The following is a 92,666-nucleotide window of genomic DNA, read 5'->3' on the forward strand; positions in this document are numbered from 1 at the left end:
TGCTGTATGGGCTGGGGTCGGGCGGGGCATAGCTACTCATGATTCTTTCGTTTCTGCTTTTTCAGGCTGCCCTATGCTGGGCTGGTCGTTGGGCATCACCATACCGAGGGAAATCACGTATTTTAGGGCTTCGTCCACGTTCATGTTGAGTTCGCGGATGTCGCTGCGGCGCACCATGATGTAGTAGCCGCCTGTTGGGTTGGGCGTGGTGGGCACATACACGGAAACGTAGTCGGTTTGTTCGGGCAGGGCTTGGGCGACGGCTTGTGGTACTTCGCCTGATACGAATGCGATGGTCCAAATATTGGGCTGGGGAAAGGGGATGAGCACGGGGGTTTGGAATGAGCGGGCGTTGTCGGACAGCAGGCTTTCGGATACTTTTTTAACGCTGGAATAAATGGATTTGACCACGGGAATGCGCCCGAGCAAGGTATCCCATGCTTCTAGGATTTTGCGCCCGAGCATATTGGCGGCGAACACGCCTGTTATCAGCAACACAAAAATGGCGATGATGAAGCCTTGCCCTGGGATGTTAAAGCCGATGTAGTTTTCAGGCTGCCATTTTTGTGGGACAAGGTTGGCGAGCCAGTCGGTGGCGTTGATGATGTAGCCGATGAGCCAAATGGTTACGGCGATGGGCAGCCATACGAGTAACCCTGTGATAAGGTATTTTTTTAGGTACTTGCCGATGCTCATGGTGCGCGTGGTGGTGGAATGCAAAGGGCGGAATTATACGCGCTTTGGGTGGGCTTTGCTGGGCTTGTTATCGGCAGCCTGAAAATGATTTAGCGCTTTTCAGGCTGCCTTTGCCGATTACTGCGCATCTGATTACAGCGCGTCCCAGCCGTTGAACATAACGCCTAAGCCGATGCCTTTTTGTTTGTGGTTGTAGTCAATCAGGCTTTCGCCGTAGCCGTAGAAGCCTTGCACATAGCCTTTTAGGTTGCCTTTGATGGGGAAGGTGTAGTTGAGCTGCACCGCGCCTTTGCTGTGTTTGGGGTTGTAGCGCAGGGTGCTGGATAGGGCGTGTTTGTTGTTGAATTGGTAGGCGATGCGTAGGTCGCCGTAGCCCATGTAGTGCATGATGTCGGGGTTGTCGTCTTTATCGGCGCCAGGGTCTAGGCGCGCCCAAACGCGGGGGATAACGGAGAGTTTGCCCCATTCCATGCCTGCCATAGCGTAAACGCGGTTCCATGAGCGCGACAGTGGGCGGCTTTGCCCGTTGGATTGGTGGATGTAGCCCACGCCGAGCATGCGTAGTTTGCCGCCGAAAGGAAGGTTGGCTTTAACGGGCTGGGTGAGAAATAGCTCGGGGGCGTAGTCGCTGTTGCGGAAGGGGGCGGATTTTTTGCCTCGGTTATACACTTGCCAGTTGGATTGCTGGGTGTAGCCTGCCCAAAGGTCGGCATGGGTGCCGAACAGGTCTTCGGCGATTTTGGTTTTCAGGGAGATTTGCATCTTGGTTTCAATGCGTTTTTGCTGGGTGTGAACCGCATCGATGGCTACGCCGCGCGTGGGGGTGCTGGGGGTGTAGTTGGGCGAGCTGCGGTACCATGCGGGCATGATGTACATGGGTTCGTGTTCGCGGATGCTGAATACGCCGTTTTCGTTGTTTTTGTCGAGGTCGTATTGTTGCGACAGGGGGGAATAGATTTCGCCGGCGCTGGGTTCGGCAAAGACGATTTGCGGGCTTTGCGCGGCTTTGCTGGCGGCGTGGCTTTGGGCGATGTCTATGCTTTTGGGTTCGGCTTGGTTGGGGGCGGTGTAGGCGCGGTCGTAGCAGGCGAGACGGGTGGCGGGGTCGCTGATGGCAACGCAGGATTGGGCATCGCTGACGGGGATGGCGGGGCTGTTGGCGGGGGCGTTGGTGGGCAGCAGGGGGATTTCGTTTTGCGTTTCGGCTTGGGCAAGCGGGGCGAGGCTGATTATGGTGAGCAGGAGTGCTTTTTTCATTTGTTTACTGGGCATTAGGTTGTTTGAAACGGGGCGCATTTTAACTGATTTTGGATGGTCGGGCAGCCTGAAAATGGCGGATGGGGTGTTTTAGCTTCGCTCGTTTTCAGGCTGCCTTTATGCATGACAACAAGGGCAGCATGAAAATCATTTGTGGCGGATTTCCCAGCATTGGTGGATTTTCTTGTTGCGAAAATCCTCGGGGATAGATTGGTAGGTGATGTTTTGAATGTGGTATGCGTTTTCAAGCTGGGGATTGAGTTCAAAGCTGCGCAGGTTGTTGGAAAAATAGAGCGTGCCGCTCTTGGCGAGCAGTGCCATTGCGCCGTTAATCAGCGTGGTTTGGTCGCGCTGGATGTCTAGGGTGTCGTGCATTTTTTTGCTGTTGGAGAAGCTGGGCGGGTCTAGCACGATGAGGTCAAATTGTTTGCGCTGTTGGGCGGCTTGTTGCAGGTAGGGGAATACGTCGGCGCGGATGATTTGGTGGTCGGCGGAGTTGATGTGGTTGAGTTGGAAGTTGCGCGCTGCCCAGTCCAGATAGGTGTTGGATAAATCGACGGTTTCGCTGCTGATTGCACCGCCTGTGGCGGCATACACGGTGAAGCTGCCGGTGTAGGAAAACAGGTTGAGAAAGCGTTTGCCCTCGGCGATGCTGCCGATTTTTTGGCGGGTGTTACGGTGGTCTAGGAATAGCCCTGTGTCTAGGTATTTGTCTAGGTTTACCCAGAATTGGCGGCCGTTTTCTTGGATGATGAAGTCTTCGCCTGTTTTGCCTGTTTTTTGGTATTGGGCTGCGCCTTTTTGGCGGGCGCGTTGTTTGAGATGGATGTGGTGTTGCGGGAAGCCTGTGATGTGTTCTAGGGCGGCTAGGATTTCTAGCAGCCATGCTTTGCGCTCGGCGGGGCTTTGCTGCCAGCCTGTGTCGTATTCTTGCAGGTGGATGTGGTCGCGGTACACGTCGATGGCGAAGGGGTATTGGGGGATGTCGCGGTCGTAGATGCGCCATGCTTCTAGGTTGTGGCGACGCGCCCATTTGAGTTGGTGTTTGAGGGTTTTGCCGATGCGGTTGATAAGGTCGTTGATTTGGGTCATGGTGGGGATGGGGTAAATGGATTTTCAGGCTGCCTTGGGCGGCGGCAAGGGTTGGGCTGGGGCGTGGTACGCGGCAAGACGCGTGTTCTGGCGGATGATTGGCTGCGTATGTTTTTGGGCTGAACCTTTTACAAATCCCAAGATGTCGTCATTCCTACGCGGGAATGACGGCATTTCTTGTTTTTCAGGCTGCCTCATGGGTTTTACAAAGGTTTCAGGTTGTCTATTCTTCGCTGATGTATTGCGGGGGAACGTGGTCGGTGAGCCAGACTTGGTTGTCGCTTAAATAGAACGAATGCCCTGCGGCGTGCATGGCGGCGGCGTTGATGCGCAGCACGATGGGTTTGCCGTGGCGTTGTCCGACTTTTTGCGCGGTGGGGATGTCGGCGGAGAGGTGCACATGGTGGCGGCTGCCTGCGATTAGCCCTTGGCTGCAGATGCTGTCTAGAAAGCGGGTGGCGGTGCCGTGGTACAGCGTGTCGGGCGGTTGGATGGGGTTGTGGGCGATGGCGACTTGGGCGGTGCTGTGTCCTTGCGCGGCGCGGATTTGCGTTTGGTCGTCGGACAGGGTGAAGCGTTTTTTGGGATTGGTGGCGACGACTTTCAAAAGCTGCTCGCGGCTGATGGTGCGGTTGTGTTGTTGCGCTTGAGCAAGCAGGGTGTCTATGTTTGCCCAGCCTTGACTGTCTAGCTGGATGCCGATGCTTTCGGGGTGATGGCGCAGCACATAGCTGAGAAATTTGCTGATGGCGGTGTTGGGGTCGGTCATAATTATTGGAACTTCGTTAAATTGTGGTTTCAACCTTGTGCGTTGCGCTGCGGTATGCCCCTTTGTTGCCCAAATCAAAGATTTGGACAAAGGGGCAAGGCTGCCTTTGGGGGATGAAATATAAAACATTAGACAGCCTGAAAACGGCTTCGCGCTTTGGCGAAGCTAAATAATCAGTTTTCAGGCTGCCCTATTCTGCCGCGCTATTCGCTTTTGGGCGCGGGGCGCGTTGCCATCAGCGTATGCAAACGGCGGTTGTCGGCGCGGGCGACGTTAAACAGCAAATCGCCCAGCTGGACTTTCTCGCCGCGCACGGGCAGATGCCCCAGCTCGTGGATAACCAAGCCGCCGATGGTGTCGGCTTCTTCGTCGCTGAATGCGGTGCCGAAGTATTCGTTGATGGCGGCGATTTCGGTGGTGGCTTTGATGCGCCAACGCTCGGCGGATACGGGGAAGATGTTGTCCGCGCTGTCGTCTTCGTCGAATTCGTCTTCAATTTTGCCCACAATCTGCTCAATCACGTCTTCAAACGTTACCAAGCCCGAGATGCCGCCGTATTCGTCCACCACAATCGCCATGTGGTTGCGCTGGGTTTGGAAGTCTTTGAGCAGGCTGTTGAGTGATTTGCTCTCGGGCACGAACACGGCGGGGCGCAAGATGTGTTCCAGCTTGAATTGCTCGGGGTTGAGCGTGCATTTGAGCAGGTCTTTGGCGTGCAGGATGCCGATGATGTGGTCTTTGTCTTCTTCTATCACGGGAAAGCGCGAATGGGCGGTGTCCACGGCGTAGGCGATGATGCGGTCAATGCTGTCGGTGGTTTTGATAACGTCCATTTGGGCGCGGGTCATCATGGCATCGCGCACGGATAGCTGGCTGAATTTGAACAGGTTTTCTAGGCGCAACAGCGTGTCGCCATCTAGGCTGTTTTGCGCTTGGGCTTTGGTTTGGCGCAGCAAATCTAGCCATTGGGCGGGCGTTTCGGGGATGGTGATGCTGCCTGAAACGCGGGTGAATAGGCGGTTGAACAGGGTGGGTTTGGGTTGGTGCGGGGTGTCGTCCATGGTGTTTAATTGGGGTGGTTAATGGGTTTTAGCTACGCTGAACTTCGTTTCAGGCTGCGTTTGGTTTTTCAGGCTGCCTGCAATTGGTCGCGCACTTTCATCAGCGCGAAGCCGAGCAGGTTCAAGCCTTGCTATTGCAACGGGTTTTCGGCGCGGGGGTCGTCTTGCGCCAAGCCGATGTCCCAGATGCTGTCCACAGGGCTGGCTTCCACGAGAATGCGCTCACCCGTTTGTAGCAAAAAGGATTTCAAATCAGCGCGTTGTGAAAATTTGGCGCGGTTGGCTTGGCACACGATGTCAAAGCGGTGGGCGTTCCAAACGTCGTCTTTAAAGCCGGTGATTTGCCGCCCGAGGGCTTTGGCTTGCGCGGGGCTGCCTGCTTGCAGGATTTTGCGGCGGATGTCGTCTGCGCCAAACAAGCGGGCTTTGGCTGCCATCATGTAGTGTTCGGCGGTGGCGTAGCGCTCGCCGTACAGTTCAAACGGGGCGGGATACCATTGGCTGAACACGGCTTTGTCGGCGATGCCTTTTTACTTGGGCGTGTGTCCCCAGAAGTAAACGTATTTGAGCTTGGCTTTGCGCTTGAAGGCGTCTTGCAGGGCGGCGAGGTCGTAGAGAGCAGGCATGGGTTACTCCGTTGGGGGTGTTGGGGCGTTTGCTGAACGTTGCGGCAGCCTGAAAATAACGTGCATGCAAGGGGCGGTGCAAACTGCGCTGCTTGGGGCTTGGTTAAACGGCGCATGGCAAGCCGCGCCATCGCCGCTTACTTCAAAGGCAGCCTGAAAAGCATCCATGCGGTTGCCTGCGCGAATGCAATTCGGGTTGGCGGCTTTCTGGTTTGCCTACGTTATTTCAGGCTGAAATCTTTGCAAAACCCGCCACCGATGGCGCGGCGGCTCACCGACATCTTGGCAAACCCGCCATGCTCTGTTTTATCAGCCATTTGGCGGCGAGCCGCCGCCGCTCCATTTTAGGTTTCAGGCTGCCCTATTTTCAGGCTGCCTATTGATTCCCCCCACAAGCGCAACCGCAGCCACAGCCGCCCTGTTCGTTTTCAGGCTGCCTTGTGGCATCGTGGGCTTCATCGGCTTCTTCGCTGCCCAGCGGATACAAATCCAACTTGGCGAGTAAGGCGCGGTCGCCGCTTTCTTCGGGGTTGGGCGAGGTGAGCAAGGTGTCGCCGTAGAAAATAGAGTTGGCACCCGCCATAAAACACATGGCTTGCATGGCTTCGGGCATATCGGCGCGACCTGCGGATAGGCGCACATAGCTTTGCGGCATGGTAATCCGCGCCACAGCAATGGTGCGCACAAATTCGGTCCAATCCAAATCGGGCACTTCGGCAAGCGGCGTGCCGTCTATTTTGATGAGCTGGTTAATCGGCACGCTTTCAGGCTGCGGGTCTAAATTGGCAAGGCTGGCGATTAAGCCTGCGCGTTCGGCGCGGGTTTCGTTCATGCCTACAATGCCGCCGCAACAAATTTTGAGCCCCGCTTCGCGTACCTTGCCCAGCGTGTCCATGCGGTCTTCGTGGCGGCGGGTGTGAATGATGTCGTTGTAGCGGCTGGGGTCGGTGTCTAGGTTGTGGTTGTAGTAATCCAGCCCCGCGTCGTGCAGGCTTTGCGCCATGCCTTCGTCGAGCAGGCCGAATGTGCCGCAGGTTTCCAGCCCTATGGCTTTCACGGCGCGCACCATATCGGCAAGCTGCGGAATGTCTTCAGGCTGCGGGCTGCGCCATGCCGCGCCCATGCAAAAACGGCTCGCTCCGCGTTTTTTGGCGATTTTGGCAAGGGCGACTACCTCGTCCACATCCATCAAACCTGTTTTTTCCACGCCAGTGTGGTAATGCGCGGATTGCGGGCAGTATTCGCAATCTTCGGTGCAGCCGCCTGTTTTCACCGATAACAAGGTGGATAGCTGCACGGCGCGGGGGTCAAAATGCTCGCGGTGCACTTGGGCAGCCTGAAAAACGAGTTCCAAGAAAGGCTGGTTAAACAGCCCTTCCACTTGGCATTTACTCCAATATTGGGCGGTGGGGTGCGGCTTGGGCGCAACGGTGCGGCGCAGGGCAACGGGGCGTAGGTAAGTCATGGGGTTTCCTTATTTCCTTTGTAGATTTTCAGGCTGCCTTTGGGGCAGCGGGGTGTTTGCGCTGGGTAAAACGGCGTTTCAGGCTGCCTTTTTCACCCATTTCAGGCTGCTTATTCAGCCAATTTATTCGTATGGATTTGCCATGCCCAACTGCGCCAGCAATGCCGTTTCCAACGCTTCCATTTCTTCGGCTTCATCATCGCTAATGTGGTCGTAGCCCATCAGGTGCAGCGTGCCATGTAGCACAAGATGCGCGTAGTGGTGCGCGATGAGCTTGCCTTGCTCGCTGGCTTCGCGGGCAACCACTTGCGGGCAAATGATTAAATCGCCGCGCAGGGTATCATCGCCCGCGGGCAGCATCATTTCGCCCTCGTTCAGCGCAAAGCTCAACACATTGGTGGCATAGTCTTTTTGGCGATAGTCGCGGTTGTAGGCGCGGGCATCGGCTTCGTCTAGCAGCAGCAACGAAATTTCGGCGCGGCGGTATGCGTTTTTCAGCGCGTGCCAAATCCATTGGTAAAACTGGCGTTCGCTGGGCAGGTTGCGCTCGCTGCTTTGGTTGTCAAAGGCGAAAGCGAAGCGTTGTTTTTGGATGGCAAGAAAGGGGAATTGTTTGGCTTGTTTCATGGTTTGGGTGGATGGATGTTGATTAGATTGAATACAGGTTCTAAAAAGGGCTGGCGGTTAATAGCATAACGATGGGCAACAGCGCAAGGTGGTTTTCAGGCTGCCTTGATTGTTTTTTTTGCAGGGGCTGTTGACATTCAACTTTTGCAGCGGATTTTGCGTCATAAAATGGCAGATGCAAGGCAAAAATGCGAGCCTATGCCATCCATAGGCGAGTATTTTTAACGCGGCAGATGCCGTTTTAGGGCGCAAAATCCGCCAAAATGTTGATTGTCAACAGCCCCTAATGCACGGCTTGCCAGCAAGCCGTAAGGGCGCGGGGATGGGTTTCAGGCTGTCTTATAGTGCGCCCGCATTGAAGCAGCCTGAAAATGCGTAATGTCATTAAATCAGAGCATGGCTATTATAATAAGCCAATCTGTAATAATTTATGTTTTCATCCATAAATAATATTATTTTATATTGATTATGGTGAGAATTAGGTTCATTCAGCCAGCATATTGATATATTTAACTTACTTAACACAGAATTGTTCTCATACATTCTTTTTAGCTATTCAAATTTTTCTACAAAAATACGAGTATTAAACCATTGCCCAACAGGCAACGAAAAAAGGAATTTCAATATCTCGTTAGATGTTTGATACTCTACAAATTCGCTAAAAAAGCCATCAAAAGCTAATTCTTCATTGAGGTTACTGTCCATTGTATTGCCAATTGCTTTACACGTTTAATAAGATTGCTTGTGCGTTTAGGCAGCCTGAAAACAATCTACACTCAAACGCGGGCGCAAATGATTGGGCAGCCTGAAACGCCTGCCCCGCATCCCTACGGCTTGCTGGCAAGCCGTGCACTAGTAAAATATTTTCAGGCTGCCTCCGCCTATGAAAATAGCGGGATAACAAAAACCATTTGCTTGGATAACCGCCAATCAATACGCAATGATAGGCAGCCTGAAAACCCCATCCGCGTTTTCAGGCTGCCTACCGCGCGATCATTCCTGCCCCAAAAGCTGCTCGCGCGTGAGCAAAAACACAAACCCATCGCCGCCGCTGGTTTCCAGCCACATAAACGGCAGCTCGGGATACGCCGCTTCCAGCGCATCGCGGTTGTGCCCAATTTCCACCAACAGCACGCCTTGCGGGTTCAGGAACTTTGCCGCTTGCAACAAAATCTCGCGCGTGGCATCCAAGCCGTCTTCGCCGCTGCCCAACGCCAATTCAGGCTCGTGCAGATATTCGTCGGGCAACGCCGCCACGCTCTCGGCATCCACATACGGCGGGTTGGACACAATCAAATCGTATGTGCCTTCCAAGCCTTCAAACAAATCGGTGTGGATTAGGTTCACGCGCTCTTGCAGCCCGTAATCTTCCACGTTAACCGCCGCCACTTCCAGCGCGTCCAAGCTGATGTCCACCGCGTCCACTTGTGCGGCGGGGTAATGGTCGGCAATCTGAATCGCCAAACAACCGCTGCCCGTGCACAAATCCAGCGCGCGGTGCACCAGCTCAGGATACTCAATCCACGGCGCAAGCGGCTCGCCCAGCAGCTCATACACAAACGAGCGCGGCACAATCACCCGCTCGTCCACATAAAAATCATAATCGCCCTGCCAAGCCTGATTGGTCAGATACGCCACAGGCACGCGCTCTTCCACACGCCGCTGCACCAAAGCCAGCACCGCTTCGCGCTCGCTCGGCAGCAGCACCGCGTCCAAATAAGGTTCCAGCGTATCCAGCGGCAAATGCAGCGTGTGCAAAATCAAATATGCCGCCTCATCGTGCGCGTTGTCGCTGCCATGCCCAAAAAACAAGCCCGCCTCGTTAAAACGGCTTACCGCAAAGCGCAACACATCGCGCACCGTTTTCAGGCTGCCTTGGGCTTCGTTAAACAAATTGGGCTGGGGCGCGTTTTGCCCGTTTTCAGGCTGCCCTTGCAGGCTGGATATTGTGTTATTCATTGTTAATAAAAATGTTAAGCAAACGAAAAGACCATTATAAACGAATGTGCCAACAAATAAAAAACCGCTATAATCGCGCCCTTTCAATCCAAGCAAAAAAGGCAACACAAATGAAAAAACACGCTCTTGTTTTAAGCATCATCGCCGCTTCGCTCGCTTTGACCGCCTGCAACCAAAACGCAGGGCAACCCAAAGCCGCATCAGGCGCAGCCGCCCCCGCCGCAGCGTCATCTGCATCAGGCGCAGCATCTGCGCCCGCTTCTGCCGCGCCCGTTGCCGGCTTAGAAACCGAAAGCAAACAGCTGGGCTACCTGCTGGGCTACCAATTTGCCATGAGCGCCCAGCTCGACACGCTGAAAAAAAGCGGCGTTGACGTGGATACCGAAGCCCTTATCAAAGGCATCAACGACCAAATGGCAGGCACGCCCTCGCAATTAAACGAACAGCAAATCCAAACCGCTATCGCAGGCGTGCAAAAGAAAATGGACGAATTCGCTAAAAAACAAGCCAGCGAAACCGCAGCCGCCGGCGAAAAATACCTGGCAGACAACAAAGCCAAAGAAGGCGTGAAAACCACCGAATCCGGCCTGCAATACAAAGTAACCAAAGAAGGCACCGGCGCGCAAGTTGCCAAAGGCGATTTGGTAACCGTGGAATACGAAGGCCGCCTCACCGACGGCACCGTGTTTGACAGCACCAAAAACCACAACAACCAACCCATGGACGCGCCCGTTGTGGACGGCGCGTTTATCCAAGGCTGGGTGGAAGGCTTGCAGCTGATGAAAGAAGGCGGCGAATACACGCTTTACGTTCCCGCCAAACTGGCTTACGGCGAACGCGCCCAAGGCAGCATCCCCGCCAACTCTGTTTTGGTGTTTGACATCAAAGTGAACAAAGTGCAAAAAGGCGAAGGCGAAAAATTGGTAAAACGCGCCCAAGAAGCACAAGCCAAACAAATGCAGCAAATGCAACAACAAATGCAACAAGCGCAACAACCTGCCAAAAAATAAGCGTTTTAACGGCAGCCAAACCGCTTTTCATGCCACGAAAAGCGGTTTTTCTTTTAGCCGCGCCGCAACTTTTCAGGCTGCCTTGTTTTCAGGCTGCCTTATGGCCGCGCAAAACCTTTGCAAAATAGCACACCGCAGCAAAAGTTAAGCCACGCGGCAAGATGCTAACAAAACTTAAAAAACGCTTACATTACTTCCCAAACATCAGGTAAAATCCGCCAGTTGTTTTCCCGCCATCAACTCTCACAGGAATGCTTAACCAATGACCACAAAAACATGGCTGTCTGCCGCTTTCTCATGCCTCACCCTATCGCTTGCCGCTTGCGGCGGACAAAGCAACGCCCCCGCCAACCACAGCGCATCCCATCCCGCATCCGCCGCCGCATCCGGCGCGTCAGGCGCAGCCGATGGCAACGGCAGAGTGCTGCGCGTGGCGGGCAATGCCACATTCGCCCCGTTTGAATCGCTGGACGAAAACAAAAAAGTAACAGGCTTTGATATTGACCTGATTAACGCCATGGGCGAAGCGGGCAATTTCAAAGTGGAATACAAAGACCAACCGTGGGAAAGCCTGTTCCCCGCATTAAGCAACGGCGACGCCGATGTGTTGGTGTCAGGCATCACCATCACCGACGAACGCAAAGCCACCATGGCGTTTAGCGAACCTTATTACCAAATCACTCAAGTGGTTTTGGTGCCGCCCAGCAAAAATGTGGCTAAGGTGGAAGATTTGAAAAAACTGCACAAAATCGGCGTGGTAACGGGCTACACAGGCGATTACGCCGCGCAAAAAATCTTCGGGCCGACCAGCGAGCAAGTGGTCCGCTTTGACAACGTGGGCCTGCTCACCAAAGAAGTGGAAAACGGCGGCGTGGACGCAGGCATTTTGGACAACGCCGTTGTCGCCCACTACATTAAAAACAACAGCAGCAAAGGCTTCAAAATGGTCGCCCTGCCCGACTTCCCCGCCGAACACTACGGCATGGCGGTTCGCAAAGACGATGCCCAAACCCTCGCCCTGCTGAACGACTCGCTCGCCAAAGTGCGCGCCAGTGGCAAATACGCCGAAATCGAAGCCAAATACTTCGCCACAGGCAAATAAGCCCGTTTCCGATTAAAAATCGGCGCGACCGCAAGGCTGGTTTGTTCCCGGCCCGCGCAAAAAACAACGCAGCAGCCCTATCAACGAGATAACAATCCATGATAATTGCCGATACGCGTTTTTAAACCCAAACCTTTTGACGGCTTGCCCCCGTCAAAAGGTTTCTGCGTTTCCCCAAGCAAGGGATTTTCAGGCTGCCTAAACAGCCTGTGGGATGAAACAAGCATAAACCCGCGCAGCCGCATCCAAGGCAGCCTGAAAACCGCATCCGCCGCCATCCGCTCCTTAGTCTCGCGCGCAAGAAAAATGATAGTGCGCGCAAACACCGCTTCATACCTAACAACCGCAGCCTGAAACGCCAAAAACCTTTTCAGGCTGCCCTTGCAATTCCCAACCCCAACCACCATATCCCCGAAAACTTTTCGCCTGAAAGCCAAATGCGCTATCGCAGGCAAAACCCGCTATCCGCCCCCATTGCTGCACCAAAGAAGCAGAGCATCCCCTATCCAACACGCGGATAAATCACCCTTATCGAGTGCCCCCTATGTCTGAAAAACACCTCCCCGAGCAAGAAAACGAAGAAACCCTCAGCAACGACAACCGCCCGCTCACCCCCGAAGAGCAGCGCGAACGCCTGCGCCGCCTCATCATCCAAGGCAAAGAGCGCGGCTACATCACCTACGCCGAAATCAACGACGCCCTGCCCGACGACATGTCCGATGCCGAGCAGATTGACAACATCGTCAACATGATTCAAGGCTTGGGCATCCAAGTAACCGAAGAAGCCCCCGATGCCGACAGCCTGCTGATGAACGACAACAGCACCGCCATCACCGACGAAGATGCCGTTGCCGAAGCCGAAGCCGCGCTCTCGCAAGCCGATTCCGAATTCGGGCGCACCACCGACCCCGTGCGCATGTATATGCGCGAAATGGGGCAAGTGGATTTGCTCACCCGCGAAGACGAAATCAAAATCGCCAAAGAAATTGAAAACGCCTTGAAAAACATGATTCAAGCCATTTCAGCCTGCCCCGGTTCAATCGGCGAGATTTTAGATTTAATCAACCAAATCAAAAAAGACGAAATCAAAGTGGACGAAGTGGTGGAAGCCATCATCGACCCCAACGAAGTCTTGCTCAACGAACTGGGCTTAGGGCATCTGGAAAGCAGCCTGAACAGCCATCAAGCCGCATCCGGCGATGAAAGCGACGAAAGCGACGGCGACGAAAGCGGCGATGACGACGACAGCGAAGGCGACAGCGCAGCGATGGAAAGCCAAAACTTGGAAGAACTCAAAGCCCAAGTTTTAGACCACTTCAAACAAATTGAAAAAAGCTACAACCTGATGATTCGCGCGTTAGACAAAAGCGGCAGCAGCAGCGCGAAATACTTGGAACACCGCGGCAACATCGCCAACAAATTGCTTGAAGTGCGCTTTTCCACCCGCCAAATTGAAAAATTGAGCGACAGCCTACGTTCGCGCGTAGACAAAATCCGCAAATTGGAACGCGAAATCCGCGACATCTGCCTAGACCGCGTGAACATGGACAGAGACCATTTCATCGCCCACTTCCTGCCCAACGCCACCAATTTGGAATGGATTGAAGACGAAATCGCCAAAAAACGCGCATGGAGCGAAACGCTTGACCGCTTCCGCCATGCCATTTTGGAAAAACAAACCGAAATGGCCGAGCTGGAACAGCACGCGCGCGTATCCATCGCCGAGCTAAAAGACATCAGCAAAAACATGGTGAAAAGCGAAAAAGAAACCGCCGCCGCCAAGCAGAAAATGATTCAGGCGAACTTGCGTTTGGTAATTTCCATTGCCAAAAAATACACCAACCGCGGCTTGCAGTTCCTTGATTTGATTCAGGAAGGCAACATCGGCTTGATGAAAGCGGTGGACAAATTCGAATACCGCCGCGGTTATAAGTTTTCCACTTATGCCACCTGGTGGATTCGCCAAGCGATTACGCGCTCCATCGCCGACCAAGCGCGCACCATCCGCATCCCGGTTCACATGATTGAAACGATTAACAAAATGAACCGCATTTCGCGCCAATATCTGCAAGAAACAGGCGAAGACCCCGATTCTGCCAAACTGGCGGAATTGATGGAAATGCCCGAAGACAAAATCCGCAAAATCATGAAAATCGCCAAAGAGCCGATTTCCATGGAATCACCGATTGGCGACGATGACGACAGCCACTTGGGCGACTTTATCGAAGACGTGAACAATGTTGCGCCTGCCGAAGCGGCGATGTATTCGAGCCTGCGCGAAGTAACCGCCGGCGTATTGGAAAGCCTGACCCCGCGCGAAGCAAAAGTGTTGCGGATGCGCTTTGGCATTGATATGAACACCGACCACACGCTGGAAGAAGTGGGCAAACAGTTTGACGTTACGCGCGAGCGCATCCGCCAAATCGAAGCCAAAGCATTGCGCAAATTGCGCCACCCTACGCGCTCCGATAAGCTGAAAAGCTTCTTGGACAGCGAAGAAGGGAAATAAGCGCGCAGGGTTGCGGATTCTCAGAACCTGTATTCATAATAGTGTGAATACAGGTTTTTTGTTTTTCATTCTTACCGAAGGAGCAAACCATGAGCGCATTCACTCAAACGCTGACCCTTGCCAACGGCACCGCCATTCCGCAACTGGGCTTTGGCACATGGATGATTGGCAACGCCGATGCCGGCCCTGCCGTTCAGGCTGCCTTAGCCGCAGGCTACTGCCATCTAGACACCGCCCAAGATTACGGCAACGAGCAAGGCGTGGGCGCAGGCATCCGCGCCAGCGGCATCGCGCGGGAAGAGATTTTTCTCACCAGCAAATTGCTCGCACAGCATAAAAATTATGCCGATGCCCAAGCCGCGCTGGCGCAATCGTTTGTGGATTTGGATGTGGATTACATAGATTTGATGCTGATTCACGCGCCGCAGCCGTGGACGGATTTTCGCGAAAGCAACCATTACTTTGCGGGCAACTTAGCGGCGTGGCGGGCGATGGAAGAGCTGTATCACGCAGGCAAAATCCGTGCCATCGGCGTGTCTAATTTTGAAGAAGCCGATTTGCAAAACCTGCTAGACCACGCCGAAGTGCCGCCTATGGTGGATCAGATTTTGGCGCACATCAGCAATATGCCGTTTGCGTTGATTGATTTTTGCCGCGCCCACCGCATTGCCGTGGAAGCCTATTCGCCGCTGGGACACGGTGTGATGCTGCGCAACCCCGCGCTTGCCGATATCGCCGCGCATTACGGCGTATCCGTTGCCCAGCTGTGCATCCGCTATTGCTTGCAGCACGGCTTAATCGCCCTGCCCAAAACCGCCCATCCCGCCAAGATGCGCGAAAACGCAGCCGTGGATTTTGAGATTAGTGCGGCGGATATGACGGCGTTGGATGCGCTGCCCGCCATTGAACATTACGGCGAAGTCGCCACCTTTCCAATTTACGGCGGCAAAAAGCATTTGGACGGGACTTATACGGCGCGGTATTTTAATCGGCGCGATTTGTTGAAATAGCGAAAAGGCAGCCTGAAAAAGGAAAAGACAGCCTGAAAACACCCAATTCCGTTTTCAGGCTGCCTTTTGCTCTTGCGGCAATCAATCCCCCATCGCCGCCAACAACTCCGCCTGATGCTCGGCAATCAGCGCGGCGGTGATTTCTTCCATATCGCCGTCCATCACAAAATCGAGCTTGTGCAGGGTAAGGTTGATGCGGTGGTCGGTAACACGGCCTTGCGGGTAGTTGTAGGTGCGGATGCGCTCGCTCCTGTCGCCGCTGCCGATCAGCGATTTGCGCTCGGCGGCTTCTTTGGCTTGGGCTTCGCGTTTTTGTTTGTCGTTGAGCCGCGCAGCGAGTACCTTCATCGCTTGCGCTTTGTTGGCGTGTTGGCTGCGCCCATCTTGGCATTCCACCACCATGCCCGTTGGCAAGTGGGTGATGCGGATGGCGGAATCGGTTTTGTTGATGTGCTGGCCGCCCGCGCCCGATGCGCGGAAGGTGTCGATGCGCAAATCGGCGGGATTGAGCTGGATTTCTTCCAACTCGTCCGCTTCGGGCATCACGGCGACGGTGCAGGCGGATGTGTGGATGCGCCCTTGGCTTTCGGTCGCGGGCACGCGCTGCACGCGGTGGCCGCCCGATTCAAATTTCAGTTTGCTGTATGCGCCCAGCCCAATCAGCCGCACGATCACTTCCTTGTAGCCGCCCAAGTCGCTTTCGTTGGCGGAGACGATTTCGGTTTGCCAGCGGTTGCGCTCAGCGTAGCGGCTGTACATACGCAGCAAATCGCCTGCGAACAGCGCGGCTTCGTCGCCGCCCGTTCCTGCACGAATTTCTATAAAGATGTTTTTGTCGTCATCGGCATCTTTGGGCAGCAGGAGTTTTTGCAATTCAAAATCCAGCCGTTCAATGGCTTCTTTGGCAGCCTGAATTTCTTCGGCGGCAAAATCTTTCATTTCGGGGTCGGATAACATTTCTTGCGCGTCTGCCAAATCGTTTTGCGCTTGGGTGTACGCATGGTAGGTTTCCACGATGGGCGTAAGCTCGGCGTGCTCTTGGTTGAGACGGCGATAGCTGTCCATGTTTGCGGTGGCTTCGGGCGAGCCGAGCAAGGCGGTTACTTCTTCTAGGCGGTGAGATAGGTTTTGCAGTTTGGATTGGATGGATGGTTTCATGATGGCGGGGATAGGGTGGGAAAGGGTTTTCAGGCTGCCTGAAAGGGGTTAAAAAAAGGGCGAATTATACGGGAAACAGGGGGATTGCTGTTGCGGCAGCCTGAAAAATCGTTGGGGTGGTTTGGGCTTTACTGTTCGCTTTGCTCGGCAGCTGGCTCTTGCTGGCTGATACGGAGCAGTAAATGTTTTACAGATAAGGCGGGCAAAGACTTTGAGGCAGCCTGAAAACGCATAGTCAAAGCATTTCCCGTTTTCAGGCTGCCTATCAGTGAACAAAATCGGCATAGCCTACACCCGCCATTGCCAAAAGGCAGCCTGAAAACATCCCTTACCACTACCATCCTTTTTCAGGCTGCCTCCGCCCCAGCTATCAAGGCAGCCTGAAAATCACTATAATCCCCCGTTTTCAAATGCTTAACACACGCCACCCCATGAGAACCCCCGCCGCCCTGCTGCTCACCCTCTCCCTGCTCGCCCCGCACACCGCCCCCGCCGCCAACGAAACACCCGCCAATGCCAACGCCCAGCTAGACACCGTGCGCGATGCCATCGCCGCCACGCAAAAAGACCTCGCCGCCACGCAAGCCGCGCAACGCCGCGCCACGCAAATCCTGCGCGAAACCCAAATCGCCATCGCCAAAGCCCGCCGCGAGCTCAACGAGCTCACCCAGCGCGAGCAAGCCGAATGGCAAAAACTCACCGCCCTGCAAGCCACCCTATCCCAGCTGCAAACCAACATCAGCAACACCAAAGCCCAAGTTGCCCAACTGCTTGCCAACAACTACAAAAACCCCCAGCCCGCCGCCGTAGCCCTGCTGCTCAAAAGCAGCGACGCCAACCAAAAAAGCCGCTTTCTTGCCTACACCCGCCACATCAATCAAGCCAACAAAAAGCTGATTGACAAACTGGTGCAACAACAAAGCGAGCTCAACAGCCAACAGCAAGCCATTAACACCGAGCTTAAACGCATTGAACAACTCGCCGCCCAGCAACGGCAAAAGCTGAAAAAACTCGGGCAAACCCACAGCCAAGCCCAAGCCGACAGCAGCCAACTAAGCCAAGACATCAGCGCGCGCCGCCAAAAACTCGCCCAACTGCAAGCCAACGAACGCCAGCTCAACCAAGTCATCGCCAACATCGTTGCCAAGCAAAACGCCCAACGCAAAGCCGAAGCCGAACAGCGCGCGCAAGAAGCCCGCAAACGCGCCCAAGCCGCTAGCCAACACAACGGTAAAGCCCCCAAATCCACGCTCACCCGCGAAGACCTAAACCTGCGCCCCGAGCAGCCCCAACGCGCCGAACCGCAACGCACCGAAGCCGCGCCGCAAAAACCCCTGCGCGGCATCATGCCCGCATCGGGCAACATCATCGGACGCTTCGGCACCGCCCGCCCCAGCGGCGGCACATGGCGCGGCATCTTCATCGCCACCGCGCCCGCCCCCGTGCGCAGCATCGCCGCCGGCACGGTGGTGTACACCGCCAACCAAGCGGGCTACGGCAATATGATGATTATTGACCACGGCAACGGCTATATGTCGGTGTATGCAGGGCTGTCCGCCATCCACGCCGGCAACGGCAGCCGCGTGAACGCAGGGCAAAACATCGCCACCAGCGGCACGCTGCCCGCAGGCGAGCAAGGCTTGTATTTGGAGCTGCGCTACCGCAACAAAATTATGAATCCGTTGGTGTGGCTAAGATAAACAGACAACAATAGGCAGCCTGAAACGCGTTGCATGCTTTTCAGGCTGCCTATTGTTGTGTCTATCGTAGGGCGGGGTAACCCGCTTGCCCGCCGTGCGTTGATAACATGATGGCGGGTAACAAACATCCGCCCTGCCTTCGTCATGGCTTTCAGACCGAACCCTTTGCCAAACCTGCAACCGATGGAGCGTCGGCGGCTTGCCGACATTTTGCCAACCCGCAAAACCCTACAAAACACGCCATCTGGCGACGAGCCGTCGCCGCTCCATTTTAGATTTCAGGCTGCCTATTGATACTCGCATAGGCAGCCTGAAAATGTTTACCCATCCCATCAACAATCCGCAACACTGGCGGCTTGCCAACATTTTGGCAACACATGCAATCCTGTTTCCGTCCAACGCGCTATTTTTTAAATTTCAGGCTGCCTATTGGTACTCGCATAGTCAGCCTAAGGATTTTGCGAAACCTAAGTAGGTCGGCATGGATGCCCGACGTTTTTAGTTGTCGCGGATTATGATAAATAGGTCTGCGTTTGTCGGGTATGAATGATTTGTCGGGCATAAATGCCCGACCTACTGATTGTTTCTACAATCATCCAAATATCAAACAAAATTCGCATCTGCATGTGAATAATGGCATTTCTTATTTTTAGCTTCGCTACACAGGCTGCCTCAAGGTTTTTGAAAAGGTTTCAGGCTGCCTATTGATTTACCAATAGGCAGCCTGAAACACTATTTCGCCGCGTTCGCCAACATCTCCGCCGCGTGTTGCCGCGTGGTGTCGGTGATTTTCTCGCCGCCGAGCATACGGGCGATTTCGTTTACCCGTGTGCTGTCATCTAACACGCTGATTTCGCTAACAGTTTGTTCGCCGTCGCTGTGTTTGGCAACTTGCCAATGGTGTTCACCGCAGGCGGCGACTTGCGGCAGGTGGGTGATAGCGAGCACTTGGTGCTGTTTGCCCAGCGTGCGCAGGGCGCGTCCTACGGTTTCGGCAACGCCGCCGCCGATGCCTGTGTCCACTTCGTCAAAAATCAGCGTGGGCACTTGGGTGTATTGGCTGGTTACCACTTGGATGGATAGGCTGATGCGGGCGAGTTCGCCGCCTGATGCGACTTTGTTGAGCGGACGCAGCGGTGTGCCTTTGTTGGCGGCGACTTGGTATTGGATGTGTTCCAAGCCGTGCGCGGTGGGGCTGCTCGGTTGCAGTTCTATGTGGAATTTCGCGCCTTTCATGGCGAGTGTTTGCATGTGTTCGGTGGTTTCGTGGGCGAGCTTGCTGGCGGCTTTGTGCCGTGCGCTGGATAGCTGCTGGGCGATTTGCATATAGGCATCTTGCGCTTGGGCAACGTTTTTTTGCAGCGCTTCAATATCGGTGGCGGCTTCTAGCTGTTGCAAGGCAGCCTGAATTTCTGCCAGCTTGTTGGGCAACTCTTCGGGCTCTATGCGGTATTTGCGGGCGATGCTCATCAGCTCACTGATGCGCTCTTCTTTGGCGTGCAATTCGTTGGGGTTGATTTCTATGTCGCTGAGCACGCTGCCCATATTGCGGCTGATTTCGCTTAATTCGGCTTCTATGCTATCTAGCATTTCTAGGCTTTCGGCAAAGCGCGGTTCTATGTGTTCCAGCTTGTTTAGGGTGCGCTGGCTGCGGCTGATTTGGCGGGCGATGCCGTTGTCGCTGTCTATGTATTCCAAAACTTCGTTTGCCGCTTGCAGCAGCTCGGCGGCGTTGGCAAGGCTGTCGTGGCTTTGGTTTAGGCTTTCCCATTCGCCTGTTTCGGGGGCGATTTGGTCTAGCTCGTTGTATTGCCATTCTAGGCGTTCGCGCTCTATGGCGATGTTTTCGGCTTGGGTTTGCGCATCGCTCAGCGCTTGTTGCGCGCTTTGCCATGCTTGGTAGGCGGCTTGGGTTTGCTCTACCAGTTTCAGGCTGCCTGAAAAGGCATCTAGCAATTGGCGTTGCGCGGATTCTTGGTTTAGGGAGTGGTGCGCGTTTTGTCCGTGGATGTCTATGAGCTGCGAGCCGATGTGTTTGAGCTGGGCAAGCGTAGCGGCTTGGTTGTTGATGTAGCTGCGGCTTTTGCCTTTGATGTCTATGGTGCGGCGGATGGCTAGCTCGCTGCTGTCGTCATCCAGCAAGCCTTGTTCGCGCAACTCGACTTGCAGGGCGGGGTGTTCGCTGATGTCAAACAAGGCAGAGAGCTGCGCTTCGTTTGCGCCTGTGCGGATTTGGCTGTAATCGGCTTTGTCGCCCAACAGCAGGGCGATGGCATCCAGCGTGATGGATTTGCCCGCGCCTGTTTCACCTGTGAGCACGGTGAAGCCGTTTTGGAAGTTTAAATTGAGTTTTTCTACGATGACGAAGTTTTGCAGGGAAAGGGCGAGGAGCATGGGGATTGCCTTTGCTGTGAAATGGTTGGGTGGATTGGGGCGCGATATTACTGCATTTGAGGCAGCCTGAAAACGAGCGCAGCGCGTTTCTGCGGAGCTAAAACGAGCGCAGCGCGTTTCGTTGGCACAATCCAAAAATCGTATAATCCGCCCTTTCCCCTTTTCAGGCTGCCTTTATGCCCCACTACATCGGACGCTTCGCCCCCAGCCCCACCGGCTTGTTACACATCGGTTCGTTGCTCACCGCCGTCGCCTCGTATGCCGACGCACGCGCCCACGGCGGGCAATGGCTGCTGCGCATGGAAGACCTAGACCCCCCGCGCGAAATGGCAGGCGCAGCGGATAACATCTTGTTCACATTAGAACAATTCGGCTTTGAATGGGACGGCGCAGTTGCCTACCAAAGCCAACGCCACGCCCTCTATCGCGCCACACTCGGCAGCCTGAAAGCCGCAGGCTTGGCGTATCCCTGCTATTGCAGCCGCAAAGATTGGCACGCCGCCGCCCAAATGGGCGCGGACGGCTTTGTGTACAACGGCGCGTGTCGCCCCAACAGCGTTTTCAGGCTGCCTCATGATGCCCACAAAGCCCCCGCATGGCGCATCATTGTGCCCGATGAAACCATCGCCTTTGCCGATAAAATTGTCGGGCATTACGCGCAAAACCTCGCCCACGACATCGGCGATTTTGTGCTGCTGCGCGCCGATGGGCATTGGGCGTATCAACTCGCCGTGGTGGTGGACGATGCCGCACAAGGCATCACGCATATTGTGCGCGGGCAGGATTTGCTGGTGTCCACCCCGCGCCAAATCTACCTGCAACGTTGCCTGAACGCGCCCACGCCGCATTACGCCCATCTGCCGCTGCTGGTGAACGTGCAAGGGCAAAAGTGGAGCAAACAGACGCTCGCCCCCGCGCTGGATTTGTCGGCGCAAGAAACCCTACTGCGCCAAGTGTGCGCCTATCTCAACATCCCCCCCGCGCCCGAAGTGAACCGCCCGCGCGATGTGTTGGATTGGGCGGTGGCAAACTGGGATATGGCGCGCGTGCCGAAGCAGGCGATTTGCACGGAGTAGGGTTTCAGGCTGCGTTTTTTAGGGATGTGGTTTTCAGGCTGCATCAATGATTGTTAAACGGCTATGCCCTGCCCTACTCCAAAGGCAGCCTGAAAACCAACCCAATGGAGCGTCGGCGGCTCGCCGACATTTCGCATCTTGGCAAATCAGCCATGCTCTGTTTGAAGCTGTTGGCGACGAGCCGTCGCCGCTCCATACTCGTTTCAGGCTGCCTTCTGAGTAACTTTCAATAATAAAGACAGCCCAATCTCTCCCATCACAAAAACCATCCAAAAAGCAGCCTGAAAACCATTCCCCAGTTTTCAGGCTGCCTTTTTTGGTCAATCCATCACAAACGTTTAATGCTACCGTCCGCTCCCCTACGTCCAGCCGAACGCAGCATTCTTTTTTCGGAAAAAAGCGTGCGCCTGCCCGACGGCGCACGAAGTGCGACTAGTTCACACACGCCGAAAAAAGGATGCGGAGTGAGGGAAGTTTGGCGCAGCCAAACCTGCACGTCGGAGTCGCCTTTCTTTTGCTTACTTTTCTTTGGCGAAGCAAAGAAAAGTAAGTCGCCGCGCCGCGATTAGGCGCAAAGGTAAACACTACGCCCCAAGCCAACCACAAAGCACCAAACCCCTTTTTCAGGCTGCCTTATCCTGTAAACAAAGGTAGCCTGAAAACCAACCCAATGGAGAGTCGGCGGCTCGCCGACATCTTGGCAAACCAGCCACGCTCTGTTTGAAGCTGTTGGCGACGAGCCGTCGCCGCTCCATACCCATTTCAGGCTGCCTTACCAGTTAGCAAAAATCCCCCTACCCCATCCCCAAAAGGCAGCCTGAAAACCAAAATTGCCAAACAAACCACGCCCCAAAAAAATCCCACACACAAAAAAAAGCAGCCCAAAAACGCACCAAACACATTTTCAGGCTGCCCATCTATCCACTTCAATCAAATCCTACTTCGTAAACTTCTCCAACGCCGCCACGGCTGGCAATTCCTTGCCTTCCAAAAATTCCAAAAACGCGCCGCCGCCTGTTGAGATATAGCTAATTTTATCAGTTACGCCAAACTTAGCGATGGCCGCCAGCGTATCCCCGCCGCCCGCAATGGAAAACGCATTGCTCGCGGCAATCGCTTCGGCAACGGCTCTTGTGCCGCCTGCAAAGTTGTCAAATTCAAACACGCCAACGGGCCCGTTCCACACAATCGTGCCTGCGTTTTGCAAAATTTCCGCCAAGCGCGCACGCGATTGCTCGCCGATATCCAAAATTTGCTCGTCCTTGCCGATTTGGTTTACATCGCGCAGCAGCGGCGCGGCGGTTTCGGAAAACTCAGTTGCCACAATGCAGTCCACAGGCAGCGGAATCGGATTGCCGCGCTGCGCCATTTTTTCCATAATCGCGCGCGCTTCGTTCACCAAATCGGCTTCCACCAACGATTTGCCCAATTCTTTGCCCTGCGCCAGCAAGCAAGTGTTGGCGATGCCGCCGCCCACAATTAGCTCGTCCACCTTGTCCGCCAAGCTGTTGAGAATGGTGAGCTTGGTGGACACTTTGCTGCCCGCCACAATCGCCACCAGCGGACGGGCGGGGTTTTTCAAGGCTTTGCCCAGCGCGTCCAATTCCGCTGCCATCAAAATGCCCGCGCAGGCAATGGGCGCAGCGGCGGCAACGGCTTCGGTGGACGCTTGGGCGCGGTGCGCAGTGCCAAACGCATCGTTCACAAAAATATCGCACAAGGCGGCGTAGGCTTTGCCCAGCTCGGGGTCGTTTTTCTTTTCGCCTTTGTTAACGCGCACGTTTTGCAGCAGCGCAACTTCGCCCGCTTTCAGGCTGGGCGGATTGTCGCGCCAGTCGTTCAACACTTTAACTTCCTTGCCCAGCAGTTTGCCCAAATGCGCGGCAACGGGGGCAACGTCGTCTTCAGGGTGGAATTCACCTTCGGTGGGGCGGCCCAGATGCGTCATCACGATGATGGCTGCGCCGTTGTCCAAGCAATATTGGATGGACGGCAGCGATGCGCGGATGCGGGTGTCATCGCTGATTTTGCCGTCTTTAAAGGGGACGTTTAAATCGGCGCGGATGAGCACGGTTTTGCCGTTTACATTTTGGTCGGTGAGTTTGAGAAATGGCATGGAGAAGTCCTTTGTAAGGGGTTGAGAAAGGGGTTTCAGGCTGCCTCAATTGACGAAGCGGGCTGGTAATAGCTGCCATATTCCTGCTCTATTTGCTGCAATAAAGTTTTAGCAGGCAGCGGCAACCAATCTGAGGAAAGATTAAATTCTGGCTGGCTGAGAAATGCTTTGTGTTCATGTGGCGGGATGTTGGCAAGATACGGCTTGGGGTGTTTGAGTTTAATGGTTAAGCCGTGTGAGCAAGGAAATTCAGAAGACAATCGTATATCGTCAATATCTTGCCATGCGATTGTGCCAAGCTGCGCAGCGGTTAAACCGTATTCATCAAGGCGAAATAGATAATAGCTGCCGTATTCCCGAGCAATTTGTTTCACTAATTTTTTAGCAGGTATGGGCAACAAGTATCGGGAAATTTGCAAGACAGAAAACTTCTGGAATGATTTGCGCTTGTGCGGTTTGATTTTGGCAGCATAAGGCTCAGGTTTTTTAATTTTGATCTCAATACCATAAACATAAATGAAACCCTTGTTGGATTCCAAATAGGGCTGTATATATTCAATATCTTGCCATGCGATGGTGCCGACGGGGGCGTAGTTTATGCCCTGCTCATCAATCACAAGCAGCGATTCTTGGCGATAAGTCTCTAATACATCAAATACATAACGAAAAGACGTGCCAACCATAAACATAAAACATAAAACGCAAAAAATCATTACCCCAAGGGACGAAGCGTTGAATGCTTGGTACAAAATAAATAGCGGAATAGATAACCAAACCAGCAATGACAGGGTAATAAGCAAGCGGTTAAACGGTATAACAATGGGCTGGTGCATGTTTTTTTCCTTTTCAGGCTGCCTCAATGGGCAATGGCAAGCCACGCAATGATACCCGAGAACAACGCCAAAAGGCAGCCTGAAAACGGGCGGATACTCGTTTTCAGGCTGCCTTTTTAAGCGCGCCAAGCTATGCCGTGATGGCTGTTTAGGCGGCGGCAAACAAATCGTTCAACCCTTCGGCAATGGTGGGATGGGTGAAGATTTGGTTTTTGATGTAGCTGGCGGGGATTTTATGGTCTATCGCCATTTTAAACAGGTTGATGATTTCGTGCGATTCGGCGCAAAACAGGGTTACGCCGAGAATTTCGCCGCTTTCGCTGTCCACAATCGCTTTGAGCAGACCATCGGTTTGTCCCAAAATTTTGGCTTTGGGGATGGCTTCGGCTTTCAGTTTCAGCACTTTATAGCTGCGCCCTGATTGCGCGGCGGCGGTTTCGGTCATGCCGATGTGCGACAGCGGCGGCTCGGTGAAGGTGGTGGTGGGGAAGGTGGCGCGGTCGTTGCGGCTGCGCGTGCCGTTGCCAAGCAGCTGGTCGCGCACAATGCGGTAATCATCCAGCGAAATGTAGGTAAACATGGGGCTGCCCGCCACGTCGCCCATTGCCCAAATATGCGCTTTGCCCAGCACGCGGCATTGTTCATCGGTGGCGATAAAGCCGCGCTCGGTGGTGGCGATGCCTGCGTTTTCCAGCGCGAGCGCGGCGGTGTTGGGATGCCGTCCAATCGCCACCAACACGGCATCGGCGGCAAATTCACCCTGATTGGTTTGCACCACCACGCCATCGCCCTGCTCGGCAAAGGCGTTGATGGCAATGCTTTGCACCACATTGATTTGGCGGCTATTTAACACGCGCAGCATTTCTTCGGCGATGTCGCGGTCTTCGCGCGGCAGGAACACGGGGCTGTTGTCTAAAATGGTTACTTGGCTGCCAAATTGTTGATACATAAAGGCAAATTCCAGCGAGATATAGCCGCCGCCAATAATCACCAGCCGCTTGGGGCGCTCGGCAAGCGACAGCATTTCGGTGCTGTAATGCACGCGCGGATGGTCTGCGCCTGCAACGTTAAGCGGGTTAGATGTTGCGCCCGTGTTGATGAAAATGCGCTCGGCGCGGATAGTTTGCTCGCCTTGTGCGCCGCGCAGGATAACGGTGTGCTCGTCTTGAAACTGGGCTTGGGCATGGATCACTTGCACGTTTGCCATGTTGTCTAGCTTGGCGAAATTGGCGGCGCGCAGCTTGGGGATTAGGTTGTTTTTGGCTTGCATGGCAGCCTGAAAATCGTGCTGCTTTGCGCCCTCTACTAGCAGTTTTTTGCTGGGAATGCAGCCGATGTTGATGCACGTGCCGCCGTACATTTGCTCGTCTTGTTCTACTAAAACAACGCTTTGCCCGTGGTTGGCTAAATCGGCGGCAAGAGTTTTGCCTGCTTTGCCAAAACCGATGATGAGATTTTGTGTGTGCATGGTGGTCTCCAAAATAAAAAAACAAGATGCGGATGATAGGGGCATCTTGTTGGCGAGTATGGTGTAAACGGCGCGTTTTATGGTGAAAAGGGCTGATTTGGGCGCTCGGTGGTTTTCAGGCTGCCTTAATCTACATCGTAGTCGCGCATTTTGCGTTCTAGGCTGTCTAAGCGGCGGTTGGTGTGTTCTATTTGGCGTTGCAGGTTGCTAAGCTGCTGTTGGCAGTCGTTCAGCTGGTGGGCGAGTTGGTTGTATTGTTCTTGATTGATTGGGCTGCTGGGGCTGTTTGCGGCAGCCTGAAAACCGAAAGTTTCAACGGAGTTAGAACGGAAAAATTGCCCGATGTTTTGCAGGGTTTGCCCGATTTGCTGGGCTTTTTGCGCGAGCGCGTGGGCTTGGTCTTCGCCGAAGATGCGTTGCAAGTCTTGCTGCGGCGTGTAGCGCAGTTGGCTGCAACAGGATAGCAGGTTGATGCCGATGGTGGTGTCGCCTTCTATGGCGAGATCGCTGAATTGGGGCATTGCGCCGCGCAGGATGTTGGGCAGGGCATCGTTGTGCAGAATCAGCGTGCTGTCGGGGTGTTGTGTGCTGGCTTCTAGCAAGCCGTGGGCGTTGATGCGCCCGACAATATTCAGGCTGCCTGTTTGCAGCGCGATAACGATGCCGTTGTAGCCTGCCAGTTGGGCGCAGACTTCGGGGTTGTGGGACAAGATGTGGTTGATGAGTGGGATGGAGAGCATTTGGCTATGGGTTTTCAGGCTGCCTAATGGTGCAACAGGGCAGCCTGAAATAGGATTGGTGTGTTTTGAAAAGGAAGGAACTTGGGTTGATGGCGTTTTCAGGCTGCCTTTGGCGGACGCATTAGGCAGCCTGAAAATGCGTTGCATGGTTGATGCTGCTAACAATGCTGCTAATGATGCAAAAACCGTTTTCAGGCTGCCTTTGCCGTTCCCAAGGCAGCCTGAAACTTCATACTTCGGATGATTACGCCTTAGCCTGCCAAGTATCTTTCAACCCCACCGTGCGGTTAAACACAGGCTGTTGCCCTGTTTTATGGTCATAACGGTCGGTAACAAAATAGCCGATGCGCTCAAACTGCCAATGGCTTTCGGGCGGCAAATCGTTTACCGCGCTTTCGGCATAAGCGGTGATTTCGCGCACCGAATCGGGGTTGAGAAAATCGGTAAACGGCAGATATTCGCCATCGTCGCCGCGCACCGCATCGGGGCGTTCCACCGTAAACAAGCGGTCATACAGCCGCACGGTAATCGGCGTGGCGTGCTCAGCAGACACCCAATGAATCACGCCTTTCACCTTGCGCCCTTCGGGGTTTTTGCCCAGCGTATCGTGGTCGATGCTGCATTTCAGTTCAACAATCTCGCCGTTCGCATCTTTCACCACTTCATCGCAGCGCATCACATAGCTGTGGCGCAGGCGCACTTCGCCGCCCAGCGTTAAGCGTTTCCAGCCCTTGGGCGGCTCTTCGGCAAAATCGTCTTGCTCAATATAAATCGTTGCGCCAATCGGCACATCGCGCTCGCCAAACTCGGGATGGTTGGGATGGAACGCGGCGGTGCGGCTTTGGGTAACGCCCGCTTGGTAATTGGTGAGCGTAACTTTCAGCGGGTTTAACACCGCCATCAAGCGCGGCGCGGCGTGTTCCAATTCCTCGCGGATGGCGCCTTCCAGCACGCTCATGTCCACCACGTTTTCCGATTTGGAAATGCCGGCGCGTTTGGCAAACAGGCGCAGCCCCTCGGGCGTGTAGCCGCGGCGGCGCATACCGGAGATGGTAGGCATGCGCGGGTCGTCCCAGCCGCTGACGTGTTTTTCGGTTACCAGTTGGTTGAGCTTGCGTTTGGACGTGATGGAATACAGCAATTCCAAGCGCGAGAACTCGTATTGATGTGGGCGCGTGGCGTGCGGCGCGGGAATGTTGTCCAACACCCAGTCATACAGCGGGCGGTGGGCTTCAAATTCGAGCGTGCACAGCGAGTGGGTGATGCCTTCGATGGCGTCGGAAATGCAGTGGGTGTAGTCGTACATCGGGTAGATGCACCATTTGTCGCCGGTGTTGTGGTGGTGGGCGCGGCGAATGCGGTAGATGACGGGGTCGCGCATGTTTACATTGCCCGAGGCCATGTCAATTTTCAGACGCAGGGTTTTGCTGCCGTCTGGGAACGCGCCGTCACGCATTTTATAAAATAAATCAAGGTTTTCTTCCACGCTGCGCTCGCGGTAGGGGCTGTTTTTGCCCGCTTCGGTGAGCGTGCCGCGGTATTCGCGCATTTCTTCGGGCGTAAGATCGTCCACATAGGCTTTGCCGTCTTTAATTAAACCAACGGCGTAATCAAACAGTTGGTCAAAATAGTTGGAGGCATATCGCGCTTCGCCCGCCCAATGAAAGCCCAGCCATTCAACGTCTTCTTTGATGGAATTGACGTATTCGTCGTTTTCTTTTTCGGGGTTGGTGTCGTCGAAACGCAGGTTGCATTGCCCATCAAAAATGTAAGCTAAGCCGAAGTTAAGGCAGATGGATTTGGCGTGCCCGATGTGCAAATAGCCGTTGGGCTCGGGGGGAAAGCGGGTGTGGATGGCGGCGTGCGCGCCCGTTTTGAGGTCGTCTTCGATGATGGTGCGGATGAAGTGGTTGTCGGCAAATTGGTCTTTGGTCAGCATGGTGGTCTCACAAATGATTTTCAGGCTGCCTTTGAACTGTGATGCAGCCTGAAAACGGTCAATGAAATGGGAGCGAATTGTACCCGAAAGCAGCCGTTTTGTGGGCTTGGCAAACCGCTCTAAAATAATCTGCGCCGGATGCGAAAAACCGCTTGCGTTGCCCCCTGTTTTTGCGTTTAATCGCGCCTGTTTTCCAAGCCTTTTATTGACCCTAGGCGTGCTTAAAACCACGCCCTTTTTATTTAGGAACCAACATGAACAAAACCCTGCTTGCCAGCATGCTCGCCGCCTTATTCTTGGGTGCGTGCAGCGGTTCGGACAACCAAGACCAGTCGGCTGCTGTCGCGTCCGAATCCGCGCAAAAGAACAACGCTGCCACCAGCCAACTGAATCTTTACGTTTGGTCTGATTATGTAGACCCCGACACCATCACCGAATTTGAAAAAAACAATTCAGTTGAAGTAACCCAAGCGTTTTATGACAGCAACGAAGTATTGGAAGCCAAGGTTTTAACCGGCAAATCAGGCTTTGACCTCGTCGCCCCATCCATCGCCAACGTCGGACGGCAAATCAAAGCGGGCGCGTATCAGGAAATCGACAAAAGCCAAATCCCCAACTACAACAACATCGACCCCGAGCTGCTCAAACTGATGGCGCAAGTGGACGCGGGCAACAAATACGCCGTCCCCTATTTCTGGGGCATTAACACTCTGGCCATCAACAAAAAACTCGTCGCCAAAGCCCTCGGCACAGACCAACTGCCCGCCAACGAATGGGATTTGGTTTTCAACCCCGAATACACCGGCAAGCTCAAACACTGCGGCATCAGCTTTTTTGACAGCCCCACCGAACAATTCCCCCTTGTGCTCAAATACATCGGCAAAGACCCCAACAGCAACGACAAAGCCGACCTGGAAGCCGCCGCCGAAACCATGCGTAAAGTACGCCATGACGTGCGCCTGTTCAGCTCGTCTGGCTACATCAACAATCTCGCGCAAGGCAATTTATGCGTTGCCATCGGCTACGGCGGCGATTTGAACATCGCCAAACGCCGCGCCGCCGAAATCGGCAACAACGACATCCAAGTGCTCACCCCCAAAACAGGCGTAGGCATCTGGATAGATTCGTTCATGATTCCCAAAGACGCCAAAAACATTGCCAACGCGCATAAATACATCAACTACACGCTCGACGCCAAAGTCGCCGCCAAAAACGGTAATTTTGTAACCTACGCCCCGGCCAGCCAAGGCGCGCGCGCCCTGATGGACAAAACGCTTGCCGACGACCCGTCCATTTTCCCCAGCCCCGAAACCAAAGCCAACAGCTTTGTGGTGCTGCCCAAAACGCCCGAAACCGTCAAACTGCAAACCCAGCTTTGGCTCAACCTCAAAACCAAACGCTAAACCGGCCCAGCAGGCATCTTGCGACACAGATGCCTGTTTTGCCTGTGTTTAGGCAGCCTGAAAACGGGTTTTGTTCATCTCAACCTCGTCGAACTTCGTTTCAGGCTGCCTCATCCTCCCCAACACCGCCATGAATCCCCTCATCACCCACCTGCGCCCCGCCAAACACGAAGACTGCCACACCATCTACGAACTGCACCGCCTATCCGTGCGCCACACCTGCATCAAAAGCTACAACCAAGAAATCCTAGACGCATGGCTCAGCCAACTCAACCCCAACGGCTACGCCGCCGCGCTGGACAACCCGCACAAAACCATGTGGGTAATCGAATACAAAAACCGCATCGGCGGCTTTTTCCTGCTGGACACCCAAGAAGCCCTGCTGGACGCGCTCTATGTCCATCCCTTCTTACAAAACAACGGATTAGGCACAGCCATGCTGCAACGCGCCGAAAAACTCAGCACCGCCGCCAATTTAAGCGTGCTCAAAGTGTACGCATCCATGAATTCCGTTAATTTCTACGCCCTTAACGGCTACGAAGCGCTTGGCGAAGCCATTATGCCGTTTAACCAAAACATCGCCACACGCTGCATGCTGATGAGAAAATTTCTACAATAAAAACAAACCAATCTTTGCGAACCACAAGCGCCAAGATTGACAAAACCTAACCGCACCTATATCATCGCGTACTTTCCTTCTTGGAGTAATGGCTGAGAGGCTGAAGGCACACCCCTGCTAAGGGTGCATGTGGGCTTAAACCTGCATCGAGGGTTCGAATCCCTCTTACTCCGCCAAATATAAAACGACGCTGGTTTATTCAGCGTCGTTTTTGTTTTGCCTAATCCAAAATTTCGCCCGCGATGCTTTTCAGGCTGCCTCATTGTCATATAGATATAGGCAGCCTGAACCCTTATTTATTATCTTTATTTATTGCATCTGCACCGAGCCGCGCACCGTTTGCCGCACCGTCCGCACGCCCGCATCCAAGTCCATCGGCATCGCCGCATCCATTGCCTTCGCGCTGCGCGCAAAACTTTCCGCCATCATGGGCGCTGCTGCCACGCCCTCCTCCCCGTTTTCAAACGACTGATGCAATTCCACGCGCACAATCTTGTAGTTTGCAAACCCCAGCGTGCGGCTCACCTTCTGCGCCCGCGTGCGAAACGACCGCAACGCCTGCTCGCTTGCCTCATCCACCGCCGCCGCATATTTTTTCGGCGACACGCTAAACGACACATCGCCCAACATCGCATCCTGCTGGCTATCTGCCACCAGCTTGCTCAGCGCCGCAAAATCCGTACTTTTCACATAAATATCCGCCGAATCCGTCCAGCCCTTAATCCCCACGCGTTTTTCATCATATTCTGGATAAACACTGCGGCTGCCCGATTCCACCTCAAACGCCTGATTGCCTTTCGCCCGCGCCAGCACCGCGTTCACGCGCTTGGTAACCTTATTGCTCACCGCCTCGCGCGAAGCTCCCGATTCCACCACGCGCAGCGTAACCGACATCGTGTCGTTGGGCACGCGCACGCTCGCGCTTTCGGAAAACTCCGCCACGTTGTAATGCAACTCTTCCGACATCGCGGGCGCAGCCAAACCCAAAGTCGCAAGCAAAACCCATTTCTGAAACATCATCAAACACTCCTAATAAAGATACAAAAAAGCCGTTTAGGCAGCCTGAAAAGCACAAAGTTACAACGAAACGCATTATACAAAGCGAAACCGCCAAAAACCATACAGTGCATTCTGAAAACATGATATTATCCGCCGCTTCAAAATTAAGCGCTCCGCTAAAACAAAAGGATAACAACCATGGCAAAGCTCACCGAAAAAGACATTCTCGCATGGGACGGCCCGGAAGAAGACTACATGAACGCGCAACATCTAGAATTTTTCCGTAACCTGCTCAGCCAGCAGCAAGACGAAATCATCAACAAAGCCGATGCCACCACCGACCGCATGCAACACGACACCGCATCCGCTGCCGACCCCGCCGACCGCGCCAGCCAAGAAGAAGAATACGCCCTAGAACTGCGCGCCCGCGACCGCGAACGCAAACTGCTCGCCAAAATCCAAGCCGCGCTGCGCGAAATCGACGAAGGCGAATACGGCTTCTGCCACGACACCGGCGAACCCATCGGCTTAAAACGCCTGCTCGCCCGCCCCACGGCAACCCTATCCGTTGAAGCGCAAGAACGCCGCGAACGCTTAAAAAAACAATTTGCCGATTAAGCCCACACCCGATAACGCGATTATCGGGTGTTGTGTTTTCGCCTCGCCAAACTGCGTTTCAGGCTGCCGAACCCTGTTTTGATTAAGCCTGAGGCAGCCTGAAAACGAAGTTACAAAGCCAAACCCATCCGCACAACAAAAATCCCAACAACAACCATGACCGCACCCAACCACTACGAAAACTTCCCCGTCGGCTCCATCCTGCTCCCGCGCCACCTGCGCCGCCCCATCCACGCCGTTTACGCCTTTGCCCGCACCGCCGACGACATCGCCGACGAAGGCAACGCCACCCCCGCCGAACGCCAAGCCCAACTCGCCGCGCTCACCGCCGAGCTAGACCGCATCGCCGCCAGTCAAGCCCCGCACACCCCGCTGATGCAACGGCTGCACCGCGAAGCCATCGCCCCCTTCGCCCTGCCGCTCAAACCCTTCTACGACCTACTCTCCGCCTTCCAGCAAGACACCGAAAAAACGCGCTACCAAAACTTCGCCGAGCTGATTGACTACGCGCGCCGCTCTGCCAACCCCATCGGGCGCATCATCCTCCAGCTTAACGGCACCACCGACCCCTATCACCTTGCCCAAAGCGACGGCATCTGCACCGCCCTGCAACTCATCAATTTTTGGCAAGACATCGCGCTAGACTGGCAGAAAAACCGCGTTTATCTGCCGCAAGACGACTTAATGAAATTCCAAGTGCGCGAGCATGACATCGCGCAAGGCAAAATCACCCCGCAACTGCGCCAACTCATCGCCCACCAATGCAGCAAAACGCACAAAATCCTGCACGCAGGCGCGCCGCTGGGCAAAGCACTCACGGGGCGCATCGGCTTTGAAATCCGCATGATTATTTTAGGCGGCAACCGCATTTTGGAAAAAATCGCCGCCAATCAATACGATGTGTTTCAACACCGCCCCACGCTGGATTGGAAAGACTGGCTGCACATTGTGAAACGCGCGTGGCAGAAAAAATAAACCGCCTGCAAAATGGGCTGGATGGCATGACCCAAACGGGCGAAGCTGAAACAGCGTTAAACGGCTGTTCCGGCTTCGCCCGTTTTCAGGCTGCCGCCATGTCGGATAAATATACCCCAAAAGCAAACATTCATGTATGTTGATATATGCCTACACCCCCGCAATCCACGCAATAAAAGCATAAAATGTTGTATTTAAATAAAATCAGCAGCAAATTTAGCATAATCCGCCCCGTTATCAGCTTGACAGGTATGAAATAAAAATACATAATACGCCCCATCCAGTCGCACACGCGGTTGGATATTTCTCCTCTATTTTCTCCTTTGTAGATTCGCGCTCGTTGCAAAACGAGCGCATTTTTTTTGCCTGCATGACAACGACAAGGCAGCCTGAAAACGGGTTCGCACGCTTCGGCGAAGCAAACCCGTTTTCAGGCTACCTTGGGCTTTTTGGGCGCAATCCCGCGCCAAACCCGTTTCATTCAATACCTTGCCATATCGGGCTCAATTTCCTGCGCCCACGCCGCTATGCCGCCCGCCAAGTTATACAGTTCTTCAAAACCTGCGTGTTCCAAAAAGCGGGCAACGTTTAGGCTGCGCAAGCCGTGGTGACAATAGACGACAATCGCCACGCCGTCGGGCAGTTCGTTTTGCCGCAAGGGGACGAGGTTCATGGGGATGTGCGTGCTGTTGGAGATTTGGCAGATTTGCGTTTCGCCCTCTTCGCGCACGTCAAGCAGGAGCGTGTCGGGGCGTTGTTGCAACAGGGTTTGGGCTTGTTGCGGGGTCAGTTGGGTAATCATAAGGCAGCCTGAAAAGCGTAAAAGGGGGCAAGTTTAGCGCAAAAGAGGCGCGAAATCTGCGTTTTTTGGCGTGCGCGATGGTGCGCGGTAACAATGGGTTTGGACTACGAACCGCCGCTCCGGTTTCGGTTTCAGGCTGCCTTTATACCGCGCGGATTGAGGCAGCCTGAAATGCGTATTTGCTTGCCGCTCTGAAAACAAGGCGGCGTGATGCCACTTTTTTAGCGCAACATTTGCCTGTCTACCATGGTTTAACGGTTTTCAGCGGCAGGATTTGTTGATAACATGCCCGACTACATCGCACTACATTCCAGGCAGCCTGAAACGCCGTACAGCGCAGCCAAACCGAAAACCATCACGCGCAAGGAGCACTTCATGTCTTCATCTACCCTTATCCCCAAACTGCAAGAAATCGTCGGCAGCCAATATGTGCTAACCGACCCCGCGCAAACCCTGCCTTTCCGCGAAGGCTACCGCTTCGGCTCGGGCAACGCGCTAGCCGTAGTGCGCCCCGCCACGCTGTTGGAGCAATGGCGCGTGCTGCAAGCCTGCGTGGAAGCAGGCGTGATTGTGATTAGCCAAGCCGCCAACACAGGGCTAACAGGCGGCTCCACCCCCAGCGGCAACGATTACGACCGCGACATCGTTATCATCAACACCATGCGCAACGACGGCATTCAGCTTATCAACAACAACGAACAAGCCGTTTGCCTACCGGGTTCCACGCTCAACAAACTGGAATTGCTGCTCAAACCGCTCGGGCGCGAACCGCACAGCGTGATTGGCTCATCGTGCATCGGCGCATCTATTGTGGGCGGCGTGTGCAACAACTCGGGCGGCGCGCTGGTGCAACGCGGCCCCGCCTACACCGAAATGGCGTTGTACGCCCAAATCAACGCAGCAGGCGAACTAGAATTGGTGAACCATTTGGGCATAGATTTGGGCGACACACCCGAAGAAATTTTAACCAACTTGCAAGGACATCATTACCAACGCAAAGACATCAGCGCAGGCGGCAAAGGGCACGACCACGCCTATTGCAACCATGTGCGCGAAATTGATGCCGACACCCCCGCCCGCTTCAACGCCGACCCCGCGCGGCATTACGAAGCGTCGGGCAGCGCGGGCAAGCTCGCCGTGTTCGCCGTGCGCCTGGATACCTTCCCCGCCGAAACGCAAACCGCCGTGTTCTACATCGGCACCAACGACACCACCGTGCTCACGCAAATCCGCCGCGATATGCTCGGCAGCTTCAAAACGCTGCCCGTGTCGGGCGAATACATCCACCGCGAAGCGTTTAACATCGCCGAAGTGTATGGCAAAGATATGTTTTACGTGATTAAACACGCCGGCACGCACAACCTGCCCAAACTCTTCACCGCCAAAGACAAAGCCGACCGCATCGCCAAAAAAATCCCCTTTCTGCCGCAGCATTTTGCCGACCGCTTCTTGCAATTCGCATCCAAACTTTTGCCGCAGCATCTGCCGCAAATCATGCTGGATTACCGCGACCGCTACGAGCATCATTTAATCGTAAAAGCAGGCGGCGACGGCGTAGCCGAAACGCGCGACTATTTGCGCCAATTTTTCAGCGACCCGAGCAAAGGCGGCTATTTTGAATGCGATGCCGCGCAAGCGCAGGCGGCGATGCTGCACCGTTTTGCCGTAGCCAGCGCAGCCGTGCGCTATCGCGCCGTGCATCACGATGAAGTGGAAGACATTGTTGCGCTGGACATCGCGCTGCGCCGCAACGACCGCGACTGGCTGGAAGTGCTGCCTGAAAGCATCAATGGCAAACTGAGCCACAAGCTGTATTACGGGCATTTCTTCTGCCACGTTTTCCACCAAGATTACATCGTGAAAAAAGACAACGACTGCATGGCGTTGGAACACGAAATGTGGCATCTGCTGGACGAGCGCGGCGCGCAATATCCTGCTGAGCATAACGTGGGACATTTGTATGTGGCGAAACCCGAGCTGAAATCGTTCTATCGCCGGCTTGACCCGACCAACAGCTTTAACGTGGGCATTGGGCAAACCAGTAAGAAAAAGGGCTGGGACGAATAGCGCGATGCGGTTAAGGCAGCCTGAAAACGGGTATTTTGTGTTTTCAGGCTGCCTTAGCTCGTTTGAATGATGATGAAAGGCAGCCTGAAACGGCTGCGCCCCGCCAACAAAAACAATCCAAACAAAAACAGCCAAAGCGCATTGCCTTGGCTGTTTTTTTAACGAAGATTAATGGGCCGCAGGTGCTTGCGGTGCAGTTTTTGCTGCGGGCGCGGCTTGTTGTGGCGCGGGAGCGACGGCGGCGGGCGCAGTTTCCATGGTTTGTGGCGCGTCTTGGGCAACGGATTTGCCTTTGGCGGCTTTGCCTTTCAGGGCTTTGCCGTGTGTTTTTGCAACTGCTGGGTTCGCGCCTTTATGCGATGCTTTGCCTGCGTGCCCAGCAACAGGTGCGGCAACGGCGGCAAAAGAAGTGGTTAGAGCCAAGAGTGCGAGAACTTTTTTCATAAGTACATCCTTAATATGAGTTTTCAAAAACACTTGACCTTGATGAGAATAAATCCCAATCAAGGCCAAGTGCAGGCAGTCTAACAAGGCAAATCCGCGCTGTCAGCCCACTTTAAAAAATCAAACGTTTCTTTTCAGGATTTAATCACTGTAAAGACGGGCGAAGCGCAGCGGCTTGTTTACAAGATAACGCATTGAAATACAAGCAACAAAAGGCAGCCTGAAATGTTAGGCCGGGCGCAAAATGCAGTGAGCTTATATAAGATGTGCAAACCGCTGCGTTTTGCCCGCAAAAAAGGGCGGAACAATCCACCCTTTTGCGTTTTCAGGCTGCCTATTTTGCTGTCGGCTGCCCTTTCACAATGCTCAACCCTGCGGAAATCAAGCCGCCCAAATCCGCCACGTTGGCGGGCATGATGACGGTGTTGCTTTCTTTGGCGAGCTTGGCAAACGCTTCCACATATTGCTCCGCCACTTTCAGCTTCACGGCTTCATCGCCGCCCGGTTCTTGGATGGCGGCGGCAACGGTGCGGATGGCATCGGCGCTGGCTTGTGCAACAAGGCGCAGGGCTTGCGCTTCGCCCTCGGCGCGGTTGATTTGCGCCACTTTTTCGCCCTCGGAAGCGTTCATCGCGGCTTGCGCTTCGCCTTCGGATTTTTTGATTTCGGCTTCGCGCTCGCCCGTTGCCAAGTTGATTTGCTCGATTTTCAAGCCTTCGGATTGGGCGATGCGGGCACGTTTTTCGCGCTCGGCGGTGATTTGCGCCTGCATGGAGCGCAGGATTTCTTGCGGCGGCACCAAATCTTTGATTTCGTAGCGCAATACTTTCACGCCCCACGACACGGCGGCTTCGTCCAGCGCGGCGACTACGGTGCGGTTGATGTCGTCGCGCTCTTCAAAGGTTTTGTCCAATTCCATGCGCCCAATCACCGAGCGCAGGGTGGTTTGGGCAAGCTGGGTGATGGCGAGAATGTAGTTGCTTGAACCGTAAGACGCGCGTTCGGGGTCAGTTACTTGGAAATACAAAATGCCGTCCACCGTAAGCTGGGTGTTGTCGCGCGTGATGCAGACTTGGCTGGGCACATCCAGCGGGATTTCTTTGAGCGAATGGCGGTAGGCAACGCGGTCAAGAAAGGGCACGAGGATGTTTAGCCCCGGGGCGAGCGTGGCATGGTATTTGCCCAGCCGCTCAACAATCTGCGCTTCTTGCTGCGGCACAACTTTGAACGCTTTGAAGCCGATGATAATCAGGGCAACAAGGATAATAATGGGAAGCGAGAGTGTGGTGAGCATCAGATTTCCTTTCTTGGGTTGGGTTGGGGGATTGGGGGCGGTTTACATGATTTTCAGGCTGCCTTTAAACCATGCCCAGAGGCAGCCTGAAAATGTAATTACTGGGTTACGCCAAAGGTTCAATCAACAACGTAATCCCATCTTTGCCACAGATGCGGGCGTTGTCGCCCATTTGAAAATGCGCGTGCGGACGGGCGGCGCGGGCTTCCCATGTGGTGCCGCGATAAAACACGCGCCATGCGCCGCCTGATAGGGGCTGCTCAATTTGCACCACGCTGCCAATGTCCAAATCGTTGTGTTGCTGCAAGGCTTTGTTTTTGGGCGATTTGCCGCGCAAACGGTAAACGTATAGTGTGCCCACCGCCGATAAAAACGCCGCCACCAGCATACTTGCCACCGCGCTGGCGTTGAACAGCCACGCGGTTAGCCCCGCGCCTGCCAATGCGGCGGATAACACCAGCAAATACACCGTGCCGCTAAATAGCTCCAACATAAAAACGGCAACGGCGGCAATCAGCCAATAAGTCCAAAGAGCCATGATTTTTTCCTTTTTTGATGGGGTTACGATGCGGCATCCTGCGTTTCAGGCTGCCTTAAAGCGTTGGCATTAGGCTTCTACCACTTCCACGCTGTGCGTAATCGGCGCGATTTTGCTCATCATCACACACGCCGAGCAATCGTGCGCCAGCGAATCGGCGATGATTTTGTTCACTTGCGCCGCATCCAAACCGCGCCCAATCACTTGATAATACACATGAATTTTGGTGAACACCTTAGGCGCAGTTGCCGCGCGTTCCGCTTCCACGCTCACAATGCAATCCACAAAGCCCGCTTGCGCTTGCAACGCGCCCGCCACATCCACGCTGGTGCAGCCCGACATCCCCATCAGCATCACTTCCAATGGGCTAGCGCCGCGCTTCCAGCCTTCTGCCGCGCTCGTGCCGTCCATCACAATGCTGTTGCCGTGTTCATTGGCGGAAACAAATGTTTTGTTGCTTAACCATTGCGTTGTAATTTTCATGATTTTTCCTTTTGATTACGATGTAATAAATGATTGAAACAATATGAGCGCGGCGATTACCCGCTCGTGGATAGAAAATAGATGCAGACGGCGTTTTCAGGCTGCCTTTGCGCCCGAACCAATCAAAACAAGTCTTAACACAAGGGGCAGCGCAGACCCCACCAAAAACACCAGCAGCCAAAGCATCAAATTATCCGCCAGATTGCGCAGTAGCCCAAAATAGCCCCACGCATAAAGCCCCACAATCGCGCTGCCAATAATCAACGCCAACAATGGCGCACCGCCACTTAACAAAAAAATCACCAAACCATACGCCAGCGCCCATTGCCATGTGCGCGAAGTTTCCTGAAATGTGTCTTGCAATTTGCCGAAAATCAACAGAATCAATGCATAAAATATCATGTTGCTCGCCTTAATTATTATTGCTTGACTGGTATCGCAGCCAAGTGTAATTTAACACAAATTCACATAGTTAGGCAGCCTGAAAATCTAACTTTACAGTATTTTTCAGGCTGCCTTATATCGCAACGATCCATTATTTCAATAGGAGAAAATTATGTCTCAATCATTTGACGTTGCCGTTATCGGCGCAGGGCCGGGCGGCTACATCGCAGCGATTCGCGCCGCGCAGCTGGGCTTCAAAACCGTGTGCATCGACGCGGGCAAAAACAAAACGGGCGATGCGCCTGCGCTGGGCGGCACTTGCCTGAACGTGGGCTGCATTCCGTCCAAAGCCTTGCTGCAATCGTCCGAGCATTTTCACACCGCGCAGCACGATTTCGCCGAACACGGCATCTCGTTTACAGGCAGCCTGAAAATGGATGCCGCCAAAATGATTGAGCGCAAAGACGCGATTGTGAACAAACTCACAGGCGGGATTAAATTTTTGTTTCAAAAAAACAAAATTGAAAGCATTTTTGGGCGCGCTTCATTTGCGGGCAAGCAAGGCGAGGAATGGCTGCTCAATGTGGACAACGGCGCGCAAATCGCCGCCAAGCACGTTATCATCGCCACAGGCTCTGCGCCGCGCGGTTTGCCCAACCTTGCCCCAATCAGCAATGTGAACGTGTTGGACAACGAGGGCGCGCTGAACCTGACCGAAATCCCGAAAAAACTGGGCATCATCGGCGCGGGCGTGATTGGCTTGGAAATGGGCTCGGTGTGGAAACGCTTGGGCGCGCAAGTGCATATTTTGGAAGCCGCGCCCACCTTTTTGCCCGCCGCCGACCGGCAAATCGCCAAAGAGGCGTTTAAATATTTCACCCAAGAGCAAGGGCTGGCGATTGATTTGGGCGTGAAGATTAACCAAATTACCGAATACAAAGACGGCGTGTCGGTGGAATACGAGGTTTCAGGCAGCCTGAAAACAGGCGAAGCTAAAACAGGCGAAGCAAGTGCAAAAGAAACCAAAACCGCACAGTTTGACAAGCTGATTGTCGCCATCGGGCGCGTGCCCGTTACGCAAGGCTTGGGCGCAGAAAACGTGGGCTTGGCAATCGACGAGCGCGGCTGTATTGCGGTGGACGAGGAATGCCGCACCAATTTGCCGAATGTGTGGGCGATTGGCGATGTGGTGCGCGGCCCGATGTTGGCGCACAAAGCCAGCGAAGAAGGCGTGGCGGTTGCCGAGCGCATCGCAGGGCAAAAACCGCAGGTGGACTTGGGCAATGTGCCGTTTGTGATTTACACCGACCCCGAAATTGCATGGGTGGGCAAAACCGAGGAGCAGCTGCAAGCGGCGGGCATCGCCTACAAAAAAGGCACGGCAGGCTTGGGCGCAAACGGGCGCGCTTTGGGCTTGGGCAAAGCAAAAGGGATGGTGAAAGTGTTGGCAGACGCGCAAACCGACCGCATTTTGGGCGTGCACATGATTGGCGCGATGACCAGCGAACTCATCGCCGAAGCCGTTGCCGCGCTGGAATTTAAAGCCAGCAGCGAAGACATCGCGCGGATTATCCACGCGCATCCTACGCTGTCGGAAGTGTTGCACGAAGCGGCGTTGGCGGTGGATAAGCGGGCGTTGCATGGTTAGCGTGGGGTGAATGGAAGGCAGCCTGAAACGGGGAAAACCGATTTTCAGGCTGCCTCATTTGGATTTTGAACAGGGAACAAATATGACAAAAGAGCCCTTGAAAACAAGAATTAAGAATTGGTTTTCATCCCGAGAAGGCGCGGGGATTGCCCTTATATCAGTCGTTTCCACATCGTACTATTTTATTGCCTCATCCAATTTCCCATTGACGTTTCCTTTTTTTCAGCCCCGTTTTATCCATGCGCAAGAAATCAAAATAAACCAATGGAGACAAACCAAATCTAGCGACGAGATTGCTTTCGTGCACAACAATCTGCCTTACGCCGTACCCTGCTATCGCGCCGAGAAAAAAGAATTGACCGCTTTGTGCGACGCGGTAAGGTTTAACGGAGTGGCAGTCGTGAAAAACATGGTTTTCTTGCAACCTTATTTGGGTGCAACAAAAGTTTTGATTACGCAAGGCACATTGTCGCAACCGCAAAGCGAAACGCCGATTGCCATCCGCCAAGATAGGCAAAACCGCTTTGTGCGCTTTGAACAAATTACGTTTCAATTTTTCCTTGCGCTTGCGCTATGCAGTGTTGCGTATCTAGCCGCGCATATTTACATTGTGGTGCAAGACATACGGCGCGAACGCTTGTGAACGCGCTTGCCCTGCAAAAGGTAGCCTGAAAGCCGTCCCAACAAATTTTCCCCAACCCTAGGAGTTCATCATGAGCAAAACTGTTATCCACACCGACCAAGCTCCCGCCGCCATCGGCGCATACAGCCAAGCCATCCGCACAGGCAACACCGTTTATTTAAGCGGACAAATCCCGCTTGTGCCCGAAACCATGCAGCTGGTGAGCGAAAACTTTGAAGAACAAGTGCACCAAGTGTTCAAAAACTTGCGCGCCGTGTGCGAAGCCGCAGGAGGCAGCCTGAACGACATCGTTAAACTCAACGCCTATCTCACCGATTTAAGCCACTTCGCCACATTCAACGCCGTGATGGAACAATACTTCGCCACGCCCTACCCCGCCCGCGCCGCCGTTGGCGTGGCATCGTTGCCACGCGGCGCATTGGTGGAAGCCGAAGCCGTTTTGGTTTTGCCTTGATGTGATGCCAAAGCCGTAAACAAGTAAACAGGCGGATTTTATTTCCGCCTTTTTTGCACCAACACGCAACGGCATGATGGTTTATTTTGTTTTCAGGCTGCCTCAACGCTTTGCCAAATCCAAAGAGGCAGCCTGAAAATCAAAAGCGGAACGACAACGGCTCGCTGCCAAATGGCGTATTTATTTCGCATTAAATAGGGCATGACCGGTTAACGGAATATTGGCAAGCCACCGACACACCATCGATTGCCCATTAAACAAACGTTTCAGGCTGCCCACGATTTTTTCCAAGACCCAACCCCAAAGGCAGCCTGAAAACCAATCTACTCAACAAAAACCGTTTAGCCCAATACCAACCGACTTGGCTTTTTCAGGCTGCCTCTATCCCCCAGCCACAAAAAAACACCGCTATGCCTGTACACATAACGGTGTTTCTTAACATCACCAACAGCGACTAGCCTCCCAATTCATCCAGCAGCTGTTGCGCTTGCGTTTGAATTTCGCCATGGGATTCGGTAACCAATTCGCGCAAGGTTTCGCGCGCTGCCACGGCATCATCAATTTCCAGATACATTTTAGCCAATTCCAATTTCGCTTCCAAAGGCTCGGTCAAGCCCACCGCCTCGGAAACAAAACCCGCATCGTTATGCGCCGTTTCAGGCAATTCTTCAATATCCCAAGAAGCCAAATCGTCCACAGCGTGTTCAACCGCAGGCGCAGCAGGCTCGTCAAATGACAAGTCGTCAAACGAAGGCGCGGACACGGCAGGCTGCTCAAACGACAAATCATCAAATGCAGGCGCAGCAACCGCAGGCTCTTCCAAAGACAAATCGGCAAATGACTGCCCGGCAGGTTCAAACGCGGGCGTTTCAGCAGCAAAATCGACCTCAGCGGGCTCTGCCACAGCAAAATCCAAGCCGTCGTCCAATGCCGCATGAGCCGCAGGCTCGGCAGGCGTTTCAACCGCAAAATCGTCTAATGCGAAATCCATCGCATGGTCAACCGCCGGCGCTTCAACGGCAGGCGCTTCAACGGCAGGCGCTTCAACGCTGAAATCATCCAACGCCACTTCGGGCGCGGTAAAGTCCATTGCAGGCTCGGCAATCGCAGGCGCATCCAAATCGGCGGCAAATTCAGGCACTTCGGGCGCATCCAACACAGGCGCAACTTCTTCAACCGCAGGCGTATCCAGCGAGAAATCATCAAACGAAACTTCAGGCGCGGCAACATGGGAAGCGGCTGCGGCAACGGCTGCGGTTGCTGCGGCAGGCGCAACGATATCGCTTGCATCAAAATCCAAGAAGTCATCGCTTGCAGCGGTTTCTGCCGGCGTATCGACAATATCGGGCAACGCGTTGTTAAATGCGTCCAAATCAAACGTTGTTTCTTCGGCAGGCGCAGGAATAATATCGTCCGCTTGAATCGAATCATCAAACGATAAGAAATCATTGGCTGCGCTCACAGCGGTTTCAGGCTGCCCAATCGGCGTGTCATCGATAATGAAATCATCGGCGGCAACCGCGTTATGGCTGCCAAGCGAACGCGCAGGCTCTGCAACGTCCGATTCCACTGAAACGATGTCATCCACTTGCCAATCATCCGCGTCAAACGATGTGGCATTTTCTGCCACCAACAACGGATTGGCATGGGCATGCGGTTCTTCTTCAACCGATAGCGCCCATTCATCAGAGCTGTCATCAAACTGCTCGGGTTCAAAGTCATCCAAATCAAATGTTTGGCTGGAAGCGGCAGGTGCAACATCGGTATCGACAGGCGGCAAATCAAAGAAATCATCGCTGCTGTCGTCTGCTTTTGCGACGCCGGTATCCCGCATCCAATCGTCCGTCTCGGGGCTGGCCGTGCCATCAAATTGAATGTCGCTGCCATCAAATTCTTCGTCGCCGGCTGCGTTGTCGTCATCAAATGAATCGGCACGCGATTTTTTGCGGCGACCCAACAAATAAGCCGCGCCTCCGCCCAATACCGCCACACCGGCCAAGCTTCCGCCAATCAATGTCCAATCTAAGCCTTCGTCTGCGGCCGGTTCTTCCGCAGGCGGTGTGGGTTGCGGCTCGGCAACGGGTTCGGTTTTTTCTTCTGCAACAGATGCGGCTGCAACGGATGCCGTTTCAGCAGGAGCCGTTTTGCTTTCGGAAGCCGCAACGGTGTTTTCAGGCTGCATCTGTTCAGCTTGCGATGCTTCCGGTTGAACGGGTTTGGTTTCTTCAACCGCAGGTTTGGATGCCTCGGGTTGCGCGGGCGCTACGGGTTTCGCTTTTTCTCCCACCGCTTTTTCTGCAACAGACGGTTCTTCAGCCGCTTGGTCTTTTGCCTTGGGTTTAATAGGCTCAACAGGTTTAACCGGCTCAACTTTTACAGGAGGCGGCGTAACGACTTTACTGGGTGTTTCCTTAGGCGTTTCTGCCACATCGGGTGTGGTATTTTCTGTTACTGCGGGCGCAACAATCGCTGCACCGCGCGAAATGCGGGGCGATTGATGTTTGCGTTGTGCCGATTTGGCGTAAGCATGGAACTGCGATGCGGTGGGGATGTACAACGTTACATTGCGATACATTCTACCATTGCGGAATGCGCGGGGATTGGCTGCCATCAAAGCACGCATGGCGCGTTGCACGCTCATGCCATGTGGGCGATAACGTGCGGCGATAGAAGCCAAACTTTCGCCCGCTTGCACACGGTGGTAGCGCGGGCTGGTTGCGTATGTTTTTTCTGTGCGCGGGGTTGCTTCACGCGTTTCTTGTTGGATTTCAACATCATCGTTTGCAACGGCATGATGTTGCTGCTGCGGTTTCAGCTCAACCGCTTTACGCGTGTCGCGATTAGAACGCGCCTGCGACGGATTAGGGCGATAGTGCGAAGGATTTATCATGGCGGTATATTGGCGAGTTTGATTGCCCGCGCGGACAGTGAAAGTCAAAATGGGGTCGTTTACAACGGAATTGGAGCGAAGACGAATAATAGCATTGCCATCGCCATGAGGGGCAACGGTGCCGCTGATGCCGTTGCCCGATACGCTTGCGCCGTTTTGCAATACCGCTTGGGCTTCCTGCCCTGTTACCACGATGCTGCCTGAAAAAGGTTCGCCCAGATTAGATTGCACGTTCACGCCGCCAATGCCTGCCACTGCGCTAAACGATGTGATTAGCGACAGCGATGCTGCAATCATTTTTGTATTCGTTTTCAAAATTCATCTCCCTATCCGTGCGAACGCCCGCAAGCGGATTGATACAAAGCTTAACAATTCTTAAAGCATTATGATAGCCGTTTATTCTCGTTTCTGCCAAGCAGAACCGCATTAAACCGCCCGGAATATAGCCTACTTACCACAACTTAACGCAACGGCGCGTTCCCGCCCCCTTTTAGGCAGCCTGAAAACATATTATGATGCGCTTTTCTTACTCTTTTTAACGAAAGCGAAAACATGAAAGTTTTACTATTGGGCGCACCGGGCGCGGGCAAAGGCACGCAAGCGCAATTTATCACGCGCGAATTTGGCATTCCGCAAATTTCCACGGGCGACATGCTGCGCGCGGCGATTAAAGCGGGCACGCCTTTGGGCTTGGAAGCGAAAAAAATCATGGACGCGGGCGGCTTGGTGCGCGACGACATCATCATCGGCATGGTGAAAGAGCGCATTGCGCAGCCCGATTGCGCCAACGGCTTTTTGTTTGACGGCTTTCCACGCACATTGGCGCAAGCCGAAGCAATGGTGGCGGCAGGCGTGGATTTGGACGCAGTGGTGGAAATCGACGTGCCCGATGCAGCGATTGTGGAGCGCATGAGCGGACGGCGCGTGCATTTGCCGTCAGGGCGCACTTATCATGTGAAATACAATCCGCCCAAAGTGTCCGGCAAGGATGACGAAACAGGCGAAGACTTGGTACAACGTGATGACGACAAAGAAGAAACGGTGAAAAAACGCCTTGCGGTGTATCACGAGCAAACCGAGGTTTTGGTGGATTTTTACAGCAAATTAACGGGCGAACACGCGCCGCGTTATATCAAGGTGGACGGCACGCAACCTGTTGAAACCGTAAAAGAAAATGTGATTACGGCGTTGCAGCGCTAATTCAGCCATCATGAGGCAGCCTGAAAACACGTTTACCCGTTTCAGGCTGCCTTAAACCATAGAAAGGATAGAAAGGACGCAAACGATGAAAAAACTTCTGTTTGCCGCGCTGTTGTGCGGCGGTTTTCAGGCTGCCTTGGCGGATGGCTCGGACTATTTGGACCAACGCCAACAAATTTTTATGCAAAACCTGCCCGAATACAACAAAGAATTCAACGAGATGGATGTGCCGCTGCCTGCCGTGCCCAATCCGAACGAGGGCGATTGGTTTGAGCTGTATATTGACAATCTATATAAAGGCAGCCCGCGCATTTTGTTGAGCAGCATCACGCAAGCGCCCGACGGCAGCGTGCGCTATGTGTTCAATAACCGCTCCGAAGCTGGTTACGACAACATTACCGCCGAGGGGATGCTGTGCGTTACGGGAACGAAGCTGCTGGATTCGGAAGGCTCCAAGCTGAAAACCTACGGCTATGCCGATTTGGTGAACCATCGCTGGATTGAGCCGCGCAACGCGCAGTGGACCACGCTGGGCGGCAAACGCAATGCGACCGACCGCGTGCGCCGCGTGTTGTACGATGCGTTTTGCTTGGATACCAGAGCGCGCAGCAGCGACGAAACACTGCGTGCGCGGATTCGCACCCAAGGGAAAACGGAAAAACGCGAATACGGAAAATGATTTTCAGGCTGCCTATTGCATTGGGCAGCCTGAAATTGCATGATGGTTGCCGAACAGCGTTTCAGGCTGCCCCAAGCCGAGTAAACAAAGCAAACCGCTTCATTTCACAGAGGATTTTATTATGATGGTACACATCGCTCCGCCCAACATCGCGCCCTATCGCGCCCACGCGCAGCAATATTTCCCCAGCCTGCTCAACCCGCGCCCCAACAACAGCCACAAAGGCACGTTTGGCACGGTGGGCGTGGTTGGCGGCGGCGATGGCATGGCGGGCGCAGCATTGTTGGCGGGGATTGCGGCGTTGCAAACGGGCTGCGGCAAAGTGTTCATCGGCTTCAACCAAGCCACGCCGCCCAGCGCAGCTTATGCCTATCATCCCGAATTGATGCTGGATTCTGCCGCGCGAACCGTGCAGCGCGACAACATCAGCACATGGGTGGTCGGTTGCGGGCTGGGGCAAAACGAATCCGCCGCGCGCGCTTTGCACGCCGTGTGGAACAGCAACCACCCGCAATTGGTGTTAGACGCGGACGCGCTGCATTTGCTGGTGAACCATCCCAAATTGTTCCCGCCCGCCAAACACCCCGATTTGGTGCTCACGCCGCACCCCGGGGAAGCCGCGCATCTGCTGGACGTGAGCACAAGCCGCGTGCAAAGCAACCGCGCATGGGCGGCGCGCGAAATCGCCAACCGTTATCGCGCGTGGTGCATCCTGAAAGGGTACGAAACCGTGATTTCATCGGCGCGCGGCTTTTTGCATGTAAACAAAACGGGCAACGCAGGCTTAGCGACCGCAGGCAGCGGTGACGTGTTATCGGGCATTGTGGGCAGCCTGTTGGCGCAAGGGATGGCGGCGGAAGAAGCGGTGCCTGCGGCGGTTTGGTTGCACGGCGCGGCATCGGAAATTCTGGCGTATATGCAAGTGGGGCCGATTGGCTTGCTGGCGGGGGAAATCGCGGAAACGGTGCGCTGGCTCAGAAACCGCCTGACGGCGAATATTTGAACGACGTGCCATAGAGGCAGCCTGAAACCAAGTAGCGCGGTTTTCAGGCTGCCTTTTTTTATGGTTGATGCTTAACAGCTGAGGCAGCCTGAAAACGGTCAGACAGAGATGCCCTTTCTGCGGTAAAGCCATTTTCAGGCTGCCTTACTGCCAAAACAAAAAAACCGTATCTCAAAAAGATACGGTTCTCTTCATCAGCAAAACTTAATAAACGTATATCAAGCAGCGAAGGCTTGGTCCACGCGTTCGCGCAATTCCTTGCCGGGTTTGAAATGGGGTACGCGCTTTGCGGGCACTTCCACTCGTTCGCCTGTTTTCGGATTGCGCCCAACGCGCGGCGGGCGGTAGTTCAAATCAAAACTGCCAAATCCACGGATTTCAATACGCTGACCTTTTGCAAGCGAGCGGGTCATGGTGTCCACCAAAACCTTTACGCCGTATTCAATGTCTTTGGCTTGCAGCTCCGTGCCTTCGTTGTTTTCAATAAACAATTCAGCCAAGCGAGCCATTAACTCTGATTTGGTCATTGTGCTTTACCTATTAGCTTTTGTTCAAAGATGCTTTAAGCAAATCGCCCAAGCTGGTTGTGCCTGCGTTTGCTGCGCTGGCGGCGTTGATGGATTTCAACGCATCTTGGTCTTCTTTGCGGTCTTTGGCTTTGATAGACAATTTAATGCTGCGGTTTTTGCGGTCAACCGACAAGATGATGGCTTCTACTTCGTCGCCTTCGTTCAGTTTGGTGGTCAAATCTTCCACGCGGTCAGCAGCAAATTCAGATGCAGGCAAGTAGGCTTCCACTTCGTCTGCCAAGGCAACCACTGCGCCTTTGGCTTCAACGGATTTCACTGTGCCTTTCACCAACGCACCTTTGTCGTTTACAGACAAGAAGTTGTTGAATGGGTCTCCTTCAAGCTGTTTGATGCCCAAAGAAATGCGTTCTTTTTCAACATCAATCGCCAACACAACGGTTTCCACTTCTTCGCCTTTTTTGTATTTGCGAACGGCTTCTTCGCCTGATTCGGTCCAAGACAGGTCAGACAAGTGAACCAAACCGTCGATGTTGCCGGGCAAGCCAACAAACACGCCAAAATCGGTGATGGATTTAACCGCGCCTTTGAGTTTGTCGCCTTTGCTGTAGTTGGCTTCAAATTCTAACCAAGGGTTGGCTTGGCATTGTTTCATGCCCAAGCTGATGCGGCGTTTGTCTTCATCGATGTCCAAAATCATCACTTCCACTTCGTCGCCCAGTTGAACGACTTTGCTTGGGTGTACATTTTTGTTGGTCCAATCCATTTCGGAAACGTGAACCAAACCTTCGATGCCTTGTTCAATTTCTACGAATGCGCCGTAGTCGGTCAAGTTAGATACTTTGCCGAACAAGCGTGAGCCTTGTGGGTAGCGGCGTGCCAAACCTTCCCATGGGTCTTCACCCAGTTGTTTCAAGCCCAAAGACACGCGTTGTTTGTCTTGGTCAAAGCGCAATACTTTGGCTTCCACTTCTTTGCCCACTTCCAACACTTCGCTTGGGTGTTTTACGCGACGCCATGCAAGGTCGGTGATGTGCAGCAAGCCGTCGATGCCGCCCAAATCTACGAATGCGCCGTAGTCGGTGATGTTTTTCACGATGCCTTTTACGATGGTGCCTTCTTGCAGGGTTTCCATCAGGGCTTTGCGCTCTTCGCCCAAAGTGGCTTCCAGCACGGCGCGGCGTGATACGACTACGTTGTTGCGTTTGCGGTCCAATTTGATGACTTTGAACTCAACTTCTTTGCCTTCAAATTGTGAAGTGTCTTTGATGGGGCGCACGTCCAACAAAGAACCGGGCAGGAAGGCGCGGATGCTGTTCACCATAACGGTTAAGCCGCCTTTTACCTTGCCGTTAATCACGCCTGACAGGATTTCGCCGTCTTCCATGGCTTCTTCCAGAGTAATCCAGTCGGCGGCGCGTTTGGCTTTTTCGCGTGAAAGTTTGGTTTCGCCGAAGCCGTTTTCTACGGATTCGATGGTTACGGTTACGAAATCGCCTACTTTAACTTCCAGTTCGCCCAAGGGGTTTTTGAACTCGGCGATGTCAATCAGCGATTCTGATTTCAAGCCTGCGTTTACGATGACGAATTTGTCGGTGATGTCTACCACTTCGGCGGTAATCACTTCGCCATAGTTCATTTCTTGGGTGTTAGAGTATTCTTCCAATAACTGGGCAAAATTTTCCATGTTTGGTTTTGCTTTCTATGCACCGCCAAGGTGTGCGGGGTTGGGTTGGTTGATTTGTTTATGCCCTTGGCTCATAAACAAGGTGATTTCAGGCTGCCTATGCAAGGCTGCGCTGGAAAAGGAAAACGGCGCATTATACGCGATTTTTGGCGTTTGGGTAGGGTAGAGGGCTGTTTTTTGTGTGTTTTTTTGCTGTGCGGTTTGCGGGAACTAGGGGCAGCCTGAAAAGGGATAATGCGAAATGGGGGCAAGGATTTTTGTGAACAGAGGTAAAACACGTTGGCGGTGGATTGAGGCTTGGGCGTTGTCAAACTGCGTTTCAGGCTGCCTTTGGCGTTGGGCGGTTGCGTGTGCGTGAGGCAGCCTGAAAAGGGGGGATGAGCCGCGTGAGTGCTGGCTTCTCTTGCATGGGATTTTTATTTTCAGGCTGCCTTTGGGCTGGCGTGATACCAATCCAATACTTGCTGCACGGTTTCTTCTATGCTGCGATGGGAGGTGTCTAGCAGCTTGGCATCGGGCAGTTGCTGCAAGGGGGCGACGGGGCGGCTGCGGTCGGCTGCGTCTCGGGCTTGGATGTCGGCGAGGATTTGGGCAAATGCTGCGCCATCCAGCGGCACGCCGATTTGTTTGGCGCGGCGTTCGGCGCGGATTTGTGCGCTGGTGGTAAGAAAAATTTTGAGCTGGGCTTCGGGAAACACGGTTGAGCCCATGTCGCGCCCGTCTGCCACCAAGCCTTGCGCGGTTAAAAAATTGCGTTGGCGTTGCAACAGGGCTTGGCGCACAGCGGGCAGTTTGGCGACGGCGGATGCGCCCATGCCGATGCGTTCGCTGCGGATGGCTTGGGTTACGTCTTGCCCGTCTAGCCACACGGTTTGACCGCGAAATTCGGCGGGCAATTCGGCGGCAAGCGCGGCGACAGCGGCTTCGTTTGCCCAATCTATGTTGTGATTTTGCGCGTGCAGCGCGGTAAGGCGGTAGAGCGCGCCTGAGTCTAAATATGCCCAGCCGAGCGCGGCGGCAACGCGGGCGGCGATGGTGCCTTTGCCTGAGGCGGAGGGGCCGTCTAGGGCGATGACTTTTTGCATGGTGGTTTCCTTGTGGTAGGCGATGTTTTTTGAATGTTAGGCAGCCTGAAAACGAGTTCACGAGCTTCTGCGAAGCTAAAACCGTTTACTTCGTTTCAGGCTGCCTTTTAATCCAAAAAATCATCGTGTTCTAAATAGTGCATGATGCTTTCGGCAATTTCTGCCAGCGTGTTTTCGCCGCGATGCGCTTGTAAGTTGGTAACAATATCGTCAAAGGTGGCGGGTTCTAAAAAAACACCAGAATTCGTCGCCCTCTTCCCACGCATCTTCTTCGGCTTGGTTGGTGGTGCAGCGAAATTCGCAAGTGAGCAATGCCTCGGCGGTATCGGCATCCGTGGCGTAGATAAAGCCGTAGTGGAAGTCGTCTAAAATTTCTGGGTAACCATCCACCAATGCTTGCAAACCGTGAAATACTTTCATTGCGTATCCTTTTTGTAAACAGATTTTCAGGCTGCCTCTATGGTTGGGCAGCCTGAAAAGGGTTGTTTAACCTGCGCACTTACAAGCGTGGGTATGGCGGCGCAACGCCATGAAAACGGCTTAATCCATAACGCAAGCCGTTTTCAGGCTGCCTCTGTGTGCTGATGCAGCCTGAAAACGGATAAACCTGCCAAAACGGTTTCAGGCTGCCAATGGGGCGAGCAGTTTGGCAAAGGCTTCTTCAAACTGCTTCAAGCCGTCGTTTTGCAGGCGCGTTGCCAGCGTTTCCACGTCTATGCCCAGCTTTTCGACTTCGGCAAGCTGCGCCAGCGCGGCGGGGATGTTTTCGGGCAGGGTGCGCGCGGCGGTGCCTGTGGCGATAAAGGCTTTGAGCGTGGCATCGGGCACGGTGTTCACCGTGTGTTCGCCAATCAGCGCGTCCACATACAGCGTGGCGGGGTAGTCGGGATTTTTCACGCCGGTGGATGCCCACAGCAGCGATACGCGGTGTGCGCCTTGCGCGGCAAGCAGGGCAAACTCGGGGCGGGCAAAATAATCTTGCCAGTCTTGGTAGGCGGCTTTGGCAAGGGCGATGGCGATTTTGCCACGCAGATGCTCGGGCAGCGTGCCATCTAATGCGTTATCAATGCGCGAGATAAAGAAGCTGGCAACCACTTGAATGTGCGCGAGATTGCCGCCGTTGGCAGCAAGTTGGGTTAAGCCTGCGGTGTAGGCGGCGTAGGCTTTAAGTGTTTGTTTACGCGAAAATAATAGGGTGAGGTTCACGTTGATGCCGTTGGCGACGAGGGTGGTGAGTGCTTCCAAGCCTGCGTCGGTGGCGGGGATTTTTATCATGGCGTTGGGGCGGTTGATGGCTGCCCACAGGCGTTGCGCTTCGGCGATGGTGCGCTCGGCATCGTGCGACAGCTCGGGGGAAACTTCTAGGCTCACAAAGCCTGTTTTGCCGCCCGTGCTGTCGTATTCGGCGCGGCACACGTCGCAAGCGGCTTGCACGTCGGCGATGGCGAGGGTTTCGTAGATTTCTTTGGCGGTTTTGTTTTGTTGTTTCAGGGCTTCAATTTCGGGAATATAGAGCGCGTCGCCGGAAAAGGCTTTTTGGAAGATGGCGGGGTTGGAGGTTACGCCGCATACGCCGTCGGCAAGAAACCGGGCGAGTTCGCCGCTTTGCACCAGGCTGCGCGAGAGGTTATCCAGCCAGATTTGTTGCCCGAGTTGTTTGACTTGTTTGATGGTGGTCATGCTGTTTTCCTTTGCTGTGGCGTGAAAAGGGGCAATCGTAAAGGTTTTTTTACAATTTGGGTAGGGGCGGTTGGCTGGGGGATGATTTTGGCTACGCTGAACTGCGTTTCAGGCTGCCTTATGGCGGGTGCATAGGCAGCCTGAAAACGGTAAAGCACAAACAAAAAAGCGTTTCACCATCATGGCAAAACGCTTTTATGCTGTAAGGTTTAACGAACGCCTGCGGCTTTCACATCGGCGATGTAGCCGTGGTCGTTGAGGCGGATGTGGCGGAACAGCCAGCCATCGCACATATCCAGCACTTCTTGCAAGGCGGTGATGTCGCCGTTTTCAAAACGCCCTTGCAGCTCGCCCATTTTTTTAATGAAATTGGCGTGCACTTTTTTGTGCGGCTCGGTCATGCGGTAATGCGCTGCTTCCAGCATTTTTTCTTCTTCGCCAAAGTGGAAAATGGTGTAGTCAATCAAATCTTGCAACTCTTTTTTGGTGGCTTCATAGTCGGCTGATTTGAACGCGTCATCCAGCTTGTTGAAGTGGTCAACCAAGATTTGATGTTGTTCATCTACGTCGGCAAAGCCTGTGTTCAGGTCTTGTGTCCAATATACCAGTGCCATGATTTTGTCCTTTAATATTGTATGGTGAGTTAAACGATTTCCTATCTCCAAAATTATAGGAAAATCACTGTTTTGCGGTGATTTCGTTATTATCATCCAGCCGTTGTATTCATACAATATTATTTTTTAGGCATAGGCTCTAATCTACGCTATATGGTTGTTTTGCTTTTGATTTTTTGCGGGCGAATTTTTGCCAAACTGTTGTGATAAAATCTTGTTTTTAGTCAAATAATTCTCATTTGGAACAGCAGATTGGTGTATAGCAAATGATATTAAGTTTCGCTAACGCTATTTGGTGGTTTTAAATGAATGGATATAAATAGAGGTGGCAATGGTTCATCAGTATCTTTTATGGGCGCGCGATGCGTTGGCGAGCGAGGCGGCGGCGATTGGGGAAGTGTCGGCGGGCTTGGGCGCGGATTTTGTGCGCGCGGCGGAGGCGGTGTTGGCTTGCCGCGGGCGGGTGATTGTAACGGGCATGGGCAAATCGGGGCATATCGGGCGCAAGATGGCGGCAACCTTGGCTTCCACGGGCACGCCTGCGTTTTTCGTGCATCCTGCCGAGGCGGCGCATGGCGATTTAGGCATGATTGTGGATGGCGATGTGGTGCTGGCGTTGTCTAATTCGGGCGAGAGCGATGAGATTTTGGCGATTTTGCCTGCGTTAAAGCGCAAGGACACGGTGTTGATTGGCGTGTCGTCGAACGCGCAATCCAGTTTGGCGCAGTTTGCGGACATTCATATTCGGGCGGCGGTGTCGCATGAGGCTTGCCCGCTCAACCTTGCGCCCACTTCCAGCACCACGGCGGTGTTGGCGCTGGGTGATGCGCTGGCGATTGTGTTGCTCAAAGCACGACGGTTTACTTCGGAGGATTTTGCGTTGAGCCACCCTGCGGGGAGCTTGGGGCGGCGTTTGCTGCTGACGGTGGGGGATTTGATGCACGCGGGCGCCGAGTTGCCTGCGGTGGCGGAGCAAACGTTGCTGAAATCGGCGATTGTTACCATGAGCGAGAAGGGCTTGGGGATGCTGGCGGTGGTGGACGTTTCAGGCTGCCTCAAAGGCGTGCTAACGGATGGGGATTTGCGCCGTTTGTTTGAAGTGCGTGATTCGTTTGCAGGGCTCACGGTGGATGATGTGATGAAGCGCGAGCCGAAGTTTATTGCGCCCGATAAGCTGGCGAGCGAAGCTTTGCGCATGATGCAAGAGAAGCGGATTGGCGGGCTGTTGGTGTGCGATGAAGGGACGCATTTGGTGGGCGCGCTGAATATGCACGATTTGCTTAAAGCGCGCGTGGTTTAAGGGTTTTCAGGCTGCCTATTATGCGCATCAAGGCAGCCTGAAAAACGGAATATGGTTTTTGTGAACAAGATAGGATGAACGATGCAGGCACTGATACTCGGCGCGACGGGCGCAACAGGACAAACACTCACGCAGCAGCTTTTGGCGGATGCGCGTTTTCAATCGGTAACGGTTTTTGCGCGCCGCGAGCTGGCGTTGGCACACGACAAACTCACCACGCATATTGTGGATTTTCGGCAGCCTGAAACGTGGCAAGACAAGGTGCGCGGCGATGTGTTGTTTTCTTGCTTGGGTACAACCATCAAAGCTGCGGGCAGCCAAGAAGCGATGTGGGCGATTGACCACGATTTGCAGCTTGCCTTTGCCCAAGCCGCGCAACGCAACGGCGTGCCGCGTTATGTGTTGGTGTCGGCGCAGATGGCGGATGCCAACGCCCGCGCGTTTTATTCGCGCATGAAAGGCGTGTTGGAACAGGCGGTAACGGCGTTGGGCTTTGCGCACACGGCGATTTTGCGCCCGCCTGTGCTGTTGCGCCCCGATAGCGATCGCGCGGGGGAAATTTGGGCGGCAAAAGCGTTGGCGGTGTTTAATGCGCTGGGCTTGCTGCGCGCGTATCAACCGCTGCGGGTGGAAGATTTGGCAGCGGCGATGATTGCGGCAAGCCTGCGCGATGAACGGCTGCAGATTTGGGAAGCGCGGGAGATTCGGGACGTGTTGTTAGCACAGGCAGCCTGAAACCTTTGCCACCAACGGCAGCCTGAAATCTAAAATGGCACGGCAGCTCGCCGCCAAATGGCTGATTAAACGGAGCATGACTCAAACAGAGCATAACGGGTTTGCCAAGATGTCGGCGAACCGCCGACGCGCCATCGCTTGCAGGTTTTGCACAGGCAGCCTGAAAAACCGTCTCGCCCCGCTCAAACAGCAAACGCAAAAAAACACGGTCATCATCCGATAACCGTGTTTTTGTTTTGCGCCGCACCCGACAAACGCGCCAAACGGCGTTTCAGGCTGCCTAAACGCGCGGCTTCACCACCCGCCGCGGTAACGGCGGTAACGGCGGCGGTAACCGTCGTCATAATCGTCGCGATAACGGCGGTAGCCGTTGCCATAGCGCATATCGATGCGGGTGCGGTCGTTGCCCCAGCCGTAGCGGATATTGAAGCCGTTGTCGGAATCGTAGCGGTAACCGTAATCGCGGTAGCGGCGGCTGTCGCGGCGGTAATCATCATAATCGCGGTAACGGCGGTCGTAGCGATAGTCGTCATCGTATCGCCCGCGCCGTTCGTATGCGCGGTCGCTGCGGTCAATGTCTATTCTGCTGCGGTCAAGCTCAATCCTGGGGCTGTCGTCGCCGTAATACATTAATTCTGCGCTGGCGGCGGTGGCAAGCGTGCCCAGTAGCAAGGCGAATAGGATTCTTTTCATCGTGCGTCCTCTCGGAAAAATGGGGGTGCTTTGAATAACCACGGCGGGCATTGCGGCGAACTGCGTCTTTATCGCAAAACCTGCGTTTGCAATCATCGTGTGCTTGTAAACGCAGGTTTTAACAGCAAAAGGGGGCAAACAACACCCGCCAAAGTTATCCAAAAGCGGCTTTATTTTAGCGCAAGCCGTTTTCAGGCTGCCTGAAAATTACATTTCATTACGCGAGATAACGTTCAGCCTTGCGCCATAAACCGCTTGATTGCGCCCATTTGCCGCTACATTTCGCCCTGTTGCAGCCGCGTGAGCAGCACATCGCAGCAGGCGGTAAGAATATCGCGCGTTTCGTTGAAATTGCCTGTGTACCACGGGTCGGGAACGTGGTCGTAGCCGCTGCCTTTGGGCAACAGGTCGGTGATTTTGAAGATTTTTTCAGGCTGCCTGCCGAAGAATTTTTCGGCATCGCGCAAATTGCTGTCGTCCATCACGATTAAGTAATCGTAGTCGTTCAAATCGCTTTTTTTGATTTTGCGGCTGACAAAATCTTGCGAGGCGATGCCCAGTCCGTCCAACACGTCGGCTGTGCCGCAGTGCATCCCTTCGCCGTCGTGCCAGCCTGATGTGCCTGCGCTGGCGGTGTGCACGGGGATGCCGCGCTCGGCCGCCATGCTGCGGAAAAGGTATTCTGCCATCGGCGAGCGGCAGATGTTGCCCAAACAGATAAAGAGGATTTTTTTCATCACGCGGTTTCCTAAATGCAAAATAGTTGGCATAAATTGTAAATGTATTTAAGGCAGCCTGAAAAACCTTTTTGCGCTACAATCGTGGCTTTCTTGCTCAACTTCATAAGGATAAAGCCATGTCTTTGCAACAGATTATTGAAACCGCTTTTGAAAACCGCGCCGAAATCACGCCTGCCAATGTGCAGCCCGAGGTGAAAGAGGCGGTGCTGGAAACCATGCGCCAGCTAGACAACGGCTCGCTGCGCGTGGCAGAACGCCGCGGCGTGGGCGATTGGTTGGTGAACGAATGGGCGAAAAAGGCGGTGTTGCTGTCGTTTCGCATTCAAGACAACGAATTGGCGGATGATGGCGTGAACCGTTATTTTGACAAAGTGCCGACCAAGTTTGCCAACTGGTCGCAGGCGGATTTTCAGGCTGCCGGTTTTCGCGCCGTGCCTGGGGCGATTGCGCGCCGCGGCAGCTTTGTGGCGAAAAATGCGGTGTTGATGCCGTCTTATGTGAATATTGGCGCGTATGTGGACGAAGGCACGATGGTGGACACTTGGGTTACGGTGGGCTCGTGCGCGCAAATCGGCAAAAACGTGCATTTGAGCGGCGGCGTGGGCATTGGCGGCGTGTTGGAGCCGTTGCAAGCTGCGCCCACGATTATTGAGGACAACTGCTTTATCGGCGCGCGCAGCGAGATTGTGGAAGGCGTGGTGGTGGAAGAAGGCAGCGTGATTTCCATGGGCGTGTTCATCGGGCAATCCACCAAAATTTACGACCGCGAAACGGGCGAAATTCATTATGGGCGCGTGCCTGCTGGCTCGGTGGTGGTTTCAGGCAGCCTGCCCAGCAAAGATGGCTCGCATAGCTTGTATTGCGCGGTGATTGTGAAAAAAGTGGACGCGAAAACGCGGGCGAAAACCAGCGTGAATGAGTTGTTGCGCGGGGTTTGATTGCTGCGTTGAATAATATAAAAACCTTGTTCTTTTTGGGAACAAGGTTTTTGTTTGTGGGAGCGGCGTTTCAGGCTGCCTGATTATCAAAAATAAGACCAATTCAACTGGCGTGTATCAAACTCAAATTGTTCTCTGCCATGATTAACAAATTCAAATTCTACACGCAACAATTTACTGTGTTTAAGTTGCGTAGCAAAACGAGAAACGGTGGTCTTTTCATCTGCAAGAAACAACGTATCGCCCAATGTTGCTTCGCCTTCCACTACAGACAAATTTTCTATTATCCCATTATCAAACTGCACGTTGATTGTGCAGCTATCCATGATTGAACAATGAAATACGCCGCCGTCCACCGTAAAGAAAACATCATTACCGTATTTGTCCCCTGAACGCAAATTCAATGCTACACGTGCCCTACCAATTGAGCCTACATCCGCTTTGGTGTCTGATATTAACATCGCAAAATGGCTGACTGTCCCGCGCATTTTGTCTTGGCTTTCTGAATATTTCCATTTGCTTTCAGGCTGCTTTGGTGCTATTGATTGGGTTTGCTTAGTGGGTGTATTACTGGTTGATTGATTCGTTGCCTGTTGAGATGATTTTTTTGTTCTACTGCTACATTCGCCTAATAACACAATCAAAATCATCAGTAAAAACACTACACCGCACGCTTTAATGATGCTATTTATCCAACGAGAAGCCGTGTTCATTTAATTCGCCTTTGGACGTGTAAACAACACCAACAACCCCAGTACCACATCACCCACTAGCCAAATTCCCCCAATCATTATCATGCCAATGCCCGTTCCGATTGCCGCACCAGCTTGCTGCGCATCAGAATTCGCGCTGCTAATCGCTTCACTGCCTGCGCCTATTCCGCCAATCATCCACCACAACATCAATAAATTAAATAAAATAAACGTCCATTTAATCAGTTTTCCCATAAACGAACGTTTTGCTTTGCGAAGTTGTGAACCACAAGACGGACATTTAAACGCTTGATCACTTACTTGATGGTCGCACTCTGGGCAGTTAATTAATGCCATATCAAATCCCTTTAACTAAATTAACGAAAGCTTGATAATATAGGCGCAACCTTTACCAATCCACATCAAAAAACGGTGGATAACTCATCATTTTTTGGGCTGGACAAGCCCTTGTTTTATGGAATTAGGCTAATGAATATTAACGATAAAATCCGAACATTGCGCGAATTTAATCATTGGTCGCAAGAAGAAATGGCAGAGAAAATGCAAATGTCCACCAATACTTATGCGCGGTTTGAGCGTGGCGAAACACGCTTGGATTTAAGCAAGTTGCAACGCATCGCCGCTATTTTCCAGCTTGATGTGGTGGATTTGATTGCGAACGAAAAACAAAACCTGTTTTTCCAGATTGGCGATGAAAACCAGCAACATAATACGAACTACAATAACTCATCTGCCGATATATTGAATGCCGAAATTGAAAAACTGAAACTAGTTATCCAACACAAAGACGAACTGTTAGCCCAAAAAGAAAGCGAACTAGCAACGTTTAAAATGATGTTGGAACTGTTGCAGCAAAAAATGAACGATTGAACACCAGTTTTCAGGCTGCCTTGATTTGCTAAGGCAGCCTGAAAATCATTTTAATAAAGCTCAACCATGACTCGCTACGCTCTCACCCTATCCTACAACGGCAGCGCCTTTTTCGGCTTCCAAAAGCAAGCCGCTGGCATCCCCACCATCCAAACCGCGCTGGAACACGCGCTCACACAAATTGCGGGCGAACCCATTGCCATCACCGCCGCAGGGCGCACCGACACAGGCGTGCACGCCACGGCGCAGGTTGTCCATTTTGACAGTCACGTCACGCGCCCGCTCACGGCTTGGGTGCGCGGCGTGAACGCGCATTTGCCCGATGGCATCGCGGTGTTGCATGCCCAAGCGGTTGCGCCCGATTTTCACGCGCGCTTTGATGCGTGCGGGCGGCGTTATCGCTATTTGTTGCAATCGGCATCCGTGCGCTCGCCGTTGCTGGTGGGGCGGGCGGGCTGGACGCACTATCCGCTTGATGTTGCCGCCATGCGTGAAGCGGCTGCGCTGCTGTTGGGTGAACACGATTTTTCCAGCTTTCGCGCCGCCGAATGCCAAGCCAAATCGCCGGTGAAAACGGTGTATGCGCTGGCGTTTTCAGGCTGCCCCAGTCTGATTAAAATCGATTTTCACGCCAATGCGTTTTTGCATCACATGGTGCGCAATATTGTGGGCGCGTTGGTGTATGTGGGCTGCGGGCGGCTGGCGGTGGGCGAGTTTGCCGAGATGTTTGCCGCGCAAAGCCGCTTAACCGCGCCGCCCACCTTTATGGCGGATGGCTTGTATTTCACGGGCGTGGATTACCCTGAGAAATGGGGGATTAGGCAGCCTGAAATGCCTGAATGGTTGTGAAGTGGTTTTATCTATGCAAAATGGGTTTTCAGGCTGCCTTATCGCCATCCCGATAACCCCGCCCCGCAAATCGGTTTACAATCGCCCTTTCCCCTTTCAGGCAGCCTGAAAACATGAACTGGACATTCAACCCCGTTAGCATCTTGCTGATTGTTTTTATCGCGCTGGGCTATTACAGCAAAAACGGCGCAATTTGGATTTCTGCCAGCGTGTTGCTGGTGGTGCAACAAACCGTGCTGATGCGCTATTTGCCGCAAGCCGACCGCCCGTTGATTAGCTTGGGCATTTTGATTTTAACTATCGGCATTCTCTCGCCGCTGGTATCGGGCAAGGTGCAACTGCCGCCTGTGGCGCAATTGTTTGACCTTAAACTGCTTGTTGCCGTGTTCACAGGCATTTTTGTCGCATGGCTGGCGGGGCGCGGCATCGGCGTGATGCAGTCGCAGCCCAATCTCATCATCGGCTTGCTGGTGGGCACAGTTATCGGCGTAACCTTTTTCAACGGCGTGCCCGTTGGGCCTTTGATTGCGGGCGGCTTGCTGTCGTTGATTTTTTTCCATAAAACTTAGGGCTTGCAAGCCAAACCATTTTCAGGCTGCCTTAGCCGCCGCGCATTAAGGCAGCCTGAAAACGCGTTCGCCAACTTCTGCCAAGCCCCCAACTCACATCTCACCCATCATGCAACTCACCCCCCTATTCCAACCCACTCCGCTCACATCGCTTCCACCGCTCTCGCTCTACATCCACATCCCGTGGTGCATCCAAAAATGCCCCTATTGCGATTTCAATTCCCACAAAATCAAAACCACGCTAGACGAGCGCAGTTACATCCAAGCCCTGATTACCGACCTAGAAACCGAGCTGCCGCACATCTGGGGGCGACCGATTGAAACCATCTTCATCGGCGGCGGCACGCCCAGCGTGTTCAGCGCAGAAGCGATTGACGATTTGCTATCGGGCATCCGTGCTCGCGTGAAAATCCAGCCCGAAGCCGAAATCACACTAGAAGCCAACCCCAGCACCTTTGAGCGCGAAAAATTCCATGGCTTCAAAGAAGCAGGCATCAACCGCCTATCCATCGGTGTGCAAAGTTTCAACGATGCCCACCTTGCCGCCATCGGGCGCATCCACAACGCCGCCGAAGCGCACGCCGCCATCGCCGCCGCCGTGCAAATTTTTGAGCGGGTAAACATAGACATCATGTATGCCCTGCCCCACCAAACCGCCGATGAAGCCCAAGCCGACGCGCAAGCCGCCATCGCCCACGGCACAAGCCACATCAGCGCATATCATCTCACGTTAGAACCCAACACCCCATTCGGGCATACCCCGCCGCAAGGCATCCCCGACAGCGAAACCGCCCAAGACATAGAAGACACCGTACACGCCGCCCTAGCCACCGCAGGTTATGCCCAATACGAAACCAGCGCCTTTGCCACCGCCCCCAGCCAACGCGCGCGGCACAACCTAAACTACTGGCAATTTGGCGACTACATCGGCATCGGCGCAGGCGCGCACGGCAAAATCAGCTACCACAGCCACATAGAACGCACCAGCCGCAGCCGCCACCCCAGCGAATACCTTGCCGCCATGCAAACGCAGCCTGAAAACGCCATCCGCCGCGCCCCCATTGCCGCGCAAGATTTGGCAGGCGAATTTATGATGAACGCCCTGCGCCTGATAGACGGCGTGCCCAGCGCATTTTTGCCCGAGCGCACAGGCATCAACGCCGCGCAAATCAGCCGCGCCATCCAAACCGCACAACAAAAAGGGCTGCTGGATGGCAACCCGCTGTATTTCCGCCCTACCCCGCTGGGGCAGCGGTTTTTGAATGATTTGATTGAGTTGTTTTTGTGAACAGGGTGGCGGGTTAGGGCAGCCTGAAAACGAGCGAAACGAGTTTCTGCGAAGCTAAAACGTTTTTTAAATGCGGTATTTAGATTTTCAGGCTGCCTATTTCATGCGGGCGACTTTGGTTAAACGATTGGCACAAACGATTGTTGTAAACACAATGGCGCAGATTAAGGCAGCCTGAAACGTCGTTTAGCGCGACACAAATGGAGCGACGACGGCTCGTCGCCAAATCGCGCGTTGAATTAGGCATTGCGCTTTGTTTGCCAAAATGTTGGCGAGCCGCCGACGCTCCATTGGCTGTTGATACGGTAAACAAAGGCAGCCTGAAAACGAGCGCAGCGCGTTTCGGCGAAGCTCAAACGTTTTTTAGCTGCCATTTTAGGTTTTCAGGCTGCCTCTGAGACTTTGCAAAGATTGCAGCGTGTAGCAATGGTTGATACTACACGGGGTGCAGGGGCTTGCCCCTGCTCGTGGTAGGCGGCGAAACGCCTGCTCTGGAAAAAATTAGCCGTGTTTACAAGGCAGCCTGAAACGCCATTCCGCCCAACCCAACCCCATTTACGCCATCCATTCACACCCCAAAGCCCATTTCCATCCCACCCCACTTTTCAGGCTGCCTAAACCCACCCCCCAAAAAAACCCCACCATGACCACCCAACCCAATCACCACCGCCTTCTCCCCTTGCTCCTTGCCACCGCCGTCTTTATGCACATGCTGGACGCCACCGTGCTCAACACCGCGCTGCCCACCATGGCAGCCGACCTGCACGAATCGCCGCTGCAAATGCAATCTGCCGTGGTTTCCTACGCGCTCACGCTTGCCCTGCTGATGCCGTTAAGCGGCTGGTTGAGCGACCGTTTCGGCATCCGCCAAGTGTTTTTTGGCGCGATGCTGGTTTTTGTGCTCGGCTCCGCCCTGTGCGCCGCCGCCGCCAACTTGCCGTTGCTGGTTGCCGCACGCGTGGTGCAAGGCATTGGCGGCGCGATGATGACCCCCGTGCCGCGCTTGGTGATGGTGCGCGCCTACGACAAAACCCAGTTGATTAACATGATGAATTATGTGGTGATGCCCGCGCTCATCGGCCCGATTATTGGCCCGATTGTGGGCGGCTACTTGGTGGAATACGCTTCTTGGCATTGGATTTTTTTGATTAACCTGCCCGTGGGGCTGGCGGCGGCGTATCTCACGCTCAAAATCATGCCCGTTTTCCCGCCCGTTGCCGCGCCGCGCCAGTTTGATTTGGCGGGGTTTCTGCTATTCGGCATGGGCGCGGTGGGGCTGAGCGTGGCGGTGGAAACGCTGCAACGCGCCGATGAAGCATGGCTGGCGGGCAGCCTGATACTGCTGGGCATCGCCTCGCTGGCGGGCTATGTGTGGCACGCCAAGCGTACCGATGCGCCGTTGTACGACAAAAACCTGCTCAAAGTCCGCACCTACCGCTTGGGGCTGCTGGGCAACCTGTCGGGGCGTATAGGCATGAGTTCGCTGCCGTTTATTCTGCCCCTGCTGCTGCAAGTGGGCTTTGGGCACAGCGCCACCGTGTCAGGCTGGGCGTTAGCCCCGATTGCCGCCGCATCTATTTTCGCCAAATCGCTGGTGAAACCGCTGGTTACGCGCTTTGGCTACCGCAAAATGCTGATGAGCAACACTGTCATCATCGGCGCGATGATTATGCTGCTCGCGCTGCCCTCCGCCAGCACGCCGCTTTGGCTGCTTACGCCGCTGCTGCTGCTTTTGGGCGCGTGCAACTCCATCCAGTTTACGGGCATGAACACCATCACGCTGGCGGATGTGCGCCCCTATCAAGCCGCCAGCGGCACCAGCTTGATGTCGGTAAACCAGCAGCTTGCCGTGGGCTTTGGCACGGCGATTAGCGCGGCATTGCTGCATTATTTTTCCACGCTGCCCGCTGTTTCGGGCAACGTGCAAACCGCGTTTCGCTGCACGTTTTTGGCGATTGGCGGCTTTACCTTGTTTTCAGGTTTGATTTTCGCGCGATTGCATCGGCTGGATGGCGAAAATTTGATTGAGCGGTAGGCGGGGATGCAAACCAAGGCAGCCTGAAAACGAGCGAAGCGGGTTTCTCGCCATTTGCTCGTTTTCAGGCTGCCTTTGCCAACAACCATAGGGAACGTCGGCGTTCGTTGCCAACGCGCCATCATCAGTTCCAACCAGCCGCACACGCCCCAAACCATACAACGGCAGCCTGAAACCGCATCCCCCGTTTTCAGGCTGCCTTTTCCCGTTTCATCTGCAACCCAACGCCATACAAAAACACCAGCACGCCCAGCCACACCAAGCCGTAGCCGATCAGCCGCGCCCCGCTCAATTGCTCGCCAAACGCCAGCCCCAGCAGCAGCTGCGCGGTGGGCGACAAATTTTGCAAAATGCCCAGCAGCGACAGCGTAATCCGCTTGGCGGCGGCGGCAAAGGCAAGCAGCGGCAGCGTGGTGGCGGCGCCCGATGCGAACAGCACGGTTTTTTGCAACGGCGTCAGCTCGCCGAACACCAGCGTGTTTTGCATGCCGCACCATGCCAAATAGCCCAGCGCAAACGGCAGCAGCATCAACGTTTCCAGCGTGAGCCCCGCCAGCGGCGGCATGGGCGCGAGCTTGCGCACCGCGCCGTAAAACCCGAACGAAAACGCCAGAAACAGCGAAATCCACGGGATTTGCCCCGCAGGCACCGCCAGCCAAGCGATGCCCGCCAATGCCAGCGCGATGGCGGCGATTTGCCACGCATTAAGCCGCTCTTTAAACAGCACAAAGCCCAGCAGCACGTTAAACAGCGGGTTGATAAAGTAGCCCAAGCTCGCTTCCACCACATGATGGTGCACAATCGCCCAAAGATAAATCAGCCAGTTTGCCGCAATCAGCAGCGACGACAGCGCAAACATCGCCAGAACTTTGGGCTGCCTGAACGCGACAACCAACGCCCTGCCCTGCGAAAACGCCAGCAGCAGCGCCAACGCAAACACGCTGGACCACACAATGCGTTGCGCCAAAATTTGTTCCGCAGGCATGGCGGAATGGTTGAGCGGATACCAAAACAGGGGGAACAAGCCCCAAATGCCGTAGCAAGCCAATGCCAGCCAGATGCCTTTGCGTTGTTCGGATAAGGTGGATAGAGACATAGCCAAATCGCCAAAAAAGCGCAATGGTACGCCTGCGCGGCGATAGCCGTAAAGCGGCAAAATCCGTATAATCCGCGCTTCGCTCTTTAACTGATTTCACTAAATGCGGCAGCCTGAAACCGTTTTCAGGCTGCCTCATCATCTCAATAGGAAACCCCATGGCCCAACAACTCAACCCCGCGCTCAACGTTGCATTCAAAGCCGCCCGCAAGGCAGGCGACATGATGCTGCGCGCCAGCAACAATCTTTCCAGCATCCGCGTCGACAACAAAGCGTTTAACGATTTCGTTTCCGAAGTGGACCGCCAATCCGAAGCCATCATCATCGAAACCTTGCAGGAAGCCTATCCGCACCACCGCATTTTGTCGGAAGAAGCGGGCGTATTGGGCAACGAGCGCGCCGAATTTGAATGGATTATTGACCCGCTGGATGGCACCACCAACTATCTGCACGGGCATCCGCAATACGCCGTCAGCATCGCGCTTTTAGAAAAAGGCGTGTTAAAAGAAGCCCTTGTTTACGCGCCCGAGCGCAACGAACTGTTTACCGCCTCGCGCGGCAACGGCGCATTGCTCAACGACCGCCGTATCCGCGTATCCAGCCGCGTGGAGCTAAGTCAATGCTTGATTGGCACAGGCTTTCCCGTGGTAGAGCAATCCATGCTGGACACCTATCTTGCTATTTTAAAAGCCTTTATTGAAAAAACTGCAGGCGCACGCCGCGAAGGCGCAGCATCGCTGGATTTATGCGCCCTCGCCGCTGGGCGCGTGGACGGCTTTTTTGAGTTCAACTTAAAACCGTGGGACATTGCCGCAGGCGCGTTGATTGTGCAAGAAGCGGGCGGCATCGTTACCGATATGCACGGCGAGCAGACTTGGCTGGAAACGGGCGACATTGTGGCGGCGAACCCCAAAGTGCTGGCGCAGATGCTGCGGATTATTGGCGCGCACGTTTAACGCCTTATCCGCCGCCATCGTGCAAACATGTTTTCAGGCTGCCTTATCTCGCGTAGGGCAGCCTGAAATCCGTTATCGCCAACCATGCAGCAACCTATTTCAGGCTGCCTCATTCTCCGCCGCCACCCCGCGCCCAATCTCCCGCGCCAACGCCACCTCGTTCCACTCGCCCAACTGCGCCCGAAACGCCTCAAACGGCATCAACTGCGAGCCGAAACGCGCCAAATGCGCCGTGTCCTGCTGGCAGTCAATCAGGCGGATGCCGCAGCGCGCCAGAAACGGCACGGCGCAGGCAAAGGCGATTTTGGACGCATCGGCGCGGCGGGCAAACATGGATTCGCCGTAAAACACGCTGCCGATTTGCACGCCGTACAGCCCGCCCGCCAGATGCCACCGCCCCGCCGCGTCGGGCAGCCAGCATTCAAAGCTGTGCGCGTGTCCCAAGCGGTGCAGCGCGGTGTAGGCAGCTTGAAAATCGGGCGTAATCCAAGTGCCGCCCTGCTCGGCGCGGGGGATTTGCGCGCAGGCGGCAATCACTTCGGCAAAGCAGGCGTTCACGCTGACGCGGTAGCTTTTGCGGCGCAGGGTTTTGGCGAGCGAACGCCCGATGTGCAGCCGCTCGGGCAACAGCACGGCGCGGGGATGCTGCGCAAACCAGTAAAACAAGCCGTGCTCGCTGAACCACGGGAAAACGCCCTTACGGTACGCCGCCAACAGCATTTCAGGCGTGAGCGCGTCGCTGACGCAGACCAAGCCGTCGTGCTTGTCGTGCGCGGGGGAATATTCGGGGAAAACGGGGCGGACGGCGGAAATAAAGGGGATGGGGTTGGGCATGGTTGGCGTTGGGGTGGAATAATGGTTTTCAGGCTGCATTTTAACGTTTTCAGGCTGCCTTAGGATGGATAGGCAGCCTGAAAACCTTGGCGAAGCTCCTGCGGCAGCCTGAAAAAGCAAAGCCGTTTGGTGTGGAGCCAAACGGTTTTTTTGAATAGCTTGATTTTCAGGCTGCCTTATCAGTAAAACAAAAGCGCGTAGGGTGGGCAACATTGCCTCTACCATTGTGGCGTTTCAGGCTGCTTTAATCGTTTCAAAGGCAGCCTGAAAATGGCGTGGCAAAGGCGGCTGATTGCCAAGTGGGGATGAATGGCGTGCTGTGGGTTGGCAAGATGTCGGCGAGCCGCCAACGCGCCATTGTAGCGTTTCAGGCTGAAACCGTTGCCAAATCTGCAACCGCTGGAACGTCGGCGGCTCGCCGACATTATTTTGGTAAATCAGTAATACCCTGTTTAATAAGCTATTTGGCGACGAGCCGCCGCCGCTCCATTTTAAATTTCAGGCTGCCTCTATTCACACGATAAGGCAGCCTAAAACGCAATCTATCCAGCAAACAATTGTTTATTAAAACGCCAAGCAGTTTGGTATTTTCAGGCTGCCTTACCAAACCAAAGGCAACCTGAAACCCACAATAGCACACCAGCAAAACCCTATTGCATCCCCCCTTTGGCAACAAGCCACCACCGCGCCATATTTCGCTTTCAGCCTGCCTAACGATCCCCTGAAACTGCTAAAATCCGCGCATTCTCCCCATTCCCCAGCCGCAATCGCCATGCTCCACACCGCCGCCCCGTTCTCCCTCTGGCTGCAACGCCAGCTCGCCAACCAAACGCTCAATCTTGATTTGCTCGCCCAATGGCTGCCGCGCCCGCTCACGCCCGACGATTACGCCCAATTTGCCCACTGGCAACAGCTGCAAGCCGAGGGCAACGAAGCCGAAATCGCCCGCCAACTCCGCGTCCTGCGCCGCCATGTGCTCGCCCACATCATCGCGCGCGACATCAACCGCCAATCCCCCCTCGCCGAAGTAACCCGTACCATCACCCAATTCGCCGACTTCGCCATCAACACCGCGCTGGACTACGCCCACGCCCACTATCAAGCCCTCTACGGCACACCCATCGGGCGGCACACAGGCGCCGAGCAGCATCTCACCGTTATCACCATGGGCAAAGCAGGCGGCTACGAATTAAACGTCTCATCCGACCTTGATCTCATCTTTACCTATCCCGAAAGCGGCGACACCAACGGCAAGCGCGAGCGCAGCAACCAAGAATTCTTCACCAAAGTGGGGCAAAAACTCATCGCCCTGTTGGGCGACATCACCGCCGACGGGCAAGTGTTCCGCGTGGATATGCGCCTGCGCCCCGACGGCGACAGCGGCGCGCTGGTGGCCAGCGAAACCGCGCTGGAGCAATACCTCATCACCCAAGGGCGCGAATGGGAACGCTACGCATGGTGCAAAGCCCGCATCGTAACGCCCCATGCCAACGACATCGCCGCGCTGGTGCGCCCCTTCGTGTTCCGCAAATATTTGGACTACAACGCCTACCACGCCATGCGCGCGCTGCACCGCCAAATCAAGCAAGAAGTGCAAAAACGCGGCATGGAACACAACATCAAGCTCGGCGCGGGCGGCATCCGCGAAATCGAATTCATCGCCCAAATCTTCCAAATGATACGCGGCGGGCAAAACCCCGGCCTGCAATTGAAAGGCACGCAAGAGACGCTGGCGAAACTGGGCGAGCTGGGCATCCTGCCCGAAGACACCGTCGCCCGACTGCTCGCCGCCTACCGCTTCCTGCGCGACGTGGAACACCGCCTGCAATACTGGGACGACCAGCAAACCCAAACCCTGCCCGACGATCCCGAACAGCAAACCCAACTCGCCATCAGCATGGGCTTTGCCGACTACGCCGCCTTTTCAGGCAGCCTGAAAACCCAACGCGATTTTGTAAACCAACAGTTCAACCAAATCCTCAACCCGCCCGAGCAGCCCGACAGCGAAGCGCAACACCCGCTTGCCGAGCTGTGGGACAACGCCGCCCCCAATCGGCAGCCTGAAAACGGGCGCGGCGAATTTCGGCGCAGCCAAAACGAGCTAGCCGCGCTGGGCTACACCGACAGCGCCCGCATCGCCGAACGCCTTGCCCACATCCGCCAAGGCAGCAAATACCGCCAACTCTCCGCCCAAGCCCAGCCGCGCTTTGATGCCATCGTCCCCCGCATGATAGAAGCCGCCGCCCGCCGCCCCAACCCCGATGCCACGCTGCTGCGCCTGCTGGACTTTCTCGACACCGTCAGCCGCCGCTCCGCCTACCTCGCCTTTTTGCAGCAATACCCCGCCGCGCTCAACCAAGTCGCCGAGCTGATGTCGCAAAGCGCGTGGGCAGCCGAATACCTGCGCCAACACCCCATTTTGTTAGACGAACTCCTATCTGCCCAACTGATGCAGCCCTTAGACTGGGCAGCGTTAGAAAACGAACTTTCAGGCAGCTTAAACGCCCAAGACGACACCGAAAGCAAAATGGACACCCTGCGCCGCTTCCAACACGCGCAAACCTTCCGCCTGTTGGTGCAAGACCTCGCCGGACAGTGGACAGTCGAAGCCCTGAGCGACGAACTCTCGCGCCTTGCCGACATCATCCTGCGCCAAACCCTGCACCACGCATGGCACAGCATCCCCAAAATCCACCGCCCCGACCCGCAATTCATCATCATCGGCTACGGCAAGCTCGGCGGCAAAGAACTCGGCTACACCTCCGACCTAGACCTCGTGTATCTGTATGACGACCCCCACCCCGAAGCCGCCAGCCTCTACACCAAACTCGCCCGCCGCCTGACCACATGGTTATCCAGCAGCACAGGCGCAGGCAGCCTTTACGAACTGGACCTGCGCCTGCGCCCCAACGGCGACAGCGGCTTCCTGGTCCACAGCCTCGCCGCCTACACCCAATACCAGCAGCAAAACGCATGGACATGGGAACATCAATCGCTCACCCGTGCCCGCTACATCTGCGGCAGCGCAGAGCTCGGCGCACAATTTGAACAACTGCGCCGCCAAATCATCGCCCAACCGCGCAACATAGGCAGCCTGAAAAGCGACATCCTCGCCATGCGCCAAAAAATCGCCGCCAGCCACCCCGCCGACAACCAAAACGTCAAATACGCACGCGGCGGCGTAGTGGACGTAGAATTTATCGTGCAATACCTCGTGCTGGCCCACAGCCATGAAGCCCCCGAGCTGCTAGAAAACTACGGCAACATCGCCCTGCTGGGCATGGCAGCGCAACGCGGCTTTATCCCCCCCGCCCAAGCCACTGCCGCCCAAAACGCCTACCGCCGCTACCGCCAAATCCAACACAACAAAAAACTGCGCGACCTTGCCCGCGCCGCCGTAAACGAAGCCCTGCTCGCCGATTATCAAGCGGTGAAAACGCTGTGGGCGGCGGTGTTTGGGGAGGCGGTTTAATTTGTTTTCTATGCAGAAGGCAGCCTGAAACCATCCTCCTATTTTCAGGCTGCCTAACGCTTCACAACTGTTTGATGCTGCTGCCCCTCCCATACGTCCAGCCGAACGGAACATCCTTTTTTCGGGAACAAGCGTGCGCTTGTCCGACGACGTGCGCAGCACGGCTAGTCTGCACGCGCCGAAAAAAGGATGCGCAGTGAGGGAAGTTCGCGCAGCGAACCTGCACGTCGGGGTCGCCTTTCTTTGCTTACTTTCTTTGGCGAAGCAAAGAAAGTAAGTCGCCCGCGCCGCGATAAGGCGCAAAGGCAAATGCATCACAAATGTTAGCCGAAGCACAATGAACAGTATATTGGCTTCGCTAAATTGGGTTTTCAGGCTGCCTCAAACCACCGCGCGCCAGCCCCGCCCCAAAACTATGCGATAATCGCCCCCGTCACGCTTTTCAGGCTGCCTCATCAACCACACCCAAGGCAGCCTGAAACCTTTGCAAACCGCAGTACCACCCATAGCGCGGCGGCATCGTTCCAACCCATAAAATCCTATTGAACTGCCATTGGGCAACGAGCCTCCGCCGCCGCTCCATATTCAGATTTCAGGCTGCATCAGCGGTTTGGCAAAAATTTCCGCCTGAAATCACCGCACCACAAGGACACCCCATGCTTATCCATCCCCAATTCAACCCCGTCGCCCTGCAACTGGGCCCGCTCGCCATCCGCTGGTATGCCCTCAGCTACATCGTCGCCTTCGCCCTATTTATCTGGCTGGGGCGGCGGCGCATCAAACAAGGCAACACCGTGTTCACCAAAGAAATGCTGGACGACCTGCTCACCTACGGCGTGCTCGGCGTGATTTTGGGCGGGCGCATCGGCTACATCCTGTTTTACAACCTCGGCGAATACCTTGCCCACCCGCTCAATATGCTCAAAGTGTGGGAAGGCGGCATGTCGTTTCACGGCGGCTTTTTGGGCGTGCTCTTTGCCATGTGGCTGTTTGCCAAGCGACGCGGCTTGCGCTTTTGGCAAGTGATGGATTTTGTTGCCCCGCTGGTGCCGACAGGCTTGGCATCGGGACGCATCGGCAACTTTATCAACGGCGAGCTTTGGGGGCGCGTAACCAGCCCCGACAACTTCTGGGCGATGGGCTTTCCGCAAGCCGCCGAAGCCGACCGCGCCCTTGCCGCGCAAAACCCGCAATACGCCGAATGGCTGCTGCAATACGGCAGCCTGCCGCGCCATCCCTCGCAGCTTTACCAATTTGCGCTGGAAGGCATCGCGCTGTTTGCCATCGTGTGGCTGTTTTCCAAGAAAAAACGCCCCGAAGGGCAAGTGGCGATGGTGTTTTTGGGCGGCTACGGCTTGTTCCGCTTTATCGCCGAATACGCCCGCCAGCCCGATGCCCAACTGGGTTTGCTCACAGGCGGGATGTCTATGGGGCAATGGCTGAGCCTGCCGATGCTGGTGCTCGGCATCATCGGCTTTGTGTATTTTGGCAAACGCAATCGCACGGCTTAACCCGCCTTTTTATCCACCCTTATTCAGAAGAACATTCCATGTCTTATTTCAAAACCACCACCGCTTGCGCCGCCTTGCTATTGCTTACCGCCTGCGCCAGCCATATCCCCAACACACCGCGCAGCAAAGCGCAAATTCAAGCAGGCACGCGCGCGCAAACCTATAAAACGCTGCTCCACGAAAACACCGCGCCCACCGCAGGCGGCGGCTCCATGCGCGTGGTAACGTATGCCGACAAAGAAACCCCCAATGCCAACCCCTACAACGGCAACCAACTCTATCTTATCCGCCCCTCCGACAGCAGCAAAATCGTTGCCCTAAAAACGCTGAAACTGCTCGCCACGCTCACCTCAGGCGGCTCGTATCAAAGCTCGGACAAGGAAGAGCTGGTGGGCACGCCCACGCAAATCCCCATCCAAGCCAGCCAAACGCTGCACAATTTAATCAAAGACGATTTATTCAAAACCTACCGCACGCTGCCCGCCGCCACCGAACAATACGACTTTATGATTGATTGGAAGCGCGTGTATTTGGTTTACGAAAAATACAACAACCAAGGCGACAAAGGGCTGTATCGCTTGGTGCAAAAAATCCGTTTCAGCAAATATTACGAAAGCGAAGACAACGTAGCCCATCCCCGCGCCTTTACCTACCAATGCGAACAGCGCAGCGCAGTGAAGCCGCTGAGTGAATGGCAAGCCAACCATTATCAAGCCGTGCAAACCGCCGCGCAGGCTTACGCACAAGAATGCGCCCAAGCGTTGTTGCACACCATTGCGCAGCAAAAAAACACCCCGCTTTATTAGCCCCCAGAGGCAGCCTGAAAACGAGTGAAGCGAGTTTCAGCGAAGCTAAAACGCCCTACCCCACTTTCAGGCTGCCTTTCGCCCGCGAGACCCACCCCCATGAACACCCTCCTCGTGCGCCTATCCAGCATGGGCGACCTTATCCACACCCTGCCCGCCATCACCGACCTCGCCCGCCACCGCCCCGATGTGCAACTGGACTGGCTGTGCGAAGCCGCCTTTGCCGACATCGCCCGCCTGCACCCGTTTATCCGCCGCGTGCACGAAATGCGCTGGCGATATTGGCGCAAACACCTGTTTCAGGCTGCCACCCGCCAAGACATCCGCCGCCTGCAACGCAGCCTCAAAGCCGCGCAATACGACCGCGTGCTAGACAGCCAAGGGCTCATCAAATCCGCCCTATTCGCCAACTTCGCCACCGCCCCCGTGCACGGGCTAGACAAACACAGCGCACGCGAACCCCTCGCCGCCCTGTTCTACCAACACCGCTACCCTGTTGCCAAAGACCAACCCGCCGTAGAACGCAACCGCCAACTGTTCGCCCAAGCCTTCGGCTACACCCCCCAAGGCACGCCCGATTTCGGCATCGCCATCCCCGCCGAAGCCGCAGGCAGCCTGAAAGATTTACCCCCCCGCTACCACGTCGCCCTGCACGCCACCAGCCGCGACAGCAAACTCTGGGCAAGCGAAAACTGGCACGCCCTGCTCACCCAACTGCACGAAACCGACCACCTGCCCGTGCTGCTGCCGTGGGGCAACGACAGCGAACGCGCCCGCGCCCAAGCCATCGCCGCCCAGCTCCCCTTCGCCCAAGTCTGCCCCCCGCTCACCCTGCTGCAAGCCGCCCGCCTGCTCGCCCATGCCCAAGCCGTCATCGGCGTGGACACAGGCTTGCTGCACCTTGCCAACGCCACCAACCGCCCCACCATCGGCATCTACACCGACAGCAACCCCGCCAAAACAGGCGTGCAAGAAAGCCCGTGGGCAGTAAACCTCGGCGGCATCGGGCAGCCGCCTAGTGTGAACGAAGTATTCAACGCCTTGCAACGCTGCTTGCAGAATAAAGAGGCAGCCTGAAAATCATTGCTAGCCGTAGGGTGGGCAACTCGTTGCCCACCACGTTTGCTAAAACAGCGTTTTCCCATTTTCAGGCTGCCTCTCCTTGTCCCAAAGGCAGCCTGAAATATTTTGTCGGATACGCAAAAAAGAAAACACATCATGCCCAATCAAACCAGCAAAACGGAAACGGTTTTATTCTTTTGCCAAGCAGTTGCAAGAAATCATGAAAAATGGGATGTTTTAATGATTTCAGGCAGAGTGAATTAAAAATAGCAGCAAAAAGCAGCCTGAAAAACGCCAAACCGCATTTTCAGGCTGCCTTAAAAAATAAAAACAGACTAACGGCGCACGCCGCTAAGTACCGCCATAATCAGCACCGCACCAAATACCGAAGCCACAAAGCCCGCAGGCTCGCCGATGGTGTACCAGCCCAGCTGCTGCCCCAGAAAACCCGCCACCACCGAGCCGAGTATCCCCAACCCCGAAGTCAGCCAAAAGCCCATTTTATTGTTGCCTGGCAAAATGGCACGCGCCACCAAACCGACAAAAAAACCGATAATAATCATACCAATAAAACTCATTTTATGCTCCTGTGCGGTGTGTAGAAACGCACACTATAAAGCAAAGCACCCCCCAGCGCAAAGGCAGCCTGAAAATCCGTCCGCATTGCAGATGCCCCCAAACCATGAAACTCCACCTCCTCTCCGACACCCCGCACCCCGAAGCCGATTTAATCGTCCACGCGGGCGACTTCGGCAACGGGCGCAGCGGCGCACAAGCCTTTCAGGCTGCCTGCCGCCGCGCGAACGGCGCATTGAACCCGCCGACTACATCGTCCGCTACGAAGCACAACTGCGTTTTATTGAACGCTTCCGCCACCAGCTGCGCACCATTGTGCTCACCCACTTCCCGCCGCATCCCGCCTGCATCGCCCCGCAGTATGCCGACTCGCCGCTCAACCCCTATTTCATCAACGATATAGACCTGAACGGCTTTGCCTACTGGCTTGCAGGGCACACCCACCAAGCCTTTGACGACGAACAAGACGGCTGCCGCATCATCATCAACCCGCTGGGCTACCCGAACGAAATCGGACAAAACGGCTACCGCAACGGCTTGCTGCTGGAACTGCCCGATTAGTCAAAGGCAGCCTGAAAATGGATTTTCCCGTTTTCAGGCTGCCTTTAAGCGTTTTTGTTATAGTCGCTCCAATTAAGTCTTATACAAGGCGGCGAGCCGCAGATAGTACAAGTAGTACAGCAAGGCGAGCCAACGCTGTATAAGGCTTAATTGGAACGACTATAGATTTCAGGCTGCCTCAGGGGTTTTGCAAATGTTTCAGCCTGAAAACCCTTTTTCCATCCCCGTAAGGAGCAACCCATGCAGCAAACCCTCCGCTACACCGACCCCAAATCCGACAAATTCTGGCGCATCGAAACCCTCGCCAACCAATTCGTCGTGAACTACGGCAAATACGGCACCAACGGGCGTTACGAAATCAAAGAATTCGACAATCCCGCCGAATGCGAAAAACAAGCCGCCAAACTCGCCGCCGCCAAGCAGAAAAAAGGCTACGCCACCGCCGCGCTGCCCGCCGACCACCTCTATTTTGACGACGAAGAATACGGGCTCAACCCGCTCACCAGCCACCCCACCTTCCGCCAATACTTTACCAACGAAGCCGTCTATTACAGCGAAAGCGACGAAGAAACCGCCTTCGGCAGCGACGACGGCGCAGACACCCTTTGCAGCCTGCAAGAAACCTTCCGCAAAGCCCGCCCCGTGCTGCAAGACTTTATCCGCCATGTGATTGAAGGCGAATGGGGCTTCCCCTGCCTGCCGCCCGTTGCAGGTCAAAGCGATGCCGACTTAAAAGCCCAAGCCGAGCAAGAAACCGACGGCTTGCAAGGCGCGCACTACCTGCTCGCTCACGACCGCGCCACCCTCGCCACCATACTCGGCGCCGTCAAAATCAGCGGGCGCGTGGACAGCCCTGCCGACATCGCCGCCGCCCTTGCCGCCGCAAACCGCATCGACCGCCTCGCGCAACTGCTGTGGGACGCGCCGCCCTCCGAAACCCTCGCGCAAATCCGCCAAGACTTAACCCGCTTTGCCGATGAAACCTTTGCGGGGTAAAGCGCAAAAGGCCGTCTGAAAAGCGTAGCGGCGTTGCGAAGCTAAACCCGTTTTCCCGTTTTGGCTGCGCAGAAGCCCGCGAACTCGTTTTCAGGCTGCCTCAAACCGCGCAACAGCCATATCAGCGTTTAAATCCAAAGCAAAGGCAGCCTGAAAAACAAAATCCCGCTTTCAGGCTGCCTAATGCTTCACGGCTGGTTGATACTGCTGCCCTCTCCCCATCGTGCAGATGGCGAATGCAGGTTCTTATCTTTGGCGAAGCAAAGAAAGTAAGCCGCCCGCCGCGATAAAGCGAAAGGGCAATCCCATCACCCATATCAAACGAAGTACAGCCAACGTTGTTTGAGGATTTTGCAAAGGCAGCCTGAAAACCGTTATTGCTTTTCAGGCTGCCTTGTATATTCAAAGCTCCACAAGGGGCATCATATCTAACAGTATCTTAGGCAACAAGCCATCATTTGCCGCAAGGCTGATAGCCCCTTACTTAAAAGAGTTAAGGGGCTTTTCTCATGAACATCGATCTATCCGTCCAAATCAAACGCAATGCCGAAAGCCAAAACTACCAGCTAAACATGCTAGTTATTAACGCAACAAACACAGGCGCAATAGAAACCAGCATTTGTCAAACCCTAGCCGAAGTTTGCGAAAGAGTAGCCCAGTTTGAAGCCAAGCATCTAAACATTTTTGAGCACGCGATTGATTACGAAAAAACCGACTGGCGACAACTCGCCCGTCAAAACCAACAAGCCGCAAAGAGAGAAGCAAGAAGATAGCGCAACGAAGAAAAGGGCGAATACGAGCATCTGGCTTTGGATTTTGCGAGGGTTTAGGCAATGAGAAAAATCATGCAAAGGCAGCCTGAAAAATGGCAGGGGCGGTATCTGTTGAAATGTACCCACGCGTTTAATTCGGTTTCGGAAATCCGTTACCTGATGTACTGCGACATCATCAAGCAAATGCCCGATGGCAGGTTGAAAATCAAGGTGTATGGAGAGCGGCACCGCTCGGCGGACGGCGAGAAAATTCGCTATGTGAATGCGGGGAAGGTTGTAGCCGCCAAAGCATACGGCGTGGAAAAATTAAGAAAACAGGGGTAAGCAAATGAACATCTGCGAAATTACTCAAAACCAACAAGGCACATTTGATTTATACATCAACGGTCAATTCATCCGCAGCTACACCCGCAAAGCCGATGCCAAACGCGGTTTTTCACGCCTAAAAAAGCAAGCGGCGAGCGGTTGCGACGACGTGGCGGCAAGCAGCCGTCAGGCGATTGCAGACACGGGGGCGCAAAGCGCCCCCGCTAGTAACACGGGGGGACAAAACGGCGCATCTTGTGAAACGGCGGACAAAAGCAGCAAAGCCCAAAAACCCACCCTACACGCCCACAGCACCAAAACCAGCCAATTCGTCATGGTAAACGGCAAACTCAAAGAGATCCTACTTCGTCAAGGCAACGCCACCGCAGCCCACATAGACACATTAACTTTCACCTTTACCCAAGACGTATTAGTTGAACCCGACCTACCCATAGACGACCAACATCCCGACAACATCCGCCAGCTTGCCGAAAAACTCTCCGAACTCATGCACACCCTAATGGGCTTCGGCATCTACCAACAAAAAAACGGCATCAACGGCTACAAATACAGCTTTGTCATGGGTACGGAAACAGCCAAATACGGCGTAATCGCCTTTGGCGGCATCAACCAAAAAGACAGCATCATGATCCACCTATACGGCGACGGCTTAACCGCAGCCCAAGACGGCTGGGAAGAGCGCCTACATAGCTGGCTAACCGTCTTCGCCCCCTTTGCCAAAATCACCCGCATAGACCTAGCCCACGACTTCATCGACGGCGAATTCACCCCCGACCAAGCCAAAACCGCATGGGAAAGCGGCGGCTTTGACAACAAAGGACAACGCCCAAGAGCAAGGCTACACGGCTACGACTGGCTAGATGACAAACGCACCGGCAAAACCTTTTATGTAGGCACACCCAACAGCAGCCGCATGGTACGCGTTTACGACAAAGGTTGCGAACAAGGCGACAACAGCAGCCCATGGGTACGCTTTGAATTACAACTCCGCAACCGCGACTACATCATCCCACACGATATTTTAATCAGCGCAGGCAGCTACCTAACCGCCGCCTACCCCATTTGCCAAGACCTATTCAGCCGATTTCTCGAACAGCCAAAGAAAGCCGAGCGCATCAAAAAAACCGAAATGATTAACTTGGAACACGTTTTAAAGTACGCAAGCCAAGCCTGCAGCCCCTGTATTAACGCACTGGAACGGTTTGGCTTTGACGACGAAGAAATCAAAGTTTTGTTGAAAGGGGGCAAAACCAAACTACCCAAACGCCTAGGCGCAGACAAACACGACTGCCGCCAAGCCAACGTCCAGTACATCCATCAAATGCAACACATAGCCAAACAGCACAATACCGAAGTCAAAAACTACATGCACGAAATCAGCGAAAGAGAACGGCAAGCCAAATTCCATCAACGAATGGACAAGCTCGCCCAAGAAGCCAAGCTATTCCGAATGCAGCAAGCCTTTGACAACAGCTGGCAAGCAGCATGGTATGACCAACTTTAACCAACCGCCAAGAAAGGGCAAAGCAATGGAAGCAAAATGGCAAAGAACTGAAATCCATTTCAAGACAAGCAAAGCACAGCGACTAAAAGCGAAGCTGCGTAATTTTTGCACACGGTTATTTAACCAAACAGAAAAAACATATTACGTCGGCAATTCAGCAAATGACAGTCGCATCCCGCGCGTTTATGAAAAACGTTAATCAACCGCCAAGAAAGGGCATCCCATGAAAGCACAACTTCGTAAAGTCAAATGGAACAAAGGCACCGTAGAAGGTTCAGGACAAGAATACGACTACACCCGCGTTTACGTAGAAATTCCCGTTTACGAGCAACAGCAAAAAGAATTCGGCGTAGACGTCTTAGAGCTGGAATACGGCACCGAAGCCGATCACATCAAACTCGCCCACCTACGCGGCAAACTCCCCCTACCCGTAGAAGTGGAATTCATGCCCGTCAAAAAAGGCAACGGCATGATCAACCTAGTAACCAAGTTAGAAGTGCTGGGGCAATCAGCAACTAGCCAAGACAAAGCCAAAGGCTAAACAACCCAAAACCTTGCCGCGTGTCGGGCGGTCGCGCGGAACAAAAGCCCCTAACCGCCCACAAATACTCGAAAGGCAAAACCATGTATCACTTCCTAATCCTGTTCATGTTGATGCACTAACCCCTTTCCCGACGACTCTACCGCAGCCGACAAGTAGAGAAGTCTATTTAAACCCGTCGGCATGGAGCTTCAAAAATGAAAGCACTTCAAACACTCAAAAAAATCGGCGCGTCCGTAAACCAAAAAGCCACCGCAGCCGTTGTCGCAACAACAGCATTCATTGCCACCAACAGCTATGCCGGTGCAATGGCAGATGCCGTTAAAACCGAAACAGCCGACGTTAAAACCGACTTGTATGCAGTTGGTGCAATCGTAATCGGCTTCGTTGTAGTAGGCACAGTTGTTGGCATGACTATTGGCATGCTGCGACGCGGTCGCTAATTTCTAAAAGGGGAAGACTATGGGCTACCGAGTAGGAGGTCAATGCTTCGCCACTTCGGAGGAAGCGTCCGATTATCAAATGTCAATGGTCGTCCCCACCATAACCGCGGATGGCAGCTTAAAAATGCCCGTGTACCAAAACAAACAATGGTACTACGGCTCACAAAAAATAACCCTAACCCATCCATACTGCGACCCAATCCAACCACTCAAAGACGGCATAGAAGTAGGCATAAACATTTCTGCACTCTTCGCCATCGCATTCATCATCAAACTCATCATCAACATCATCAATTCTGCAAATTCCCAAGAAAGCACAAAAGACTAAGCGAGAAACAAAATGCCCGATCTCAAAAAGAAACCCGGAGAAATGGAATTTATAGGCGGCAATGGCAGCAAAGCAGCCATGTTTCAATCCGTCAAACAAGAGCTAAAAGGCGAAGACGGCAAAAGTGGACCATTGTCCGACCTATGGATAATCGGCGCGATTGTTGTTGGCTTGTATCTTGTCATGCTGATTGTCGCAATCATCGTTCGGATGCTGAAAAAAGGCGCAAACCAGCCCACAAAAGAAGATGAGCAAGATGAAAACGAAGACGCTAAAAGCGAAGATGAAGAAGAGCTGTTTTATGAAGATTTGGATTTAGAAGAATTAGAAAGAAAACAACAATTAGAAAGAAAAGAATATTTATCAGGATTAAGCGAAGAAGAGAAACAAGAACTTCGGCGACAAATAGAAGAAGAATTAGATTATCTGTATGAACTGCCAGATGATTGGGCTGATCGTGATAGCAGAGAATATGAAGAAGTGGATAACAGAATAAATGAATTGGCATCTCAACGCAGAGAGTTAATGAGTGAAGAAGAATTAGAAGAAGAATTAAAACAAATAGGCAAAGAATATCAAGAAATGTATTGGCGAGAAGATTTAGGAGAAATTGTCCAAGAGCTTGAAGACGAAGAAGAACAAGACAGCGAAGACAAACCCGACGCGCAACATGACAAAGACGAGCCGAACGAAAAAGAGAGTTAAATCATGTACGACGCAATCATGTTTGTAATCGGTATTGTATGCACCATCCCCATCTGGCTGTTATTCATCAGATAAAAACCACGAACCCACCCAAAGGAAGCCCCATGAAACCCAAGTTACTGCCAGTCATTGCCCTAACAGCCAGCCTACTGCTGGCGATGTCTGCTGCATGGGCTGATGGGGCTGCTGACGGTGGTGATTTAAATTATGATGCGCGAATTTACAATGGCAAAGAATACATTTTAACTCGTCCCCCATCAGATGCCGACTTAACCCAATCTCGTCCGTCCAACGACCAACTCCGCAGACATTATGCGAACTGTTACCGCAACGGTGCGCCTTTTGGCACTCCAACGTCAACCGTCTTAAGCACAGGGCAAACATCTCTTTGGCAAGGCTGGTACTGTCCCTCAACCAAACCCAGCCCCACCCCCGGTTCTGACACCAATCCCACACCAAGCCCTCAACCTAACCCCCAACCTAACCCCAAACCTAACCCCAACAATCCCAAAGGCTGCGGAAGCATGGTAAACGGTAAATGGGTGGAAGTCCCATGCGACTTTGATAAAAAGCCCAATCCCGTCCAACCGAGCGATCCTACCAAACCTACCCCGCCCGACGATCCCAAAATTCCAACCGTCCCCACCGTTCCCACGCCAACAGTACCTAGCAACCTAGATCCCGAGCTACTAAAACAGCTAAGGCAAGCATTAGAAGCCCTAAGCAAAGCCTATCAAAGCAAATTTAATTCTTTAAGGGATGAAGCGATTGGCATTAAAAAAAGACTTGCGAATAATTTAAATGACTGTGTAAGAATGTATCAAGGCAAAGTTTATACAGAATGCGCAGAAAGTGCCATAAAGAGTGCACAAAAGCAAATGGAGGAAGTGCAAAAGGAAATTGATATTACCCAAGCCCAAATGCAAAAAGACTTCGCCGAGCTGGCGAAACAAATCGCATCCGTCCCCAACGTGTCAGGCATCAGCATCAACATTCCCAGCGGTTCAAGTTCAGGCAGCATCAGCATCAACGGTGGCGGCAATGGCGACGGCAGCAACGGCAACGGCGGCGGTGACGGCACAGGTGGCAGCGGAGGCGGTGGTAATGGCGGCGGAGGCACCACCAACATTTACAACAATGTCGTTAATCACAATACCACCATTAATAACAATGGCGGAAGTGGTGGCGGTTCAGGTGGTGGAACAGGCATAGGCGGCAACGGCTCGCAACAAGGCGGCAAAGACTATTCCAATGCCTTAAAAGAGATTAACAACTCACTCAACAATATTGAAAAGCAGCTTAGCAAAGGAAGTAATGACAAAGGCAATAACGATAAGGGTAACGACGGCAAAGGTAATGATGCCAACGACGGTAAAGGCGACAAAGGCAACCCAGACGGCAAACCGGACGGCAATCCCGATGGCGATGAAAAAGGCGAAACCCTAAGCGAATACTGCAAAAACAATCCCAACGCCCTAGCGTGTGTCAAATTGGGCGATAAGGAAGAGATAGACAAAGCCATAGCCGAAAGCAAAGGCAAGGACAAAGACGGTCGTCCTTTTGGCATGGGTGAACATGAAATAGGCATTCCACAAATCAGTCGCAGTCATGACTTCGTAGAAAGCGGCGTATGCCCCGCTCCTAAACAAGTGATGATATTAGGCGCGATGCAAGAGTTCAGCTATCAGCCTATGTGCGACTTTGCTAGCAAAATCCGCCCAGCCGTGATTGTAAGCGCGATATTGCTCGCCTTTTTTATCGCCCAAGCATCTATTTCCAGAGCTTAAAAAGGAAAAACCATGCCAGCAGCATTACTCCCGCTGTTAAGCAGATTGCTGACTACCTTAATCGGGCAAATCTTTATCGCCCTAGGCATCTCCGCCATAACTTACAAAGGTGTTGAGAATCTGCAAGCCTATTTCGTGCGCGTGATACAAGACGAAATGGGGCGTTTCCCCTCCGAAGCCCTACAACTCTTTTACATGGCAGGTGGCGGGGTCGCCCTTAACTGGATATTCGGCGCGGTCGCATTCGCGTTCACATTCACCGCGACAACCAAAATCGGCAGCGTATTGAAAAGCAAATAGCGGTAAGTGAGAGCAATAGCAGCAAAAGGCAGCCTGAAACCATTTCAGGCTGCCTAAACAATCACAAACAGCAATAAAACAGGGGCAAACATGATTAGTTTAATAACAGGCTTACCGGGCAGCGGCAAAACCTCGTTGATGGTGCACATGCTGATGACGCGCGACGATTTGAAAAATCGTCCGCTCTATGTGGATGGCATCCCAGAACTCAAAATACCCACCCAGCCCATTCCTGACGGCGAAGACATGACTACATGGCACAAATGGGCCCCGACTGGTGCAATTCTCGTGATTGACGAAGCCCAGCGCGTATTCCGCCCCCGCCCAGCAGGTTCAAAAGTACCCGACTACATCCAAGAGTTAGAAACCCACCGGCACAAAGGCATAGATTTTTTTATCCTAACCCAACATCCGCGCCTGATTGACGTCAATCTTCGCTCTCTTATCGGCGAACATCGGAACATCAGCAATACCATGCTCGGCATCAAACGCATCAGCTACTGGCAAAAATGCGCCAATCCAGAAAGCAGAGCTGACGTCGCCGAAGCCAAAAACAGCATCTTCTTCACCAAAAAAGATGCCTTCGGCATGTACAAATCCGCCGAAGAACACAACAAAGTCAAAGGCAAATTGAGCGCAGTCATTTGGATATTTCCAATAGTGGTCGGCATCCTCGCCTACCTAGGCTATTTCCAGAACCAGCGCTGGAAACAACGCATGGACGAAACCGCCCAACAAGTCCAAACCGCAGAACAAAGCAACCCAAACAACGGAGCAAGCAACCCAACAGGTATTTATACAGACGAAGCCCCACAACCCTCCGCCACCCAACCATTAAGCGCATCCGATTACGTCCCCACCGTAGAAAACCAACCGTGGAGCGCGCCCTTATACGACGGCTTAAACCGCAACATTCAAACAATGCCCTATCCCGTCGCCTGTATCAAATCAACTAACACTTGCAACTGCTACACCGACCAAGCAACCAAACTCAAAGGCATCAGCGCGGAGCAATGCACCGACTGGGCAGAAAACGGCATCTACAACCCCTACATTCAATCTGAGTATGCCAACAATGGCAACAGCCCAACTAACGCGCCCAGAACCGAAAGCAGCCCAAACGAAAGCCCAGCCGTGTTAGAGCTGGGCGGGAAACCGCTGCCGAGTTTGGATCACACCGGCGAAGGATCGGTGGCGGTGATTCAGTAAACCTCGTATTTTACGGGTATAAGATAGCGCGTTTTAAAGGGCTGTCCGTTGATGGTTTTAGGTGGGATTTTTGAGTTTTTTACTCTTTCAAGGGCAGATGTATTTATATCAACGTTTTTAAATTGGCTACGGTTAAGCAAATCAGCTTCAATAACGTTGCCATCTTTATCAACCACCGCCACGACTTGCAAAATAATGGTTTGTTTGGGTTTAGGATCGCTAGGGTCGTCCACTACCCCATCCGCTTTACTTTGCCACACCCCACCATTAACAATCTCATCCGTAGGCAACCCAGCCGTTTCCTTAATATCCTGCACTGCCAAATCTGCTTCCACCACCGCACGGTTAAGCTGCTCTGACGTTTGCGCGATCTGCTCCTGCACCGCTTGGACACTTTGAGCCGTTTCCGTTTTGGCTTTTGCTTGCCGTTCCTCGTATACCTGCGCACCCACCCAGCCGAGCAAGCCGCAAATGGCGGTCAATAACACGATGATGATGTTCTGTTTCATGGAAGCTCCCAGTAATAAAAGAATGGCGGGATTATATAGCAGCGCTTCTCAAAAGCAAAAATATATAGAAATGTATAATTAGTTAAAATATAGTATTTATATATACTTACTTTGATTTCACCCGAGTATGGCACGGCGCCCGCCCTACGGTAAAATTTAAAACTGCACGACACCCGCAAGACTGCCTTGGTTAAACCATTGAGAAAGATTGGTGCGTGCAGTTTTTCTTTTGACACAAAACATAACAGTATCATTGGCAAAAGCCATTATTGCAAGGATTGCAACACATGCACTATCTAGGATTGGACATTTCAAAGCATACGATAGACACTTATTCAGACATCTGCGGGCATCACAAAATTGATAACACTATTCAAAGTATTCAAGGTTTATTGGGGCATTTGCAAGCAAATGGGTTAGGCAAAGAAAACACGCATATCTGCTGCGAAGCAACAAACGTGTACTACCTTCTTGTAGCGACAACGCTACATCAGAATGGCTATGCCGTATCAGTGGTTAATCCGCTCGCAATCAAAGGCTACGCCAAAATGCAGCTAAAACGCATCAAAACAGACAAGCAAGATGCCAAGCTAATCGCAGATTTTGCTAAAAAAGAAAAACCGCAATGCTGGCAACCAAATAACCAAACCGGAAAAGCCATACAATCACTACATCGTCGAACAGAGCAGCTAAATAGCCTACTTGTCGCAGAGAAAAATCGTCAAGAAACAGCCGATGAGTACACCAACGCATCTGTTGAAAAAATGATTGCAGCCTTGAAAGAAGAGCTGGAAAACATCAGAGAGCAAATCCAAGCAATTATTGAAAGCGACGAGCAGTTAAAGGCAAAGCAAAAAATCCTTTCAACCATTCCAGGAGTAGGCAAAAACACTGCCCAAATCCTGCTATCCGTCCTCGTTGATTTGGACAAATTTCAAACGGCGAAACATTTAATTAGCTACTTAGGTCTATCGCCGATTATCAGAGATAGCGGCAAATACAAAGGCGCGCAAAAAGTGTCCAAGATGGGCGATAAAACCCTACGCAAATCGCTGTATATGCCCGCAAGGGCTGCCTGTACCCGCAGCAAACTATGGCGTGGTTGGTTTGACGAGCAAGTCGCAAGAGGCAAGCATCCAAAGCAAGTCTATGTCATGATGATGTGCAAAATACTACGTTATGCCTACACCTGCCTGAAAACAAACGCGCCCTTTGATGCCACCCTGCACAAAAAGGCGGATAAGGCAGAGCGGAGCTGGAAAACAGTCAAGGGGGAAGCTTTGTAAAGGCGAAGCCTTTATGAATACCCCCTTTACTGTTTGGAAGCGACCCAACACTCTGCCGAAAGGGCAGGTGAAAGGGGCAACGCCCCGGCCGCCTGCCCGCGCGGCGTCGCAAGTGAGACTGGGGGTGTGGGGGCTAGCCCCCGCAAAGCGGCAACCCAACTGCAACGCCAATTCAAATCCCAGCAAAAAGCGGGGGTATGGCGGCGCAACGCCATGCACTGGCAAAACATTAACAAAATTTGACGCAAATCAACAATTTTTGCGTTTTAGCCTTGACGTGAAATACAGTATCTTTCTCAACGCCCAATCAACACTCGTTCAACCCGCCGCCCATTTATCCCGCACCCGTTTCCCCGTATCATCCGCCCCATCTGTTCACCCCAACCCAAGGAGCCCACAATGTCCCGCATCCTCATCATTTCAGGACACCCCGATTTATCCGCCTCCGTTGCCAACGCCGCCATTCTGGCGCACGTTGCCCGCGAGCTGCCCGAAGCCGAAATCCGCCGCTTGGACGCGCTGTATCCCGATTACCAATTTGACATCGAGGCCGAACAATCCGCCCTGCTCGCAGCCGACATCATCGTGTTCCAATTTCCGTTTTCATGGTATGCCCTGCCTGGGCTGATGAAACTGTGGCTGGACAAAGTGTTCCTGCACGGCTTCTCGCACGGCAGCAAAGGGCGCTTGGGCGGCAAAAAGCTGCTGCTTTCGTTCACCACCGGCGCGCCCGCAGCGGTGTATCAAAAAGACGGCGCGTTCGGGCATACGGTGGAGGACTACCTGCCGCAGTTTGCCACCACCGCCGCGCTGTGCAGCTTGGATTACCAAGGCGCGGTGTACACCAACGGCGTGAGCTACTCCGCCCGCGACGACGAAGCCAAAATCAACGCCCAACGCGAGCTGGCTCAAAACCACGGCGCGCGTTTGGTGGCGAAACTGAAAGAATTGGCGGCATAAGTCGTTTTCAGGCTGCCCAAACAGGCAAAGGCAGCCTGAAACAGAAAATGCGTTTTCAGGCTGCCGCTCCGCCCAACCCATTTATAGGAAACCGAAAAATGTATCTCATCACCATCACAGTCAATCCCGACCTATCCGCCGAACAACACGAAACCCTGTTCCCCCAACACGCCGAGTGGTTCAAAAAACACTTTGCCGCAGGCACCTTTCTGCTCACCGCGCCGTTTACCGATACCCAAGCGCATCAGGGCATGATTTTCGCCCAAGCCGAAAGCCGCGAAGCCCTGTAAACGATTTTGGCAAAAGATTGCTATTACCCGAACCACGCGCAATACGACATCCGCGAGTTCGCGCCCAAGCTGATTGCGGCGAACCTGCCCGAGTTTGCGGGGAAATAAAACCGCCGCCTGAATACTGGTTCAGGCAGATTTTTCATTTTCCCTTTTCAGGCTGCCTCAAACCCCGTCAAACAAGGACACCTCATGACCGCGCAACAACTGCAAGACTTCCTCCACCGCTGCATCCCCGCCACTGCCGCGCTGCACATCCGCGTCGTTTCCTGCAGCGCAGACGGCGTGGCGCTTTTGATGCCACACGCGCCCAACCGCAACCACAAAAACACCGTGTTCGGCGGCAGCACCGCGCTGGGCGCAACCGTGTGCGGCTGGGCGCTGGTGCATCTGAACTGCCCCGAAGCAGCGGGCAACATCGTGATACAAAGCAGCGAAATCCGCTACACCGCGCCCGCGCACGGCGATTTGCTGCTGTCCGTCCGCAGCCCTGATGCCGCCGAATGGGCGCATTGCCGCGAAATGCTGGCTCGGCGCGGCAAGGGCAAAATCAATTTGGCGGTGAGCGGTTTTTCGGACGGCGTATTGGCGGCGGAATGGGCGGGGCGATATGTGGTTTTGGCAGCCTGAAAATCCAAAACGACAATCCAATCAAACGCATTTTTGCGCTGCTGCAAAGCCCAAATGCCAAACGCCGCTGCAAAATAATCACAGCGGCGTTTTTTTACGCGCAAGCGTTTTAGCTTCGCTAGGCAGGCTGCCTTGGCTGGCGCGGGTTCAGTGTGTAGGTCGGGCATTGATGCCCGACAAATTCTGGCTATTTATCTGCATACAGCACAACTAAAAACGTCGGGCATCAATGCCCGACCTACTTGGTTTTACAAAGGTTTCAGCCTGCCTTCACAAACGTCAGCGCGTAAAACCGTCCGTCCCACAAAATATGCGTCTGCCGTTCGGCGGCGTTGGCGGGCAGGGCGTTTTCTATGGCGGAAACGTCCACCCGCGCGTTCTGATAGGCGGCTTGGGTGAACGCGCTTTTTTGGTATTGCTGCTCCACCAAATCCTGCGTTTCGTCGGCAACCATTAGTTTGGTGCGCGGTTTGGCGACGCGCAGCATTTCGGCGAGGGCGCGGGGTTTGTCGGAAAAGAAATTGATGCCGCCCACATGAAACACGATGTCAAAGCTGTTGTCAGCAAAGGGCAAATCTTCGGCGGCGCAATGCACCAGCGAGAGATTGAGCCGCCGCTGCCAGTTTTTCTGCGCGCGGCGCAACATGCCGAGCGACAAATCTGCGCCGACGATTTTCAGGCTGCCTGCGTTTACCGTATCGGGGAAATAGCGGAAATCGGTGCCCGTGCCGACGGAGACATACAGCACGCTTGCGCCGTCTTGCCAGTCAAGCAGGCGCATCATTTCGCGGCGCATTTTGGCGATGCCGCCGCCGTATTTGAGCCGCGCCAACCATTCGCCGAGGTTGTACAGCGGGGCGAGGCGGTCGTAGAGCTTGTTGTATTTGCCGTTGTCGCCGGCCAAATCGGCGGGGTTGAGGTAGCGCAGGATGCCGTTTTCTTCGCCGAGGTAGGCGGGGTTGAGGTCGGGGCGGAGCAAGGGGGCGAGGTTGGGGTTCATGGTTGTCCTTTCCGATGCTTGGGTGTTGGCAATCACTGTTTTCAGGCAGCCTGAAAAACGTCTGGCGCGGTCAAACGTGTTGGGCGGCAAACGCCTGCATCAGGCCGGACAAGGTGGTGTCGCCCGTATTGACGGCCAAGATTTCCGAAATATGGCTGTGACCAGCCAGCAGATAGTGCGGCACGCCGAGCCGCTCGGCTTGTTGGCGGAACTCGGGCGGGTCTAGCTCGGCGGCGGCAATCAGCAGCGGCACGCCGCATTGCAGCAGCCCTGCTTGGGCGGAGCGGGCGGCGATTTGGGCGCGGTCGCTGCCGAAGTAGGCTTGGCGGGCGGGGCTGTCGCCAAACGCGACGGTGTCGTAAATGCCGGACACCAGTATTGCGCCGCGCACGCCGTCGCTGCCCAGCCGCAGCGTGGGGTGGGCGAGGTATTGGGCGATGTGCGCCGCGCCGGCGGAATGCCCGCACAGGATGATGCGCTGCGGGTCGCCGCCATATTCTGCGGCGTGGCTCTGCGCCCACAGCAGGGCGGCGGCGATGTCTTGCTGCGCGGCGGGCCAGGGGTGCTCGGGGGCCAGGCGGTAATTGATGTTGATGCCGAGCAGCCCGCTGCCTGCCGCCCACAGCATGATGTTGTCGTAAAACGGGCTGCCTGCGCCGCGCTTGTCGCCACGCACAAAGCCGCCGCCGTGCACAAACAGCAGGATGGGGCGCGGTGCGGCGGCGGGCGGTGCGGGGGCGAAAACGTCCAGGCGTTGCAGCGGGTGGCTGCCGAAGGCTTGGTCGCGGGCAACGGTGGCGTTATCGTAGGGCTCGCGCGGGTGCAGCGGGGTATACAGCGGCTCGGTGGCGAGCGGATTGATGACTGCGCCGAGTTGGCGCAGCGAGGCGGCGACGGGGGCGGGGATTTGGGCGGGAAGGATGGTGGGTTGCATGGTGATGGCTCGCAATGAAAAGAAAGGAGTGGAGACGGGGCAGCCTGAAAACGGGTTGTGCCGTTTGGGCTGCGCCGAAACGTGCTGCGCGGGGTTTCAGGCTGCCTCTGCCGCCTAGTCCAGCCAACGGAACGCGCGTTTCAATTCGGCGACGGCGTCGCGCTCGTAACAGCGCCCGTGCGCCAGAATAATTTTTTCAGGCTGCCATGCCAGCATCTGCGCGAGGCTGGCGCGGGCGGCGGCTTTGTCTTTAAACGTGGCGCGCCAGTCGGCGGGGGTTTTGCCGTCGGGGTCGGCGATGCCTGCCAGCTTCATCACGCCTGCCCAAAAGCGGCTGGGGAACTGCGAGGTTTCAAAGTTTTCAATTAGGTCGGTGAGAATCAGCGTGCGGCTGGCGCGGTGGAAAAACACGGTTTCGGTCATCACGCGACTGCCGGCAAACGGCATCTGCGCCAAATCGTTTGCCCATGCGCCGGGCGCGGTATCGCCCAAATCGGCATCAAACGCCACGGCGATGCTCTGCGCCGCCGCCCGTTCGCGCACGCCCGTGCTTGCCCACGCCGTTGCCTGCGGGTAGCGCGCTTTCCACGCCGCGATGTGGGCGTAGTGGATTTTGTTGGGCGACACCAAATGGCGCACTTCGCCCAGCGCGTCGATTTGCGCGAACAACTCGGGCGCGGGGGCGACGGGCGAATGGCACCACAAACCGCCGTCTGAAAGCCGCACCACGGTCATGCGCGTGCTGAACGGGATTTTGACGCCGAGCGGAAACGCCATGCGGATTTCGCCGCCGTCGGCAATCCAGATGTTTTCGCCGAAGGGTTTGAGGATGTTGAGCGGGTAGTAGAGGTGGATGGCGGTCATGATGGCTTCTTGCGGGGGGGCAGCCTGAAAACATGTTCCCAATGCCATTTTGGCTTCGCCTGTTTTCAGGCTGCCAGAATGGTAGCGCAGGCAGCCTGAAACGGGCAATAGCGGTTCAGGCTGCCTGCGGGCTATGGGCAGCCTAAAAACACCCAAACGCAGAACCAACCCAAACGCTGCTGACACATTCTGACACCCGCCTCGTGTATCATCACGCTTTTCCACCAACCAAGAAAGGCAACACCATGAAAAATCTCACCCTTTACACCGTCCCCAAATCGCGCGGCATGAGCGTGGTATGGATGCTCAAAGAATGCGGCGCAACCTTTGACACCGTGCTGCTGTCCTTCAACGACACCACCCAATCCTCCGACCACCTCACCGTCAAATCCGCCGATTACCTCGCCATCAACCCGATGGGCAAAGTGCCCGCACTCAAAGCAGGCGATGCAGTTATCACCGAAGCCGCCGCCATCCTCACCTTTCTTGCCGAGCAGTTCCCCGAACGCAATCTGATTCCCGCCGCAGGCAGCTTGGCGCGCGGCGAATACTACCGCTGGCTCTGCTTCGCCATCAATTTGGAATACGCCGCGTTTGACCGTCTCAACCAAATCTCCAGCAATGCCGAACGGCGCAAAAGCATCGGCTACGGCGATTTGGATACCGCCTTCGGTGTGTTGCGCGACCATCTGGCGCGGCACGACTTTATCGTCGGCAACCAATTTTCCGCGCTGGACCTCTACTACACCATGCTGCTGGTGCAGTTCACCCGTGTGAAACCCGTGGAAGGCATCGCCTGCGATGTGTTTGATGCCTACATCGCCCGCCACACCGCCCGCCCCGCCTTTGGCGAAATGATGGCTTGGGTGGAAAAGGAAATGGCGAAAATGGCGTAGAACGGAGTAAGCCGGATAGCAAATAGGCAGCCTGAAAAGCGGAATTTGGCTTTTCAGGCTGCCTTTGCATTTGGCGCAACGTATAATCACACCGCTTTCATTCCAACCCAAACGCAGGCTGCCCTGCCCATAAAGGCAGCCTGAAATCCGACCCCCAACGTAAAAAGGAATCCCCATGAAATCCTTGAAAACCGCCGTTCTAGCCGTTTCCCTAATACTCGCCACCGCCACCCACGCCGAAGGCAATCCCTACCGCCAAAGCTACGGAACATGGGAACAAGACACCCCCGCAGGCGCAGAACGCTTTGTGATTGGCAAACACGGTTTTGAAGAATTTGCCCAAGTCGCGCCCAACTGCCGCAACAAGAAAAACGGCTATACGCACCAAGCTGACTGGATAAACGGCAAAGAACTCGCGCAAAGCATTCGCGCCAGCATAGCAGACGATGCAGGAGACGAAGCCTACGCCCGCCCCTTGCGAAATATGCTGAAAAAAATCAGCCCCAACAAAAAATACCTGCGGATTGGTTTATCGTTAAGCTGCGCGGACGGCTTCACCGCGTTTATCCAAATCACGCCCAACGAAGCGTTGAAACTGGAAGCCGCGCCTGATAATTTTTATACTCCCGTGCGGCGCGTGAAATAACGCATTTTGCAACCGCTATGCAAACCACAGGCAGCCTGAAAATGGAAAATACCGTTTTCAGGCTGCCTGTGCATTTGGCGCAACGTATAATGCGAACCTTTCCATCCCCAACCAACGCGCAGGCTGTCCCGCCTCAAAGGCAGCCTGAAACCACCCCACCCATCCCAAAAAAGGCAGCCTGAAAATGCCCACCGCCCCCCTTGGCGAATTTGACTTTATCCGCCGCCATCTCGCCCGCCCCCAGCCATCCGACCCCGACCTGCTGCTCGGCATAGGCGACGATGCCGCCATCATCCGCCCCCGCGCAGGGTTTGACCTTTGTTTCAGCAGCGATATGCTGCTCGCCAATCGCCATTTTTTCCCAACCGACCCGCCCGAAGCCATCGCCCACAAAATCCTCGCCACCAATATCTCCGACATCGCCGCCATGGGCGGGCAACCGCGCTGGGTATTATTAAGCGCCGCCCTGCCCGAGCTGAACGAGGCGTGGCTGCAAGCCTTTTCAGGCAGCCTATTTGCCACCCTGCGCCAATACGGCATCACCCTTATCGGCGGTGACACCACCCGAGGCAACCTAGCCTTCAACGTCGCCATCACAGGCGAACTCCCCGCAGGCAAAGCCCTGCGCCGCAGTGGCGCGCAACACGGCGACGACATCTGGGTATCAGGGCAAATCGGGCTGGCAGCCGCCGCCCTGCACCACATCTGGGGCAACATCACCCTGCCCGAACACCTATTCGCCCAATGCGAAGCCGCCCGCCTGCGCCCCACCCCGCGCGTCGCCCTTGGGC

General features: G+C 54.3%; 106 protein-coding genes and 1 tRNA gene. 59 read left to right on the forward strand and 48 right to left on the reverse strand.

Annotation, left to right across the window (positions count from 1 at the left end; all coding sequences use genetic code 11):
• Positions 1-36 precede the first annotated feature (36 nt).
• The 7 genes from JDW22_RS10055 to JDW22_RS10085 form a co-directional block, all read right to left on the reverse strand.
• A complete protein-coding gene (locus JDW22_RS10055; RefSeq protein WP_200522946.1) occupies positions 37-696 on the reverse strand; it encodes a DUF502 domain-containing protein in 660 nt (219 codons plus the stop codon).
• Between the two features lie 132 nt (positions 697-828).
• Positions 829-1,968: a phospholipase A gene (locus tag JDW22_RS10060; RefSeq protein ID WP_200522947.1), complete on the reverse strand. Its 1,140-nt coding sequence runs from the start codon at positions 1,966-1,968 to the stop codon at positions 829-831.
• A gap of 132 nt (positions 1,969-2,100) precedes the next feature.
• Positions 2,101-3,045, reverse strand: coding sequence for a class I SAM-dependent methyltransferase (locus tag JDW22_RS10065; protein ID WP_200522948.1), 945 nt, complete (start codon positions 3,043-3,045; stop codon positions 2,101-2,103).
• A 223-nt stretch (positions 3,046-3,268) separates the two neighbouring features.
• Positions 3,269-3,814 carry an RNA 2'-phosphotransferase gene (locus JDW22_RS10070; RefSeq protein WP_200522949.1) on the reverse strand — a complete coding sequence of 182 codons (546 nt, stop codon included), beginning with the start codon at positions 3,812-3,814 and terminating at the stop codon, positions 3,269-3,271.
• Between the two features lie 203 nt (positions 3,815-4,017).
• A complete protein-coding gene (locus JDW22_RS10075) occupies positions 4,018-4,875 on the reverse strand; it encodes an HlyC/CorC family transporter (RefSeq protein ID WP_200522950.1) in 858 nt (285 codons plus the stop codon).
• Positions 4,876-5,006: 131 nt separating this feature from the next.
• The gene (locus tag JDW22_RS10080; protein WP_289005833.1) at positions 5,007-5,384 is read right to left on the reverse strand and encodes an NADAR family protein; all 378 of its coding nucleotides are present in this window, start codon (positions 5,382-5,384) and stop codon (positions 5,007-5,009) included.
• Positions 5,385-5,504: 120 nt separating this feature from the next.
• Complete coding sequence (locus tag JDW22_RS10085; RefSeq protein ID WP_003797376.1) at positions 5,505-5,669, reverse strand: hypothetical protein; 165 nt, start codon at positions 5,667-5,669, stop codon at positions 5,505-5,507.
• A gap of 44 nt (positions 5,670-5,713) precedes the next feature.
• On the opposite strand from JDW22_RS10085, the gene JDW22_RS10090 reads away from it, so the two are divergent.
• Complete coding sequence (locus JDW22_RS10090) at positions 5,714-5,884, forward strand: hypothetical protein (RefSeq protein WP_200522951.1); 171 nt, start codon at positions 5,714-5,716, stop codon at positions 5,882-5,884.
• On the opposite strand, the gene bioB is transcribed toward JDW22_RS10090, so the two are convergent.
• From bioB to prmB, 4 genes are all read right to left on the reverse strand, one after another.
• A complete protein-coding gene (bioB, locus tag JDW22_RS10095) occupies positions 5,878-6,966 on the reverse strand; it encodes a biotin synthase BioB (RefSeq protein ID WP_200522952.1) in 1,089 nt (362 codons plus the stop codon). The two genes, JDW22_RS10090 and bioB, sit on opposite strands and share 7 nt — an antisense overlap.
• A gap of 123 nt (positions 6,967-7,089) precedes the next feature.
• Positions 7,090-7,593, reverse strand: a complete 504-nt coding sequence (gene ybeY / locus JDW22_RS10100) for an rRNA maturation RNase YbeY (RefSeq protein WP_200522953.1) — start codon at positions 7,591-7,593, stop codon at positions 7,090-7,092.
• A gap of 721 nt (positions 7,594-8,314) precedes the next feature.
• The gene (locus JDW22_RS10105; RefSeq protein ID WP_200522954.1) at positions 8,315-8,497 is read right to left on the reverse strand and encodes a hypothetical protein; all 183 of its coding nucleotides are present in this window, start codon (positions 8,495-8,497) and stop codon (positions 8,315-8,317) included.
• Positions 8,498-8,586: 89 nt separating this feature from the next.
• Positions 8,587-9,486 carry a 50S ribosomal protein L3 N(5)-glutamine methyltransferase gene (gene prmB, locus JDW22_RS10110; protein ID WP_200523039.1) on the reverse strand — a complete coding sequence of 300 codons (900 nt, stop codon included), beginning with the start codon at positions 9,484-9,486 and terminating at the stop codon, positions 8,587-8,589.
• Positions 9,487-9,662: 176 nt separating this feature from the next.
• On the opposite strand from prmB, the gene JDW22_RS10115 reads away from it, so the two are divergent.
• The 4 genes from JDW22_RS10115 (at position 9,663) to JDW22_RS10130 (ending at position 15,183) form a co-directional block, all read left to right on the forward strand.
• Positions 9,663-10,562, forward strand: coding sequence for an FKBP-type peptidyl-prolyl cis-trans isomerase (locus JDW22_RS10115; RefSeq protein ID WP_235965484.1), 900 nt, complete (start codon positions 9,663-9,665; stop codon positions 10,560-10,562).
• A gap of 262 nt (positions 10,563-10,824) precedes the next feature.
• Complete coding sequence (locus JDW22_RS10120; RefSeq protein ID WP_200522956.1) at positions 10,825-11,664, forward strand: basic amino acid ABC transporter substrate-binding protein; 840 nt, start codon at positions 10,825-10,827, stop codon at positions 11,662-11,664.
• A 544-nt stretch (positions 11,665-12,208) separates the two neighbouring features.
• A complete protein-coding gene (gene rpoD, locus JDW22_RS10125; RefSeq protein WP_200522957.1) occupies positions 12,209-14,173 on the forward strand; it encodes an RNA polymerase sigma factor RpoD in 1,965 nt (654 codons plus the stop codon).
• 89 nt (positions 14,174-14,262) lie between these two features.
• Positions 14,263-15,183, forward strand: a complete 921-nt coding sequence (locus JDW22_RS10130) for an aldo/keto reductase (RefSeq protein ID WP_200522958.1) — start codon at positions 14,263-14,265, stop codon at positions 15,181-15,183.
• 81 nt (positions 15,184-15,264) lie between these two features.
• Here JDW22_RS10130 and prfA read toward each other — a convergent pair whose 3' ends face one another.
• Entirely contained in the window at positions 15,265-16,341 is a 1,077-nt protein-coding gene (gene prfA / locus JDW22_RS10135) for a peptide chain release factor 1 (RefSeq protein WP_200522959.1), read from the reverse strand.
• Between the two features lie 431 nt (positions 16,342-16,772).
• On the opposite strand from prfA, the gene JDW22_RS10140 reads away from it, so the two are divergent.
• The 3 genes from JDW22_RS10140 (at position 16,773) to JDW22_RS10145 (ending at position 18,516) form a co-directional block, all read left to right on the forward strand.
• Positions 16,773-18,041, forward strand: a complete 1,269-nt coding sequence (locus tag JDW22_RS10140; protein WP_200522960.1) for a murein hydrolase activator EnvC family protein — start codon at positions 16,773-16,775, stop codon at positions 18,039-18,041.
• Between the two features lie 165 nt (positions 18,042-18,206).
• A complete protein-coding gene (locus JDW22_RS13990; protein WP_268884235.1) occupies positions 18,207-18,335 on the forward strand; it encodes a hypothetical protein in 129 nt (42 codons plus the stop codon).
• Positions 18,336-18,357: 22 nt separating this feature from the next.
• Positions 18,358-18,516: a hypothetical protein gene (locus JDW22_RS10145; protein WP_200522961.1), complete on the forward strand. Its 159-nt coding sequence runs from the start codon at positions 18,358-18,360 to the stop codon at positions 18,514-18,516.
• A gap of 257 nt (positions 18,517-18,773) precedes the next feature.
• Here the strand turns inward: JDW22_RS10145 and recN are convergent, their stop codons facing one another.
• Positions 18,774-20,435 carry a DNA repair protein RecN gene (gene recN, locus JDW22_RS10150; RefSeq protein WP_200522962.1) on the reverse strand — a complete coding sequence of 554 codons (1,662 nt, stop codon included), beginning with the start codon at positions 20,433-20,435 and terminating at the stop codon, positions 18,774-18,776.
• Between the two features lie 176 nt (positions 20,436-20,611).
• On the opposite strand from recN, the gene gluQRS reads away from it, so the two are divergent.
• Positions 20,612-21,511, forward strand: a complete 900-nt coding sequence (gene gluQRS, locus JDW22_RS10155) for a tRNA glutamyl-Q(34) synthetase GluQRS (RefSeq protein WP_200522963.1) — start codon at positions 20,612-20,614, stop codon at positions 21,509-21,511.
• Positions 21,512-21,557: 46 nt separating this feature from the next.
• Positions 21,558-21,734 carry a hypothetical protein gene (locus JDW22_RS10160; RefSeq protein WP_200522964.1) on the forward strand — a complete coding sequence of 59 codons (177 nt, stop codon included), beginning with the start codon at positions 21,558-21,560 and terminating at the stop codon, positions 21,732-21,734.
• Between the two features lie 714 nt (positions 21,735-22,448).
• Here JDW22_RS10160 and JDW22_RS10165 read toward each other — a convergent pair.
• Positions 22,449-23,627 carry a phosphoglycerate kinase gene (locus JDW22_RS10165; protein ID WP_200522965.1) on the reverse strand — a complete coding sequence of 393 codons (1,179 nt, stop codon included), beginning with the start codon at positions 23,625-23,627 and terminating at the stop codon, positions 22,449-22,451.
• 35 nt (positions 23,628-23,662) lie between these two features.
• Positions 23,663-24,460: an STM3941 family protein gene (locus tag JDW22_RS10170; protein WP_200522966.1), complete on the reverse strand. Its 798-nt coding sequence runs from the start codon at positions 24,458-24,460 to the stop codon at positions 23,663-23,665.
• Here JDW22_RS10170 and JDW22_RS13995 point away from each other — a divergent pair.
• A complete protein-coding gene (locus tag JDW22_RS13995) occupies positions 24,455-24,580 on the forward strand; it encodes a hypothetical protein (RefSeq protein ID WP_268884236.1) in 126 nt (41 codons plus the stop codon). The two genes, JDW22_RS10170 and JDW22_RS13995, sit on opposite strands and share 6 nt — an antisense overlap.
• Positions 24,581-24,608: 28 nt before the next feature.
• Here the strand turns inward: JDW22_RS13995 and JDW22_RS10175 are convergent, their stop codons facing one another.
• The 3 genes from JDW22_RS10175 to JDW22_RS10185 all read right to left on the reverse strand — a co-directional run bounded on the left by JDW22_RS10175 (position 24,609) and on the right by JDW22_RS10185 (position 28,607).
• A complete protein-coding gene (locus JDW22_RS10175) occupies positions 24,609-25,928 on the reverse strand; it encodes an FAD-dependent oxidoreductase (protein WP_200522967.1) in 1,320 nt (439 codons plus the stop codon).
• A 125-nt stretch (positions 25,929-26,053) separates the two neighbouring features.
• Entirely contained in the window at positions 26,054-26,815 is a 762-nt protein-coding gene (locus tag JDW22_RS10180) for a hypothetical protein (protein WP_200522968.1), read from the reverse strand.
• Positions 26,816-26,912: 97 nt separating this feature from the next.
• On the reverse strand, positions 26,913-28,607 hold the full coding sequence (locus JDW22_RS10185; RefSeq protein ID WP_200522969.1) for a glutamine--tRNA ligase/YqeY domain fusion protein: 1,695 nt from the start codon (positions 28,605-28,607) through the stop codon (positions 26,913-26,915).
• A gap of 254 nt (positions 28,608-28,861) precedes the next feature.
• Here JDW22_RS10185 and JDW22_RS10190 point away from each other — a divergent pair, with 254 nt between their 5' ends.
• From JDW22_RS10190 to JDW22_RS10200, 3 genes are all read left to right on the forward strand, one after another.
• A complete protein-coding gene (locus tag JDW22_RS10190) occupies positions 28,862-30,010 on the forward strand; it encodes a polyamine ABC transporter substrate-binding protein (protein WP_003797467.1) in 1,149 nt (382 codons plus the stop codon).
• 130 nt (positions 30,011-30,140) lie between these two features.
• A complete protein-coding gene (locus JDW22_RS10195; RefSeq protein WP_003797469.1) occupies positions 30,141-30,629 on the forward strand; it encodes a GNAT family N-acetyltransferase in 489 nt (162 codons plus the stop codon).
• A gap of 82 nt (positions 30,630-30,711) precedes the next feature.
• Positions 30,712-30,805, forward strand: a tRNA-Ser gene (locus JDW22_RS10200).
• 133 nt (positions 30,806-30,938) lie between these two features.
• On the opposite strand, the gene JDW22_RS10205 is transcribed toward JDW22_RS10200, so the two are convergent.
• Positions 30,939-31,649: an SIMPL domain-containing protein gene (locus JDW22_RS10205; protein WP_200522970.1), complete on the reverse strand. Its 711-nt coding sequence runs from the start codon at positions 31,647-31,649 to the stop codon at positions 30,939-30,941.
• 177 nt (positions 31,650-31,826) lie between these two features.
• On the opposite strand from JDW22_RS10205, the gene dksA reads away from it, so the two are divergent.
• From dksA to JDW22_RS10220, 3 genes are all read left to right on the forward strand, one after another.
• Positions 31,827-32,246 (forward strand): RNA polymerase-binding protein DksA, encoded by a 420-nt coding sequence (gene dksA / locus JDW22_RS10210; RefSeq protein WP_003797475.1) that lies wholly within the window; start codon positions 31,827-31,829, stop codon positions 32,244-32,246.
• 156 nt (positions 32,247-32,402) lie between these two features.
• Positions 32,403-33,221 (forward strand): squalene synthase HpnC, encoded by an 819-nt coding sequence (gene hpnC / locus JDW22_RS10215; RefSeq protein WP_200522971.1) that lies wholly within the window; start codon positions 32,403-32,405, stop codon positions 33,219-33,221.
• On the forward strand, positions 33,206-33,364 hold the full coding sequence (locus tag JDW22_RS10220) for a hypothetical protein (protein WP_003797482.1): 159 nt from the start codon (positions 33,206-33,208) through the stop codon (positions 33,362-33,364). The genes hpnC and JDW22_RS10220 overlap by 16 nt, the downstream gene beginning before the upstream one ends.
• A 338-nt stretch (positions 33,365-33,702) precedes the next feature.
• On the opposite strand, the gene JDW22_RS10225 is transcribed toward JDW22_RS10220, so the two are convergent.
• A complete protein-coding gene (locus JDW22_RS10225; RefSeq protein ID WP_200522972.1) occupies positions 33,703-34,023 on the reverse strand; it encodes a rhodanese-like domain-containing protein in 321 nt (106 codons plus the stop codon).
• 375 nt (positions 34,024-34,398) lie between these two features.
• On the opposite strand from JDW22_RS10225, the gene dld reads away from it, so the two are divergent.
• On the forward strand, positions 34,399-36,090 hold the full coding sequence (gene dld / locus JDW22_RS10230) for a D-lactate dehydrogenase (protein WP_200523040.1): 1,692 nt from the start codon (positions 34,399-34,401) through the stop codon (positions 36,088-36,090).
• Between the two features lie 168 nt (positions 36,091-36,258).
• Here dld and JDW22_RS10235 read toward each other — a convergent pair whose 3' ends face one another.
• The 5 genes from JDW22_RS10235 to JDW22_RS10255 form a co-directional block, all read right to left on the reverse strand.
• A complete protein-coding gene (locus JDW22_RS10235; protein WP_200522973.1) occupies positions 36,259-36,534 on the reverse strand; it encodes a hypothetical protein in 276 nt (91 codons plus the stop codon).
• Between the two features lie 334 nt (positions 36,535-36,868).
• Positions 36,869-37,828 carry an SPFH domain-containing protein gene (locus JDW22_RS10240; protein ID WP_200522974.1) on the reverse strand — a complete coding sequence of 320 codons (960 nt, stop codon included), beginning with the start codon at positions 37,826-37,828 and terminating at the stop codon, positions 36,869-36,871.
• Between the two features lie 106 nt (positions 37,829-37,934).
• Positions 37,935-38,366: an NfeD family protein gene (locus JDW22_RS10245; protein WP_200522975.1), complete on the reverse strand. Its 432-nt coding sequence runs from the start codon at positions 38,364-38,366 to the stop codon at positions 37,935-37,937.
• Positions 38,367-38,435: 69 nt separating this feature from the next.
• The gene (locus JDW22_RS10250) at positions 38,436-38,849 is read right to left on the reverse strand and encodes an OsmC family protein (protein WP_200522976.1); all 414 of its coding nucleotides are present in this window, start codon (positions 38,847-38,849) and stop codon (positions 38,436-38,438) included.
• A 96-nt stretch (positions 38,850-38,945) separates the two neighbouring features.
• Positions 38,946-39,251 carry a hypothetical protein gene (locus tag JDW22_RS10255; protein ID WP_207748833.1) on the reverse strand — a complete coding sequence of 102 codons (306 nt, stop codon included), beginning with the start codon at positions 39,249-39,251 and terminating at the stop codon, positions 38,946-38,948.
• 154 nt (positions 39,252-39,405) lie between these two features.
• On the opposite strand from JDW22_RS10255, the gene lpdA reads away from it, so the two are divergent.
• From lpdA to JDW22_RS10270, 3 genes are all read left to right on the forward strand, one after another.
• Entirely contained in the window at positions 39,406-40,881 is a 1,476-nt protein-coding gene (lpdA, locus tag JDW22_RS10260) for a dihydrolipoyl dehydrogenase (protein WP_200522977.1), read from the forward strand.
• Between the two features lie 82 nt (positions 40,882-40,963).
• Positions 40,964-41,524 (forward strand): hypothetical protein, encoded by a 561-nt coding sequence (locus JDW22_RS10265; RefSeq protein WP_200522978.1) that lies wholly within the window; start codon positions 40,964-40,966, stop codon positions 41,522-41,524.
• A gap of 70 nt (positions 41,525-41,594) precedes the next feature.
• Positions 41,595-41,978: a RidA family protein gene (locus JDW22_RS10270; protein ID WP_200522979.1), complete on the forward strand. Its 384-nt coding sequence runs from the start codon at positions 41,595-41,597 to the stop codon at positions 41,976-41,978.
• 454 nt (positions 41,979-42,432) lie between these two features.
• Here JDW22_RS10270 and JDW22_RS10275 read toward each other — a convergent pair whose 3' ends face one another.
• Positions 42,433-45,165 carry a FimV/HubP family polar landmark protein gene (locus JDW22_RS10275; protein WP_200522980.1) on the reverse strand — a complete coding sequence of 911 codons (2,733 nt, stop codon included), beginning with the start codon at positions 45,163-45,165 and terminating at the stop codon, positions 42,433-42,435.
• A gap of 255 nt (positions 45,166-45,420) precedes the next feature.
• Between JDW22_RS10275 and adk the strand changes: the two genes are divergently transcribed.
• The 3 genes from adk to JDW22_RS10290 all read left to right on the forward strand — a co-directional run bounded on the left by adk (position 45,421) and on the right by JDW22_RS10290 (position 47,750).
• Positions 45,421-46,068 carry an adenylate kinase gene (gene adk, locus JDW22_RS10280; RefSeq protein ID WP_003797515.1) on the forward strand — a complete coding sequence of 216 codons (648 nt, stop codon included), beginning with the start codon at positions 45,421-45,423 and terminating at the stop codon, positions 46,066-46,068.
• An 85-nt stretch (positions 46,069-46,153) separates the two neighbouring features.
• Positions 46,154-46,747 (forward strand): CNP1-like family protein, encoded by a 594-nt coding sequence (locus tag JDW22_RS10285; RefSeq protein WP_200522981.1) that lies wholly within the window; start codon positions 46,154-46,156, stop codon positions 46,745-46,747.
• Between the two features lie 121 nt (positions 46,748-46,868).
• On the forward strand, positions 46,869-47,750 hold the full coding sequence (locus JDW22_RS10290; protein WP_200522982.1) for an NAD(P)H-hydrate dehydratase: 882 nt from the start codon (positions 46,869-46,871) through the stop codon (positions 47,748-47,750).
• Between the two features lie 218 nt (positions 47,751-47,968).
• Here JDW22_RS10290 and JDW22_RS10295 read toward each other — a convergent pair whose 3' ends face one another.
• The 7 genes from JDW22_RS10295 to JDW22_RS10325 form a co-directional block, all read right to left on the reverse strand.
• Positions 47,969-48,277: an integration host factor subunit beta gene (locus JDW22_RS10295; RefSeq protein ID WP_003797524.1), complete on the reverse strand. Its 309-nt coding sequence runs from the start codon at positions 48,275-48,277 to the stop codon at positions 47,969-47,971.
• Between the two features lie 13 nt (positions 48,278-48,290).
• Entirely contained in the window at positions 48,291-49,964 is a 1,674-nt protein-coding gene (rpsA, locus tag JDW22_RS10300) for a 30S ribosomal protein S1 (RefSeq protein ID WP_200522983.1), read from the reverse strand.
• A gap of 210 nt (positions 49,965-50,174) precedes the next feature.
• Positions 50,175-50,417 (reverse strand): hypothetical protein, encoded by a 243-nt coding sequence (locus JDW22_RS10305; protein WP_200522984.1) that lies wholly within the window; start codon positions 50,415-50,417, stop codon positions 50,175-50,177.
• Entirely contained in the window at positions 50,387-51,049 is a 663-nt protein-coding gene (gene cmk, locus JDW22_RS10310) for a (d)CMP kinase (protein ID WP_200522985.1), read from the reverse strand. The genes JDW22_RS10305 and cmk overlap by 31 nt, the downstream gene beginning before the upstream one ends.
• A gap of 210 nt (positions 51,050-51,259) precedes the next feature.
• Positions 51,260-51,469 carry a hypothetical protein gene (locus tag JDW22_RS10315; RefSeq protein WP_200522986.1) on the reverse strand — a complete coding sequence of 70 codons (210 nt, stop codon included), beginning with the start codon at positions 51,467-51,469 and terminating at the stop codon, positions 51,260-51,262.
• Between the two features lie 201 nt (positions 51,470-51,670).
• On the reverse strand, positions 51,671-52,729 hold the full coding sequence (gene tal / locus JDW22_RS10320; protein ID WP_200522987.1) for a transaldolase: 1,059 nt from the start codon (positions 52,727-52,729) through the stop codon (positions 51,671-51,673).
• Between the two features lie 209 nt (positions 52,730-52,938).
• On the reverse strand, positions 52,939-53,343 hold the full coding sequence (locus tag JDW22_RS10325) for a bacteriohemerythrin (protein ID WP_003797534.1): 405 nt from the start codon (positions 53,341-53,343) through the stop codon (positions 52,939-52,941).
• A gap of 331 nt (positions 53,344-53,674) precedes the next feature.
• Between JDW22_RS10325 and JDW22_RS10330 the strand changes: the two genes are divergently transcribed.
• The 3 genes from JDW22_RS10330 to JDW22_RS10340 all read left to right on the forward strand — a co-directional run bounded on the left by JDW22_RS10330 (position 53,675) and on the right by JDW22_RS10340 (position 55,601).
• Complete coding sequence (locus tag JDW22_RS10330; RefSeq protein WP_200522988.1) at positions 53,675-54,643, forward strand: KpsF/GutQ family sugar-phosphate isomerase; 969 nt, start codon at positions 53,675-53,677, stop codon at positions 54,641-54,643.
• An 81-nt stretch (positions 54,644-54,724) separates the two neighbouring features.
• On the forward strand, positions 54,725-55,378 hold the full coding sequence (locus JDW22_RS10335; protein WP_200522989.1) for an NAD(P)H-binding protein: 654 nt from the start codon (positions 54,725-54,727) through the stop codon (positions 55,376-55,378).
• 34 nt (positions 55,379-55,412) lie between these two features.
• A complete protein-coding gene (locus tag JDW22_RS10340) occupies positions 55,413-55,601 on the forward strand; it encodes a hypothetical protein (RefSeq protein ID WP_200523047.1) in 189 nt (62 codons plus the stop codon).
• Here JDW22_RS10340 and JDW22_RS14000 read toward each other — a convergent pair.
• The 3 genes from JDW22_RS14000 to JDW22_RS10350 all read right to left on the reverse strand — a co-directional run bounded on the left by JDW22_RS14000 (position 55,591) and on the right by JDW22_RS10350 (position 56,808).
• Positions 55,591-55,722 (reverse strand): hypothetical protein, encoded by a 132-nt coding sequence (locus tag JDW22_RS14000; RefSeq protein WP_268884237.1) that lies wholly within the window; start codon positions 55,720-55,722, stop codon positions 55,591-55,593. The two genes, JDW22_RS10340 and JDW22_RS14000, sit on opposite strands and share 11 nt — an antisense overlap.
• Positions 55,673-56,071 (reverse strand): hypothetical protein, encoded by a 399-nt coding sequence (locus JDW22_RS10345; RefSeq protein ID WP_200522990.1) that lies wholly within the window; start codon positions 56,069-56,071, stop codon positions 55,673-55,675. Before JDW22_RS10345 ends, JDW22_RS14000 begins: the two co-directional genes overlap by 50 nt.
• 275 nt (positions 56,072-56,346) lie before the next feature.
• Positions 56,347-56,808, reverse strand: a complete 462-nt coding sequence (locus JDW22_RS10350; protein ID WP_003797545.1) for a low molecular weight protein-tyrosine-phosphatase — start codon at positions 56,806-56,808, stop codon at positions 56,347-56,349.
• Positions 56,809-56,927: 119 nt separating this feature from the next.
• On the opposite strand from JDW22_RS10350, the gene dapD reads away from it, so the two are divergent.
• Positions 56,928-57,749, forward strand: a complete 822-nt coding sequence (dapD, locus tag JDW22_RS10355; RefSeq protein ID WP_003797550.1) for a 2,3,4,5-tetrahydropyridine-2,6-dicarboxylate N-succinyltransferase — start codon at positions 56,928-56,930, stop codon at positions 57,747-57,749.
• Between the two features lie 86 nt (positions 57,750-57,835).
• On the opposite strand, the gene JDW22_RS10360 is transcribed toward dapD, so the two are convergent.
• Entirely contained in the window at positions 57,836-58,462 is a 627-nt protein-coding gene (locus JDW22_RS10360; RefSeq protein ID WP_200522991.1) for a hypothetical protein, read from the reverse strand.
• Positions 58,463-58,798: a zinc ribbon domain-containing protein gene (locus JDW22_RS10365; protein WP_200522992.1), complete on the reverse strand. Its 336-nt coding sequence runs from the start codon at positions 58,796-58,798 to the stop codon at positions 58,463-58,465.
• 132 nt (positions 58,799-58,930) lie between these two features.
• Between JDW22_RS10365 and JDW22_RS10370 the strand changes: the two genes are divergently transcribed.
• The 4 genes from JDW22_RS10370 (at position 58,931) to hemW (ending at position 62,038) form a co-directional block, all read left to right on the forward strand.
• Entirely contained in the window at positions 58,931-59,332 is a 402-nt protein-coding gene (locus JDW22_RS10370; protein WP_200522993.1) for a helix-turn-helix domain-containing protein, read from the forward strand.
• A 66-nt stretch (positions 59,333-59,398) separates the two neighbouring features.
• Positions 59,399-60,181 (forward strand): tRNA pseudouridine(38-40) synthase TruA, encoded by a 783-nt coding sequence (truA, locus tag JDW22_RS10375; RefSeq protein WP_200522994.1) that lies wholly within the window; start codon positions 59,399-59,401, stop codon positions 60,179-60,181.
• A 113-nt stretch (positions 60,182-60,294) separates the two neighbouring features.
• Positions 60,295-60,750, forward strand: a complete 456-nt coding sequence (locus JDW22_RS10380; RefSeq protein WP_200522995.1) for a DUF441 domain-containing protein — start codon at positions 60,295-60,297, stop codon at positions 60,748-60,750.
• Positions 60,751-60,859: 109 nt separating this feature from the next.
• A complete protein-coding gene (gene hemW, locus JDW22_RS10385; RefSeq protein WP_200522996.1) occupies positions 60,860-62,038 on the forward strand; it encodes a radical SAM family heme chaperone HemW in 1,179 nt (392 codons plus the stop codon).
• Positions 62,039-62,117: 79 nt separating this feature from the next.
• Here hemW and JDW22_RS10390 read toward each other — a convergent pair whose 3' ends face one another.
• Complete coding sequence (locus tag JDW22_RS10390) at positions 62,118-62,285, reverse strand: hypothetical protein (protein ID WP_200522997.1); 168 nt, start codon at positions 62,283-62,285, stop codon at positions 62,118-62,120.
• A complete protein-coding gene (locus JDW22_RS14005) occupies positions 62,278-62,412 on the reverse strand; it encodes a hypothetical protein (RefSeq protein ID WP_268884238.1) in 135 nt (44 codons plus the stop codon). Before JDW22_RS14005 ends, JDW22_RS10390 begins: the two co-directional genes overlap by 8 nt.
• A 269-nt stretch (positions 62,413-62,681) precedes the next feature.
• Between JDW22_RS14005 and JDW22_RS10395 the strand changes: the two genes are divergently transcribed.
• Entirely contained in the window at positions 62,682-64,073 is a 1,392-nt protein-coding gene (locus JDW22_RS10395; RefSeq protein WP_200522998.1) for a DHA2 family efflux MFS transporter permease subunit, read from the forward strand.
• Positions 64,074-64,263: 190 nt separating this feature from the next.
• On the opposite strand, the gene rarD is transcribed toward JDW22_RS10395, so the two are convergent.
• Entirely contained in the window at positions 64,264-65,169 is a 906-nt protein-coding gene (gene rarD / locus JDW22_RS10400; RefSeq protein ID WP_003797562.1) for an EamA family transporter RarD, read from the reverse strand.
• 158 nt (positions 65,170-65,327) lie between these two features.
• On the opposite strand from rarD, the gene JDW22_RS10405 reads away from it, so the two are divergent.
• Complete coding sequence (locus JDW22_RS10405) at positions 65,328-66,125, forward strand: inositol monophosphatase family protein (protein WP_200522999.1); 798 nt, start codon at positions 65,328-65,330, stop codon at positions 66,123-66,125.
• A gap of 99 nt (positions 66,126-66,224) precedes the next feature.
• Here the strand turns inward: JDW22_RS10405 and aat are convergent, their stop codons facing one another.
• Both aat and JDW22_RS10415 read right to left on the reverse strand, forming a co-directional pair.
• Complete coding sequence (gene aat / locus JDW22_RS10410; protein ID WP_407929585.1) at positions 66,225-67,172, reverse strand: leucyl/phenylalanyl-tRNA--protein transferase; 948 nt, start codon at positions 67,170-67,172, stop codon at positions 66,225-66,227.
• Between the two features lie 5 nt (positions 67,173-67,177).
• Positions 67,178-67,384, reverse strand: coding sequence for a hypothetical protein (locus tag JDW22_RS10415; protein WP_200523000.1), 207 nt, complete (start codon positions 67,382-67,384; stop codon positions 67,178-67,180).
• 347 nt (positions 67,385-67,731) lie between these two features.
• Here JDW22_RS10415 and glnE point away from each other — a divergent pair, with 347 nt between their 5' ends.
• From glnE to waaC, 4 genes are all read left to right on the forward strand, one after another.
• Complete coding sequence (gene glnE / locus JDW22_RS10420) at positions 67,732-70,431, forward strand: bifunctional [glutamate--ammonia ligase]-adenylyl-L-tyrosine phosphorylase/[glutamate--ammonia-ligase] adenylyltransferase (RefSeq protein ID WP_200523001.1); 2,700 nt, start codon at positions 67,732-67,734, stop codon at positions 70,429-70,431.
• A 656-nt stretch (positions 70,432-71,087) separates the two neighbouring features.
• On the forward strand, positions 71,088-71,942 hold the full coding sequence (lgt, locus tag JDW22_RS10425) for a prolipoprotein diacylglyceryl transferase (RefSeq protein ID WP_200523002.1): 855 nt from the start codon (positions 71,088-71,090) through the stop codon (positions 71,940-71,942).
• A 38-nt stretch (positions 71,943-71,980) separates the two neighbouring features.
• Positions 71,981-72,748 (forward strand): hypothetical protein, encoded by a 768-nt coding sequence (locus JDW22_RS10430; protein WP_200523003.1) that lies wholly within the window; start codon positions 71,981-71,983, stop codon positions 72,746-72,748.
• 99 nt (positions 72,749-72,847) lie between these two features.
• Positions 72,848-73,825, forward strand: coding sequence for a lipopolysaccharide heptosyltransferase I (gene waaC, locus JDW22_RS10435; protein ID WP_200523004.1), 978 nt, complete (start codon positions 72,848-72,850; stop codon positions 73,823-73,825).
• 320 nt (positions 73,826-74,145) lie between these two features.
• Here the strand turns inward: waaC and JDW22_RS10440 are convergent, their stop codons facing one another.
• Complete coding sequence (locus tag JDW22_RS10440; RefSeq protein ID WP_200523005.1) at positions 74,146-74,388, reverse strand: GlsB/YeaQ/YmgE family stress response membrane protein; 243 nt, start codon at positions 74,386-74,388, stop codon at positions 74,146-74,148.
• Positions 74,389-74,479: 91 nt separating this feature from the next.
• Here JDW22_RS10440 and JDW22_RS10445 point away from each other — a divergent pair, with 91 nt between their 5' ends.
• The 13 genes from JDW22_RS10445 (at position 74,480) to JDW22_RS10505 (ending at position 83,860) form a co-directional block, all read left to right on the forward strand.
• Complete coding sequence (locus JDW22_RS10445) at positions 74,480-74,947, forward strand: metallophosphoesterase family protein (protein WP_235965485.1); 468 nt, start codon at positions 74,480-74,482, stop codon at positions 74,945-74,947.
• A 240-nt stretch (positions 74,948-75,187) separates the two neighbouring features.
• Entirely contained in the window at positions 75,188-75,943 is a 756-nt protein-coding gene (locus JDW22_RS10450; protein ID WP_200523006.1) for a WGR domain-containing protein, read from the forward strand.
• Positions 75,944-76,452: 509 nt separating this feature from the next.
• The gene (locus tag JDW22_RS10455; RefSeq protein WP_200522512.1) at positions 76,453-76,716 is read left to right on the forward strand and encodes a hypothetical protein; all 264 of its coding nucleotides are present in this window, start codon (positions 76,453-76,455) and stop codon (positions 76,714-76,716) included.
• Positions 76,717-76,776: 60 nt separating this feature from the next.
• Positions 76,777-77,040: a hypothetical protein gene (locus JDW22_RS10460; RefSeq protein WP_200522511.1), complete on the forward strand. Its 264-nt coding sequence runs from the start codon at positions 76,777-76,779 to the stop codon at positions 77,038-77,040.
• A gap of 4 nt (positions 77,041-77,044) precedes the next feature.
• On the forward strand, positions 77,045-78,547 hold the full coding sequence (locus tag JDW22_RS10465; protein ID WP_200523007.1) for a replication initiation factor domain-containing protein: 1,503 nt from the start codon (positions 77,045-77,047) through the stop codon (positions 78,545-78,547).
• Positions 78,534-78,746, forward strand: a complete 213-nt coding sequence (locus JDW22_RS10470; RefSeq protein ID WP_200523008.1) for a hypothetical protein — start codon at positions 78,534-78,536, stop codon at positions 78,744-78,746. The genes JDW22_RS10465 and JDW22_RS10470 overlap by 14 nt, the downstream gene beginning before the upstream one ends.
• A 24-nt stretch (positions 78,747-78,770) precedes the next feature.
• Positions 78,771-79,088, forward strand: coding sequence for a hypothetical protein (locus tag JDW22_RS10475; RefSeq protein WP_200523009.1), 318 nt, complete (start codon positions 78,771-78,773; stop codon positions 79,086-79,088).
• Positions 79,089-79,285: 197 nt separating this feature from the next.
• A complete protein-coding gene (locus JDW22_RS10480; RefSeq protein ID WP_200523010.1) occupies positions 79,286-79,531 on the forward strand; it encodes a hypothetical protein in 246 nt (81 codons plus the stop codon).
• A 19-nt stretch (positions 79,532-79,550) separates the two neighbouring features.
• Positions 79,551-79,859, forward strand: coding sequence for a hypothetical protein (locus JDW22_RS10485; protein WP_200523011.1), 309 nt, complete (start codon positions 79,551-79,553; stop codon positions 79,857-79,859).
• 12 nt (positions 79,860-79,871) lie between these two features.
• Positions 79,872-80,564, forward strand: a complete 693-nt coding sequence (locus tag JDW22_RS10490; RefSeq protein ID WP_200523012.1) for a hypothetical protein — start codon at positions 79,872-79,874, stop codon at positions 80,562-80,564.
• A 104-nt stretch (positions 80,565-80,668) separates the two neighbouring features.
• Positions 80,669-82,351, forward strand: coding sequence for a virulence factor TspB C-terminal domain-related protein (locus JDW22_RS10495; RefSeq protein ID WP_200523013.1), 1,683 nt, complete (start codon positions 80,669-80,671; stop codon positions 82,349-82,351).
• Between the two features lie 12 nt (positions 82,352-82,363).
• Positions 82,364-82,651 carry a DUF2523 family protein gene (locus JDW22_RS10500; protein WP_003793989.1) on the forward strand — a complete coding sequence of 96 codons (288 nt, stop codon included), beginning with the start codon at positions 82,364-82,366 and terminating at the stop codon, positions 82,649-82,651.
• Between the two features lie 90 nt (positions 82,652-82,741).
• Positions 82,742-83,860, forward strand: a complete 1,119-nt coding sequence (locus tag JDW22_RS10505) for a zonular occludens toxin family protein (protein WP_200523014.1) — start codon at positions 82,742-82,744, stop codon at positions 83,858-83,860.
• Here JDW22_RS10505 and JDW22_RS10510 read toward each other — a convergent pair.
• Positions 83,854-84,369, reverse strand: coding sequence for an energy transducer TonB (locus JDW22_RS10510; RefSeq protein ID WP_200523015.1), 516 nt, complete (start codon positions 84,367-84,369; stop codon positions 83,854-83,856). The genes JDW22_RS10505 and JDW22_RS10510 overlap by 7 nt on opposite strands.
• A 287-nt stretch (positions 84,370-84,656) precedes the next feature.
• Here JDW22_RS10510 and JDW22_RS10515 point away from each other — a divergent pair, with 287 nt between their 5' ends.
• From JDW22_RS10515 to JDW22_RS10530, 4 genes are all read left to right on the forward strand, one after another.
• A complete protein-coding gene (locus tag JDW22_RS10515; RefSeq protein WP_200523016.1) occupies positions 84,657-85,655 on the forward strand; it encodes an IS110 family RNA-guided transposase in 999 nt (332 codons plus the stop codon).
• 399 nt (positions 85,656-86,054) lie between these two features.
• On the forward strand, positions 86,055-86,615 hold the full coding sequence (locus tag JDW22_RS10520) for an NAD(P)H-dependent oxidoreductase (RefSeq protein ID WP_200523017.1): 561 nt from the start codon (positions 86,055-86,057) through the stop codon (positions 86,613-86,615).
• 98 nt (positions 86,616-86,713) lie between these two features.
• Entirely contained in the window at positions 86,714-86,905 is a 192-nt protein-coding gene (locus tag JDW22_RS10525) for a YciI family protein (RefSeq protein WP_200523018.1), read from the forward strand.
• A gap of 192 nt (positions 86,906-87,097) precedes the next feature.
• Complete coding sequence (locus JDW22_RS10530; protein ID WP_200523019.1) at positions 87,098-87,535, forward strand: YiiD C-terminal domain-containing protein; 438 nt, start codon at positions 87,098-87,100, stop codon at positions 87,533-87,535.
• Positions 87,536-87,794: 259 nt separating this feature from the next.
• Here JDW22_RS10530 and JDW22_RS10535 read toward each other — a convergent pair whose 3' ends face one another.
• The 3 genes from JDW22_RS10535 to JDW22_RS10545 all read right to left on the reverse strand — a co-directional run bounded on the left by JDW22_RS10535 (position 87,795) and on the right by JDW22_RS10545 (position 90,489).
• Entirely contained in the window at positions 87,795-88,625 is an 831-nt protein-coding gene (locus JDW22_RS10535) for a class I SAM-dependent methyltransferase (RefSeq protein ID WP_235965486.1), read from the reverse strand.
• Complete coding sequence (locus JDW22_RS10540) at positions 88,606-89,469, reverse strand: alpha/beta hydrolase (RefSeq protein WP_200523020.1); 864 nt, start codon at positions 89,467-89,469, stop codon at positions 88,606-88,608. The genes JDW22_RS10535 and JDW22_RS10540 overlap by 20 nt, the downstream gene beginning before the upstream one ends.
• Before the next feature lie 114 nt (positions 89,470-89,583).
• Entirely contained in the window at positions 89,584-90,489 is a 906-nt protein-coding gene (locus tag JDW22_RS10545) for a DUF4336 domain-containing protein (protein ID WP_235965487.1), read from the reverse strand.
• Between the two features lie 89 nt (positions 90,490-90,578).
• On the opposite strand from JDW22_RS10545, the gene JDW22_RS10550 reads away from it, so the two are divergent.
• From JDW22_RS10550 to thiL, 4 genes are all read left to right on the forward strand, one after another.
• Positions 90,579-91,229 carry a glutathione S-transferase family protein gene (locus JDW22_RS10550; RefSeq protein WP_200523021.1) on the forward strand — a complete coding sequence of 217 codons (651 nt, stop codon included), beginning with the start codon at positions 90,579-90,581 and terminating at the stop codon, positions 91,227-91,229.
• 175 nt (positions 91,230-91,404) lie between these two features.
• Positions 91,405-91,875 (forward strand): transcriptional regulator, encoded by a 471-nt coding sequence (locus tag JDW22_RS10555; protein WP_200523022.1) that lies wholly within the window; start codon positions 91,405-91,407, stop codon positions 91,873-91,875.
• Positions 91,876-91,892: 17 nt separating this feature from the next.
• Positions 91,893-92,057, forward strand: a complete 165-nt coding sequence (locus tag JDW22_RS10560) for a hypothetical protein (RefSeq protein ID WP_200523023.1) — start codon at positions 91,893-91,895, stop codon at positions 92,055-92,057.
• 2 nt (positions 92,058-92,059) lie between these two features.
• Positions 92,060-92,666 (forward strand): thiamine-phosphate kinase (gene thiL / locus JDW22_RS10565; protein WP_200523024.1); only part of this gene is annotated, 607 nt, incomplete at its 3' end.

Source organism: Kingella bonacorsii (assembly GCF_016623605.1).
Lineage (GTDB): Bacteria > Pseudomonadota > Gammaproteobacteria > Burkholderiales > Neisseriaceae > Kingella_B > Kingella_B oralis.

What these genes read in the sequence shown, in the direction of transcription:
- rpsA (WP_200522983.1), bottom strand. Translation starts at nt 49,964, where the DNA reads ATGGAAAATTTTGCCCAGTTATTGGAAGAATACTCTAACACCCAAGAA.
- lgt (WP_200523002.1), top strand. Translation starts at nt 71,088, where the DNA reads ATGCTTATCCATCCCCAATTCAACCCCGTCGCCCTGCAACTGGGCCCG.
- JDW22_RS10130 (WP_200522958.1), top strand. Translation starts at nt 14,263, where the DNA reads ATGAGCGCATTCACTCAAACGCTGACCCTTGCCAACGGCACCGCCATT.
- JDW22_RS10370 (WP_200522993.1), top strand. Translation starts at nt 58,931, where the DNA reads ATGAATATTAACGATAAAATCCGAACATTGCGCGAATTTAATCATTGG.
- adk (WP_003797515.1), top strand. Translation starts at nt 45,421, where the DNA reads ATGAAAGTTTTACTATTGGGCGCACCGGGCGCGGGCAAAGGCACGCAA.
- JDW22_RS14000 (WP_268884237.1), bottom strand. Translation starts at nt 55,722, where the DNA reads ATGACGACGGTTACCGCCGCCGTTACCGCCGTTACCGCGGCGGGTGGT.
- recN (WP_200522962.1), bottom strand. Translation starts at nt 20,435, where the DNA reads ATGCTCCTCGCCCTTTCCCTGCAAAACTTCGTCATCGTAGAAAAACTC.
- JDW22_RS10120 (WP_200522956.1), top strand. Translation starts at nt 10,825, where the DNA reads ATGACCACAAAAACATGGCTGTCTGCCGCTTTCTCATGCCTCACCCTA.
- JDW22_RS10505 (WP_200523014.1), top strand. Translation starts at nt 82,742, where the DNA reads ATGATTAGTTTAATAACAGGCTTACCGGGCAGCGGCAAAACCTCGTTG.
- JDW22_RS10185 (WP_200522969.1), bottom strand. Translation starts at nt 28,607, where the DNA reads ATGCTGACCAAAGACCAATTTGCCGACAACCACTTCATCCGCACCATC.
- cmk (WP_200522985.1), bottom strand. Translation starts at nt 51,049, where the DNA reads ATGCAAAAAGTCATCGCCCTAGACGGCCCCTCCGCCTCAGGCAAAGGC.
- JDW22_RS10415 (WP_200523000.1), bottom strand. Translation starts at nt 67,384, where the DNA reads ATGTCGGCGAGCCGCCGACGTTCCAGCGGTTGCAGATTTGGCAACGGT.
- JDW22_RS10195 (WP_003797469.1), top strand. Translation starts at nt 30,141, where the DNA reads ATGAATCCCCTCATCACCCACCTGCGCCCCGCCAAACACGAAGACTGC.
- JDW22_RS14005 (WP_268884238.1), bottom strand. Translation starts at nt 62,412, where the DNA reads ATGGCAGCTAAAAAACGTTTGAGCTTCGCCGAAACGCGCTGCGCTCGT.
- JDW22_RS10470 (WP_200523008.1), top strand. Translation starts at nt 78,534, where the DNA reads ATGACCAACTTTAACCAACCGCCAAGAAAGGGCAAAGCAATGGAAGCA.
- ybeY (WP_200522953.1), bottom strand. Translation starts at nt 7,593, where the DNA reads ATGAAACAAGCCAAACAATTCCCCTTTCTTGCCATCCAAAAACAACGC.
- JDW22_RS10500 (WP_003793989.1), top strand. Translation starts at nt 82,364, where the DNA reads ATGCCAGCAGCATTACTCCCGCTGTTAAGCAGATTGCTGACTACCTTA.
- JDW22_RS10265 (WP_200522978.1), top strand. Translation starts at nt 40,964, where the DNA reads ATGACAAAAGAGCCCTTGAAAACAAGAATTAAGAATTGGTTTTCATCC.
- JDW22_RS10145 (WP_200522961.1), top strand. Translation starts at nt 18,358, where the DNA reads ATGTTTACCCATCCCATCAACAATCCGCAACACTGGCGGCTTGCCAAC.
- JDW22_RS10115 (WP_235965484.1), top strand. Translation starts at nt 9,663, where the DNA reads ATGAAAAAACACGCTCTTGTTTTAAGCATCATCGCCGCTTCGCTCGCT.
- JDW22_RS10550 (WP_200523021.1), top strand. Translation starts at nt 90,579, where the DNA reads ATGAAAAATCTCACCCTTTACACCGTCCCCAAATCGCGCGGCATGAGC.
- JDW22_RS10055 (WP_200522946.1), bottom strand. Translation starts at nt 696, where the DNA reads ATGAGCATCGGCAAGTACCTAAAAAAATACCTTATCACAGGGTTACTC.
- JDW22_RS10395 (WP_200522998.1), top strand. Translation starts at nt 62,682, where the DNA reads ATGACCACCCAACCCAATCACCACCGCCTTCTCCCCTTGCTCCTTGCC.
- truA (WP_200522994.1), top strand. Translation starts at nt 59,399, where the DNA reads ATGACTCGCTACGCTCTCACCCTATCCTACAACGGCAGCGCCTTTTTC.
- rpoD (WP_200522957.1), top strand. Translation starts at nt 12,209, where the DNA reads ATGTCTGAAAAACACCTCCCCGAGCAAGAAAACGAAGAAACCCTCAGC.
- hemW (WP_200522996.1), top strand. Translation starts at nt 60,860, where the DNA reads ATGCAACTCACCCCCCTATTCCAACCCACTCCGCTCACATCGCTTCCA.
- JDW22_RS10335 (WP_200522989.1), top strand. Translation starts at nt 54,725, where the DNA reads ATGCAGGCACTGATACTCGGCGCGACGGGCGCAACAGGACAAACACTC.
- JDW22_RS10390 (WP_200522997.1), bottom strand. Translation starts at nt 62,285, where the DNA reads ATGCCTAATTCAACGCGCGATTTGGCGACGAGCCGTCGTCGCTCCATT.
- waaC (WP_200523004.1), top strand. Translation starts at nt 72,848, where the DNA reads ATGAACACCCTCCTCGTGCGCCTATCCAGCATGGGCGACCTTATCCAC.
- JDW22_RS10460 (WP_200522511.1), top strand. Translation starts at nt 76,777, where the DNA reads ATGAGAAAAATCATGCAAAGGCAGCCTGAAAAATGGCAGGGGCGGTAT.
- bioB (WP_200522952.1), bottom strand. Translation starts at nt 6,966, where the DNA reads ATGACTTACCTACGCCCCGTTGCCCTGCGCCGCACCGTTGCGCCCAAG.
- JDW22_RS10440 (WP_200523005.1), bottom strand. Translation starts at nt 74,388, where the DNA reads ATGAGTTTTATTGGTATGATTATTATCGGTTTTTTTGTCGGTTTGGTG.
- JDW22_RS10235 (WP_200522973.1), bottom strand. Translation starts at nt 36,534, where the DNA reads ATGAAAAAAGTTCTCGCACTCTTGGCTCTAACCACTTCTTTTGCCGCC.
- JDW22_RS10275 (WP_200522980.1), bottom strand. Translation starts at nt 45,165, where the DNA reads ATGATTGCAGCATCGCTGTCGCTAATCACATCGTTTAGCGCAGTGGCA.
- JDW22_RS10345 (WP_200522990.1), bottom strand. Translation starts at nt 56,071, where the DNA reads ATGAAAAGAATCCTATTCGCCTTGCTACTGGGCACGCTTGCCACCGCC.
- JDW22_RS10510 (WP_200523015.1), bottom strand. Translation starts at nt 84,369, where the DNA reads ATGAAACAGAACATCATCATCGTGTTATTGACCGCCATTTGCGGCTTG.
- JDW22_RS10160 (WP_200522964.1), top strand. Translation starts at nt 21,558, where the DNA reads ATGATTGTTAAACGGCTATGCCCTGCCCTACTCCAAAGGCAGCCTGAA.
- JDW22_RS10170 (WP_200522966.1), bottom strand. Translation starts at nt 24,460, where the DNA reads ATGCACCAGCCCATTGTTATACCGTTTAACCGCTTGCTTATTACCCTG.
- JDW22_RS10515 (WP_200523016.1), top strand. Translation starts at nt 84,657, where the DNA reads ATGCACTATCTAGGATTGGACATTTCAAAGCATACGATAGACACTTAT.
- JDW22_RS10465 (WP_200523007.1), top strand. Translation starts at nt 77,045, where the DNA reads ATGAACATCTGCGAAATTACTCAAAACCAACAAGGCACATTTGATTTA.
- JDW22_RS10525 (WP_200523018.1), top strand. Translation starts at nt 86,714, where the DNA reads ATGTATCTCATCACCATCACAGTCAATCCCGACCTATCCGCCGAACAA.
- JDW22_RS10245 (WP_200522975.1), bottom strand. Translation starts at nt 38,366, where the DNA reads ATGGCTCTTTGGACTTATTGGCTGATTGCCGCCGTTGCCGTTTTTATG.
- JDW22_RS10190 (WP_003797467.1), top strand. Translation starts at nt 28,862, where the DNA reads ATGAACAAAACCCTGCTTGCCAGCATGCTCGCCGCCTTATTCTTGGGT.
- aat (WP_407929585.1), bottom strand. Translation starts at nt 67,172, where the DNA reads ATGTTGCCCACCCTACGCGCTTTTGTTTTACTGATAAGGCAGCCTGAA.
- prfA (WP_200522959.1), bottom strand. Translation starts at nt 16,341, where the DNA reads ATGAAACCATCCATCCAATCCAAACTGCAAAACCTATCTCACCGCCTA.
- JDW22_RS10430 (WP_200523003.1), top strand. Translation starts at nt 71,981, where the DNA reads ATGTCTTATTTCAAAACCACCACCGCTTGCGCCGCCTTGCTATTGCTT.
- hpnC (WP_200522971.1), top strand. Translation starts at nt 32,403, where the DNA reads ATGACCGCACCCAACCACTACGAAAACTTCCCCGTCGGCTCCATCCTG.
- JDW22_RS10290 (WP_200522982.1), top strand. Translation starts at nt 46,869, where the DNA reads ATGATGGTACACATCGCTCCGCCCAACATCGCGCCCTATCGCGCCCAC.
- JDW22_RS10350 (WP_003797545.1), bottom strand. Translation starts at nt 56,808, where the DNA reads ATGAAAAAAATCCTCTTTATCTGTTTGGGCAACATCTGCCGCTCGCCG.
- JDW22_RS10520 (WP_200523017.1), top strand. Translation starts at nt 86,055, where the DNA reads ATGTCCCGCATCCTCATCATTTCAGGACACCCCGATTTATCCGCCTCC.
- rarD (WP_003797562.1), bottom strand. Translation starts at nt 65,169, where the DNA reads ATGTCTCTATCCACCTTATCCGAACAACGCAAAGGCATCTGGCTGGCA.
- JDW22_RS10540 (WP_200523020.1), bottom strand. Translation starts at nt 89,469, where the DNA reads ATGCAACCCACCATCCTTCCCGCCCAAATCCCCGCCCCCGTCGCCGCC.
- JDW22_RS10270 (WP_200522979.1), top strand. Translation starts at nt 41,595, where the DNA reads ATGAGCAAAACTGTTATCCACACCGACCAAGCTCCCGCCGCCATCGGC.
- dapD (WP_003797550.1), top strand. Translation starts at nt 56,928, where the DNA reads ATGTCTTTGCAACAGATTATTGAAACCGCTTTTGAAAACCGCGCCGAA.
- JDW22_RS10165 (WP_200522965.1), bottom strand. Translation starts at nt 23,627, where the DNA reads ATGCCATTTCTCAAACTCACCGACCAAAATGTAAACGGCAAAACCGTG.
- JDW22_RS10285 (WP_200522981.1), top strand. Translation starts at nt 46,154, where the DNA reads ATGAAAAAACTTCTGTTTGCCGCGCTGTTGTGCGGCGGTTTTCAGGCT.
- JDW22_RS10250 (WP_200522976.1), bottom strand. Translation starts at nt 38,849, where the DNA reads ATGAAAATTACAACGCAATGGTTAAGCAACAAAACATTTGTTTCCGCC.
- JDW22_RS10340 (WP_200523047.1), top strand. Translation starts at nt 55,413, where the DNA reads ATGGCACGGCAGCTCGCCGCCAAATGGCTGATTAAACGGAGCATGACT.
- lpdA (WP_200522977.1), top strand. Translation starts at nt 39,406, where the DNA reads ATGTCTCAATCATTTGACGTTGCCGTTATCGGCGCAGGGCCGGGCGGC.
- JDW22_RS10065 (WP_200522948.1), bottom strand. Translation starts at nt 3,045, where the DNA reads ATGACCCAAATCAACGACCTTATCAACCGCATCGGCAAAACCCTCAAA.
- JDW22_RS10225 (WP_200522972.1), bottom strand. Translation starts at nt 34,023, where the DNA reads ATGATTACCCAACTGACCCCGCAACAAGCCCAAACCCTGTTGCAACAA.
- JDW22_RS10445 (WP_235965485.1), top strand. Translation starts at nt 74,480, where the DNA reads ATGCCCCCAAACCATGAAACTCCACCTCCTCTCCGACACCCCGCACCC.
- JDW22_RS10075 (WP_200522950.1), bottom strand. Translation starts at nt 4,875, where the DNA reads ATGGACGACACCCCGCACCAACCCAAACCCACCCTGTTCAACCGCCTA.
- tal (WP_200522987.1), bottom strand. Translation starts at nt 52,729, where the DNA reads ATGACCACCATCAAACAAGTCAAACAACTCGGGCAACAAATCTGGCTG.
- JDW22_RS10480 (WP_200523010.1), top strand. Translation starts at nt 79,286, where the DNA reads ATGAAAGCACTTCAAACACTCAAAAAAATCGGCGCGTCCGTAAACCAA.
- glnE (WP_200523001.1), top strand. Translation starts at nt 67,732, where the DNA reads ATGCTCCACACCGCCGCCCCGTTCTCCCTCTGGCTGCAACGCCAGCTC.
- gluQRS (WP_200522963.1), top strand. Translation starts at nt 20,612, where the DNA reads ATGCCCCACTACATCGGACGCTTCGCCCCCAGCCCCACCGGCTTGTTA.
- JDW22_RS10205 (WP_200522970.1), bottom strand. Translation starts at nt 31,649, where the DNA reads ATGATGTTTCAGAAATGGGTTTTGCTTGCGACTTTGGGTTTGGCTGCG.
- JDW22_RS10530 (WP_200523019.1), top strand. Translation starts at nt 87,098, where the DNA reads ATGACCGCGCAACAACTGCAAGACTTCCTCCACCGCTGCATCCCCGCC.
- JDW22_RS10360 (WP_200522991.1), bottom strand. Translation starts at nt 58,462, where the DNA reads ATGAACACGGCTTCTCGTTGGATAAATAGCATCATTAAAGCGTGCGGT.
- JDW22_RS10485 (WP_200523011.1), top strand. Translation starts at nt 79,551, where the DNA reads ATGGGCTACCGAGTAGGAGGTCAATGCTTCGCCACTTCGGAGGAAGCG.
- JDW22_RS10560 (WP_200523023.1), top strand. Translation starts at nt 91,893, where the DNA reads ATGCAAACCACAGGCAGCCTGAAAATGGAAAATACCGTTTTCAGGCTG.
- JDW22_RS10365 (WP_200522992.1), bottom strand. Translation starts at nt 58,798, where the DNA reads ATGGCATTAATTAACTGCCCAGAGTGCGACCATCAAGTAAGTGATCAA.
- JDW22_RS10330 (WP_200522988.1), top strand. Translation starts at nt 53,675, where the DNA reads ATGGTTCATCAGTATCTTTTATGGGCGCGCGATGCGTTGGCGAGCGAG.
- JDW22_RS10140 (WP_200522960.1), top strand. Translation starts at nt 16,773, where the DNA reads ATGAGAACCCCCGCCGCCCTGCTGCTCACCCTCTCCCTGCTCGCCCCG.
- JDW22_RS10180 (WP_200522968.1), bottom strand. Translation starts at nt 26,815, where the DNA reads ATGCAACGCATTTTCAGGCTGCCTAATGCGTCCGCCAAAGGCAGCCTG.
- JDW22_RS10475 (WP_200523009.1), top strand. Translation starts at nt 78,771, where the DNA reads ATGAAAGCACAACTTCGTAAAGTCAAATGGAACAAAGGCACCGTAGAA.
- JDW22_RS10315 (WP_200522986.1), bottom strand. Translation starts at nt 51,469, where the DNA reads ATGAAAGTATTTCACGGTTTGCAAGCATTGGTGGATGGTTACCCAGAA.
- JDW22_RS10450 (WP_200523006.1), top strand. Translation starts at nt 75,188, where the DNA reads ATGCAGCAAACCCTCCGCTACACCGACCCCAAATCCGACAAATTCTGG.
- JDW22_RS10085 (WP_003797376.1), bottom strand. Translation starts at nt 5,669, where the DNA reads ATGGATGCTTTTCAGGCTGCCTTTGAAGTAAGCGGCGATGGCGCGGCT.
- JDW22_RS10405 (WP_200522999.1), top strand. Translation starts at nt 65,328, where the DNA reads ATGGCCCAACAACTCAACCCCGCGCTCAACGTTGCATTCAAAGCCGCC.
- JDW22_RS10060 (WP_200522947.1), bottom strand. Translation starts at nt 1,968, where the DNA reads ATGCCCAGTAAACAAATGAAAAAAGCACTCCTGCTCACCATAATCAGC.
- JDW22_RS10295 (WP_003797524.1), bottom strand. Translation starts at nt 48,277, where the DNA reads ATGACCAAATCAGAGTTAATGGCTCGCTTGGCTGAATTGTTTATTGAA.
- JDW22_RS10240 (WP_200522974.1), bottom strand. Translation starts at nt 37,828, where the DNA reads ATGCTCACCACACTCTCGCTTCCCATTATTATCCTTGTTGCCCTGATT.
- JDW22_RS10325 (WP_003797534.1), bottom strand. Translation starts at nt 53,343, where the DNA reads ATGGCACTGGTATATTGGACACAAGACCTGAACACAGGCTTTGCCGAC.
- JDW22_RS10175 (WP_200522967.1), bottom strand. Translation starts at nt 25,928, where the DNA reads ATGCACACACAAAATCTCATCATCGGTTTTGGCAAAGCAGGCAAAACT.
- JDW22_RS10070 (WP_200522949.1), bottom strand. Translation starts at nt 3,814, where the DNA reads ATGACCGACCCCAACACCGCCATCAGCAAATTTCTCAGCTATGTGCTG.
- JDW22_RS10455 (WP_200522512.1), top strand. Translation starts at nt 76,453, where the DNA reads ATGAACATCGATCTATCCGTCCAAATCAAACGCAATGCCGAAAGCCAA.
- JDW22_RS10255 (WP_207748833.1), bottom strand. Translation starts at nt 39,251, where the DNA reads ATGATATTTTATGCATTGATTCTGTTGATTTTCGGCAAATTGCAAGAC.
- dksA (WP_003797475.1), top strand. Translation starts at nt 31,827, where the DNA reads ATGGCAAAGCTCACCGAAAAAGACATTCTCGCATGGGACGGCCCGGAA.
- JDW22_RS10380 (WP_200522995.1), top strand. Translation starts at nt 60,295, where the DNA reads ATGAACTGGACATTCAACCCCGTTAGCATCTTGCTGATTGTTTTTATC.
- dld (WP_200523040.1), top strand. Translation starts at nt 34,399, where the DNA reads ATGTCTTCATCTACCCTTATCCCCAAACTGCAAGAAATCGTCGGCAGC.
- JDW22_RS10555 (WP_200523022.1), top strand. Translation starts at nt 91,405, where the DNA reads ATGAAATCCTTGAAAACCGCCGTTCTAGCCGTTTCCCTAATACTCGCC.
- JDW22_RS10495 (WP_200523013.1), top strand. Translation starts at nt 80,669, where the DNA reads ATGAAACCCAAGTTACTGCCAGTCATTGCCCTAACAGCCAGCCTACTG.
- JDW22_RS10490 (WP_200523012.1), top strand. Translation starts at nt 79,872, where the DNA reads ATGCCCGATCTCAAAAAGAAACCCGGAGAAATGGAATTTATAGGCGGC.